The following is a 111,733-nucleotide window of genomic DNA, read 5'->3' on the forward strand; positions in this document are numbered from 1 at the left end:
GCCCGGTAACGGGTGTAGGTGACTGGTACTAATCGGCCGAGGACTTACCAACAAAGAAGCTACGCGTCCACTGTGCAGTATCTGAAACAACACACAGACACTGCAGCAGACACCAATGTTTGCGAGATCATCCCGTGTCGGGCTGGTTTCGCCGGCGGCGGGTGTCAGCGCTGCTGTGGATAGTTTCATAGAGTTACGGCGGCCATAGCGGCAGGGAAACGCCCGGTCCCATTCCGAACCCGGAAGCTAAGCCTGCCAGCGCCGATGGTACTGCACTCGACAGGGTGTGGGAGAGTAGGACACCGCCGGAACATCATTGCAGAAGACCCCCAACATTGTTGGGGGTCTTCTTGCGTTTACGGACAGTTGCGCGAAGGCGCTCATGCTACTGGTTCCATCCCGATCCGCTGCGGCGACGAATACTAGGCAACTGCTGCGGGTGTTCAGTCGATGGGACGGTTTGCGATGGCAATGGAACGATCAGACGTATTCAGTGGTTCAGTCCTCTTTGCCGTGGGACTACTCGGCGCATTAGCCGTCGGCTACGGCCTCGCTGAACTGCCCGCCTCCAATGCCAAGCCGGCGACGAGGACCTGCACGGCCGGCATGGGCAAGTTCACCATCAAGAAGGACAGCAGCGGGAACACGGTGGGAACCGGGTCCGGCGGGTTCGGCGACGACAACGAAAAGGGTTGTCCTGGCACGACCTATGGAGTTTCGGGAGTCATCGAACTGGCGTCCGCCGATGGCGCGTGTGAGTACACGGCACCGATCTTCGAGGGCCGGAAGAACGACGACGGCCAGATCGTGAAGTCGAAGGACAAGAGTTCCGGCACCGCCAAGTTGGTCGTGCAACTGAATGCGGCGTCCGGCACGGCGACCTCGGCCAGCGACAACGGCGAGATCTCGGTGAAGGCGAAGGTCAAGGTCCCGAAGATGTCGGAGTGCAAGCAGCTGCCGGCCGGGACATATACCGCGACCGACGTCACGTACACGGAGAAGTTCGACGACGGCGAGTGACCAGACGTCCGGCTGACTTGCTTCCGAGCGGAGGGGCGGGGCCATGGCCGAGGTAGGCGAGGACGCGTTGGCGCGATTGACGCTCATCATGGTCCGCCACCGTCGTCGCGTATTCGCCGGATGGTTGATCGCGATCGTCGTCGGCTTGATCGGGCTGCCACAGCTGCTCGGCTCGGTGGTATCGCCGTCGATCGAGGTCGAAGGCTCCGAATCGCAACGCGCGGGTGAACTACTCGGCGAGGCTCTGCCCTCGCTGGGCAAGGACACCATCATCGCGGTGTTCCACTCCGAGACGCGGCCGGCCATCGACCCGGTGTTCCGGGCGGGGCTCGCGGCCGGGATGGCCGCGTTGGGTGAACAAGACGGTGTCTCCGGAGTGGTGCCGCTGCCGTTGATCGGCGATCCCGCGCCGACACCGGTGCTGGCCGACACCTTCGATCCGCTGCGCCCGTTGTTCCATGACGACCACACCGCGTACCTGATGGTGGGGACCTCCGGCAGCGACCAAGAACGGCAGGACCGGGTTCCGGCGCACCAGGCTCTCGTAGAAAAGGTGGTCCGAGCAGAAACCGGCGATACCGTGCGGGCCTATCTGATCGGAGTATCGGCCTTCGGCCAATCGGTGCAAGCGGCCGAGATCGCTGACCTGCTGCGCATCGAACTGGTGGCGGTGCCGGTCGCCATCTTGGTGTTGCTGATCGGATTGCGGGCTCCCGTAGCCGCTTTGGTCCCCGCGGCGATCGCCGGCGCGGCAGTGGTGACCACCCTCGGCCTGTTCGTCTTGCTGGGCGGGGTGTTTCAAGTCGACGGCATGTTGCTGGTCGGAACCAACGCCGTAGGGCTGGGGGTCGGCATCGACTACGCGCTGTTCGTCACGAACCGCTACCGCGAGGAGTTGGCGCGCGGAGCCGATCAAATGCACGCCATCGGGACCGCGGCGGCCACGACCGGGCGAACGGTGCTGTACTCCGGCCTCATCCTGATTCTGGGGTGCACCAGCCTGTTCCTCGTGCGGTGGCCGGTATTCGCACAGGCCGCGGTCGGCATCATGGTGGTGACCGCCGTCGCGTTGGCCGCTTCGGTCTCGCTGCTGCCCGCACTGCTGATCGCACTGACCCGATGGCTGGAATGGCAGCCTCGCCGGCTGGCCGAACGAGCTCCATTCGCGGAAGCGGCGACGGCGGATCACGGGCGACTGGCCCGGTGGGCCGAGCACCTCATGCGGCACCCGTGGCCGTACGCGATAGCGGCCATCGGGGGACTGCTGCTGGCCGCGACACCCGCGCCCGACATGCACCTGGGGGTCAACCTGGAACACCGGGCGCTGGCCGGTACCCCGAGCTCGATCGGCCAGGAGATCGCCAACAGCGATGCGCCCGGATTGACGAGTTCGCTGCTGGTCGTGTTGCCGCGCCCGCGCGACACGGCCGAGCCGGACACCGGGCCGCTGCTGCGCGCGCTGCGCACGGATCCCGAGGTGGCGGGCGCGAGCCTGATCGACGACGGCGAAACAGTGACCGCGGTGATCGTCATACCGAGGCATCTGCCCGATTCGCCCGCGGTGACCCGGCTGGTGCAGCGGATCCGCACCGAGATCGTGCCCGCTGCCGCACCACCCGGATTTCCGGTGCTCGTAGGCGGTTCGAGCGCGCTGGTCGCCGATCTGCTCACCGAGACCTCACACAAGCTGTGGTGGGTGGTCGGCTGTGTGCTCGTGCTGATGTTCGCGATGCTGGTGGTCGTCCTGCGCAGTATCCTGTTGCCGCTGAAGGCGATTCTGCTGAGTCTGCTGGCGACCGGCGCATCGTTCGGCCTGACCGTGCTGTTCTTCCAGGGCGACGCCGGTGACGCGGTATCCGACCCGGCCGACCCCGGATTGCTCTGGCCGCAGGTGCCTTTGGTCGTTTTCGTGCTGCTGTTCGGCCTGTCCACCGACTATGAACTGTTCCTCGTCCGGCGAATCCAAGAGGAGTATCGAGCGACCGGGGACAACCGGGGTTCGGTCGCGCGCGGTGTGCAAAGTACCGCGCGACCCATCTCGCTTGCCGCGGCGATCCTTGCCGTCGCGTTCGGCAGCCTGCTGGTCTCAGACATCAACGGCCTGCGGGCATTCGGCTTCGCGATCGCCACCGCGTTGATCATCGATGCCACCGTGATCCGCTTGGTGCTGGTCCCCGCCTTGATGCAGATCATGGGGCGCTGGAACTGGTGGTTGCCCTCGATACCGCGACTGATCCGCCCCGTGGCCGACCCTGTTCCCGCTGTTCGAGTGCGGATCGAATGACTACGGCGTGATCGGCGTCAGAACAGGCGGAACTCGGTGCTCTCGGTGCCGCGCAGGGCGTCGTAATCGAGGACGAGGCAACGGATTCCGCGATCTTCGGCGAGGGTGCGGGCCTGCGGCTTGATCTGCTGGGCGGCGAAGACGCCGGCCACGGGGGCGAGCAGCGGGTCGCGGTTGAGCAGTTCGAGGTAGCGGGTGAGTTGTTCGACGCCGTCGATCTCGCCGCGGCGTTTGATCTCGACCGCGACGGTGCCGCCGTCGGCGTCGCGGCAGAGCAGATCCACCGGCCCGATGGCCGTCATGTATTCGCGGCGGATGAGGGTGTAGCCGGGGCCGAGGTTCGTCACGTGTTCGGCGAGCAGGACCTGAAGGTGGGCCTCCACACCGTCTTTCACCAGGCCGGGGTCGATGCCCAGCTCGTGCGAGGAGTCGTGCTCGATGTCCTCGATGGTGATGCGGAGTTCCTCGCCGGCCTTGTTGGTGACCACCCAGAGCGCCTTCGCGCCCTCGGGGATGTCGGCGGCGCCGCGCTCTTCCAGCCAGCACGGCGGGCTCATCCAGTTCAGCGGCTTGTACGAGCCGCCGTCGGAGTGCACGAGGACGGAGCCGTCCGCTTTCACCAAGAGCAAGCGGCGGGCCATCGCGAGATGGGCGGTGAGTCGCCCCACGTAGTCGACCTGACAGCGAGCAATCACTAGGCGCACCCAAGCACTGTAGGTGACCGGGTGCGGGAGCTTGTCGTCAGCCCAACAGGATTGCCGCGGCCAGGATCGCGCTGGTGGTGAGCAGGGCCTGCTCGACCCGGGTGAATCGGCGGGTGACCGGCGTCTTGGTCCGGATCATGCCGTAGCCGACGGCCGAGCCGATGCAGAAGGCCAGCAGGTGCCCGACGTTGGTGAAGCTCTGCCCGAGCAGCACGCCGCCGATCGCGGCGACGAACCACCCTGCGGCCCAGGCGATCCGCAGCCGGTTCGGCACGACGAAGACCAGGGCGCCGATCAAGGCCATCGAGCCGTAGCTGATGCCGACGTCCTCGCTCCAGCGCACACTCGCGGGCAGCCAGTCGAATTCGACGGCCACCCAGAGTCCGGCGGCCACGAGCAGCGTCGCGCCGATGTGGCCGGCCAGGAAGACGCGCACCATGTGCAGCGCGCCGAAGCGCAGCTCGGCCAGCCCGAGCAGGCAGGCGAGCAGCGGCATGATCAGCCAGGCGGTGCCGACGTCGCCGATGACCAGGGCGCTGGACAGCAGCGTGACCACGCGTCCCTGGAGCAGGTTGTGCAGATTGGTGCTGGCGTGCAGCACCACCTTCGACTGGGCGGAGTCGCTCAACGCGGAGAAGATCGACGTGACGATGACCAGCGCGGCCAGATAGCCGACGGTCGCGGGCACCCGCGGTCGCCACCAGCGAGGACCGACGACCGTTGTCCGGTCGTCCGTGATCGTGGCGACGGCCATGCGTACCTCCGTGTCTGTGCGGTATCTCTCCATGATCGAGTTCTCCGCTGCGCTCGATCAGGGTATTCCCGGTGAAAATGCTGCGAAACCGATCGCCGGTGCGCGCGAGAGCGGCATTCCGGCGGTGCCCCACTGTGCCACAGGATCCGGATCTCGGCAGGGCGAACCAGTTGACCAGGGCGTCTCCCGCCCGGTCGGCGCACCGGCCGGTCGGCGCACCGGCCGGTCGGCGCACCGGCCGGTCGGCGCACCGGCCGGTCGGCGCACCGGCCGGTCGGGGCCATCGCAGGCCGGGTAATAGTCTGGGAGCATGCCTCGTCGTAAACCGCGCGCAGACGGTCACACGGGCCGCTCGCGCACGGGCGGCGCGCCGCTCGGTGATGTCTTCGGCCGGACCGAGGCGGGGCCCGACGGTGACGAGACGTATGTCGTTCGCACCATCCCGGGGGCCCGTGCGGTGAAGACCTACCGCTGCCCGGGGTGCGACCACGAAATCGCCCTCGGGGTGGCGCACATCGTCGCCTGGGCCGCGGACGGCGGTGAGGACGATCGCAGGCACTGGCACCGCGGTTGCTGGAACGGTCGGCAGACCCGGGGGATCACTCGCCGCTGGTCATAGTGAGATGTCGCCGCCTCTGGGCCGGCGGATGCCATTGATCCTGAATGCCTTTGTCGTGCCGGGTCATTGCTCCTGTTCGCCCTGAATGTCCTTGTCGGCGAGGCGATTTCTCCGTTACGTGATGTTCGTGCCCCAATGTCCGGTTGGCGCAGCGGATTCCGGGTAAGCACCACCTGCCGGGCTCCGGGAATTAGGAAGGCCGCCCCGGTGTCGGGGCGGCCTTGGGGTTGAATTCGGTTGGGGTACTGCGCTAGTCGCCGCGTGGCCCGCCGATATTAGTTGCTGATGTCGGCGTTCTCGCGCTCCTCGTCGACGATGTCGTCTTCCTCGGAGGCGGACTCGGCGATGGCCTTACGGCTGGAGCCGGAGACCTGCTTGGTGTTGTTGCCGATCTTGCGCTGATCCGGAACACCGTCCAGCAGTTCGCTTTCCCGGTTGACCGCGGCGAGCATCGCCGGGACCGAGTCGAGCTGGCCGCGGATGCCGAGCAGCTGGGCGAGCACGCGTCCACGCAGCACGCGCATTTCCTCGGCCAGTTCCTTCGCGTGCGCGATCTTGCGCTCGGAGGTCTGGGTCGCGGAGGTGATGAGGCGGTTGGCCTCGTCGGTCGCGTCCTTGATCCGCTGTGCGGCCTCGGCGCGGCTGGTGGCCTCCAGCTCCTCCATGGCGCGGGTGAGCTTGGTGCGCCGCTCGGCCATGGTGACCTCGAAGTCCTGCTGGGTCGCCTTGCGCTTGGCATCGGCTTCCTTGCCCAGGCGGTCGGCCTCGGCCTGCGCGGCTTCGATGATCTTGGCGGACTCGGTGCGCGCGTTGGCCAGGGTCTGCTCGAACTCGATCTCGAGCGCCTCGCGCTTTTCCTTGGTTTCGGCCAGCAACGACTCGTACTTGCCACGCATCTCGGTGGCTTGCTGCTCCGCGATCGACACCATTTCCGCGGCCTCGGCCTGTGCCAGGGCACGGACCTCGGAGGCCTCGTCGGAGGCCAGCCGCAGCATGCGGGAGATGCGGTCGGACATGCCTTCCGCGGTGGTGGGCGGCACCGAGAGTCGGTCGACCTCCTTGCGGAGCTCGTCGATCTCGTCACGCGCATCCTCGAGCTGGCTCGCGAGGTTACGGGCTTGTGCCGCAGCAGCATCCCGGTCGGTAGCGGTGACCCTTAGTTCGGCGTCGAAGCGGTCGAAGTAGTTGCGTACCTCGTCTTGCGCATAACCCTTGCGCACAACGGTGAAGGGCAGTGCAACGAAGCGATTGCGATCGGACTCAGGTGACGACATGGCACACAAACTACAGCCTACAGAGACCTGATGGTGACTCGACCGCGAATGTGATTCCGAAGAGTTTTGCCCGCCCGATCTTGATACTAGTGCGTAACATTCGCGTTCGGCTCGACCAACTCGATCAGCACACCGCCAGCATCCTTGGGATGGATGAAATTGATGCGGGAATCCGCTGTTCCAGGCCTCGGCGCCTCGTACAGCAAACGCAAGCCCCGCGCGCGCAGGTGCGCGGAGACCGCATCGATGTCGGTGACGCGATAGGCCAGTTGCTGCAGGCCCGCCCCGTTACGGTCGATGAACTTGGCGATGGTCGACTCCGCGTTGAGCGGAGCCAGCAACTGCAGGGCAGTCCCGCGATCGGGGGCGCCGGGCAGCGACAGCATCGCCTCGTGCACGCCCTGGGCATCGTTGACCTCGCGATGGGTCTCGATCATGCCGAGATTCTCGGCATACCAGGCAACCGCGACATCCAGGTCGGGCACGGCGACACCGACGTGATCGACGGCGACGACGTAGTCCGCGGGGATGAAATCGGCCGAATCCATAACGTTGCTCACTACTCGAAGGTAGCCGTTACCTGCGTACCGGCAAGTTGGGCACAGCGGTTACCGTGGAGTACGGAATCCTGCGAAACAAGATAGCGAGGCTTGTCGTGACCACAACCGTGATCGTCTCCGGTGCACGTACCCCGGTCGGTCGGCTGCTCGGCGGCCTCAAGGACTTCAGCGGTTCCGATCTCGGCGGGTTCGCCATCAAGGCCGCGCTGGAAAAGGGCGGCGTCGCGCCCGAGCAGGTCGACTACGTGATCATGGGCCAGGTGCTCACCGCAGGCGCGGGCCAGATCCCGGCCAGGCAGGCGGCGGCCGCCGCGGGCATTCCGATGGACGTGCCCGCGCTGACGGTCAACAAGGTGTGTTTGTCCGGGATCAACGCGATCGCGTTGGCGGATCAGCTGATTCGGGCCGGCGAGTACGAGATCGTGGTGGCCGGCGGCCAGGAGTCGATGAGCCAGGCCCCGCATCTGCTGGAGAAGAGCCGCGAGGGGTTCAAGTACGGCGACGTCACGCTGCGCGACCACATGGCCTACGACGGCCTGCACGACATCTTCACCGACCAGCCGATGGGCGCGCTGACCGAACAGCGCAACGACACCGAGCCGGTCAGCCGCGAGGAGCAGGACGCGTTCGCCGCGGCCTCGCATCAGCGCGCGGCCGAGGCGTGGAAGAACGGCGTCTTCGACGACGAGGTGGTCCCGGTCTCGGTGCCGCAGCGCAAGGGTGACCCGCTGGTGGTCGCCGCCGACGAGGGCATCCGCGCGGACACCACCGCGGAGTCGCTGGCCAAGCTGCGTCCCGCGTTCCGCAAGGACGGCACCATCACCGCGGGCACCGCCTCGCAGATCTCCGACGGCGCGGCCGCGGTCGTGGTGATGAGCAAGGCCAAGGCCGAGGAGCTGGGCCTGAGCTGGATCGCCGAGATCGGCGCCGCGGGCGTGGTCGCCGGTCCGGACTCCACGTTGCAGGATCAGCCGGCCAACGCCATCGCGAAGGCCTGTGCGCGCGAAGGCATTTCGCCGGCCGACCTGGATCTGGTGGAGATCAACGAGGCGTTCGCCGCGGTCGGCGTCGCGTCCACCCGCAAGCTGGGCATCGATCCGGCGAAGGTGAACGTCAACGGCGGCGCGATCGCGATCGGGCACCCGCTTGGCATGTCCGGCGCGCGCATCCTGCTGCACCTGGTGCTGGAGCTGAAGCGGCGCGGCGGCGGCGTCGGCGCGGCCGCGCTGTGCGGCGGCGGCGGTCAGGGCGACGCGCTGATCGTGCGCGTGTAACCGAGTTTCTCGCCACAGCCCCCGCGGACACGGTGCGCGGGGGCTGTGCCGTATCCGGACGAAAGCCGCACTCCGGTCACGACTTTCGGTGTGCCGACGTCGAGCGAAGTGCCCTCGATGTGACTCGCCCCACTACGACACGTCGTAGTGCATCCGGCACAATGGTGCGCATGGGCAATGTCTTCGACCTGAGCAGCGTCGCGAAGCGGTTTCGATTCATCGCGGTGCTCGAGGCGATCTCCTGGGTTTTCCTGATCGTCGGCATGGTGTTCAAGCGCCTGCCCGAGCCGGTGCTGTGGCCGGTCAAGGTGTTCGGCATGACGCACGGCATCATCTTCGTGCTGTTCGTGATCGCGGCCATCATGGCCGCGCGTGAGCTGGGCTGGAACGCGCTGACCACGGTGCTCGCGTTGCTGTCCAGCCTCCCGCCGTTCTTCACCGTCGTGTTCGAGATCTGGGCGGTCCGTTCGGGCAAGCTCGGTGAGCTGAGCAACGCGGTTTCTGCCGACTCCGGAGCCCCGGCCGCCGCCACGTCGTGACAAACTGGAAACCGTGACTCGACCTGCCGCACGCCGCCCTTCGCCAGCCGCTGTCGCCGCCATGTCCGGGGCAGTTGATCTCTCCGGTCTGAAGCAACCGCCCGCCGGCGCACCCAGTGCGGCCGGGGGCGGCGACTACGCGGTGAACGAGGCGAACTTCGAGACCAAGGTGCTACGCCGCTCGGTGCAGGTGCCGGTGGTCGTCGCGCTGTACTCGCAGCGCAGCCCGGGCAGCGTCGAGCTGGTCCGGACGCTGGAGCGACTGGTCGGCGAGAGCGGCGGCGCCTGGGATCTGGCTACCGTCGAGGCCGAGGCGAACATGCGGATCGCGCAGGCGTTCGGCGTGCAGGGCATTCCGACCGTGATCGCGGTCGCCGGCGGGCAGCCGCTGGCCGACTTCCAGGGCGCGCAGCCCGAGGCGCAGGTCCGGCAGTGGTTGAGCGCGGTCCTCGATGCCGTGGCGGGCAAGCTGCCCGGCGGCGAGGAGGCCGAGGAAGCGCCGGAGGATCCGCGGTTCGTCGCCGCGGAGACCGCGCTCGAGCAGGGCGACATGGCCGGTGCCGAGGCCGCCTACGAGGCGATCATCGCCGCGGAGCCGGGCAACGAGGAGGCCAAGGGCGCGCTGCGTCAGCTGCGGTTCCTGGTTCGCGCGCAGGTGCTTCCGGCGTCGGCGATCGCGACCGCCGACGCCGACCTCGGCAATGTGGACGCCGCCTTGGACGCCGCCGACGTGGAGATGCTCAACCAGCAGCCGGACGCCGCGTTCGACCGGCTCATCGCCGTGGTCAAGCGTTCGGCGGGCGACGACCGCACCAAGGCCCGCACCCGGCTGCTCGAACTCTTCGAATTGTTCGACCAGGCCGAGCCGTTCGTGGTCGCCGCGCGGCGCAAGCTCGCTGCCGCGCTGTACTGACTCAGCTGTTCGGAGCCAACCAGACGGCGCTGTTCGGGGCCAACGCGATGGTGGCTGACGCGGGACGACCGTGCCAGCCCTCGTCGGTGGCCTCGACCGCGCCCAGGTTGCCGATGCCGGAGCCGCCGTATTCGGCGGCATCGGTGTTCAGGATCTCGGTCCACTGCCCGGCGAAGGGCAGGCCGACCCGGTACTCGCCGTGCACCGCGCCGGAGAAGTTGTAGACGCACGCGACCACGGATCCGTCCGAGCCGTAGCGCAGGAACGCCAGCACGTTGTTCGCCTGGTCGTTCGCCTCGATCCAGGAGTAGCCGCCCGGGGTGGTGTCCTGGCTCCAGAGCGCGGGGTGGGCGCGGTAGACCGCGTTGAGGTCGCGCACCGCGGTGGTGATCCCTTGGTGCAGTGGGTTGTCCAGCTCCGCCCAGTCCAGCCCGCGATCGTGGGACCACTCGCGGAACTGGCCGAAATCCTGGCCCATGAACAGCAACTGCTTGCCCGGATGACCCCACATGTAGGCCAGAAGTGCCCGCACCCCACCGGCTTTGGCGAAATCGTCGCCGGGCATCCTGGTCCAGAGCGTGCCCTTGCCGTGCACCACCTCGTCGTGGCTGATCGGCAGCACGAAGTTCTCGCTCCACGCGTACATGGCGGAGAAGGTGATCTCGTTGTGGTGCCAGGAGCGGTGGATCGGGTCGCGTTGCAGGAAGCCGAGGGTGTCGTGCATCCAGCCCATGTTCCATTTCATGGTGAAGCCGAGGCCGCCGACGTCGGTGCCGCGGGTGACGCCGGGCCAGCTGGTGGATTCCTCGGCGATGGTGACCACGCCGGGATGGTGGCGGTGCACGGTGTTGTTCAGGTCTTGCAGGAAGTCCACGGCCTCCAGGTTTTCCCGGCCGCCGTGCACGTTCGGCTCCCAACCCCCTTCGGGGCGTGAGTAATCCAGGTACAGCATGGAGGCGACCGCGTCGACGCGCAGGCCGTCGATGTGGAATTCCTCGATCCAGTAGCGCGCGTTGGCCACCAGGAAGTTGCGCACCTCGTGCCGGCCGAAGTCGAAAACGTAGGTGCCCCAGTCGAGTTGCTCGCCGCGGCGCGGGTCGGCGTGCTCGTAGAGCGGGGTGCCGTCGAAGCGGGCCAGCGCCCATTCGTCGCGCGGGAAGTGCGCGGGGACCCAGTCGAGCAGCACGCCGATGCCCGCCCTGTGCAGTCGATCGACGAAGGCCCGGAAGTCGTCCGGCGTGCCGAAGCGCGCGGTGGGGGCGTAGTACGAGGTGACCTGATAGCCCCAGGAACCGCCGAAGGGGTGCTCGGCGATGGGCAGCAGTTCGATGTGGGTGTAACCGGTGGCCTGCACGTAATCGACCAGCTGGTCGGCCAATTCGCGATAGCCGAGGCCGGGGCGCCAGGAACCGAGGTGCACCTCGTAGACGCTCATCGGCGCCTGGGTCGGGTCGGTGTTCGCCCGGGTGTCCAGCCAGGCTTGGTCGTCCCAGGTGTAATGGCTCTCGGTGACCACAGAGGCCGTGGCGGGTGGCAGTTCGGTCGCGAACGCCATCGGGTCGGCGTGGTCGATCGTGCGGCCGTCCGCGCCGTGCACGCGGAACTTGTACAGTGCGCCGGGGCCGACACCGGGGACGAAAACCTCCCAGACTCCGGAGGTTCCGAGCGCGCGCATGGGGGCGGTGCTGCCGCTCCATCCGTCGAAGTCGCCGATCACGGTGACGCCCCGCGCATTCGGCGCCCACACGGCGAACGAGGTGCCGTCGACGTCGCCGTCGAGGGTGGTGTAGCGCCGCGGGTGCGCGCCGAGCACGTCCCAGAGTCGTTCGTGGCGGCCCTCGCCGATCAGGTGCAGGTCCAGCTCGCCGACCGTCGGCAGGAAGCGGTAGCCGTCGGCGGAGAGAATGGTTTGGCCTCCTTGATAGGTGGTGATGATGCGGTAGTCCATGAGGTCGGGGTAGGGGACCACGCCCGCGAAGATGCCGTGCCCCAACGACTTCAGCGGATGGTCGGTACCGCCGACGCGGGCGTTGACCGATTCCGCGTGCGGGCGCAGCACGCTGATCTGCGTGCCGTCCGGATGCGGGTGCGCGCCGAGCACGGTGTGCGGGTCGCCGTGGGTGCCCGCGGCCAGCAGCATCAGATCGCGGCGTTTCACAGTGTGCTCCGATAGGCGAGTTCGGTGCGGGCCTGCTGCGCGACCGGGGGCAGGGTGAGGATGTGCGCGACCGAGACCGACGGGTCCAGGCGCACGTAATTCGTTTGGGCCCAGTGGTATTCCTCGCCGCTGACCTCGTCCAGCACCACCGGGTGGTCGTGCCATTCGCGGCCGATGGCGGGCAGGTCGAGCGAGACCATGCCCCATTCGGGGGCGAACGGATTCAGGTTCACCACCACCAGCACCGCGTCGCCGCTGATCGGATCGACCTTCGAGTAGGCGATCAGCGAGTCGTTGTCGACGTGGTGGAAGTGGATGCAGCGCAACTGTTGCAGAGCCGGGTGCGCGCGGCGGATCTCGTTGAGCCGAGTGATCCACGGCTCCAACGATTCTCCGCGGGCCAGCGCCTCGGCGAACGGGCGCGGGCGCAGCTCGTACTTCTCCGAGTCCAGGTATTCCTCGCTGCCCGGGCGCACCGCCTGATGCTCGAACAGCTCGAAGCCGGAGTACACGCCCCAGGTCGGCGCGAGGGTGGCGGCGAGCACCGCGCGGATGGCGAATATGCCGGGGCCGCCGTGTTGCAGGCTCTCGTGCAGGATGTCGGGCGTGTTGACGAACAGGTTGGGCCTGGCCTCGTCCGCCTTGGCCGCCAGTTCCTCGCCGAACTGGGTCAGCTCCCACTTCGCCACGCGCCAGGTGAAATACGTGTAGGACTGGCTGAAACCGCGCCGCGCCAGCCCGTAGAGCCGGGCCGGGCGGGTGAACGCCTCGGACAGGAACAGCACGTCCGGATCGGTGCGGCGGACCGTGGCGATCAGCCACTCCCAGAAGTCGGCGGGCTTGGTGTGCGGGTTGTCCACGCGGAAGATCTTGACGCCCAGCCCGATCCAATGCCGGACCACGCGCAGCACCTCCGCGTACAGGCCGTCCGGGTCGTTGTCGAAATTGACCGGGTAGATGTCCTGGTACTTCTTCGGCGGGTTCTCGGCGAAGGCGATGGTGCCGTCGGGCAGGGTGGTGAACCACTCCGGATGGGTGGCCACCCACGGGTGGTCGGGCGCGCACTGCAAGGCCAGGTCGAGGGCCACCTCGAGGCCGAGTTGCGCTGCGGTGTCGACGAATTCGGCGAAGTCGGCGGCGGTGCCGAGCAGCGGGTGCACGGCGTCGTGCCCGCCGTCCTTCGAGCCGATCGCCCACGGCGATCCGACGTCACCGGGCTCGGCGACCAGGGTGTTGTTGCGGCCCTTGCGATTCACCTCGCCGACCGGATGGATCGGCGGCAGGTAGACCACGTCGAAACCCATGCCGGCGATACGCGGCAATTCCTTGGCCGCGGTGGCGAAGGTGCCGTGGATCGGCTTGCCCGCCTTGTCCCGGCCGCCGGTGGAGCGCGGGAAGAATTCGTACCAGGAGCCGAACAGCGCGCGTTGCCGTTCCACCTGCACGGTGTGCTGCGGGCCGCGAGTCACCATGTCGCGCAACGGGGTCGCGCGCAAGATCTCGGCGATCTCCTCGGCGAAGGCCGGCGCCACCCGGGCGGGCAGCTGCTCGTCGCTGCGCAAGGCGGCGGCCGCCGCACGCAATCGTTCGAACTGTTTCTTCGGCACCGCCTGCGCGGCCCGGTCGAACAGGCGGGCGCCGAGCTCGAGGTCGTTGTCCAGGTCCGCGGCGTTCTGGCCGACCGCCAGCTTGGCCTCCACCGCCGAGCGCCAGGTCGCGATCGGATCGCTCCAGCCCTCGATGCGGTAGGTCCACGCGCCGGGCAGGTTCGGGGTGAAGGTGGCGTTGAACACGTCCGGCTCGAGATCGGGGGTCATCCGGATCCGGATCGGGCGCGCCGAGTTGGGCCCGCGCACGGTCAGCGTCGCCGCGACGGCGTCGTGCCCCTCCCGCCACACCACGGTGCGCACCGGGAAAACCTCCCCGACGACGGCCTTGGCGGGCCGACCGCCTGCGATGGACGGGGCAGTGTCATCGATTGCGATGCGGCCGGTCACGGGACCAACCTACCGGCAGCGGGGCGGATGCACGGGATCAGCGCGGGAACGACGGTCAGCGGGCGTCCACCGCGAGACCGAGGCCGAGCGCGACCAGGATCGCCCCGAGCGCACGCTCGATCCGCTGCCTGATGCCGGCCCGGCGCAGCCAGTCGCCCGCGCGATCGGCGGCCAGCACGATGCCCACGCACCATGCCGTGTCGACCACCAGCTGGATCAGCACCAGCGCGATCACGGTCGGCAGCACCGGTCCGCTGGACGGCAGGAACTGCGGCAGGATGGTCAATCCGAATACCGCGGCCTTCGGATTCGCGGCGATCGACACCAGCGAGGCGCGGAACGCCGCACCGGGCGTCCGGCCCGACGGCAGCATCTTCGTCATGGCGCCGCCGAACTCGTCGTCCTTGCGCGCGCCCCGCCACGCCTGCACGCCGAGCCAGATCAGCACCACCGCGCCGACGATGTGCATCGCGGTATTCAGGTATCGGTTGGCGACCAGCAGCACGGACAGCCCCGCGCCGCCGGCGATGTTCCAGCCGAGCACGCCGATCTCGTTCCCGGCGACCGCCGCCAGCCCCGCCGTGCGGCCGTCCCGCACCGAGCGCTGGAGGAACAGGGCGGTCGCTGGTCCGGGCAGCGCAGCGAGAATCAGCGAGGCCAGCAGGAATTGCGGAAGAACGGTGACCCAGTGCGGCATCCGTCGATGCTGACATTGCGGTTGACCGCCCCGCCAGTGGATTTCGGCGTGACCCCCGGCTATTCGACGGGTGTGCGGCAGGCCTCCAGTAAACGGCGCAGGGTTGTGGTGGTGTCGGCCAGCGCCTGCGGGTCGGTCGAGGTGGCCAGCCACAGCGCGGCCTCGTTCATCGCGCCGGACAGCAGATGGGTCAGTGGGGCGATCGGTTGATCGACGAGCACGCCCGCGTCGACCAGCGCGGTCAACGCCTCCTCGAGGTGCCGGGCCGACTCGGCCGCGTCCATCGCTCGCCATTCGTGCCAGCCGAGCACCGCGGGTCCGTCGATCAGCATGATCCGCTGAATCTCCGGATCCGTGCAGGTCACCAGGAACTCCTCGCACCCGGCGACCAGCTGGCCCCACCGATCGTCGACGGCCTCGGCGGCCGCGGCCACCCGCTCGCCGACCTCGGCCTGCACCTGCTCCAGCACCGCCGCGAACAGCTCCGTCTTGCTGTCGAAGTTGTGGTACAGCGCGCCCTTGGTCACCCCGGCCGCCGCGACGATCTCCGACAATCCCACGGCCCCATAGCCTTTCGCCGCGAACAGGCGCCGGCTCTCGCGCAGCAGGGCGTTGCGCGTTTCCTCCCGCTGCTGGCTGCGGAGCTTGCTCGGCATCGTCCACCTTTCCCGTTGACATACCGATGGTACGTGAACTACTTTAGCTCGCATACCATCGGTATGTGAAAGGTGAGAACATGGAACTGAGCAGCTTCTACCCCGTCATCGGCACCACCGCGATCGCCGAGTCGCGCGATTTCTACACCGAATGGCTCGGGTTCGAGATCACCTTCGAGGCGGACTGGTACGTCAGCCTGCGTCGTCGAGGCGAGGTCGGCTATGAACTCGCGCTGCTCGACTACACCCACCCGACCGTCCCCGAGGCGTACCGCAAGCCCGTCCAGGGACTGCTGCTGAACTTCGAGGTGGCCGACGTGGACGCCGAGTGGGAGCGGCTGGTCGTCCAGGGTGGATTGCGGGCCGAATTGGCGATTCGCACCGAAGATTTCGGCCAGCGGCATTTCATCCTCGCCGATCCGAGCGGGGTGCTGATCGACATGATCACCGAGGTTGCGCCGGTGGGTGAGTACGCCGAGCAGTTCAGCTCGGAGTACGTCGCGGCCGAGTTCGGTGGTGAGCAATGATCAGTGCTCGCCTCGAATACTTTTGCTGCCAATGTATTTGGGGGCACGGGCGGGGATAACGGGCCGCGCTCGCAGCCCGAAAACCTAGACATGAAGCTGAAAAGCAAGCAGGTTCAACGGTTCTCGGGTCGTTCCGTTGTCATCGCCGCTGTGACCGGTGCCGCGTTGGTCGGGCTCGCCGCCCCGTCCGTCGCCTCACCCACCGACCCGGTCGTCCATTTCAGCCCGACACTCACCCGCGCCATGCCGGGTGGCGGCGACTGCGCCGCGATCATCAACGCCGAGACCGTGCCCCAGCCGCAGGCAGGCACCTTCGGCGTCCGCCTGAAGATCACCCAGACCGGCGAGCGCTGCGGCGCCTACCGCGTCGCCGTGCGCTGGAAGAACCTCGACACCGGAATCGAAAACGGCCAGTCGCACCGCGTCACCGGAACCGTCATCGACGCAAAGGACAACATCATCACCGGCTTCGGCACCGCCCCAGGCGTCGGCCGAGTAGAAGCCCACATCGTCACCACCACCGAGGACCACCGAGACATGGAACACCTGTCAGGAGACGCAACCTTCACCCTCAGCTGAGGGGTGGCGTCGAGGGGAGTGGTTGGTAGCGGGCGGGCATCTGTCCGCCCGCTACCGCCGTCAACGCAAGGGGCACGCGGCGTAGGTACGGCGCAGTGCCAGGCAAGTTTATTCACACATATGGCAAGTATTCACATACATATCAAGTCGGGATTGCGTTGCGGATCAACTGATTCCGAGGTACTGACCTAACGTGTTCTCGAGTGCGGACAGGTCGGTCTGGTTGAGCATTTCTACGAACTTGCCCAGATAGTCCCGGTCGATGGTCCGGACCTGATCTACGAGCAATATTGTTTCCCGGCCGTCGATCTCGACCGCGGGCCGGTTGATCGCAGTCCCAGCGCTGGTCGATGTCGGCACGATCGTCACAACCGACAGCGGCGTATCGGTGGGGGAGACGATCAAACCCAACCGCCGACCGCGTTGTTCATGTCCGCGCTTGGCGTCGCCGAGATCGACACGGTGTACGGCTCCGCGGATCACCCTCACCATGCGTCGGGCTCCGCGTTGAGGTCTTCGTCCTTCAATGCGAGGGCATCGATATGGAATTGAGCCAGCCATTCCTCGCGATCCAGTAGCCGCAGGGCGCGGCGGATGACGTCAGTGGTGTTCTCGTCGTCATGGCGGGCGCGGTTGATGATGCGCTCATCGTCGGCCGTCGGGCGGAAGGTAATAGTCGCCATATTACAAGTGTACGACATTGGTAAGACAGGTGCTTGCTCTGTGATAGTCATGAGCTCCTACTCCTGATGCGGTTGGAATCGAACCCGGCACAGGTCCGGGTTCGCGATCGAACATTGAGTGGTTCGGCGCCGCCCTGCTTCTGGATGGAACTTTGTGCGTGCTGTGAGCCACACCGCTGGGGCGGCTGGAACCTGCGCCGTTCGGTAGGGTTCGCACGGTGAAGGCACTTCGTCGATTCACCGTCCGTGCCCATCTGCCTGAGCGGCTGGCCGCGCTCGGCGAGCTCGCTACGAATCTGCGCTGGTCGTGGCATCCGCCGACGCAGGATTTGTTCGCCGAGATGGATCCGCAGCGGTGGTTGGAGATGGGGCACGACCCGGTGCGGATGCTGGGGGAGGTGCCGGCCGCGCGGGTGGACGAGCTGGCGGCGGACCCGGAGTACGTGCGCCGGGTGGATGCCGCGGCGGCGGATCTGCGGGACTATCTGGCGGCGCCGAGCTGGTTCGAGCGGCGGGCCGGCGAGGAGGGAGTGCGCGGGATCGCGTACTTCTCCATGGAGTTCGGGGTCACCGAGGTGCTGCCGAACTATTCGGGCGGACTCGGGATCCTGGCCGGTGATCATCTGAAGGCGGCCTCGGATCTGGGCCTGCCGTTGATCGGCGTCGGATTGCTGTATCGCTCAGGCTATTTCCGGCAGACGCTGTCGGCGGACGGCTGGCAGACCGAGCATTACCCGGACCTGGATCCGCAGGGGCTGCCGCTGCGGCTGCTCACCTCGGACAACGGCGAATCGGACACGGCGCCGGTGCTGATCCATGTGGCGATGCCGGATCAGCGGGTGCTGCGCGCGCGGGTGTGGATCGCGCAGGTCGGCCGGGTGCCGCTGCTGCTGCTGGATTCCGATATCGCGGAGAACGATCCGGAGCTGCGCGCGGTCACCGACCGGCTCTACGGCGGCGATCAGGAGCACCGGATCCGTCAGGAGATCCTGGCCGGCATCGGCGGCGTGCGCGCGGTTCGCGCCTACACCAACGCAACCGGCCTGCCCGACCCTGACGTGTTCCACATGAACGAAGGCCACGCCGGATTCCTCGGCGTCGAGCGCATTCGTGAATTCGTCTCTACCGGACAAGATTTCGACACGGCACTGGCCGCGGTACGCGCGGGCACGGTGTTCACCACGCACACCCCGGTCCCCGCGGGCATCGACCGATTCCCGATGCCGATGGTCCGCCGCTACTTCGGCGGCGCGCACGGCGAATCCGAATCCGCCATGCTCCCCGGGCTTTCCGTGGACCGGATCGCCGCACTGGGCCGCGAGGCCGATCCGTCCGTCTTCAACATGGCGCACATGGGCCTGCGACTTGCCCAGCGCGCCAACGGCGTATCGAAACTGCACGGCGAGGTCAGCCGGGAAATGTTCGCCGCACTGTGGCCGGGCTTCGACGCGGCCGAGGTGCCGATCGGCTCGGTCACCAACGGTGTGCACGCCCCCACCTGGGCCGCCCGCGAGTGGTTCGACAAGGCGCGCAAGCACATCGGCGCCGACCTCGTCGAGGAGGCGCGCGGCTGGGAGCGGCTGCGCGACGTCGACCTCGGCGAACTGTGGTCGACCCGAAACGAGTTGCGCGGCATCCTGGTTGCCGAGGTGCGCCGCCGCGTGCGCGCGTCCTGGCTGGACCGCGGCGCCGCGGAAGCCGAATTGGGCTGGGTGGACAGCGTTTTCGACCCCGACGTGCTGACCGTCGGCTTCGCCCGCCGCGTCCCCACCTATAAGCGCCTCACCCTGATGCTGCGCGACCCGGAACGCCTGCGCGCCAGGCTCCTCGATCCCGACCGCCCGATGCAGCTGGTGGTCGCGGGCAAGAGCCACCCCGCCGACGACGGCGGCAAGGCGCTGATCCAGCAGGTCGTCCGCTTCGCCGACGACCCGGACGTGCGCCACCGCATCGTCTTCCTGCCCGACTACGACATGTCGATGGCCCGCTACCTGTACTGGGGCTGCGACGTCTGGCTCAATAACCCGCTGCGCCCGCTCGAGGCGTGCGGCACCTCCGGCATGAAGTCCGCGCTCAACGGCGGCCTCAACCTGTCCATCCGGGACGGCTGGTGGGACGAGATGTTCGACGGCGAGAACGGCTGGGCCATCCCCACCGCCGACGGCGTCCGGGACGAGCACCGCCGCGACGACCTCGAGGCCGCCGCCCTCTACGACCTGTTCGAACGCACCGTCGCGCCCCGCTTCTACGACCGCGACGCCGCCGGAATGCCGGTGCGCTGGGTCGAGATGGTCCGCCACACCCTGCAGACCCTCGGCCCGAAGGTGCTCGCCTCGCGCATGGTCCGCGACTACGCCGTCGAGTACTACGCGCCCGCCGCCGGCGCCTACCAGAAGGCGACCGCCGACGAGTTCGCCGTCGCCCGCAGCATCGCCGACTACCGCCGCCGCGTCGAATCGGCCTGGCCGTCGGTGAAGGTGATCCAGGTGGACAGCGCCGGCCTGCCGGACACGCCGATCATCGGCGCCAAGCTGTCGCTGACCGCGCGCATCGACCTCGGCGGGCTCCAGGTCTCCGACGTGGTCGTGCAGGCGGTGCTCGGCCGGGTGTCGACCGCCGACGACCTGTCCGACGTCACCACCGTCGCCATGACGCACACCGGATCCGATTCCGGCGTCGAGCTTTTCACCGTCGACACGCCGGTCCCGCTGTCCGGCGCGGTCGGCTACACCGTGCGGGTACTGCCGCACAACGAACTGCTCGCGGGCGACGCCGAACTCGGTCTGGTCGCCGCGCCGAGCGCGTGAACACCACCGATCCGGGCTGAGCGGAACGCGCCCCTTCCGTAGTCGGGTTCTCCGATTCAGTGAATCGTCGGCTAACGTGCCTGGGCACGCCCGTACCACTCCCCGACTGGAGACCGCCCATGTCCACCGCCGTACCGACCGAGCCCCGAGGTCGCGTCGACGCGTTCTTCGGCATCAGCGCGACTGGTTCGACCATGAAACGCGAGCTGATGGCGGGCACGGTCACGTTCCTGGCCATGTCCTACGTGCTCGCCGTGAACCCGTCCGTGCTCGGCGACGAGGGCGCGCTCGGCGCCAAGGGCATTCCGATGCAGGCGGTGTTCACCGCGACCGCCGTCGCCGCGGTGTTCGGCACGCTGGTCATGGGGCTGTGGGCGAAGTACCCGATCGCGCTCGCGCCCGGCATGGGGCTCAACGCGTTCTTCGCCTATTCGGTGGTGCTCGGCATGGGCATTCCGTGGCAAGTCGCGCTGTCCGGGACGTTGCTGTCCGGGATCATCTTCTTCCTGCTCGCGGTCACCAAGGTGCGTGAGCGGATTCTCAATGCCATTCCGATGCAGATGAAGCTGGCGGTGGGCGCGGGCATCGGGTTGTTCGTGGCGTTCCTCGGGTTGAAGAACGCGGGCATCGTGGTGAACAGCGACGCGACGCTGGTCACGCTGGGCGACTTCACCAAGGGCACCACCCTGCTCGCGCTGTTCGGGCTCGTGGTGACCGTGGTCTTCCTGGTCATCGGGTGGCACGGCGCGGTGCTGTACGGGATCGTGCTCACCGCCGCGGTCGGCATCGTCAGTGGGCTCGTCGATCTGCCGAACGGGGTTGTCGCGGCGCCGAAAGGGCTCGAGCATACGTTCGGGCAGGCGGTCATCCATCTGCCGGACGCGTTCACCGGGCAGATGGCCGTTGTCATTCTGACCATGCTGTTCGTCGACTTCTTCGACGCCTCCGGCACTTTGATCGGCGTCGCCAACCAGGCGGGTCTGCTCGACAAGGACGGCAAGCTGCCGCGGGCCGCGAGCGCGCTGGCCGCCGATTCCGTCGGCACTATGGCGGGTGCGGTCATCGGCACCTCGACCACCACCGCCTACGTCGAATCCACCGCGGGCGTGTCCGCTGGCGGGCGCACCGGGTTGACCGCCGTGACCACCGCGGGCTGGTTTCTGGTCGCCATGTTCTGTTATCCGATCTTCGCCGTCATCGCCGGTTCCGGGGAAGTGACCGCACCCGCGTTGATCGTGGTCGGCGTGTTGATGGCGCGGTCGCTCGGCGAGATCGACTGGAATCGGCTCGAGTATTCGATACCCGCGTTCATCACCATCGTGATGATGCCGCTGACCTACTCGATCGCGAACGGCCTGGCCATGGGCATGCTGTTCTACCCGATCGTGATGGTCGCCAAGGGACGGATCAAGGAAGTACACCCCGCGATGTGGGCGCTGTTGGTGATCTTCCTCGGATATTTCTTCTTCCTGGCGGAATGAACCCTGCGCCCAGGCGAAACGTAGATCAGAATAAAGACCGGCTCTTGGAAAGTTAGGGTGCCCTGTGCGAGAATCGGACCGCAGTCCGCTTCAGCGTCGAGGCCATTGACCAGCTGTTTGGAATCTGACTTGCAGGGACGAGGACCAGCATGACCACGAAATCTGTTCTGGAACGAGCCACCGCCAACACCGAACTCGACGGCGTCTCCGCCGACATCGGACTCCTGATCATCCGCGTCGTTTTCGGTGCATTACTGGCCGCGCATGGGGCACAGAAACTCTTCGGATGGTTCTGGGGCTACGGCTGGGACGCCACCACCGCCGGATTCGACGGCATGGGCTACAACCCAGGCAAATTCTTCGGCACCCTGGCCGGGCTGAGCGAAGTCGCCGGTGGCGTCCTTCTCGCGGTCGGCCTGCTCACGCCGCTCGCCGGCGCCATCGTGCTGGGCACCATGATCAATGCGATCAACGCCACGTGGGCCCCCGGGCTGTTCGGCAAAGAAGGCTGGGAAACCCCGCTGCTCTTCGCCGTCGTCGGCGCGGGTTTCGCCTTCACCGGTGCCGGACGATTTTCGCTCGACCACGGGCGGCCTTGGCAGCGACAAGGATTCGTGATCGGTGCGGCGGCCGTCGCGCTCGGCGTGGTCGCCGCGGTGATCACACTCATCTTCAAGTGGGTGCTCTGACCTACTGCTCGACCGCGGCGCGGTGACCCACCCGGGTCACCGCGCCGCGTCATGTCACAGTCGGGGAAGCTGCGTCGTCTTCTCGTTGTTGGGCGGAAGAGTTCAGGAACAAGGAGATGGTGATGGGGATCGAGATCAGTAATCCGGCGGGGCTGCACGATCCGACGGGGTTCGGGTACAGCCATGTGGCTCGGGTGAGTGGGGAGTTGGTGCTGATTGCGGGGCAGTACGACTCCGATGGGGAGGGGCATACGACGAGTACGGACTTTGCGGTTCAGGTTGATAACGCCTTTGCGAACCTCGGAATTGCTTTGCGCTCAGTGGGTTTGGACTTTGCGGATGTTGCGCAATTGCGTACGTTCATCGTCGATCACGACCTCGACAAACTTGCGGTGATCGGTAAGAAGATCGGGGAGATCTGGGGTGAGCGTCCGCCGGTGCAGACGCTGAATGGTGTTGCGGCGCTTGCGTTGCCGGGGATGTTGTTCGAAGTGGATGCGGTAGCGGTGCGCGGTTGATCCGGTCGGCCGCCGAGGTCCCGCGTGCGTGGTCGAGTCGGCGCGCGGGGCCGGGCGGCCGGATGCGTGGCCCATCGCCGCAGACGCACCACTTTTGACATCCGCACGCGTGTTTGCGCGGCGAGTCGGTGTGCGGGAAATCAGAACTGGTGCGGCTGTTGCCGCGCCGACCGGGCGCACGGCTTGGGGGCCGAGGGATAGCTGCCGAACGAGCGTGTTCGAGTTGCTCGCTGTTCGTCGGTACCCGGTCGCTTGTGGTCGGTAGGGGTCCGTATTCTCCGAACGATCGAGGTGGGCGCACCTGATTCTGCCGCCGGACTGGAACGATCCAGTTGGATTGCTCTAGTTTGGAGTGGAACCAGGGGGAGATCTTGTGCGTCTTATCCTGTGTCGGGGTGTCTGGGCCGAAGTCAGGAGAGATATGCGAACCGCCATTGTGTCGCCGAAGGTTGCCGTGCGGACGGTCCTGGCCGGGATGGCGGTGGTCGGGTTGGTCGCTGGGTGCTCGCCTACGAAGGACGGGAACCCGACGACGGCTGGGACACCAACCAACGACGGGAAGAATCTCTTCAACCCGTGCACAGAATTGCAAGATGAACCTCTGCGCGCCACACGTGTAGATCCGGCATCGAAATCGGTCGTCACTGACGCCCCAGCAGGTGGGGTGGTGGCGCGGATTTGCAAATGGACCTCAACAGAGGGCCCCTACTTTGTGACTGTCTCGTCGATGACATACACGCTGGACGACGTGCGTAAGAACCGCGAGGTAGTCGTTCTGGGGGATACACGAGTCGGTGCACGGTCTGGCCTGCTGTCCCGCACGAAGGACGACGAAGACAAGTTGGGGTGCTATGTCAGCCTTCCCGCAGCCCAGGGCATCGTTGAAGTAAGTGTCGGTTGGCGCTATAGCGAGCGGGCTTCGATGCCGGAGGCTCCCCCTTGCGGACTTGCAGTTCAGCACGCTACTGACCTTGAGCCATACCTGCCGAAATAGATGTGACATTCGGCCGAATGTTGTTGGACATCCACGGCCGTCGACGGTGGAGAGACTTGTTTCTGGTGAGGAGGGACGATGTCGGAGTCTGAGCAGAGCGCAAGTGCCCAGATGGAAGCGGCGGTAGCCCGATGGCAGGCATTGAAGAAGCAGGCCGAGGGAGGCGAGCTTCGTTTGGACACGCAAGTTGGGGCGGCTTTGGCCCAGCATGCCGAACAGATGCGGACCAAGCTCGACGCCATGATCGTCAGTGCCGACAACCTCAAGCGACTGAACGGTTTCGGAACGCTGACGTCAGCAGAGGACTTGCGAGTCAAGTTCGCTAGTAAGGCGAGCAGCGGCGACGATTCGGCGGTCAAGCGACTTAAACAGAGCGTTCAAGTCCTGACATTGATGAGCGAAACCTATAACCTCGCCATCGGCAAGCTCACCCAGTCCGACCAGGCCGCCGCCGACAAACTTGCTCAGCTGGACATGGGGGATTCGTGATGGGGTTGTCCATGGATGACTGGCTGGCGGCGATCGGCAACACCGTTGTGGGGGCCGGTACGGGAAGCGTGATCAGCTCGCGGAACGAGGCCGACAAGAACAAGCACGATGATCAGCGGCAGATCTCCGATGAAAAGACAAAGTGGGACGAGGACCGCGGGTACGTCAACAACGAATGGGCCGGTTTGCTGTCCGAGTATGGCAATGCCACGTTCGCGGGTAGGGCTATCACGGCACAGGACCCGTTCGAAACCATGTCTCACCAGGCAATATACGACGCGCTTCAAGGCGTGGATCCGAACGCGATCAACACCGCGGCCGATGGCTGGCGCAATCTGGCCAAGGACGGCCGAACCGCGGTCGATGAGTACTCCAAGGGTGTCGAGAGGTCTATAACCGAGCATTGGACTGGTAAGTCGGGTAGCGGTGCGATCGACGCCACCCGCGAGTTCGCCAAGACCTTTACGAAGCTCGCGGCCTCGTTCCAGATGGTCGGGCACGGGTTGGATCTGACGCAAGGCCACCTGGCTCAAGCCAAAGGCTCTGTGCCCAAGCCGGACAGCTACACCACCGGCGACAAGCTCATCGACATGCTGCCTGGCCAGAATGTCATCAAGGGGCCGACCTTTCGCGCCCAAGAAGCCGAAAGCAACGCGCGCTTCGCGATGACGGAGTACTACCGCCCCGGCGTCAACGAGGTCGACGGCATCACGCCGATCCTCCCCGAGCCGACCAGCACGGTCGACAAGAACAACCCGGGTGGCCCGAACAACAACCCGAATTCGAATCAGCCGGGGAGTCCGAACAGCAACAACCCCACCGGCTCGCCTGACCCGACGGACAAGAAGTCCACGGACGATCCGAAGAAGCAGGACAGCACGGTCGATCCGTCGACGCAGTCGGCGAGCACGGATCCGAGCGACACCACGGACAAGAAGGCGGCGAGCACGACGCCTGCCTCGACCACGCCGGCGAATACGCCGACCGACGATCCGACCAAGTCGAAGACACCCTCGACGCCGTCGACCCCGACGAACACCCCCACCACCACGTTCCCCGGCTCACCGTCACGCACCCCGGGCACCCCGAGTTCCACCACCCCGGCCCCGGGTAAGAGCATCCCCGGCAAGGCCGGAACCCCGGCGACCACGGCCGCGACAACGGCCGCCCGCGCCGCATCATCCGGCAAACCGGGCACGGCCGGCGCACCAGGCATGGGTGCGGGCGCAGGGCGCGGCAAGGGTGACGAGGACGGGGAGCACAAGACTCCGGACTACCTGATCTACGACCGTGGTTCGGAACTGCTGGGCACGCAGCCGCCCGCGCTCCCACCGGGCGGGGTCATCGGCGGATGAACGAATCCCGCTGGCGCCTGGACGGTTTGATGTTCGAGCTGGCGCTGGAGGCGCTCGGCCGGGACCGTCTGCCTTATCCGTTGCGCTACACGATCGAAGGCGTCGAAGCCTACGAGGATTATCAGCGGCTGCGCGCGAATGCGAAGCAGCAGCTAGCGGGTTTCGCGAGCCCGGATTTGTTCAATGCGCTGAATGTGTTGCTGGAACCGCAAGTTCGCGTCGAGGTGCACGGCTTCTTCGGCCGCGATTTCAATCAGGTGGTGCGCGTGCACGCGGGCATGACCGGACGCTCCGCGACGGTCGCCGTCCAATTGCCCGGCCCGACACAGGAATACGGGCGCGATATCCTGCTCACCCGCTGCCCGCCGCAGGCGTTGCCCGCGCAGATCGCCGCGCAGCTGCCGAATTGCGCGCCGGGTAAATACCCGGCGATCAGCGGCCGCCGCTCGGATCTGACCAGGGTCGAGTACGCCAAGCATCCGACGCGCCTCTCGCACACCGAGCAACTCAACCGCATCGTCCGCCGCCCGCGCTCCGGGCTGGGCGAGGTCGGCGTGTTCGCCGGCGGCGCGATCGACAGCAGGCCGACCACCGACGGCCGCGGCTTCCACTGGATGGACTACCTGCCCGCCGACGGCCGCTACCTGCTGCACAACCACGGCGACGACGAGTTCACCCTGGCACCCGGCCCGGTGGACGAGATCCAGCGGCAACTGCGCTCGCTCATCGAAACCACCTACCGCGCGGTGGCGCACAGCTGGTGATCAGGGACGTAACACCAGCACGGTATTCGCCCCGTGATGGAATTCGTAACTGATCTCTCGGAGGCCGGTGCGAATACCTTTGTCTTCCAATTCTTTTCGGAGATAAGCGACCAGGTCGTCCTGCGCATTTCCGAGGTGGTCGACCAACGGATAGGCACGGATCTCGCCCGCGCAGACGCGCGCCAGCTCCAATAGCGCGGCGAGGTGGAAGTCGGCGTCGAGCCGGTCGGCGTAGGTGAACAGCAGGTGGGAGCTGAGCGCCAGGTCGAAACTGTCGTCGGGGAAGGGGAGCGACGGCAGTTCGGCGGCGACATACCGTCCAGGATTGGCGGTGAGATCGTCGCCGAATCGGCGGGCCGCGGCATGGCGCATCTCGCGGTGCTGACGCGGGCCGCCGTACCAATCCCACCGGTATCTGTCCGAATGCGCGGTGGCCCAGTCGCTTCCGCGATCGGTCTCGGCGATCGCGAGTTTGCGCAGGTCATCGGGTGGGCGACGGTAAATCGGATCGGTGGCGGTGACGTGGGCGCCGAGTGCGCTCGCCTCGGCCGTGAAACTCGCTGCGCCGCCGGGGCAGTCGAGAATTCGGCCGTGCAGATCGGCGTCGGAGAGGGCGAATAGCGCGCGATACTCGGCCAATGATCTTGAGCTGACCAGGAATTCGCCTAGGACATCACTGTCGGAAGGGTGCTTCATCTGGAAACGGTCTCATGCGCGGACCGCGCGCGGAGGAATTTGTGGTGTCCCCGCGCCGCGTGCAGGGCTTGGCGCGGGGACCGCCGATACATTCGGTGTGGGAATTGGGGTTCACCGAAGTACCACCCTTAATTTACTTCTGTCCGGAAGCATATGCGCGCCAATGTGCGCTGTTTCACACCGCGTTTTCGGTGAGTCGTTTCAGTGCTTTCACGACAACCTCGGGGTTGGACGTCTCCCAGTACGGCGGCAGCGAGGCGCGCAGGTATCCGCCGTAGCGGGCGGTGGCCAGCCGGGAGTCGAGGATGGCGACCACGCCGCGGTCGTCCACGCTGCGCAGCAACCGGCCGGTGCCCTGGGCGAGCAGCAGCGCCGCGTGATTGGCCGCGATCGCCATGAACCCGTTGCCGCCGCGCGACTCGACCGCGCGCTGGCGCGCGGTGAGCAGCGGATCGTCGGGGCGGGGGAACGGAATCCGGTCCAGGATCACCAGACTCAGCGACGGGCCGGGCACGTCCACGCCCTGCCACAGCGACAGCGTGCCGAACAGCGAGGTCTCCGGATCGTCGGCGAACTTGCGGACCAGCGCGCCGGTCGAATCGTCGCCCTGGCACAGCACGGGCGTGTCCAGCCGTTCGCGCAACGCCTCGGTCGCCGCCTTGGCCGCGCGCATCGAGGAGAACAGCCCGAGCGTGCGCCCGCCGGCGGCCTTGATCAGCCGCTCGATCTCGTCCAGGTAGGCGGGGGCGAGGCCGTCGCGACCCGGCGCGGGCAGATGCTTGGCGACGTAGAGGATGCCGGACTTGGCGTGGTCGAACGGTGACCCGACGTCGAGCGAACTCCAGCGCACCTTGTCCGCGTCGCCGGGCGCCTCGGCGCCGTTGGCCATGCCGGGATCGACTTGGTTCGACGACTGCGCGGGCAGACCCCAGGTGATCGCGAGCCCGTCGAACGAGCCGCCGATTTGCAGCGTCGCCGAGGTGAGTACCACGGTCGCGGTGCCGAACAGCCTGCTGCGCAACAACCCACCGACCGACAGCGGCGCCATCCGCAACGACCGCCGGGCGACGCCGCGCATCTCCTCGGCGGACAACCAGATGACGTCGTGGCGTTTCGCCGGATCCGGCTCGTCGAACGCGGTGAGCGCGCGCACGGCACTGTCGTGGATCTCGTCGATCGCGGCCAAGGCCTGGGTGCGCGCGGCGGCGGTCTCGACGTCACCCTGCTGGGTGGTGCCGCCCTGCGGCGCGAGCGCGGTGCGGGCGTTCCAGGCGGCGTCGCGGACGAGGGCCAGCACCGGGGCGACACCGTCGGGCAGCCGCTCCCAGCGGGCGGCGGGCAGCTCCTCCAGGACGTCGTGCCACGCCTCGGCCGCGCCCTCGAGGCGGTCGACCTCCTTTTCGTCGATCAGCTTGGTGCAGCGGCGCGCGGCCGCGGTGATCGCGGACGAGGCCAGGTCGGCGGTGGCCACGCCGGTCACCCGGTCGACCAGTTCGTGCGCCTCGTCGATCACCACCACGTCGTGTTCGGGCAGCACCTGGATGCCGCTGATCGCGTCGATGGCCAGCAGCGCGTGGTTGGTCACCACCACGTCCGCCTGCGCGGATTCGGTCCGTGCCTTCTCGGCGAAGCAGTCCTGACCGAACGGGCAGCGCGACTTGCCGAGGCACTCGCGCGAGGACACGCTGACCTGTTTCCAGGCGCGGTCGGTGACGCCGGGCACGACCTCGTCCCGGTCGCCGGTCTCGGTGTCGGAGACCCACTCGTTGAGCCGCTGCACCTCGCGGCCGAGCCGGGAGATGGCGAACGCGTCGAACAGCTCGGCCTCCGGCTCCTCCGGAATCACGCTGTTGATCTTGTTCAGGCACAGGTAGTTGTTGCGCCCCTTGAGGATCGCGAACTTCGCCGCCCGCCCGAGCGGCTTGCTCAGCGCCTCGGACAGCCGCGGCAGATCCCGGTCGACCAGCTGACGTTGCAGCGCGATGGTCGCGGTCGACACCACCACGGTGCGCCCGGTCCGCACCGCGTGCCGCAGGCTGGGCACCAGGTAGGCCAGCGACTTGCCGGTGCCGGTGCCGGCCTGCACCGCTAGGTGCTCCTTGGTGTCGATCGCGTGGTCCACCGCAGTCGCCATGGTCACCTGCCCGACGCGCTCTTTCCCGCCGAGCGCCTGCACGGCAGTGGCCAAAAGTTCGGGGACGGCGGGGAGTTCGGGCACCCGAGCAGCCTACTGCCCGGGACCGACACCGATGGCGGGCGTTGCGCCGATCTGCCTACCTGGAAACGCTTCCTTCGAGGTCGACGCCCGCGGCGCGCATGCGGTCCAGCGCGGCGTCGGTGGTGTCGCCGCCGACCCCGGCGGTCAGGTCGAGCAGGACGCGGGTGTCGAAGCCCTCGATCCGGGCGTCCAGCGCGGTCGCGCGGACACAGTGGTCGGTGGCGATACCGACGACATCGACGGCCTCGATGCCATGGCCGCGCAGCCAGTCGGCGAGCGTGGTGCCGTCCTCGGCCGCGCCCTCGAAACCGGAGTAGGCGGCGGAATACGCGCCCTTGGAGAAGATTTCCTGCACCGGCGAGGTGTCCAGATTCGGATGGAATTCCGCACCCGGAGTGCCGACGCGGCAGTGCGGCGGCCATGAGTCGACGTAATCGGGCTGCGTGGAGAAGTGATCACCGGGATCGATGTGATAGTCGCGGGTCGCGACGATCGCGCCGTAGTCCGACGCCGCGATGTGCTCGCTGATCCGGGACGCGACCGCGGCGCCACCCGCGACGGCGAGCGACCCACCCTCGCAGAAATCGTTCTGCACGTCGACGACGATCAGGGCTCGGGTCATCATGACCTCCCGCGGTGTGAACTGACTACCCGTAGTGCATTGTGCCGCCCGGCCCGGGCGACGAAACAGGGGGCTTGCCGTAAAGCCTTGTCCGCCCTGTAAACATCGCAAACCCGCCCGCGGATTACTTGGTGCCCCTATTTTCCGGGCCAACACCTCGACTGACCGCACGGAGCATCCATGACACGCACCAGACTCTCGACCAGCGTCCTCATCTGCACCATCGCCTATCTCGCGACCACCGTCCTGCTCGGCAACCGCCCGGAAAGCGAAGCCGACTGGGTCCGCTTCGCCGTCAGCGGCGTGTTGTTCGCGATGTTGTTCGCGGCGGGCCTGCTGTTGCTGCTCCGGCTGGCCAGGCGCTGAGCGCTCAGCTCACGAATGTGGTGGGCACGGCGGGTTCGCCGGCGGACAGCTTCAACCCCTCCCACGGCAGGCTGATCAGCCCGCTCGCCACGTGGTCGCGGCTGTCCGAGAGCGTCGGCAGGTCGTCGACGAGCTTGCCGCCGCGCACCAGCGGAACCAGCAGCTCGCGTGCCTCGAACCCGTTCACCGCGGGTGCGGGCCCGGCCGCCTGGTAGACGATCTCCTCGACGATCGTGCCGGTCTGCCGGGACAACCGGATCGCCTTCTTCGTCCCGCCACGCGACTCCTTGTGGCTGCTGCGCTTGGCCACCGGCACGCCCTCGACCTCGACCAGTTTGTAGACCATGCCGGCGGTCGGCGCGCCCGATCCGGTCACCAGCGAGGTGCCGACGCCGTACACATCGACCGGCTCGGCCCGCAGCGCGGCGATGGCGTATTCGTCGAGATCCCCGGACACCACGATGCGCGTCTTGGTCGCGCCGAGCCCGTCCAGCTGATCCCGCACCTGCCTGGCCAGCACGCCCAGATCGCCGGAATCGATGCGCACCCCGCCGAGTTCCGGCCCGGCCACCTCGATCGCCGTGGCCACGCCGCGGGTGATGTCGTAGGTGTCCACCAGCAACGTGGTGCCGATGCCGAGCGCCGCGACCTGACTGCGGAACGCCGCCGCCTCGTGCTCCCCGTCGGAACCGCTGTGTTTACCCACCCCGTCGGCTTCGCCGACTGCCGACCCCGTATGCAACAGGGTGAACGCGTGCGCACTGGTACCCGCGCCCGGCACGCCGTAGCGACGCACCGCCTCCAGATTCGAGGTGGCGTCGAAGCCCGCCAGATAGGCGGCCCGCGAGCTGTCCGGCGCGGCCAATTCGTGGGTACGCCGCGACCCCATCTCGATCATCCGCCGACCGCCCGACGCGCTGACCATCCGCGCGGCGGCCGAGGCGATCGCACTGTCGTGATTGAGGATCGACAGCGCCAGCGTCTCCAGCACGACGCACTCGGCGAAGCTGCCGCGCACCGAAAGAATGGGGGAGCCGGGGAAATACAACTCGCCCTCGGCGTAGCCGTCGATGTCACCGGTGAACCGGTACTCGCGCAGCCAATCCACCGTCTGCGCGGGCAGAAAGTGTGCGATCACTTCCAGCTCCGCCTCGCCGAACTGGAACCGCTCCAGCGCGTCGAGCAGCCGCCCGGTGCCCGCGACCACGCCGTAGCGGCGTCCGTGCGGCAGGCGGCGGGCGAAGACCTCGAAGGTGCATCGGCGATGCGCGGATTCGTCGGCCAGCGCGGCGGCCAGCATGGTCAGTTCGTACTGGTCCGTCAGCAGTGCGGTGCTGGTGACGCCGTCGCGGATGTCCACGCTGCCAACTGTAGACAGGACGGTCGGGTTTCAGCTCGCGCAAGTCCGTGAATTTGTGCGACGGCATGATAGGCGGGTGCCCGGTCAGCGAGTCGGGAAATGCTCGAAACAGAGCTCAGTGGGGTGTTGCTCAATCGGAGTCGAGTCGTACCCTTGACGTCATGGCCTTGTGCAACACAGTCCGAGGTGGCGTCGTGGTGGACGCCGTGGACGCGACACTGTCAGCGGCACAGGCGACCCCCGAGGCGGTCGAATACACCGAGATCTTGGAGGCGGAAGATCGCCCGTGGGTCACTGTGGTCTGGGACGACCCGGTCAATCTCATGCACTACGTCGCATATATCTTCCAGAAGCTGTTCGGCTACAGCAAAGAGAAGGCGAACGAGCTGATGCTCTGCGTGCACAACGAGGGCAAAGCGGTGGTCTCGTCGGGTTCGCGGGACAAGATGGAACATGACGTCCAGCGGCTGCACGCCGCAGGACTCTGGGCGACCATGCAGCGGGACAACTGATCAGGACGACTACCCTGACGCCGTGCGGAAGTGGAGCAGGAAGAACTCGCTGAGCGGCCTCAAACTGCGATCCGAGATGGACGCACGTGAGGCCAACGTGCTGCGCTCGCTGGTCGGTGCGGTCTCCGGATTGCTCACCGAACGCGCCGAGGCGGCGCCCGAGGACGACCTGGCCGCGCTGACCGGGTTGCGCACCGGAAACACCCTCGCGCCCGACGATCCGCGACTGCGCCGGCTGCTGCCGGACTTCCATCGCAGCGAACCCGGTTCCCCCGACGCCGACCGCGCCGATCTCAACAGCGCGCTGCGCGGGCTGCACGAGCCGGAGATCATCGACGCCAAACTGGCCGCGGGCAGCGTCATCCTGGACACCGTGCCGACCTCCGGCGGCAAGATCGTGCTCACCCCCGAGCAGGCCGACGCCTGGCTGACCGCGCTCACCGACGTCCGGCTGGCCTTGGGCACCGTGCTCGGCATCGACGCGGACACCCCCGACCATCTCGGCCCGGACGACCCGCGGGCGCCGCACCTGGACGTCTACCACTGGCTCACCTGGATGCAGGACTCCCTCCTGCAAGCCCTCGCTCCCTGATCCCGCGAACCGGGGTAGAACAGAACCTGTATGCGGGCAGATCGAATCGCGCCGCGACCGAGAGGCAGGAGCAACTGTGCAAGTGCAAGCCGGGCAACGTAATTCGCTCACCGATGTATCCGGCCTGCTGGTCGGGCATCACACCGCGCTCGACCCGGACGCGACGCTCGGTTCCGGCGCGGCGACCGGAACCACGGTGATCTACGCGCCGGGCGGCGCGACCGCCGCGGTCGACGTGCGCGGCGGCGGCCCGGGCACCCGGGAAACCGACGTGCTCGACCTGGCCCGCACCATGCGCCGGGCCAACGCGATCGTGCTCACCGGCGGCAGCGCCTACGGTCTCGCGGCGGCCGACGGGGTGATGCGCTGGCTCGAGGAGCGCAGCGAGGGCATCCCGATGGACCCGACCGATCCGAGCCGGGTGGTGCCGATCGTGCCGGGCGCGGTGATCTACGACCTTCCATTGGGCGCGTGGGACATTCGGCCCACCGCCGAGTTCGGCTACCAGGCCGCGGCCGCCGCGTCGCTCGACTTCGAGCGCGGCGTGGTCGGCGGCGGCGTGGGCGCGCGCGCCGGTTCGATCAAGGGCGGCGTCGGCACCGCGAGCGTGGTGCTCGGCGACGGGCTCGCGGCCGGGGCCACGGTGTCCGCGCTGGTCGTGGCGAACGCGGCGGGCTCGGTCTTCGATCCGCGCACCGGGCTGCCCTGGGGCGTCGGCACCGATGGGCCGGAGCACTTCGGCTTGCGGCCGCCGACCGCCGAACAGCTGGCGCACGCGAACGCGCTGCCCGCGAAGAGCATGCGGCTCAACACGACCATCGGCGTGGTGGCCACGGACGCGCCGCTGGACCCGATCGGCTGTCAGCGGCTGGCCATGACCGCCCACGACGGACTCGCCCGCGCGATCCGCCCGGCGCACGGACCGTTCGACGGCGACGCGTTCTTCGCCCTCTCGACCGGCACCTGGCAGCCGCCGGCCGCGACGTTCGAGCTGCCGCCCGCGTTCCCGCCGGACATCCTGATGGTCGATCTGCTCGGCACCGCCGCGGCGCTCTGCGTGGAACGCGCGATCGTCGACGCGATCCTGTCCGCCGTGTCGGTCGGGGAAGTCCCTGCGTACAGCGCCCTATTTCCCGGTTAGCCGCGGAGAACACAGGACCAGCCGAAGCGCTCGGGGAATAGCCGAATATTCTGGCTCGTTGTCGACAGCGACAGGTCGGCACTGCGGAAAGGTTTGACTCGTGCTGGTGATCAGGGCCGACCTCGTGGAGGCGATGGTGGCGCACGCGCGTGCCGATCACCCCGACGAGGCGTGCGGCGTCATCGCCGGACCGGAGGATTCGGATCGGCCGGAGCGCTTCATCGCCATGGTCAACGCCGAGCGCTCGCCCACCTTCTACCGTTTCGATTCCGGGGAACAGCTCAAGGTTTGGCGCGCCATGGACGACGCGGACGAGACGCCGGTGGTGATCTACCACTCGCACACCGCCACCGAGGCGTACCCGAGTCGCACCGATGTGTCCTACGCGTCCGAGCCGTTCGCGCACTATGTGCTGATCTCCACCCGCGACCCCGAGCAGCACGAGCTGCGCAGCTACCGGATCGTCGACGGCGAGGTCACCGAGGAACCGGTGCAGATCGTCGACGCGTACGAAACCGCCTGAACCGATGCTTGTTCGTGAAACCGAGGAGTTCTCATGCCGGTAACCGTGTCCATCCCGACCATCATGCGTGGCCTCACCGGAGGGGAGAAGCGCGTGCAGGCGCAGGGCGCCACGCTCAGCGCGCTGATCACCGACCTCGACGCGAACCACCCCGGCCTGGCCGAGCGGCTGCTCAAGGACGGCAAGCTGAACCGCTATGTCAACATCTACGTCGATGACGAGGACGTGCGCTTCTCCGGCGGCCTCGAGGCCGAGGTGCCCGCCGACGCGAGCGTCACCATCCTGCCCGCCGTCGCCGGCGGCTGACCGACCCGTGGCGCGTTATGAATCGCTGATCGCGACCCTCGGCGACACCCCGCTGGTCGGCCTGCGCACCCTGTCCCCGCAGTGGGACGGGGAGAACCACGTGCGGCTGTGGGCCAAGCTGGAGGATCGCAACCCGACCGGTTCGATCAAGGACCGTCCGGCGCTGCGCATGATCGAACAGGCCGAGGCCGACGGTCTGCTCACCCTCGGCTGCACCATCCTGGAACCGACCAGCGGCAACACCGGCATCTCGCTGGCCATGGCCGCCAAGCTCAAGGGCTACCGGCTGGTCTGCGTGATGCCGGAGAACACCTCGGTGGAGCGGCGGCAGCTGCTCACCATGTTCGGCGCGCAGATCATCGATTCGCCGGCCGCCGGTGGGTCGAATCAGGCGGTGGCGCTGGCGAAGAAGATCGCCGAGGAGAACCCGGACTGGGTGATGCTGTACCAGTACGGCAATCCCGCGAATGCGCTGGCGCATTACGAGACCACCGGCCCGGAGATCCTGGCCGACCTGCCGGAGATCACGCATTTCGTCGCGGGCCTCGGCACCACCGGAACACTCATGGGCACCGGGCGTTTCCTGCGCGAGCAGGTGCCGAACATCGAGATCGTCGCGGCCGAACCGCGCTACGGCGAGCTGGTCTACGGCCTGCGCAATATCGATGAGGGCTTCATCCCCGAGTTGTACGACGAGTCGGTGCTGACCACCCGCTTCTCCGTCGGCCCGTTCGACGCGGTCAAGCGCACCCGCGAGCTGGTCTCCGAGGAGGGCATCTTCGCGGGCATCTCGACCGGCGCGATCCTGCACGCGGCGCTCGGCGTCGCCCGCAAGGTGGCCAAGGCGGGCAAGCGCGCCGACATCGCGTTCGTGGTTGCCGACGGCGGCTGGAAGTACCTGTCGACCGGTGCGTACGACGGAACCCTGGAAGAGGCCGAGGAACGGCTCGACGGGCAGCTCTGGGCATAGCGCTCGTCCTTGTCTACGCCGGTACCCTCGAAATAGCGGGATGACGGCTCGCACCTGAGTCGTCCGCCAGCTCGACGAGGAGGCTGCGATGACCGGCGGTTCGGGAATCGGTTCGTCATTCGACCCCGATCGGATCGCGGCGATCCGGGCCCGGTTGGGGAATCCGGGTGCGTCGGCGCCGCGGACCGCGGCGAATGCTCCGATGAAGTCGGACAATTTCGCCGTCGTCCGGCAATTGTGGTTGCGCGCGGGCGTGCTCATCGCGGGTTTCGTGGTGCTGCTCTATGGCATCGAAGGCGTCGACACCCTCGACGACAACCAACTCGACAATGCGGGCATCCACCCTCGATCCGCCGACGGACTCTGGGGCATCCTGTTCGCCCCGCTCCTGCATCACGGCTGGCCGCATCTGCTCGGCAACACCGTTCCGGTCCTGGTCCTCGGCTTTCTCGCGCTGCTCGCGGGCATCGGCCGCGGCCTGGCCGCCACCGCGATCATCTGGGTCGTGGCCGGCATCGGCACCTGGCTGACCGGCGGCTCCGGCAGCGTGCACCTCGGCGCATCGGTCCTGGTCTTCGGCTGGTTGACCTTCCTGATCTCGCGCGGCTGGTTCGCCCGCAACATCGGTCAGATCATCCTAGGACTCGTCGTATTGGCCGTTTACGGCTCTGTATTGTGGGGTGTATTACCCGGGCAAGCTGGAATCTCTTGGCAGGGCCATCTTTTCGGGGCGATGGGTGGACTGCTCGCGGGCTGGGTACTCTCTGGTGATGCACGCCGAAATCGTCGCGGGAATCAGGCTGGAATCATTGCGTCGCCACGGTGATTCTGCGGCTCGGAACGGAATGTGGGGGATCGGTTCTTGAGTGAGAATTCGTCGTGGCAGCATGGGGGAATGCGCCTCACCGTCCTCGGGTGCTCGGGCAGCGTGTCCGGCCCGGACTCCCCAGCGTCGGGCTATCTGCTGACCGGGCCGGATATGACGCCCGTGGTGATCGATTTCGGCCCCGGCGTGCTGGGCGCGTTGCAGCGCTACGCCGATCCCGGTGAGGTCGACATCTTCCTCACCCACCTGCACGCCGACCACTGCCTGGATCTGCCGGGCCTGCTGGTCTGGCGGCGCTATCACCCGACCCCGCCGGTCGGCCGGGCCATCGTGCGCGGTCCGTCGGACAGCGCGCTGCGCATCGGCAACGCCTCGGCCGAGGTCGGCGGCGAATGCGACGACTGGTCCGATGTGATCGATCACCGGCCGTGGACGGTCGGCGAGGAGATCGAATTCGGACCCGGGCACACCGTGTCCGCGCGCCGGATGTTCCACCCGCCGGAGTCCTACGGCCTGCGCATCGTCACGGCCGCCGGACGCACCTTCGTCTACACCGGCGACACCGCGATGTGCGACTCGGTCAACGAGCTCGCGCAGGGCGCCGACATCCTGATGGCCGAGGCGTCCTGGACCCACGATCCGGCGAATCGGCCGCCCGGCATTCATCTTTCGGGCACCGAGGCCGGCCAGATCGCGGCACGGGCGGGCGTGAAGGAGCTGCTGCTCACCCACATCCCGCCGTGGACCTCCCGCGAGGACGTCATCGCCGAGGCGAAGGCGCAGTTCTCCGGACCCGTGCACGCCGTCGCCCCGGGCGAGACCTTCGATCTCTGACCGGGTGCCCGGCTGACCTCGACTGCCATCCCCTAGGCTGTGGCGCGTGTCTAGACGAGCCGATGGCAGGGCGGACGACGAACTCCGCGAGGTAAAAATCACCCGTGGATTCACCACGCATCCAGCCGGTTCGGTGCTGGTCGAATTCGGTCAGACGCGGGTGATGTGCACCGCGAGCGTGACCGAGGGCGTGCCGCCGTGGCGACGCGACTCCGGACTCGGTTGGGTCACCGCCGAATACGCGATGCTGCCCGCGGCCACACACACCCGCAGCGGACGCGAGTCGGTGAAGGGCAAGGTCGGCGGCCGCACCCAGGAGATCAGCCGGCTGATCGGCCGCTCGCTGCGCGCCTGCATCGACCTGGCCGCCATCGGCGAGAACACCATCGCGATCGACTGCGACGTCTTGCAGGCCGACGGCGGCACCCGGACCGCCGCCATCACCGGCGCCTACGTCGCGCTGGTCGACGCGATCACCTACCTGGCCGCCAAGGGCGTGCTGGCCGACCCGCAGCCGATCTCCTGCGCGATCGCCGCGGTGAGCGTCGGCGTCGTCGACGGCCGAGTTCGCCTGGACCTGCCGTACGAAGAGGATTCGCGCGCCGAGGTCGACATGAACGTGGTCGCCACCGACACCGGCACCCTGGTCGAGATCCAGGGCACCGGCGAGGGCGCGACCTTCCCGCGCTCCACCCTGGACAAGATGCTCGACTCCGCGGTTCTCGGCTGCGAGCAGATCTTCGCCATCCAGAAAGAGGCGCTCGCGCTGCCCTATCCCGGCGTGCTGCCGGAGCCGTCCGAGTCGAAGAAGAAGTAGTCATGGCCCGTCGTGTGCTGGTGGCCAGCCGCAATGCCAAGAAGCTGAACGAACTGCGCCGCATCCTCGCCGACGCGGGCATCGCGGGGATCGAGATCGTCGGGCTGGACGACGTGCCCGCCTACGCCGAGGCGCCGGAGACCGGCGCGACGTTCGAGGAGAACGCGCTGGCCAAGGCCCGCGACGGCGCGGTCGCCACCGGATTGGCCTGTGTCGCAGACGATTCCGGCATCGAGGTGGACGCGCTCAACGGCATGCCCGGCGTGCTGTCGGCCCGCTGGTCGGGACGGCACGGCGACGACGCGGCGAACAACGCGCTGTTGCTGGCCCAGCTCGGCGACGTGCCGGACGACCGGCGCGGCGCGCGATTCGTCTCGACCTGCGCGCTGGTCGTGCCCGACGGCGCGGAAATCGTTGTGCGCGGCGAATGGCCGGGCGTAGTCGGCCGCAAACCCTTGGGCGACGGCGGTTTCGGCTACGACCCGCTGTTCATCCCCGAGGGCGGCGACACCTCCGCAGCTCAGCTGACCCCCGCCCAGAAGGACGCCGTCTCCCACCGCGGCCGCGCCCTCACCCAGCTGCTCCCCGCGCTCGCCGAGCTGGCCGAGAACTGAGCCGCACGCCTTCTGATTTCGAAGATGGTGCGGGGCTAGACCCCGAACTCCTGCTTGACCTGCTTGGCGTTCACGTGCTCGACGAAGAACGAGAGCAGCGGAACGGTGCCCGCGAGCAGCGTGCCGACGGTACGCAGCACCGGCCAGCGCACTTTTACCGCGAGATCGGCGGTGACCAGCAGGTAGACGAAGTACACCCACCCGTGCACGACCGCGATCCAGCCCGGCGTGTGCACGTCGAAGCCGTACTTGGCGATCATCTCGCCGGTGAGCAGCAGCAGCCACAGACCGGTGATCCAGGCCAGCGTGCGGTAGCGCAGCAGCGCCGACTTGATCTTGGCGGACTTCGCGCCACCGATCTGGGCCGGTGCCAGGGTGCTCTCGGTGGCCGGCGCCGCAGTGCTCTCGGTGGAATTCTCGCTGGCGGTCAACCGGCGCTCCTCTCGGTGTCGCGGGCCCGCAGGCCCGCCTCGCGGACCTGATCATCGACGTCTTGGGCGTGCAAAGCGGCCAGATATTTGTTGTATTCGGCGAGCACCGGATCCTCGTCGCGCACCGCCCTCGGCCGCTCCGGCAGCAGGCCGGCCGGGATCTCGCGCGGCGCAGCGGCTTTCGGCGCGGGCTTCGGCCGGTCGTCGGCGGGCTGCTCGCTCTCCTCGGCCTCGCGTTCCAGCCGGACGAACCGGAAGTAGGCGAACACCGCGAACGCCGCGAACAACGGCCATTGCAGCGCGTAGCCCAGATTCTGGCCGGTGCCGCTGGTCGACTCGAACCGCTCCCACTGCCACCAGGCCAAACCCAGGCAACCGAGCGCAGCGACGATCACCAGCACGATGAGGGCCGGGCGATTGTGTGCCGAGCGGCGGGGTGAAGCGGACACGGCTACTACGGTACCCGTCTACTACACGGTCCGTAGGAGCAGGTCGGCGGTCGGAAACCTGGCCGGGACGCGCAACGACCCGCCCGCGGTGCGCGGGCGGGTCGTCGGGCTCAGAACTTGTAGGTGATGCCGGTCAGCCGCTCGGATTCTTCCCAGAGCCGCTTCCACAGGTCCTTGTTCTTGGACAGCCGGCTCGACGGCGACGACTCGACCGGACCCTGGGTCTGGAAGAACCGGCGCGGACCCCAGTAGACCTCGGGATCGGCATCGGGCATGGTCGCGGCGAACAGCGACGAGTGCGCGGCCTTCTTCGGCGGGTGGCCGATGATGGCGACGAACGGCTTGATGATCCGGTCGATCGGGGTCTCGGTCCGGGCGAACAGATCGGTGGCCGAGACGCCGGGGTGCACCCCGTAAGACCGCTTGCTCGAACCGGATTCGGCCAGGCGGCGCTGCAATTCCCGCGCGAACATCAGGTTCGACAGCTTCGCCTGCGCGTAGGCGAGATTGCGCTGGTAGCGACGGTGCTCGTAGTTGAGATCGTCCACCCACAGCTTCGGGGTCTGCTTGTGCGCGATGCTGGCCAGCGTCACCACCCGGTCGCGGATGCGATCGAGCAGCAGGCCGGTGAGCGCGTAGTGGGCCAGGTGGTCGACGCCCCACTGGGTCTCGAAGCCGTCCTTGGTCCGGGAGAACGGGACGTTCATCAGGCCCGCGTTGTTGATCAGCACGTCGAACTCGGCCTGCTCGTCGGCGAACTTGCGCACCGAGGCCAGGTCGGACAGGTCCAGCTCGGCCACCCGGACGTCGCCGGTGATGCCGTCGGCGACCGCCTGGGCCTTGGCCGCGTTGCGGCAGGCCATGATGACGGTCGCGCCGTTGGCCGCGAGGACCTCGGTGGTCACGGCGCCCAACCCGCCGTTCGCGCCGGTGATCACGAAGGTGCGTCCGGTCTGATCCGGGATTTCAGAAGGTTTCCACGCCATGAATCAACCTTACTCTGGAGTAAGTTCCTGGGGAAGGGTTTCCCCGCGATCTGTCGACGAGTGTCTCAGACGGAGGTGATTACTGTCACTCGGTCGAGCGCACAGCCGGCAGAGATCACAGTCGTATGAGATAACAACAGCGCGCTCGGCGCACTGCCAGACGCTCGCCACGGATCACAGTCTGCCCACCCGGAATTCACTCAGCGTCCGCTGCCGATTGGTTGCTGGAACGCGGCGGCGAGCGTGGTGCCGACCGTCTCACCCCATACCTGCCAGGTCGCCGGGTCGAGCATCATCGAGCCGACATCGGTGGTCGTGACGCCGGGTGCCACCGGTTTGCCGGCGAACCGATCCCGCAACCACAGCAGCGCGCGCGGCGCGCCGATCGGGTCCAGGGTCAGATGCTCGCTGAAGTGATCGCGGACGTACTCGACCCGCGCGTTCGGATCCTGCGCGTAGTAGGTGACGAGGTCGTTGACCGGGCCGACCGGGATCAGCCAGTCCGGGTTCGCCTGGAACATGAACATCGGCATGTCCGGCACCGCCTTGCCCATCTTGGTCTTGTCCAGTACCGAGACCACCGTGGGATCGGTGAACGGATTCTTCGCCAACATGCCGATGTTGTCGGCGAACGGGAAGAAGATCGACTGGTAGCTCGCGCAGAGTTGTTCCTTCGCCGCCATCATCAGCTGCCCGAGGCCGTTCATGTTGGCGTCCAGGAAGTTTCGCAGCTCCGGGTATTCGCGGGAGACGCCGAGTGCGCCGGCGAAGATCAGTCCGGCGGAGAGATTGCCGTTGGCCATCTTCAGCGCGGCCGACAGATCGGCGGGGATGCCGCCCTCGGCGACGCCGACGACGTTGAGTTCCGGTGCGTAGCTCTGCTTCAGTTCCGCGGCATGACCGGTGGCGATCGCGCCGCCGGAATAACCCAGCATCCCGACCCGAGTGCCGGTGCCGGACAACTGCATCGGATCGAAGTGCTCCGCCGCGCGAATGCCGTCCAGGGTGATCCGCCCGGCCAGAGGTCCTGCGGCATAAGCGGAATCGGGGCCCTGATGATCGGGCACGACCACCGCCCAGCCCTGCGCCAGCGCCGCCTGCACCTCCAGGAACTGCGCGGCGACCAGGATCGAGCCGGTGAATGTCGCTGGGATGGAACCCATTTGGAGTTGATAGGACGGCATGCAGTAGTTGCCGGTGGAGTCCTCGGCGATCTGATAGGAGAACAGCGGTCGATCCGCGACGTACCCGCGCGGCTTCAGCACGGTCGCCACCGCGGCGATCGGCTCGCCGCGGGTGTTGGTCGAGCGGTAGGACAGCTGCCAGGAATCGACGTTGACCGGGATCAGCGACAGATTCGCCACGTTCACCTGCCGCGCCGCAATGAGCTGGCCCGGTTCGAGATTCGCGTAGGTCTCCGGCGCCGGACGATAGAACGCCGGGTCGAAGCCGGGCGGCATGGGCGGGATCGGGAACGGTAGCGCGGGCAGGACCGGGGGAGTGGCCGGCTCCGCGACGGCCGGGCCGGCGAGGGTGAACGGCAGCCCGATCGCGAGCGCGGCGAGGGCGACGAGCAGCTTCGATGCGTGCTTGTGCGGAGTAACCACAGATCAACCTCTTTGTTGCCCGGACGCACATGTGAGCCCGATTGGTTTCAGAATGCACCGAGTATGCAACGCCATGACGCGGATCACAAATACCTGTCGGTGCGACCTGGCCCGCAGCCTGGTCGCCGCACGTTCGCGTCCGACGTAAACGTGCCTGGTCACGACGGTTGCGGCAGCGACTCCGATACGGTGGACGGGTGACCATCGTTGGCAGGCAGTACGGCGGACGCGCCGTCACGGAACGCAAGGCCGAACGCCGCGAGCGGTTCCTCGACGCGGCGACCCGGATCTTCGCCGAACGTGGCTACGCGAACTGCTCGCTGGCCGACGTCTGCGCCGCCGCGTCGCTGTCCAAGCGGCAGTTCTACGAGGAGTTCCAGACCAGGGAAGACGTGCTGGTCGCCGCCTACGACCGGATCCAGGACGACGCGGCCGCCGTGCTGGTGACCGCGCTGACCGACCTCGACCCGCGCATCGACATGACCGCGGGCATGACCGCGATCGTCTCGGCCTACCTCGGCTCGATCGGCTCCGACCCGTACCGCGCGAAGGTCGCCTTCATCGAGGTGGTCGGCGTCAGCGATCGGATGGAACGGCACCGCCGCGAGCGACGGCACGCGTGGGCGCGGATGCTGGACACCATCCTGGTGCCCGCGGTGGCGCCCGGCGCTCGGATCCGCGGCGGAAGTGCCTGGGGCGCAAGCGCGCTCATCGGCGCGATCAACGGACTCGCGCACGAGTGGGTGCTGGCCGACCCGCGCCCCGCGGTCGGCGAGCTGGTGGAATTGCTGGTGCCGATCGCGCTGTCGCTGCTCGAAGTTCCGGATCAGCGCACCGCGTAGCCGTCCAGCGACGGCGCGAGCGCGTCGAACGCCGTCCCGATGTATTCGATGATGGCCGTGGCGATTTCGTCGTTCGACTGGCCGTCGAGCGTGCGCCGCATGGTCTCGTCGAACAGCACCCGGTGTACCCCGCCCAACTGGGCAGCTGCCACCCGCGGCGTGATATCCGTTGCGGCCGAGCCGGTTTCATCGGCCAACGCGTCGGCGAGGGCCTGCTCGCGCTCGTCGTGGAATTCACGCAACCGCGCGACCAGCGCGGGACTGTCGCTGATCAGCTTGGCGAACTCCGGCCCGGAGAACCCGACCACCGGATCCTGCTCGGCCGCCGCCGTCAGATAGGCCGCCCGCAGCGCCGCCAAGGCGGACTCGCCGGGCTCGCGCTCGCGGACGATTCGCGCGAGCTGATTCACGAACACGTCGTGCAGATCGAGCGCCAGGTCCTCCTTGCGGGGGAAGTAGTTGGTCACCGTCATCTTGGCGACCTCCGCGGCGGCCGCGACGTCGGCGATCGTCACCTTGTCGAAGCCGTGCTCGAGGAACAGCCTGGTCGCCTGATGGGAGATGTTCTCCCTGGTCTGTAGCTTCTTCCGGTCCCGAAGCCCGAGGGTCTCTGCGCTCATGCCACCACCATATCTGATACCGACCAAAATTTATGCTTGACATATTTTTATGTCTGTTCTAATTTTGTCCTCGTTACCGAGAACGAAGGAGCGTCACCGCGCATGAACTACGGACTTGTCGAAGCGACCCCGGCCCGCACCATCTCCACCACCGACCGAAAGGGACCAGCCACCATGGCCGACAAGACCACCGCACAGACCACCATCGACGCAGTCCTGCGCCGCTTCGCGCCGAGCGACGCCGCGTCCGAGCGAAAGAAGCAGCGCACCAACGGATTCCCGTCCGCCGCGCCCCGGCTCGACCGCAAGAGCGCGGGCCTGTCCCACAACCGGGCCGCGTTCCGTGCGGCTCCGCAGCGCCCGCTGCGCATCCCCGGCCGCGGCTGATCGTCGAGTGCTCAACCACCGGGCGTCGGCCACGTGCCGACGCCCGGTTCGCTCCCTTCGGAAGGGCTCACCCGTGACCCAGCGCTGCACCGCCCGCCTCACCCGCGTCTCCGGCACCGTCAGCGACGACCCGGTCCGCGACTACCTGCGGCTCATCGCCCGTACCCCGCTGCTGACCGCCGCCCAGGAGGTCGAGCTGGCCGAGCGCATCGAAGCGGGCGTCCTGGCCGCCGAGCTGATCGCCACCGCCGACCCGGCCGACCAGCGTGCGTTGCGTCGCCGAATCGCGGACGGTCAACGCGCCAAGGACCACATGATCGAGGCCAACCTGCGCCTCGTCGTCTCGATCGCCAAGCGCTACCCGACGCCCGCCGGCATCTCGCTGCTCGACCTCGTGCAGGAGGGCACCGTCGGCATGATGCGCGCGGTGGAGAAGTTCGATCACCACCGCGGCCTGAAGTTCTCCACCTACGCCACCTGGTGGATCAAGCAGGGCATCGGCCGCGCGCTGGCCGACCAGGGCCGCACCATCCGCATTCCGGTGCACGTCGTCGAGGTGCTGAACCGGGTGACCCGCACCCGCCGGGCGCTCACCCAGCAACTCGGCCGCGACGTCACCATCGCCGAGCTGGCCGCCGAACTCGACCTGACCCCGGACAAGGTGCGCGGGGTGCTGGACCATGCGCGCGAACCGATTTCGCTGCACACCCCGGTCGGCGCCGACGACACCGCCGAGTTCGGCGAACTCCTCGCCGCCACCGCGCCCGACCCGGCCGAGTCGGCCCTCGCGACGGCGACTCGGCTCCAGCTCACGAAGGTCCTCGCCGGGCTGACCGACCGCGAGGCCCGGGTGATCGCGCTGCGCTTCGGCCTGGACGGCGCCGACCCGAAGACGCTCGACGAGATCGGCAAGGCCTACGGCGTCTCCCGCGAACGCGCGCGTCAGATCGAGGCCAAGGGCATGGCCAAGCTACGTCAGCCGGGACGCGTGCGGATGCTCGAAGGTCTGCTCGGCTGAGCTTGCTGCCGTGTCGCTGGACGGACAGCCCGGCGAATCAAGACCATACTGTTTCAATGACCGGTGCAGTCGCTGTCGCCGAGAAAGCCCCCGAGCCGATGAGCCGGGCGAAGATCAACCTCGTGTTCGCCACCATTGTGCTGGGCATGCTGTTGGCGGCGCTCGATCAGACGATCGTGTCCACCGCGCTGCCGACGATCGTCGCCGATCTCGGCGAGGCCGGGCACATGGCCTGGGTGGTCACCGCGTATCTGCTCGCCGAGGCGGTGGCGACCGCGCTGGCCGGCAAGCTCGGCGACCTGTTCGGCCGCAAGCTGATCTTCCAGCTCAGCGCGTTGATCTTCATCATCGGCTCGATGATCGCCGGCCTGGCCAACGGGATGACGCTGCTGATCATCGCCCGCGGCATCCAGGGTTTCGGCGGCGGCGGGCTGATGGTCACCGCGATGGCGCTCATCGCCGACACCATCCCGCTGCGCCAGCGCGGTAAATACCAGGGCGCGCTCGGCGCGGTCTTCGGCGTCACCACGGTGATCGGGCCGACGCTCGGCGGCCTGTTCACCGACCACGCGAGCTGGCGCTGGTGCTTCTACGTCAACGTGCCGATCGCGATCATCATGATCGTCATGTCGGCCCGCACCATTCCGCGGGTGCGCGCGGCGATCAAGCCGATCATCGACTACGCCGGCATCGGCCTGGTCGCCGTCGCGGTGTCCACGCTCATCCTCGGGTTGGAGTGGGGCGGGCAGGAATACGCGTGGGGCTCGTCGATGATCCTCGGACTGTTCACCGCCTCGGTGCTGCTGTTCGCGGCCTTCGTGGTGGTCGAGCTGCGGGCCGAGGAACCCATGCTGCCGATGGGGTTGTTCCGCAGCAGAGTGTTCACCGTCTGCTCGATCCTCAGCTTCATCTGCGGCTTCGCCATGCTCGGATCGATCACCTACCTGCCCGCGTATCTGCAATACGTGGACGGGGTTTCGGCGACCATGTCCGGCGTGCGCTCGCTGCCGCTGGTGGCCGGGCTGCTGGTCACCTCGATCCTGTCCGGCCAGGTGGTCGGCAAGACCGGCCACTACCGGTACTTCCCGATCGTCGGCACGCTGGTGATGGCGCTCGGGCTGTACTTGATGTCGACCATGGGCCGCGACACCGGCTTCTGGGAAGAATCGCTGTACATGCTGATCCTCGGCCTGGGCATCGGCCTGACCATGCAGGTGCTCACCATCGTCGTGCAGAACACCGTGCCGTACGCGCAACTCGGCACCGCGACCTCCGGCGTCACCTTCTTCCGTACCCTCGGAAGTACCTTCGGCACCGCGATTTTCGGCACGCTGTACAGCAACCAGATCGGCCCGAACCTGCGCGAGGCGCTGGTCGAAGCGAAGGTGGTGCCGCCCGAGGTCGCGGCGAACCCGCAAGCGCTGCAACAGGTTCCGGAGGACGTGGCGGCCCCCATCATCGATGCCTACGCCAACACCATCGATCACGTCTTCGTCTGGGTGGTCCCGGTCGCGCTGGTCGGATTCGTGGTCGCCTGGTTCCTCAAAGAGGTCCCACTGCGCGACAGCGCGCGAACGAGCGCGGGCGATGTGGGCGAAGGCTTTTCGGTGCCGGACTCCGCGGACCGGGTGGTGCAGCTCGAACGCGCCATCGCCGGTTCGCTGCGCAAGGAACATGCCGAGGGGCCGATCGGCCCGCGCATCCTCGCGGACGCCGGCAGCACCTTGAGCCGCGGCGAAGCCTGGGCGCTCGGCCAGGTCTACCTGCGCGACCGTGTCCAAGGCGGCGCCACGCTCGACTCCGTCGCCCGGGCGCACAAGCTCCCCGACGACGTGCTCGCGCCCATCTATCGCCGGGTCGCGGACAAGGGCTACCTGGTCGACGACGGCCATGAGCTGCGCCTGACCGACCAGGGCCAGGCCGAGCTGGACCGGGTCAAGGCCGCGTGGCGGCGCTGGCTCGACCGCAGGCTCGACGACTGGAACAACGACGACCCCGCCGACCGTGCCCTGTTCGACCAGGCCCTGGACAACCTCGCCGCCAAGCTGCTCGAGCAAGAGGCCGGCGAGCACGAACCCGCCCACACCTGATTCCGCCCACCCCCATGCCGCGATACATCCTTGCGTCACAAATACTCGTGCACGTATATTCGTAGACGAGTAAGGAGGTGTGATGGCCACGAAGCGCAAGGTGAACAACCTGCTCGCGCTGGCGGTGCTCTCGGTAATGATCGACCGGCCCAAGCACCGCTACGAGATCGCGCAGACGCTGCGTGACCGCGGCAAAGACCAGGACATGACGATCAAGTGGGGCTCGCTCTACACCGTCGTGCAGAACCTGGAGAAGGTCGGTTACCTGGAGATCATCGGCAGCGAGCGCGACGGCGCGCGGCCGGAACGGGTGATCTACCAGCTCACCGACGCCGGGCGCACCGAACTCGTCGACTGGACCAGGGAATTGGTCGCCGTGCCGGAGCCGGAACAACACCGCTTCGTCGCCGGCCTGTCCATCCTCGCGGTGCTGCCTCCCGACGAGGTCATCGAACTGCTCGGCAAGCGCATCGACGCGCTGGGGCACACCATCGACGGTGTGCGCGCCGAACTCGACAACCTCGCGGCCATGAAGCTGCCGCGGCTGTTCATCATCGAATCCGAATACGGGCTCGCGATGCTGGAAGCCGAAGCGGCTTGGGCGCGTTCACTCCGCGACGAGCTGGTCGACGGCACGTTCCCCGAGGTGGATTGGTGGCGGCAGGTACACGCCGACAACATCCCGCCCGCGGAAATGATCGCGGCCGTGGAAGGGAGGATGGCCCAACCGGAATCGTCCTGACCGCTGGACCGGGCTCGGCGGGGTGCGGCAACACCGCCGCCGAGCCCGATTGAACAGTCTCGAACCGCGCCCGCATGCGCGCACCCGGCTACAAGGCTGGCAACCACAGGATAACTGGGTGCGTGGTGCACGGGTCGGTTCGGGGATTCGAAAACACCCGCACCACCCAATCCTGGAGACACCCATGTCACAAGTAAGAACCGCACTGGTCATCGGCGGCGGCATCGCCGGACCGGTCGCCGCCACCGCGCTGCTGAAGGCGGGCATCGACGCCCGCGTCTACGAGGCCTACCCCGGCTCGTCGTACAACATCGGCAGCGGGCTCGCGCTCGCCCCGAACGGCCTTGCCGCCCTGGACATCATCGGCGCGGGCGACGCGGTCCGCGACATCGCGCTGCCCATCTCCAAGATGGGTCTCTCGATCGGCGGCAAGGACCTGTTCATGCGCGGGCTGCCCGGCCTGCCGCCGCTGCAACTGGTCGATCGCGGCGAGCTGCACCAGACCCTGCACGATCACGCGGTCGCCGCCGGCGTGCCGTTCGAATACAACAAGCGCCTGGTCGACGTGGTCGAGTCGGACTCGGGCATCACCGCCCGGTTCACCGACGGCAGCACCGCCACCGCCGACGTGCTGATCGGCGCGGACGGCATCCGGTCCACGGTGCGCGGGCTGATCGACCCGGACGCGCCCGGCCCGGAGTACCTCGGCATGCTCGGCTTCGGCGCGCTCATCGACTACGACGGCCCCGTCGAGCCGGAATCCATGACCTTCGCGTTCGGCAAGAAGGCCTATTACCTGTTCGGCTCGACCGGCGAGGGGCAGGTGATGTGGGGCGCGAACCTGCCGCACAAGGAGTACCTGTCGCTCAACGACGCCCGGGCGATCCCGAAGGCGCACTGGCTCGGCATCCTGCGCGAGACCTACGCCGACGACACGCCCGGCGGTGAATTCGCTCGGCGCACCACCGAGGAACAGCTGGAAGTGTCCGGGGCACTGCACATCATGCCGTCGGTGCCGCATTGGTTCCGTGGCCGGATGGCCCTGATCGGAGACGCGGTGCACGCGCCATCCAACAGCTCCGGACAGGGTGCCTCGCTGGCCATCGAGAGCGCCGTTCAGGTGGCCCGCTGCCTGCGCGATCTGCCGACGCCGGAGGCTGCCTTCGCCACCTATGAGCAGCTGCGCAGGCCCAGGGTGGAGGCCGTCGCGGCGCGCGCCGCGAAGACCAACCACAGCAAGACCCTCGGGCCGGTCGGACGCAAGCTGATGCAGCTGATGGCGCCGCTGTTCGTCAAGCTGATGGACCCGGAGAAGAGCATGGGTCCCGAGCAGCGCTACCGGATCGACTGGGACGCGCCGGCGCAGAAAGAACTCGCGGTAGCCGCCTGATTCGCTCGAACCGCGCGGGCTGATGGTCCGTACCCTTTGGAGAACATCGATCCGAAAGGACTCCGGGGGCACATGCAACCAGACCATCAGCCCGCACTGCACCTGACCGGCCTGTGTAAACGCTTCGGCGGACCATGGGTCGTCGACAACGTGAGCCTGGCGGTACCGCCGGGCTCCTTCTTCGGCCTGGTCGGCCCGAACGGGGCGGGCAAGACGACCACCCTGTCGATGGCCTGTGGGCTGCTACGCCCGGACGGCGGCCGCGCCGAGATCTTCGGCGCCGACGTGTGGGCCGATCCGATCCGGGCGAAGACCCTGGTCGGCGTGCTGCCGGACGGCCTGGCCCTGCCCGAACGGCTCACCGGCCGCGAATTGCTCACCTACACCGGACTTTTGCGCGGCATGCCGGAGCCCACCGTCGCCGAGCGCGCCGACGAACTGCTCGGCGTCTTCGAATTGACCGGCGCGGAAAAGACTTTGGTGGTCGACTACTCCGCGGGCATGCGCAAGAAGATCGGTCTGGCGACCGCGCTGCTGCACGCGCCGAAACTGCTGGTGCTCGACGAGCCGTTCGAGGCGGTGGATCCGGTGTCCGGCAGCACGATTCGGGTCATCCTGCAACGCTTCGTCGCGGCCGGCGGCTCGGTGGTGCTGTCCAGTCATGTAATGGCGCTGGTGGAGAGCATGTGCGACCGGGTCGCGGTGATCACCGCAGGCCGGGTGGTCGCGGCGGGCACCGTGGCCGAGGTGCGCGGCGACACCACGCTGGAGGAGGCGTTCGTCCGGCTGGTCGGCGGCCGCGTCGGCGGAGAGGACGGGTTGTCGTGGCTGGCATCCTGATCCGGATGCGGCTGCTGCTCACCCGGCGCGCGCTGAGCAACGGCTGGCAGGGCTTCAGCTTCGTGCTGGGGGTACTTTTCGGCGCCGTCTTCGCGATCATCACCGCGGCCCTGATCGGGTTCGCCGTGCGCGATGGCGACGTCGCGAACGGGATCACCATCGCCGCAACGATTTTCGGGATCTGGACGCTTGGCTGGCTGTGCGGCCCGGTGCTGATCGGCAGCAGCGACGAGACCATCCAGCCGGAGCATCTGCGGCTGCTGCCGATCAGCAGCAGGCAGCTGGCCGGCGGGTTGCTCGCCGCGGCGTTCGCCGGGCCCGCGCCGGTGATCAACCTGATCGCGTTCGGCGGCTTGATCATTCTCGCGGCCCAATTGAGTTGGGCGGCAGCGCTGGTCGCGGTGGTCGGGATCGTCTTGCAGCTGGTGTTCGTGGTGCTGCTGTCCCGGGTGGTGCTGGCCTGGGTCGGGGCCGCCATGCGGTCGCGCCGCGGCCGGGACATCGGCGTGCTGCTGGCCGGGCTGCTCGGCGTCGCCTACTACCCGATGAGCTGGCTCTTTTCGCACATCAGCGCGCTGCGCGACCTCCCGCCCTGGGCGTCCGCGACGGTGCGCTGGATTCCGCCCGGCTGGGCGCCGGTCGCGGTAGAAGGTGCGGCACAAGGCAATTGGCTGCTCGCCCTGCTGCCGCTGGCCGGTTTGGCCGTGGTCTCGCTCGGCCTGTGGCAGGCCTGGGCGGTGCTGCTGGCCCGGCGGCTGGCCGCGCCGATGAACTCCGTGACCGGCAGCACCGGCGGCGGGCTGCTCGGCCGGGTGCGCCAGCGCGGACCGGTCGGCGCCGTGCTGATCAAGGAACTGCGCACCTGGTCGCGGGACAGTCGCCGCCGGGCCGCGCTGCTGCCGGTGCTGGTGGTCGGCATCCTGATGCCGGTGTTCCCCGCCTTCCAGGGCGGCGGCACCGGCGGCGTGCCGTTCGCCGGGGTCACCTCGGTCTCGTTCGCCGCGCTCGCCGGGGCCAACCTGTACGGCTACGACGGCACCGCCGTGTGGCAGGCCCTGGTCACCCCGGGCGCGATCCGCGCGGACGTGCGCGGCCGCCTGCTGGCGTTGCTGATCGTGCTCGGGCTGCCCACGTTGCTGCTCGCGCTGATCCTGCCGGGTGCGTTCGGTCACGGGGACCTGTATCCCTGGGTGCTCGCGCTGTACGCCGCCGCGCTCGGGGTCGGCGTCGGTGCGGCCGTGATCATCTCCGCGCTCGCGCCGTATCCGATTCCGCAGCGCACCGGGAATCCGTTCTCCGGTTCGGGCAACCCCGGCTGCGCCAAGGTGCTGCTCCAATTCACCGTGCTCTTCGGTCAGCTGTTCGCCGTGCTCCCGGTGCTGGCCGTCCTGCTGATCGGCCACTTCACCGAGCTGAAAGCGATCGAGTGGCTCGCGGTCCCGGTCGGCATCGGCACCGGCATCGCGGCGCTGCTGATCGCCGCCCGCATCGCCGAAAAGCGCCTGACCACCCACGGCCCCGAACTCCTCGACGCGGTCCGCCCCCGCTGACCGGCAGCCGCACCACTTCTGATTTCCCGCACCGAAATTCGCATGCGATTCCAGGTGCGGGAAATCAGAAGTGGTGCGTGTGGGCGGCTGACGCATCGGTGGGGCGATAGACTGGCCAGGTGAGCGATCGGGATTCTGATGGCAGTCTGGATCTGAATCAGTTGCGCACTTTTCTGGCCGTGCATCGGGCGGGGTCGATCACCGGCGGTGCGCGGCTGGTCGGGTTGTCGCAGCCGACGGTGACCGCGCAGTTGCAGGCGTTGGAGAAGCGGCTCGGGCAGCGGTTGTTCGAGCGGCTGCCGCGCGGGGTGGCGCCGACCGCGGCCGCCGCCGAGCTGGCCGCGCGGATCGCCGAACCGCTGGACGCGTTGAGTGCCGTTGCGGGGCGGTCGATTACGGACGAGGACGAACCGCAGCCGCCGGTCCGGCTGGCCGGGCCCGCGGAACTGCTTGCGGTACAGGCGCTTCCGGCGCTCGCGCCGTTGATCGTGCACGGCGTCCGGCTGACCGTGAGTTCCGGGCTCTCGGAGGATCTGCTGACCGGACTGCGGGCGGGGCACTATGACCTGGTGGTGTCGACCGTGCGGCCGCGAGGACGGACGGTGATCGCCGAGGCGTTGTCGGACGAGGAATTCGTGTTGGTCGCCGCGCCCGCGGTGGCCGGCCGGATCGATACCGCACGGCTGCGCACCGAAGGCCCGGGCGCGCTGGCCACACTGCCGCTCGTCAGCTATGCGCCCGACCTGCCGATCCTGCGCCGGTACTGGCGGCACGTGTTCGGGATCCGACTGACCGGTGAGGCCGCCGTCATCGTCGCGGACCTGCGGGCGGTCACCGGCGCGGTCGTGGCCGGTGCGGGCATCAGCGTCTTGCCACGCTATCTCTGTGCAACACAACTGGATTCAGGCGCGTTGGTCACCCTCCTCGACCCACCGGACCCACCGATCAACACCGGCTTCCTCGTCCGCCGCGCCGGCACCGACACCCGCCCCCACGTCGACCTGGTCCACGCCCGCCTGCGCACCGCCGCGCGAACCTGGTAGCCGCACACCCCCTGATTTCCCGCACACGTAATCGCATGCGAATCGGTATGCGGGAAATCAGGAGGTGTGCGTCGGATGCCTAGGCGGAACCTTGGTCGGCCGCGCGCTTGCGCAGGATCTCCGCGGTTTGCGCGTCGGCGGGCAGGAACGCCTCCAGATGTAGTTCGGCCAGGGTGATGTCGGTGGCCGTGGCGAACGAGGTCAAGGTGGTGATCAGTCGCAGCTCCCCGTCGTCGCTGCGCAGCCGCAATGGCACCGCGAACCCGAGATGATCGGGGCCCGGTTCCGCCTGCGGGAGATAGCCTTCCAGCTCGGTGATCAACTCGGCGAGCGCCGGATCGGGGCTGCGCGACATGCGCCCGCGCAGGGCCTCGGTCACGTGCTTGCCCCACTCGGGCAGGTTGACCACCCGGCGCGCCAGCCCATCCGGATGCAGCGCAAGGCGCAACACATTGATCGGCGACGTCAGCAGCTCGGGCGCGGCCCCCTCGGTCAGCACCGTGAACGCCGCGTTGGCGGCGAGCAGCACACCGCGCGGCTTCACCACGATCGCCGGATAGGGCAGGTGGCCGTCGAGAATCGTCGTCAATGCCTCCCGCACCGGGCCCAATTCCGGTGCATCCATATCGGATTCGGGAAATGCGGGCGCATACCCGGCGGACAGCAGCAGATCGTTGCGCTCCCGCAGCGACAGATCCAGCGACTCCGCCAGCCGCACCACCATGGTGCGCCCCGGCCGCGACCGCCCCTGCTCCAGGAAACTCAGATGCCGCTGCGTGGTGTCCGCCCGGATGGCCAGATCCAGCTGACTGACCCGACGCAGGGTCCGCCAGTGCTTGAGCTCACGGGCGAACCCCGGTGCCGCTATCGCCGTTGTCATGTTCACATTCTTATCTGACCTGCACCGGGGCGCGATTCCGTGCAGGGTATGAGCAAGCAGGTGGGGCGCGGTTCGGCTATTCCCTGGCGGGAATCGCGCGGAATCGTCGGGCTCGCAAAACTCTGGGTCATGAGCAAGCAACTGAACGACAACGAGCTGACTCGCTTCGCCGAGCAGTACGCGGCGCAGTGGAACGAGTCCGACCCGGCCGCGCGCAGCAAGGCGATCCGCGAGCTGTGGGCGCCGACCGGTGCGCAGACGCTGGTCGATCCCCCGGTGGAGATGCGCGAAGCGGCGGAGCAACTGCAGTTCCCGATGCCGCCGCTGGAAGTCCGCGGCCATGATGCGTTGGACCGCAGGGTGACTCGGGCCTACGAGATGTTCATCGAGTCGGGCGAATACGAGTTCGCGGTCGAGGACGCGGCAATCCGGTTGCCCGCCGGGCTGATCGGCGTGAGCTGGACGATGGTGGCCAAGGCCGACGGCACGGTGGCCGGCGGCGGCTTCGAGGTCATCGGCCTCGACGACGAGGGCCGAATCCTGTCCGATCACCAGTACATCGCGGGTGTCCGATGAACGGCGTTGCCTACCACCTGGATCCGCTGCGCGGCCTCGACGGCCTGAGCGTCGCGGCGCAAGAAATTCCCCGGCCCGGTCCGGATCAGGTGGTGATCCAGGTGCTCGCGGCCTCGATCAATCGCCGCGACCTGATGCTGATGGACGGCGTCTACCCGCTGCCCGCGACACCGGGAATCATCCCGCTCTCCGATGGCGTCGGTGAGGTAATCGCGGTCGGCGAGAACGTGACCCGGGCCGCGCTGGGCGACCGGATCACCGCCAGCTACTTCGTGCGATGGATCGACGGCCCACAGCGGCCGGCCATGGCGGCCGAGCAGTACGGCGCCAACTTCGACGGCATGCTCGCCACTTACGCGGTGGTCGAACAGGATTCGGTGGTGCACGTGCCCGCACACCTGACCGACGCGGAGGCGGCGACGCTGACCTGCGCGGGAGTCGTTGCGTGGGCGGCACTCACGAAGCCGGTGCCGGTCGCGCCCGGCGAGACGGTGCTGACCGTGGGCAGCGGAGCGGTCGCGCTGTTCGCCGTGCAGCACGCGAAAATGCTGGGCGCGCGGGTCTTTTCCATCACCTCCAGCCCGGGCAAGGCCGACGGGCTGCGCAAGCTCGGGGCGGACGAGGTGATCGTCTCGACCGAGACGCCGGACTGGGATCGGGCGGTGCAGGACCTGACCGGCGGCCTCGGCGTCGAGCACGTGGTCGACGCCGTCGGCCTGCCGACCTTGTCGAAATCCGTTCGCTCCGGCGGATACAACACGCAGATCACCATGATCGGCGCGGCGCGGACGCCGGTGCCGGAGTCGGTCGCCGACGTGTTCGGCACGCAGTACGTGGCGATCCGCCGGATCGCCGTCGGCAGCCGCACCGACTTCGAGGCGATGAACCGGACGATCACCGAACACCGGATGCGTCCGCTCATCGATCGCGTGTTCCCGCTCGACCAGGCGGTGCAGGCCTACCGCTACTTCCGCGACGACAACCCGTTCGGCAAAGTCGTCGTGACCATGCCCTGACTCAGGGGCAGGTGGTGAGTTCCCGTGTCATGGCGTCCTTCTCAGCCTGGGTCACCCAGAGCTGGTAGGCCGCTTTGACCTGGATCTGCCTGGTCAGGTAGGCGCACCAGTAGCCCTTGCTCGGCGGCAGCCAGGTGGCGGCGTCGGAGTCGCTCTTGGACTGGTTGGTCGGACCGTCGACGGCTTGCAGGTTCAGCGGATCGTTGGCCAGGTCCTGGCGCCGCTCGGCGGAAAGCTGTTGCGCGCCTTTCTGCCAGGCGTCCGACAGCGGGATGATGTGGTCGATCTGCACATCGTCGGAGGTCTTCGGGCCGCGGACGAACTTGATCGTCTTGCCGGTGTACGGATCGTTGAGCGTGCCGGTGGCGACGACGCAGCGGCTGTTGTCCTTGAACGTGACCTCGGTCAGGTCGCGTTGCAGGATGTCGTTGCGGGTGTCGCACTTGTTGTGGCCACCGGGGACGGACACGTCATCGGTCCAGGCGGTGCCGAATTGCTCACGGGTGTAACCGGTTTTGGCCGCGCGCCCGGCCACCCGGATCGTGTCGAGCAGGGCCAGCGCGTCGTGGCTGGGCAGGCTGGCCGGCGCATTGGTGCAGACCTGCGCGGTGCCGCAGCCCGCGTTCGCTTTCGGCGATTCGACTCGGTTCACGTAGTAGTAGGACACTCCGATGAATGTCGCGATGGCCAGCCCTATCAGAGCGAGCCGCTGAACTGTGAACTTCATCGAGCTTCCTAACGCCAACCACCCTGAACTATAACGGGCGCCAACGTATCCGGAGGTCGAGGTCGCGGAAGTGATTGTGGGGTATGACGTTCCGCACAGCCAAGGGGGCTTGATATGAAACCACCCTCGAGTCGCCGTGCCGGCGCCGACTCGAGGGTGGCTGATCACGAGGGAGATCGTCCGTCGCGCGGTGGTGCGGCTGGTTGTCCAGTCCGTTACCGCACACGCCGACATCGCAGGGCCGATGAGGGAGGACCCGAGATGTCGAGCCGCGCCGGGCGTACTCGCTCGTGATGACTAGGGGCAGATCGGGATTCGATCGGCGCCGGCTGAGAGTGCTACCCGCGACTGGGAATTCGCCTCTCGCTCCTGCACCGCTTCGCTCCGTCCCGAATCTTGCTCGTTGCTACGTATTGAGACAGTAGATAACCGGGTTCGATCTTGGCAAGTCGATATGCCTGATTCGGGAGTATTCTCAGGTTCATTTCAGGCTGGTAGTTATATCTACTGGATACCTACGGATATGCCGGTCAGTTGCGGGATTTGTGCAGTGCGCGCGGGGGCGGTCGATGCGGTGACGAGGGTCACTTTCCCGGGCGGTCACAGGGCGGTGGGATCCCGTGTCCAAACCGAGTGAAGGCAAGCAAGCCGGACCCCGGAAGGATAGATCATGGCAACCGTCGACGTCCTCGACTCATTCATCTACTACCGCGATGCGGGCACCGGTTCGGTGCCGGTGGTGTTCCTGCACGGCAATCCCACCTCCTCGCACCTGTGGCGCAACGTGATTCCGCACGTCACCGGCCAAACCCGGGCGCTGGCACCCGATCTCATCGGCATGGGCGAGTCCGGGAAGCCGGACAGTGGCTACCGGCTCGTCGATCACGCCCGCTACCTCGACGCCTGGTTCGACGCGCTGGAACTGGACCAGGTGGTCATCGTCGGCCACGACTGGGGCGGCGCGCTCGGCCTGGACTGGGCTGCCCGCCATCCGGGCCGGGTGCGCGGGATCGCGCTGATCGAGACCTTCCTGCGGCCGATGCGCTGGGCTGAACTGCCACCGCTGGGCGCGGAGCTGTTCCGCAAGTTCCGCAGCGCGGAGGGCGAGCGAATGGTGTTGGAAGAGAATATGTTCATCGAGTTCAACCTGCCGCGGGGCGTGGTGAACCTGTCGCCCGCGGATCACGACGTGTACCGCGCGCCCTATCCGACGCCGGAGTCGCGCAAGCCGATGCTGGTGTGGCCGCGCGAGTTCCCGCTCGACGGCGAGCCCGCCGACGTGGTCGCGATCGTGGACAACTACGGGCAGTGGGCGGCGCGGTCGCCGGAGGTCCCGAAGCTGGTGATGGGCCTGGAGAACGGGGTCGGGCTCGGTTCGCCGGAGGTGATCGATTGGGCCGCAGAGACTTTTGCGAGCGTGGAGATCGCGTCGATCGGTCCGGCCGGGCATCACGTGCCCGAGGATCGGCCGGACGAGATCGGTGCGGCGGTGGCCGATTGGGTGCGCCGGCATGCGCTGGCGGCGGCGGCGGCCGCGATCTCCTGAGGGTCGGTTACCGGGACCGGGGTTACTCCGGTCCCGCGGCCGGCGCGACGAAGGCGGCGAACCCGTCCAGCAAACGGTGCAGGCCGAACTCGAAGAGCTTGTCGATGTCGAACTGGAAGTCGTTGCGCTCGTTCAGGCTTGCCAGGGTGGGATAGCGGCCGCTGGCCAGGAACTGCTCGTACTCCGGTTCGAGCATGTCCCACGGTTCGACCGGTGTGCCCGCCCGCCGGATGCCGGCTTCCAGCTCGAGGTTCACCGCGATCCCGCGCACGTAGCTGTACAGCGAGACATGCGCATACATCATGGCGTCCGGATCGAGGCCGAGTTCGTCGAACGCGTGCACGGCCCATTCGGTGTGCGCCAGCAACTTCGGCGCCGGTTCCGGCTGGTTCACCCAGATCGCCGCGACCACCCACGGATGCCGGTGATACATCGCCCATTGCGCGCGGGCCAGCACCTCCAGGCGTTCCCGCCAGCCGACGGGCGGCGGGTCGGGGAGTTCGGCCTCGCCGAAGGCCTCGTCCGCCATCAGCAGCACCAGCCGATCCTTGCTGCCCACATGGCGATACAGCGACATGGTCGGCACGCCGAGATCGGCGGCGACGCGACGCATCGACAGCGCGGGCAGTCCTTCCGCGTCGGCGATCGCCATGCCCGCCCGCACGATCGACGTGGCGGTCAGCGGGGTGTCGCGGCCGGGCTCGCGCGGGGGAGCTGCCTGCGGGGTGTCCACCACGGTGCCGACGCCCGGCACCGCCCGCACCACGCCCGCTTGGCGCAGCACGGCCAGCACCTTCGTCGCGGTGGCGATCGCGACGCCCCACTCCTTGGTGATCTGCCGGGCGGAGGGCACTCGATCGCCGGACCGCAGTTCGCCGGAGCTGATCCGTTCCTGGATCTCGGTGGCGATGCGCAGGTAGGGCGGAGTGTGGTCCGGCGGACCGGCTGTACTAGTACGCATGCGATTGATATTAGCCACTTAACGGGATCTATCTGCACTAGTACGCATTGTACAACGTACGCACTCTCATGTACGTTGTATCCCAACAGCTCGAATGTGCAGAGATGGTGGGAACGAAATGACGAACACGAACATCCTGATTTCCGGCGCCGGAGTCGCCGGCCCGGCGTTGGCGTACTGGCTGCGCAGGCACGGCTGCACGCCGACGGTCGTCGAGCGGGCGGCACAACCGCGCCCCGGCGGCTACGCGGTCGACTTCCGCGGCGCGGCCATGACGGTGCTCGACCGCATGGGCATCCTCGACGAGATGCGCAAGTACAGCACCACGATTCGCGACAGCGAGGTGGTCGACCCCGACGGCAGGCACGTCGTGACCATGCCGGCGGCGATCTTCGCCGGTGAGCTGGAGGTGCTCAAGAGCGACCTCACCGACGTCCTCTACGCGTTGACGAAGGACGAGACCGAGTACCTCTTCGACAACTCGATCACCGCCATCGACGAGCAGGCGGACGGCGTTCTGGTGAGCTTCGAACGCGGCGAACCGCGCCGCTTCGACCTGGTGGTCGGAGCCGACGGGCTGTATTCGAAGGTGCGCTCCCTGGCCTTCGGCGACCACGCGAAGTACATCCGCCACCTCGGCGTATACAACGCGATCTTCTCCACCGACAACTTCCTCGACCTCGACTACGAGGGCCGGGGCTGCCAGCTGGCCGGCGGCCGCACCGCGAATGTGTTCAGCACCAGGGACAACGCCGAGGCCCGCGCGTCGCTGTACTTCGGCTCGGACCCGCTCGACTACGACCGCGGTGACATCGAGGAGCAGAAACGGATCATCGCGGAACACTTCGCCGGGGACGGCTGGGTGATCCCGCGCCTGCTGAACGACCTGGCGGCATCGTCGGACCTGTACTTCACCCCGATCAGCCAGGTCGAGATGGACACCTGGTCGACCGGCCGGGTGGTGCTGCTCGGCGACGCGTGCGCGTGCGCCTCCCCGCTGTCCGGCCGCGGCACCTCGCAAGCGCTGATCGGCGCGTATCTCCTGGCGGGCGAATTGGCTACCGCCGCAGGCGATTACGAGGCCGCTTTCGCCGGCTACGAAAGCCAGCTGCGCGAATACGTGAAAACCAATCAGGAAGGTGCGGTCGAGGTAGTCGGCATGCTGTTCGCCGAGCCGCCCCCGCAGGAGGTCTTCGATGCCATGGCGGCCAACCCGCCGGAGGCCGACCCGGAGTACCTCACCCTGAAGGACTACTGACAATTCCGCTTGCGCCGAACCGCTCACCAGCCGAAAGTTGGCTGGATGAGCGCGCAGGCACAAACGGGTGAGCAGATCAGGGCCGAGGAGCGGGAACTGGTCGGGCGCGCCGTCGCCGGGGAGCGCGACGCGATCACCGATGTGGTGCGCCTGCTACAAGACCCGCTGTATCGGCTGGCATTGCGCATGGTGTGGCGCCCCGCCGAGGCCGAGGACGCGACCCAGGAGATCCTGCTCCGCGTCCTCGGCAACCTCGCCACCTGGCGGGCCGAGGCGAAGCTGCTGACCTGGGCCTACCGCATCGGCGTCAACTATCTGCTGAACCTGAAACGCCGGACCCCGCAGGAAGCGGCCGAGCTGAGCCTGGACGCCTACCGCGACGGCTTGGCCGACGGGCTCGCGGAAGACGACTACCGCGGCCCGGAGGCGACCTTGCTCACCGCGGAGGTCCGGCTCAACTGCTCGCAGGCCATGCTGCAATGCCTGGCCCGCGACGAGCGAGTCGCCTTCGTCCTCGGCGACGTCTTCGAACTCAACTCCACCGACGCCGCCTGGATTCTCGACATCCCCCCCGCCGCCTACCGAAAGCGCCTGGAGCGGGCCAAGAAACGCCTCGGCAACTTCCTCACCGCTACCTGCGGCCTGGCCAACCCCGACGCCTTCTGCCGCTGCTCCCGCCGGGTGGAGAAGGCCGTCGCCCTGGGCCGCGTCGACGTCCGCACACCCCACTTCGCCCGCCACCCCATCACCCCCGGCGGCCGCACCGCCGCCCAGGCCGAACAGCAGATGACCCGGCTGCACGACGCGGCCGCCGTCCTGCGCGCCCACCCGGATTACGCTGCGCCGCAAGCGAAGATGGACGCCATCGCGGGGCTGCTGCATTCCGGTCGCTTCCCGCTCCTGGATTAACGTGTTGCGGGACGGAGCAAGTCGCCGCTGAGCACGCCGCGCGCGGTGCGGATCGCCACGGCCGACCAGGCGGCGACCAGCAGTACGTACAGGGCGATCGCGGTGGCGGCGAACAGGTTTGCCCCGGTATGGGTGTAGAGCACGGTGCTGCCGGTGACGCAGGTGCCGAGCGGGAAGGTGAAGCCCCACCAGGTCAGGTTGAAGGTCAATTCGCCTGCCCGGTAGGTCTTTACGGTGATGGCCAGCGCCAGGGCCAGCCACAGCATGGCGAAGCCCCAGGCGGCGATGCCGTAGATGACCGAGAAGACCAGGAAGCCCTTGGCGTACAGGTCGGGCAGGGCGAACGGGGCGGCGTTGGCGAGCAGGCCTGCGGCGGTGATCGATTGGCCGAGCGGGCCGAGCACGATCCACAGCGTCGGCACCATGCCCGCGTGCGGGGTGCCGTGATGCACCAGGCGCGACCAGATCATGGTGATGGTGACCAGCGCGGCGAGCAAACTGAGGCCGAACATGGCCACGCAGAGCAGGATCATGGTCAGGCGCAACTGGCCCGCGGGAGTATGCGGGACGAGCAGCGCGCCCATCGCGGCCGAAACCATCGGCGGCACAACGGGCATCAGCCAGCCACCGAAGGCCGCGTCCGCCTCGACCCGATGCCTGGTGAACATCCGGTAGGGGATGGCGCATGCGGTCAGCAGGCCGAGCAGGGTGCCTGCGGTCCACAGCACCCAGTCGATCGCCACGGCGGCCGGCAGGCCGATCACGTCGGAGCCGAGCATCAGGGTTCCGCCGCCGACGGTCAGCAAGGCCATCGGGGGAGCCCCGAAGAACTGCGACATCACCGGGTGGTTGCGATGGTCACGGGCGGTCTCGGGAAACCGCACCCGGTGCGCGACCCACGCGACGCTCAGGGCCACCAGCAACCCGGCGGCCAGCGCCCACACGCCGGTCGCCGCGCTGCGCAGCCCGGGGAACTGCATCGGCAGGGTGGCCGCCGCGGTCGCGACGATGCCGGTGCCCATCACCGCGGCGAACCAGTTCGGGCCGAGTTGGCGCAGGGAGCCGGGGCGGCGGTCGGCGCGCTGGTCGAGCTCGCCGACCACGCGCCGCGGCGAGGCGGGGCGGAAGGTCACGGTGGCGGTCATGTCTTCAGCGTCGTCGCAGGCCACGGTGTCGGGTAGCGGGCATGTTCCTATGCATGCATAGACTCGTTCTATGCCCCTGTCGCCCCGTGTCCCCGACCTGGCCGCGCTGGACCTGCTGCTTTCGGTGATCGAACTGGGCAGCCTCGGTCGCGCGGCGGCCGCGCACGGCATCAGCCAGCCGTCCGCGTCGTCGCGGATCAGCTATCTGGAGAAGCTGGTCGGCATGCCGGTGCTGGAGCGCACCACCCTCGGCTCCCGGCCGACCCGCGCCGGCTCGCTGATCGCGGAGTGGGCCCGCGGCGTGGTCCGCGCGGCCGAGCAACTCGACGCGGGCATCGACACGTTGCGCGCCGAGCGCGACTCGCACCTGCGCGTCGCGGCGAGCCAGACGATCGCGGAATATCTCTTCCCGGCCTGGCTGATGAAACTGCGGGCCACCGCGCCGGGCACGGCCATCGCGCTGGAATCCGGCAACTCCGTCGAGGTGGCCAAGGAGGTGCTCGACAACAAGGCGGCGATCGGCTTCATCGAAGGACCGCAGAACTTCCGCGGCCTCCAATCTCACGTCGTCGCACACGATCACCTGATCGTCGTCGTCGCCCCGGCGCACCGCTGGGCCCGTCGCGGCTCGGTCACGCTCACCGAACTTGCCGAAACCCCGTTGATCCAAAGGGAAACCGGCTCGGGCACCCGAAACTGGTTCGAGCACGCGGTCTCGCGCAAGATCCCCGGCTGGCGACCCGAGGTCGCCCTGGAGCTGTCCTCCACCACCGCGATCAAGACCGCCGCGGCATCCGACGTCGGCCCGGCGGTGCTCAGCTCACTGGCGGTGGCCGCCGAAATCGCCGCCGGCACATTGGTTTCCCCGAAGATCACCGACCTCGACCTGGAACGTACGCTGCGCGCCGTGTGGCCGACCGGGCAACGACTGACCGGCCCCGCCCGCGAGCTGTACTCGATCGCCCGGGCCGGCTAGCCCTCACGCACTGTCGGCGGGCTGCGCGGTCGGGGGAACGCCGGTGTCCAGGAAGCGAATCAACCGATCGATGCGCGACGTGTGGTCGACGCAGCGTTCCAGGTGATGGGCCAGCAACGCGACATTGATGGCGGCGGTGGTCGGCTGGGCCGACGCGGACGCGGCGAGCGCCGAATGCAGTTGCTTGTGCAGCAGTTCCATCGCGTGCAAGCCGGGATCGTGTTCACCGGGCGGTTCCTGATGACCCGTGGCGACAGCCTCGCCGCTGAGCGCGGTGCGGGTCGCGGCCAGTCGGCCCATCTCCGCGAGAATCTCCAGAATCGATTGCGGCGCAACGTGTCCCGGATGACTCTGATAGACCTGATCGGCAACCTGGCTGAACAGCGCGCCGACTCGGGACAACTCCGTCGCGATCTGGATGGCGGTGACCACGTGCCGTAGATCCCGGGCGACCGGTGCCTGCAACGCGAGCAGCACCACCGTCCGCGCCTCGCACGCGCCGTACATCTTCTGTAGTTGCTCGTCCAAGGCGAACACCTCATAGGTGGCGGTGAGATCGGCGCCGACGAGTGCGTCGGTCACCCGCTCGGCCGCGTCATGGGTGAGCCGGCACATCAACGTCAAATCATTGGTCAACGCGACGAGCTCGCGAGTGAACTGGGTGCGCACGCGCAAATTCTCGCCCATATCCGCGCGGCCGGGCACACTAATCCCCTCCTGGACATGAATTGACGGTGCAGATGATGCCAACTCGGTGCGGTCTGGCCGAAAATAGGAAGGGCACTTGACCGCGACTGACAGGATTGTGGTGTGAAGCGCGATGTCTCAGCTCAGCTCGAGGTGGCGATCACCGCGCCGACCACGCTCGAATTCCAGATCGCCGTCGCCAGACAGCCGAATCTGGACCTGAACGAGTCGCTGGTGTTCGAGCTCGACGGCTGGGCGATCACGCCGTGGGAGATCCTCGGCCCGCACGGCACCCGGATTCACAAATTCTCGGTCGGCCCAGGCACTTTGCGCGCGCACTATCGCGCGACCGTGCTGGGCGCCGCGAGCCCGGATTCCGGTTCCGACTACGACCGCGCGCTGTATCTGCGCCCCAGCCGGTTCGCCGAGTCGGACAAGCTGCTCGGCTTCGCCGCCACCGAATTCCCTTCCGGCACACCGGATGCGCAGCTCGCGGTGCAGGTCGCGCAGTGGGTCGGCCGGCGGATCCGGTACGTGGCAGGCAGCAGCGACCCCATCGACGGTGCGGTGGAGACGCTGCTGTCCGGCGCCGGTGTGTGCCGCGACTTCGCGCATCTGGTCGTGGCCCTGTTGCGCGCGGTGAAGGTGCCCGCGCGGGTGGTGTCGGTGTACGCGCCGGGCTGTTCACCGATGGATTTCCACGCGGTCGCCGAGGCCTACGTCGACGGCGCCTGGCGGGCGCTCGACGCCACCGGGCTCGCGCCGCGCTCGACGCTGGTCCGGATCGCTACCGGCCGGGACGCCTCCGACGTCGCCTTCCTGGACAACCACGGCGGCGAGATCATCGTGCACAGCTTGCAGGTCACCGCCCTGGTCGACGGCTTCCTGCCGTTCGACGACAACGTCACCCTGACCTCGGTCTGCTGACCGCGCTCAGGAAATGTTCTTCAGGAAAGACACCGCGTTCGCGCTGCCCGCCACCACGACATCGAGCTTGCCGTCACCGTCGTAGTCGGCGATGGCCGGCGTCTGCGGCTGCGAGGTGACGCCGAAATCGCCGGTCTTGCTGATGGTTCCGCCGTTGCCGGTGAAGATCACGATCTTGGAGTTCAGCACCGCCGACATCGCCGCGTCCAGCTTGCCGTCCTTGTTGAAGTCGGCGGCGGCGATGCTGGTCGGGCCGAGGCCGGAGACGGCAATCCGGTCGGTCTTCTTGAATCCGCCGTTCCCGTCGGACAGCAGCAGCGTGGTGCTGAAGGAGAACGAGTCGGCGGTGATCACGTCGTCGATGCCGTCGCCGTCGAAGTCGCCCGCGCGCACGTCCTCGGTGATCAGGCCGGACGTGCTCGCCCCGCGCCGGGTGAAGCTGCCGTCGCCGTTGCCGGTGAAGACGTGCACCTGTTGCAGCACGTCGTTGTTCACCGCGATATCGATCTTGTTGTCCGAGTTGAACTTTCCGACGGTGAACGCGGCGGCGACCCCGGGGATCAGGCTGGTCGGCCCGGCGTCCAGGGTGCCGTCGCCCTGGCCGAGCCAGGTCTGCACGCCCGCCGGGGCCAAGCTGAGCACGTCGGCCTTGCCGTCGCCGTTGGCGTCGGCGACGATCACTTCCTGTTGTGCGCCTTCGAGAGTCGTGTACTTCTTCGCCGCGCGGAAAGTGCCGTCGCCGTTGTTGACGAACGTCGCGATCGTCGTCCACGCCTGCGCGACCACATCCGGCTTGCCGTCGCCGTTCAGGTCGCCGACGCCGACCGCGCCGAAACCGATCCCGACGTCGCCCACCCTGACGCCGGTGTTGAACCGGCCGTCCCCCTTGCCGGTCATCAGAATCGGCCCCGCCCCTTGGAAATCGGCCGCGACGACATCGGGCTTGCCGTCGCCGTTGAAGTCGGCGGTGACGGTGCCGATCGGGGACGGGCCGGGCCCCCAGGACGGGAATTGGCCGCCGGACGGTGAATCCACCTTCGGCGCGAAATTGATCGCCCCCGCGGCGTGCGCGGGGGCGGCGGCGATCAGGCCGGAGCCGATCAGGGACAGTGCCGCGGCGGTCGCGGCGAGAACTAGGCCGCGCGAATGCAGGGATGAATCATGCATGAGTGGTCCTGGTGTGTTCAGAGTTATTGCAGGGCACGGACTTTATGACGTGCATCACACTGAAACACGGCTATTCACGGCAATTCGTCGGATTGCCCACCGCCGCGGCAATTCGCTGTTGCACTGTGCCAAAAGCGCTTTCGGCATTGTGTCGTTAATTCACGCACGTCGTGCGGCACAGTGCCCAAGCCGGTGCTACCGTCGCCGCATGCCGAGCAAGCGCGATATTCAGCACCGACTGGTGACCACATTGCAGCGCCGGATCGTCAATCCGTTGCAGCGCAAGGTGCCCGCCCAGCAGTTGCTGGAAACCGTCGGCCGGGTGAGCGGACAGCCGCGCATCACCCCGATCGGCGGCCGCAAGCTCGACCACGAATTCTGGCTGGTCTCCGAGTTCGGCGACCGCTCGCAGTACATCCGGAACATCAAGGCGAACAACCGGGTTCGGCTGCGCCTGCACGGCCGCTGGTACACCGGCACCGCGCACCTGCTGCCCGAGGACGACGCCCGCGCCCGGCTGCGCGAACTCCCGCGCGGCAACAGTGCCGTGGTGCAACTGGTCGGCACCGACCTGCTCACCGTCCGCATCGACCTGGACAGTTAGCCGCGGGTTACTCCGTCGCGCACTTCGACCAGAATTCGAAGGGGCCCTGGACGTTCCAGTCGTTCTGCGCCCTGGCCTGCGCCTTGTTCTGCGCGTCGGGGATGGTGAGACCCCAGGCGGAGGCCCAGCCGTTGTTGCGGCCGAAGGCGAACGCGACGCAGGCGTCCTTCGACCAGATGGGTTCCTGACAGGAGAAGCCGCACGCGACCTGGGCCTGGCCGACGGCGGCATCCTGGCCGAGCGAGCTTCTGGCCCAGTGCACTTCGTTGCTGGCCTCGTTGTAGGCCGCCGCGATCCACACGGTCGCGGGCTTGGGCGGGGTCGTCGGCGCCGTGGTGATCGGCGGGACCTTGGCGCTGGGCCGGGGCGTGGTCGGTGCGCCGGCCGCGCTGGTGGCGACGACGAAGCTGGTCGTGGTGGTCGCGCCCGCGTCGTCGCGGTGGTGCTTGGCGTTGTTCTTCCACACCTTCAGCCCGATGATCCCGGCGATCACCAGCACGGTGAGCAGGATGGAACCGATTGCGGCGAGCACCTTTCCGCCACCCCCACCGCCGCCGGACCCGGATGGGCCGGGCCCGTACTGCGGTGGAAATCCCGGCGGGGGCGGACCCGGTGGAAAGCCGCCCTGCTGCGGCGGATACTGCTGCGGCGGTTGCTGATACATCGGTTGCTGCTGATACTGCGGCACCGACGGGTACTGCGAAACCTGCTGCTGCGCGTACGGATCGTAGGGCTGTCCCTGCTGATACGCCGGATCCGGCTGACTCAGCGGATTGAACACGGTCGGGTCCGACGGCGGCACCGGTTGGTGAGCCGGATCCGGCTGACTGAGCGGGTTCAGCTGAGTCGGGTCCGGGGGCGGTGAGTAGCCCTGCTGGGCCATCGGGTTGAGCATGGTCGGATCCGGCGGCGGTGGGTAGCCCTGCTGGCCCATCGGGTTGAGCATCGTCGGATCTGAACGCTGATGGTCGGGCGCCTGCTGCTCGCCCGCGCGCGCGTCGTGCGCGTTCGGGTCGTAAGGCTGCCCGGGATATTGGCCGGGTGGGTATGACATGCGCCCCCGCTGTTGTTCGTCTCGATCAAGGCCGACCCAGGGTATCGGCTCGGTAGCCAGTTATCTGCCCCTGTCGGTAGGGGCGTTAACGCTCGACCGGGTTACCGCATCGGAAAGCGCCGGGCGGCGCGTAGTTTCGTTCGTGCGGACAGCACACATCGACTGGAGGGTGTATGACGATCGAGATTCCCGAGAAGGCCAGGGACCTGCTGGAGCGGCCCACCTATGCGAACCTCGGGACGACACGGCCGGACGGGGCGCCGCAGGTGAACCCCATGTGGTTCGTGTGGGACGGGGAGTTCATCTGGTTCACCCACACCAACTACCGGCAGAAGTTCAAAAATCTCGCGCACGAGCCGCGGGTATCGATCTCGATCTCGGACCCGGACAACCCGTACCGGTACATCGAGGTTCGTGGTGTGCTCGACCACATCGACGACGACCCCGAGGGCGCGCTCTACTCCCGCCTGTCCGAGCGCTACGGCAACGGCCCGGTGGTGCCACCGGACGCGAAGGACCGGGTGGCGATCGCGATCCGCCCCACCGGCGTCACCGGGTACGCCCTGCGCGACTGATTCGATGGTCCCGGCCGCGGAGCGCGCTCTCGGCCGGGACCGGCGAAGCTGGGTTTGCGGGCCGATAGAAACGGGCAAATCGCCCTGCGGCACCGCTCTGACCAGGATGCGGAGGGTTAGCTGCAACGATGGAACACATGATCCGTGTGTTGACCGACCGCTGGACCGTGTTCATTCCTATCCTTGCCGCCCTCGCGCTGGCGGCCACCTGGGGCCGAAGTCTGTCCGGGGTGGCCGTCGTCGCGGTGGCCGCGGCCCTGATCGGTGCGGTGCTCGCGGCGGTCTATCACGCGGAGGTGGTCGCGCACCGGGTCGGCGAACCGTTCGGGTCGCTGGTGCTCGCGGTCGCGGTGACCATCATCGAGGTGGCGCTGATCGTCACGCTGATGATCTCCGGCGGGGACAAGGCCGCGTCGTTGGCCCGGGACACCGTCTTCGCCGCCGTGATGATCACCTGCAACGGCATCTTCGGCCTGTCCCTGCTGGTCGGCGCGCTGCGCCGGCGGGTGGCGGTGTTCAACGCCGAGGGCACCGGCGCGGCGCTGGCCACGGTCGCGACGCTGGCCACGCTCAGCCTGGTGCTGCCGACCTTCACCACCAGCCAGTCCGGGCCGGAGTTCTCCGCCGGGCAGCTGGCCTTCGCCGCGGTCGCCTCGCTGGCGCTGTACGGGCTGTTCGTGATGGTCCAGACGGTGCGGCATCCGGACGACTTCCTGCCGGTCGAGGGCAACGGCGTGGTCACCGACGACGACGAGCACAGCGAATCGCCGACCAGCAAGGCCGCGCTGCTCAGCCTCGCGATGCTGTTCGTCGCGCTGGTCTGCGTGGTCGGCCTGGCGAAGGTGGTCTCGCCGTCGATCGAGTCGGCCGTCGCCGACGCCGGGCTGCCGCCGTCCGCGGTCGGCGTGGTGATCGCGTTGCTCGTGCTGCTGCCCGAGACGCTCGCCGCGGTGCGGGCCGCGCGGCGCGATCAGGTGCAGATCAGCCTCAATCTCGCGCTCGGCTCGGCCATGGCCAGCATCGGCCTGACCATTCCGGCGATCGCGGTGGCGACCATTTGGCTGGACGGTCCGCTGGAACTCGGGCTCGGCGCCACGCAAATGGTGTTGCTCGCGCTCACCATCGTGGTCGGCGTGCTGACGGTTGTTCCCGGTCGGGCGACGCTTTTGCAGGGCGGGGTGCATTTGGCGCTGTTCTCCGCATTCGTGTTCCTCGCGGCCAGTCCGTAGCGGAAGCGTGATTCAGCTCACGGATAAGAATCCGAATTGCCGATCGAGTGATCGCGGTCACTCCCATTCGGTGTGCTGACTGTTGTCCCAGCGTGCACGGGTTTGTCGCGCTACCGCGTCTACCTTGTCTTTTTCGCTGATTTGGTCCGCATCGCAAGGACACCGCGATCTTGCTCGGAGTTAACCGAGTTACGTGATGCGCATCATATTGATTAGCAAAATGCGCTGATAACTTGTTGCAGAACGCCGAACTACTTCCATCCGGACGTTTTGACCAGCGCTTTCGGCTAGTCACCGGCAATCGAATAGGAGGCGATGATCACACCGTGATCAGCTTTACTGTTACCGATTGTCACCGATAGCTTCTTGGTGGCAGTGACGCCCATCATGGAGAGAGCGATTGTGAAACCTGAGACACACCGGCCTGGCCGGGGCCACGCGTGGCGCCTGTGACCCGGGCTCGCTCGAGCGCTACTGCCGTTCGTATCGTCCGCAAGAACTTCTCCGACACGGTCGTCTCGTCGTTGCGGACGTTCGGTCGTGCCGTGGACATCGCGCGCGAATCGGTGACCGGCACGGTCACCGGGATCGCCCGCGGGCAGTTCCAGTGGCGCGAGGCGACCACGCAGGCTTGGCGTCTGGTGACCGTCACGGCGATACCCGCGATCTTGATCGCGATCCCCTTCGGCGTCATCGTCTCCATTCAGGTCGGCAATCTCATCCACACCCTCGGCGCGGACTCGCTGCTCGGCGCGACCGGCGGCCTCGGCGTGATCAAACAGGGCGCACCGCTGGCCACCGGATTCCTGCTCGGCGGCGCGGGCGCCGCGGCCATCGCCGCGGATCTCGGCGCACGCACCATCCGGGAAGAGATCGACGCGCTCAACACCATGGGCATCAGTCCGATTCCGCGCCTGGTGATTCCGCGGCTGGTCGCGATGATCCTGGTCGCGCCGCTGCTGAACATCCTCATCATCTTCGTCGGCATCGTCGCGGGTTACGCGGTCGCCGTCGGCGGCCAGAACGTCACCCCCGGCAGCTACTGGGCCACCTTCGGTTCCTTCACCACCGTCGCCGACGTGTGGGTCTCGCTGCTCAAGGCCGCCCTGTTCGGTTTCCTCGTGGTGGTCATCGCCTGCCAGCGCGGGCTCGAGGCCAAGGGCGGACCGCGCGGCGTCGCCGACGCGGTGAACGCGGCCGTGGTGCTGTCGGTCGTGTCCATCGCCATCGTCAACCTGGGCGTCACCCAGGTGGTCGAGATGTTCCTGCCGACCAGGCTGGTCTGACGTGGCTGCCTCCAGTTACGCGCCCAGGGGACTGGGCTGGATCGCCCGCTTCTACCACCGGCGCGGCCTGCTCCTCGCGCGCTTCGAATCGCTCGGCTTCGTGCTGGCCTTCGTCTGGCAGGTGCTGTCCTCGATCCCGTCGACGCTCAAGCACTACCGCGACGAGACGTTGCGCATCATCTCCGACATGACTTGGGGCCGCGGCTCGGTCATCGTCGGCGGCGGCACCGTGCCGATGATGATCGTGCTCGGCCTGGTCATGGGCGCCTCGGTGGCCGTCGAATCGTTCACCATGCTGAACATGCTCGGCATGGGCCCGGTCACCGGCATCGTCTCCGCCTACGCGACCACCCGTGAGCTCGCGCCCATCGCCGCGGCCATCGGCTTCGCCGCGCAGGCCGGCTGCCGAATCACCGCCGAGATCGGCTCCATGCGCATCTCCGAGGAGATCGACGCGCTCGAGGCCATGGGCCTGCGCTCGGTGCCGTTCGTGGTGACCACCCGGGTGATCGCCGGCGCGATCTCGATCGTGCCGACCTTCCTGATCGGGCTGATCCTGGCCTACCTGTCCTGCCGCGGGCTGATCACGCTGGTGCACGGGCAATCCGCGGGCGTCTACGACCACTACTTCTTCCAGTTCGTGTCCGGGTTCGACGTGGTCGCCGCGGTGATCAAGGTGGCCATCTTCGCCACCGTGGTGATCCTCATCCACAGCTACTACGGCTTCTTCGCCACCGGCGGACCCGAGGGCGTCGGCATTGCCTCCGGCCGCGCGGTGCGCGCCTCGTCGGTGGCGATCGTGGCCATCGACATGGTCCTCACCATCGTGCTGTGGGGCTTCAACGCGACGATCAGCTTTACGGGGTAATGGCGATGCCGAAGTACGGAATGCCCGGAGTGGCCATCGACAAGCGGCAGACCCGGCTGGTCGGGGTGGTCGCGGTCGGCGTGATCGTCGCCGTCCTGGCGGCCAGCTTGATCTATCGGGAGTTCCGCTCCGACAACGGATTACAGATCACCCTGCACACCGAGCAGATCGGTGACGGCGTGCTGGAGGGCACCCCGGTGCGGGTCGACGGCGTCCAGGTGGGCACGGTCGCGGCGATCGCCCCCGACGAACGCGGCACGCAGCGAATCACCTTGCGGCTCAACCCGGCTCAACTGCACGGCCTGGACGACAGCATGAAGGTCGACTACGCCCCCGCGAACCTGTTCGGCATCAGCGAGATCGGCCTGCGCCGCGGTTCCGGCGGATCGGCGCTGCGCGACGACAGCGTGATCGACCTGACCGGCAGCCACACCGACGCGGTGTTCGACGCCACCATGGGCAGCATGCTGCGCAGCCTGTCGCAGACCGGCGACTCGGTGCTCACCCCGCAGATGGCCACGGTGATCAGCCAGGTCTCGCACGACATGAAGGCGTTCACGCCGCTGGCGCAGTCGATCATCCAGGTCGCCCAGATCGTCACCGACAACCAGCGGATGCCGCCCTCGGAGCTGGCCGGCCGGCTCGGTCCCGCGTTCTACGGCGCGGGTGATTTCGCCGGCGCGAACGAGCTGATGGTCTACATCCTGCGGAATATCCCACGGCTGCAAAGCAATCGGGACGCCTACGACGCGGGCGTGCGGATGCACACCGAACGGCTGCTGCCCGGCATCGCGAATCTCGGCGGTGCGCTCGGCGGCGACCTCTCCGGCCTCACCGACCAGCTCGGCCCGGTGCTGGCGCTGCTCGCGCAGATGGTGCCGCAACCGCGCCAGTCCGGCGCCGACCTGACCGAACTGCTGCGCCGCCTGCGCGCGGCCATGCCGGATACCCCGGACGGCCCGGTGCTGAACGCCGAGGTCGACGTGAGCGGGATGCCGGTGCTCGCGCCGCTGCTGGGTGGTGTCCGATGAAAGTACGTTCCGCCGCATGGCGGCTCGCGTTGTTCGCCGCCGTGATGATCGGCGTGCTGTTCATCGTCTGCACCGCGATCAAGCGGCCGGTGTCCGGCCCGACCGAACAGCACGCCGCGCTGTTCACCGACGCCAACGGCCTCAAGGTCGGCGACGACGTGCGCATGTACGGCGTGCAGGTGGGCAAGGTCGACGGCGTCGCGCTCGACGGCACCCAGGCCCGAGTCCGGTTGTCGCTCAAGACCGATGCGCCGATCTACGACAACTCGAAGCTGGCCATCCGCTACCAGAACCTCACCGGACAGCGCTACATCGATCTGCAACAGCAGCCCCAGCCCGGCAAGCGCATCCCGGCCGGCGCGACCGTCGGCACCGATCACACGGTGCCTTCGTTCGACGTGACCAGCATGTTCAACGGCCTGAAGCCGGTGCTGGCCACCATCTCCCCGGAGGAGATCAACCAGTTCAGCGCCAGCATGGTCGCGCTGATCGAGGGCGACGGCAACGGCATCGGGCCCGCGCTGGAGGCGATCGACAAGCTCGCGGCGCACGTCAAGGACCGGCAGACGGTGATCGACGCGGTGCTGCAGAACCTGTCCGACCTGCACGACACGGCCAGCGGCAAGATCCACTACATGGTGCCGATCCTGGCCCGGCTGGCCGACGTCATCTCCGGCCTGCAATCCAACATGACCGGCCTGGCGCAGTTCGCCGCGGCCGCGCCGTCGGTGCTCGGGCCGCTGGACAACCTGTTCAACGCGCTCGGCCTGCAAAGCCCCGACGACGTGAACGCGTTGATCCAGAAGATCTTCCCCGATCCCCAGCAGGCCCTGGAGGTGTTCGACAAGCTGCCCGGGCTGCTGGCCGGCTTCGACGCCGCCATCCCCAAATCCGCGGTGGCGGGCTGGAAGCCGCAGTGCTCCAAGGGCCAGGCCGACGTGCCGCAGGTATTCGGCGTACTGATCGCAGGACAGCAGGTGGCGGTATGCGCTGGTTGAGCAGGATGTTCCCCGATCGCCGGGTGATCGGCGAGCCGGAGCGCAAGCGGCGCGAGATCCGGCTCGGCATCGTCGGCGTGGTGCTGGTGGCGATCCTGGCGATCGCGGCCGGGGTGCTCTATGTCGTCCCGTTCGGCAAGAAGACCTATACGGCCGAACTGTCGGAGGCCCAGTCGGTGCAGTCCGGCGACGACATCCGGGTCGCAGGCGTCAGCGTCGGCACGGTGAAATCACTGGAGCTGAAACCGGATCGGGTGATCATGCGGTTCACCGTCGACTCCTCGGTGTTCGTCGGTGACCAGTCCACGCTGGACGTGCGCATGCTCACCATCGTCGGCGGTAACTACGTCGCGCTGTTCCCCTCGGGCGCTAAACCGCTGGGGGACAAGCACATTCCGACCGACCGGGTGCGGCTGCCGTACAGCCTGGTGCAGACCTTCCAGGACGCGGCCGAGCCGCTGCGCAAGATCGACGGAGATACCTTGCGGCGCAACCTCGCCGCGCTCGGCACCTCGGTCGCGCAGGCCCCCGACACCCTGCGCACCACGCTCGACAGCCTCAACAGCTTCGTCGACGACCTCAACCGCCAGCACGTGATGATCTCCAAGGCGATCGCCAACGCCGACGAGTACGTCACCATGTACGACGGCGCCAAGGGCTCGCTCGGCCGGCTGGTGGCCGCCACCAACCTCCTGGAGGACCTGGTGCTGGACAAGCGCGCCGAGCTGGCCGAGGGCATCCGGCTGCTGAACGCGGTGATCAGCAAGGCCGCGGCCATCGCGCCCACCTACGCCGAGATCAAGCCGAAGTTGCAACCGCTCTTCGACGCGGTGCCGCGAATGGAGGAGCTGCTCGGCCGGCTCGATCCGGTCGTCGGTTCCGTGCAGGACATCCAGCAGAAGCTGTCGGCGCTGGCCATCCCGGACGACGGCGTGACCATCGATCAGTCCGGCCAGACCATTACCGCGCCCCCGAACGCGCTTGCGCGCGTGTGTGTCCCGGTGCCGGGGAGGGATTGCTGATGCTGCACAAGGTCCTCGGTTCCCGGGCGTTCATGTCGGTCTCGGGTGCGGTCGTCGCCATCGCGCTGGTGGTCGTCGGCTACTTCATCGTCTTCGATCCGCTGAAGAAGACCGAGAGTTATTGCGCGATCATGCCGGACACAGTCGGGCTCTACGTCGGCAATCAGGTGACCATGCGCGGCATTCCGGTGGGCACCGTGACTTCCATTGCCCCGCAGGGGAAAGCGGTGAAGGTGGAGTTCGCCGTCGAGGCGGACAAGCCGGTCTACGCCGACGCGGGCGCGACCACGCTGGCCAACAGCATCGTCGCGGCGCGTGAGCTGGCGGTGGTGTCGACCGGCAAGAACACCGCGCGCTGGAACTCCGCGCAGTGCATCACCAAGACGATGACGCCGAAGAGCGTCACCGAGACGCTGAACGCCGTCGCCCAGCTGTCCGCGGAGATCTCCGGCCCGGACTCCAAGACGCCCGACGCGCTGGCCAACGGGTTGTCCCAGTTGAACGCGGCCACCGCGGGTACAGGGCCGCAGATCAACGAGATCATCAAGCAGCTCAGCGGCGCGATGGCCTCCCCGGACGCGGACATCGGCCACCTGGTCGGCGTCTTCGACGCGTTCTCCTCGGTCGGCAAGAAGGTCGAAGAGCATTGGGGCGACATCGAATCCATGTTCACCCGGTTGGCCCCGGTGCTCGTCACGGCTCGGGCGGACCTGCTGGTGCCGGGCGCGGACGTGATCGACGGTCTCGCCCAACTGCTTCCGGTGCTGAACGACCTGACCACCGCGTTCGGTGATCCGATCATGCAGACCCTCGATTTCACCGTGCCGCTGGTGAAGTTCCTGCGCGCCCGGGTCGGCTCGCTGGCCCAGGTCGTCTCGATGATGCCGGTGCTGACCGACGCCTTCCGCTCGGTGGGCAAGGGGATCGCCTACGCCCCACCGAAGGTCGCGATCCCGCAGGAGGCCTGCGCGGCGGTGAACGTGGTGACGCCGGGGCGCTGCACCGCGGACGGCGGCGTGGCGAAGATCGACATGGCGGACCTGGTGTTCGGAATGGCAGGTGCGCGATGAAGATTCAGCGAGACGACGCGGGTCAGTGGACCGTTTCCTTCCAGCGTCGCGAAAGTAGTAGGCGTGCTGCGCGTTTCACCGCGGGCGCCGCGGCGGTCATGGTAGCCGTGCTGCCCGCCGCCGGTTGCGCCTTCGACCCGTCGTCGGTGCCGGTGCCCGGCGCCGAGGTCTCCGGCGCCACCTACACCATCAAGATCCAGTTCCAGAACGTGCTGAACCTGCCCGCGCGGGCCAAGATCATGGCCAATGGCGCGCAGGTCGGCACGGTTTCGGATGTGACGGTGGTGGATTCGGCCAAGGCGGGCGGTCGCGGCGGCTACGTCGTGGTCGAGGCCCGCATCTCGAAATCGGTGCAGCTGCCCGCGGCCACCCGTGCCGAACTGCGGCAGAACACCGTGCTCGGCGACATCCACCTCGCGCTGCTCACCCCGACCAACGGCTTCGACAAGCTGCTGCCCGCGGACGGCACCATTCCGCTGTCGCAGACGAAACCCCCGGTGCAGCTGGAAGATACGATGTCCGCGCTGGCCACCTTCACCCAGGGCGGCGCGATCCAGCAGGTGCAGGACACCATCGAACAGCTCAACGACGTGCTGCCCAAGGATGCCGGCCGGACCGCGCAGATCGGCAAGACCATGGCCGACGATGCGGTCGATCTGGGCAACCACCTGGACAAGCTGGATTCGCTGCTCGACGGCATCGACCGCAACTCCAATGTGCTGCACGAGATCCGGCCGGAACTCGCGCAGCTGCTCACCCAGGAGTCGGTCGATCAGATGAACGGCATCGCGCCGTCCATCATCGGCGTGACCAAGATCTTCGACGCGCTCGGCCCGATCGGCACCTCGCTCACCTGGCTCGGCCCGCTGCTGACCAGCGCCGACGGCACCGTGCAGGCGTTCCTGCCGCTGCTCGCCTCGGCCCGGCCGCTGGATCTGAGCCAGCCGTCGAACCTGCAGACCCTGGTCTCGCTGATCCGCGACAAGATCATTCCGTTCGCCGAGCGCGGCCCCAAGGTGAACATCGTCGGGGCGCGGACCGACGGCGCCGCGGTGCCGGTTCAGGATCAGACCGACCGGATCATCCAGACGCTACGCATGATCGGAGTCGTCCGATGAAGCTCGGTTCGCTCGCCTCGCTCGGCGGCATCGCCGCCATCATCGTGCTCGGCGCGGGGTATCTGACCTTCGGCGTGGTGCGGGTCGATCCGCTGCGCGACTACACCCACGCCACTATGGTGCTGGCCAATTCCGGTGGGCTGGCGGTCGGTTCGCCGGTGCTGCTCACCGGCATCGAGGTCGGCCGGGTCAACTCGGTGACCAACAGCATCGCCGGCGTCGAGGTCGGCCTGAAGCTGGTCGCCGACCGGCAGGTGCCCACCGACAGCATGGTCACCATCGAGCACCTGTCCGCGCTGGGTGAGCCTTACGTCGAGTTCCGGCCGAATTCCGAAGGCGGACCGTACATTCGGGACGGCCAGCAGCTCAAGACCGCGAATGTGCGGACGCCGCTGTCGATTCCGGAGGTCGCCCGGCTGGCCACCGCGACGCTGAACCAGCTCGACCCGAACATCGTCGGCTCGCTGGTGAGTACGGCGGAGCAGTCCCTGGTCGGCACCGACGGCGCGATCCCCAACCTGGCGCGCTCCGGCGACCTGCTCGCCGCGGCCATCATGAGCCGCAACCCGCAGATCGTCTCGCTGCTCAACAGCTTGCAGAACACGGCGACCAATATGGACTGGGTCGGCCCGTCGTTCAGCGCCGCCGCACCCGAGTGGACCAAGTTCGCCGAGGCGGTGAGTAACCTGGTCACGCACGTGGGCAGCATGGTCGACAGCGAGCCGATCGACCAGTACACCACCGGCAACGGCATCGCTCCGTTCACCGACAAGACCGTTGCCGCGTTGCGCGAGTTGCAGCCGGAGCTGAGTTCGCTCGCGCCGATCCTGCGTCCGCTGCTCGACGCGATCGTCTCGGCCGCGCCGCGGATCGATATCTCCGCCCTGATCTCCCAGGCCCTCGCCGACGTCGACGCCGGCGGCGCCGTCAAGGTGCGGGTCGCCGTCAAGTAGGAAAGGAGGCCGCGATGTCGAACGACGTTGTGACCGAACCGAAGTCGAACACCGACGAAGAACCCACCGCGGCCGCGCCTGCGCCCGCGGCGGACCAGGGCGGGCGGACCGTATCGATCCGCCTGTCGACCGTCGCGTTCGGCGCCGCGCTGGTGGCGCTGGCCGCCGCCACCGCCGTGTTCGCCACGCTGTGGACCTCGGCGCGCGGCGAGGTCAGCGACCGCGACGCCGCGGCCGCCGCCGACCGGCACGCCGAGCAGGTCGCCACCGACTACGCGGTCGGCGCGTCCAACATCAACTTCCAGGACGTCAACGGCTGGGTGGCCAAGCTCAAGGCCAACACCACCCCGCAGCTGGCCGGCAAGTTCGACGCCACCGCGTCGAAGTTGCAGGACATCCTGGTCCCGCTGAAGTGGACCTCGACCTCCACCCCGATCACCGCCAAGGTGATGAACACCGACAACGGGGTCTACAAGGTGAACGTCTTCCTCAACGTCACCTCGACCAGCGCCCAGACGCCCGAGGGCGCGCAGACCACGGTCACCTACACGGTGAACGTGGATCCGAACAATGGCTGGAAGGTCGCCGACGTCGGCGGGGTCGCGGGCGCGCTGCCCAAGCAGTGACCTGCCCCAGCAAACGAGTTTACCGGTAGCTATTTCTCGTAAATGGCTTCTACCTGCATAAATAAAAACTACATAAAGTGAGCATCGACTCAGCAACCTTCGGGTAGCGTGCCGTGAAGATCAACTTTCGTACCGGTATTTCCTGTCCATACAGTGAAGGCGGTTTCGATGGTGGCACCCGGCGGCAGTCACGAACCCGAAGGGGGCGGCGGCGCCGACAACCGTGGCCTGGTCATTGCCGCGGTGGTGGCCGCGGCGCTGGTGCTGGTGGTCGCGGTCGGGCTGCTGCTCGGGTCGGGCGGGGACTCGAAGGACGAGAAGACGGCCTCGACCACGGTCACCGCGAGCCCGTCGTCCAGCGGCAACGCGACCGCCAAGCCCACCCAGGTGAGCCCGGGTCCCGCGACGCCGGTCGCGCCGGTGCCGCAGCCCGCCCGCAAGCTCGGCGACGACTGCTCGGCGGGCGGCATTCTCGCCCGCTGGGATCTGCGCGCGGGGCAGTGGGCCTGTGTCCCGGCCGGGCAGGACGTGCACCGCATCGGCGACGACTGCTCGCACGACGGGATCGTCGCCCGGTGGGGGCGGGGGCACGACGGGCGCTCGGTCTGCCTGCCGCAGGGGCAGGGGCCGGACATCCACGCGGTCGGTGACGATTGCTCGCACGACGGGATCGCCGCGCAGTGGGGTTTGCCGCCGGACGGTCGCTGGGTCTGCGTTCCGCTGCCGCCGGGGGCACCCGTGCCGGCGCCGCCCAATCCGGGCCCGCCGCCCGCCGATCCCGGACCGCCGCCGATGGACCCCGGCCCGCCGCCGGTGAATCCGGGCCCGCCGCCGGCAGACCCGGGCCCGCCGCCTGCCGATCCCGGCCCGCCGCCCGCGCCGGCCCCGCCGCCGGCTCCCGCCCCGCCGCCATTGATTCCCGGGCTGCCGCCGTTCATTCAGGTGCCGCCGCCTCCGCCGCCCGCCCCCTGATCGGGTCCGTCGAAAATCGATCGACACGGCTGAGATGCTCGATGGCGTGACCGTCGTGCCCGAATTCTTCGCCACCCGACTCGCCGGCCAGGAGGGCGCACCGGCCCGCGCCTGGCTCGGCCGCCTGCCCGACCTCGCCGCGCACTACGCCGACCGCTGGCGCCTCACCTTCGACGGACCGTCCATGCACGGCTACGGCGCGCTGGTGCTGCCCGTCCGGCGCGCGGATGGCAGTCCGGCCGTGCTCAAGCTGGCCTACCTGACCCCCGAGACCAAGGACGAGCCGGTCGCGCTGGCCGCGTGGCAGGGTGACGGCGCGGTGCTGCTCTACGAGAGTGATGCCGAGAACGGAGCCATGCTGCTGGAGCGCCTGGATGCCGGGCGCTCGCTGCACACCGAACCGATCGACGACGCGGTGCGGATCACCTGCGAACTGCTGCGCAGGCTGGCAATCCCGGTGCCGCAGGGCATTTCCCGGAACCTGCGCACCGAATCCGCGGGCTGGGCCGAGGAATTGCCGCGGGAGTGGGCCCGCCTCGGCGAACCGTACCCGCGCAAGCTGCTGGATGCGGCCGTCGAGGTGTGCACCCAGCTCGGACCCGTCGCCGACCAGCTGCTGGTGAACGAGGACCTGCACTTCGAGAATGTGCTTGCCGCACAACGCGAGCCGTGGCTGGTCATCGATCCGCAGCCGCTGGCGGGCGATCCGGAATTCGCCACCCTGTCGCTGTTGTGGAGTCGCCGCACCGAATCCGCGCTCGACGACCGCTTCGCCGCCGTGGTCGACCTCGCCGGACTGGACGCCGAGCTGGCCCGCGCCTGGACCCTCGTGCAGTGCGCCCGGAACTGGTTGTGGTTCGCCGAGGAGCCGGACTGCGACGACCCCGGCTACCCGTCCGTCCAGGAGATCGGGCCGTGGGCGCTGCGCTGAACCCTCAGGCGTGCGCGGTCTTTCCGCCGTCGATGACCAGCTGGGCGCCGGTGAGGTAGGGATGGTCGGAGGAGGCGAGGGTGAGCGCGAACGCGGCGATCTCGGCCGCCGTCGCCAGCCGGCCGAGCCCCGGAACATTGCTGCTCGCCCACTGTTTCATCATCACCTGGTACACGTCGTCGGGGATGTTCTCGAATCCGCCTGCCCGGCGCACCAATTCGGTGTCGGTGGTCCCGGGGATCAGCGCGTTGACCCGGATGCCGTTCGCCGCGTAGTCCAGCGCCGCGGCCTGCACCAGGCCGACCAGGCCGCGCTTGCTCGCGGTGTACGCGCCTCTGCCCGCGTCCGTCGTGAGTGCGTTGCTGGACGAGGTGACCACGATGGTGCCGCCGTGGCGGAGCATGTGCGGCACTTCGTATTTCATCGCGAGGAAGGTGCCGCGCAGGTTGGTGTTCAGCACCCGATCGAAGTCCGCCGTGCTGTACTCGTGCAGCTTCTTCTGCACGGTGATGCCGGCGTTGTTGAACGCGACATCCAGTCCGCCATAGGTTTTCACGGTCGCGTCGACGAAATTGCGGATGTCCTCCTCGACCAGGACGTCCGCGCGAATGTAGGTCGCCTCGCCGCCCGCCGCGCGGATCTCGCGCTCCACCGCACGGCCGCGGTCTTCCCGTCGCCCGCAGAACGCGACCCGCCCGCCTTCGGCCGCGAACAACCGCGCCGCCGCCGCGCCGATGCCCGAGGTCGCCCCGGTGATCAACACGGTCTTGCCCTCGAATCGCCGCAACGCGGTCGGGGTGAACTTCGGCGGGTTGGAATCCGTGCCCAGCGCAACACCGGCGAGACCCGCGGCCGCGCCGACCGCGAGACCGGACGCGGCCATCGTGCCGAGCAGGCGCCTGCGGCTCGGCTGTGGCTTGCCGGTTCTCGCAGCGGGGTGGGTCGAGTCGTGCGCTTCGCCGTTGTCGGCCACGTGCACCGAGTCGTTGTCGTTCGTCATGCCCTCACCTTCCCGGCAACCGCGGCCCGGCGACTCCGCCTGCGGGCCCGAATCCCGGCCGCGCGGAGGAGGCCGCTCCTCCGGAGGGAGGAGCCGGGCGGTAGCGGCGCGCGGCATGATGAGGACGTGGTGCGATCGGCGGGAATGACACGTGGCGTGGAATCGTGGCTCGACGCGCGGTTCCTGCCGGTGCGGATGCTGGTGCTCGCGGTCGCGGCGGCGGGGTACCTGGTGTTCCTCGCCGATCGGCCGAGCCTGCTGGACTGGGCGATCGGGGCGCTTGCCGTGCTGGCGACCGCGGGCGGGGTGCGCTGGCCGTTCGGCACGTCGATCCTGGTGAGCGCGCTCTTGCTGCTCGGTTTCGAGATCGGCGATACCGGTCCGGTGGTGGCCAAGGTGGCCGCCGCGATCGCGCTGATCGAGTTGTCCGCGCGCCGATCCGGCTGGCAACCGTGGCTGGCTGCCTGCGCGCTGGCCGCCGCCTACCTCCTGCATCCCAGCGGTGATCTGGCCGCGAACGGTTATCGCGCAGTCGTCATGGCGGGCGCACCGGTATTGATCGGCATCCTGCTGCGCACCGCGCGTGCGGGCGCCGACCACGCGCGCCGGGAAGCGCACGAGATCGCCCAGCGCCGCGACGCCGAGGTCGCCGCGGCCCGCGCCGTCGAACGGACCGCCATCGCCAGGGAATTGCACGACCTGATCGCCCACCACGTGTCCTCCACCGTGCTGCGCGTCGGCGTGGCCAGGCACGCCATGCCCGACGCGCCACCCGGCGCACTCGAGGTCCTCGACGACATCCACGCCAGCGGCAAGGAAACCCTCGCCGATCTGCGCAGACTGGTTGCCATCCTGCGAGATCCGGCGATGACCGGCGACTCCTTCCTCGCCCCCGCCGACCTGCCCGCCGCACTCACCGCCGTGCTGGACCGCGCGCGCCAGTCGGGGATCAGTGTCGACGCCGAGGTGACCGACGACATCATCGAAGTCGATGCGGTACTTGCCCTTACGCTGCTGCGCCTGACCCAGGAGGGCATCTCGAACATCGCGAAACACGCCGGGGCCGGAGCGCACGCGCGGCTGACCATCGCCATGCCGGCCGGCGAGATCCGTTTCACCCTGCGCGACAACGGAATTCCATCGAAATCCGGCAATGGTTCCGCCGTGAACCGATCCAGCGGCCACGGGCTCGGCCTGATCGGCTTGCACGAGCGCGTCGAACTGCTCGGCGGCGAATGCGCCGCCGCCCGGGTCGGCGCGGAATGGCAACTCGCGGCCCGTCTTCCGCTCGGAAAGCCGGTGCTGCCATGACGATTCGCGTGCTCATCGTCGACGACCAGCACCTGGTCCGCGCGGGCCTGCGCATGCTCTGCCAGACCGACGACGGCCTGGCGGTGGTGGGCGAGGCCGCCACCGGCACCGACGCCGTCCGCCTCACCGAACAGTTGACGCCCGACGTGATCCTGATGGATCTGCGCATGCCCGGCATGGACGGAATCCGCGCCACCGCGGCGATTCTCGCCAACCGGCCCAGCGCCCGCGTGCTCGCCCTCACCACCTTCGACGACGACGATCACCTCTACCCGGCCCTCGCCGCGGGCGCCTGCGGGTTCCTGGTCAAGGACGCCTCACCCACCGACCTCCTGCACGGCATCCACCGCGCCGCCGCCGGCGATCATCCCTTCTCGCCCGACATCCTGCGCCGCGTCGTCGACTCCGCCCTGGCCGCCCGCACCGTCGCACCGCCGCGCGCACCCGTCGCGCCCGAAGGCCTGACCACCCGCGAATCCGAGGTCCTCGCCTTGGTCGCCGAGGGCCTCGCCAACGCCGACATCGCCGACCGCCTGCACCTCGGCATCACCACGGTCAAAACCCACATCACCAACCTGATGGCCAAAACCGGCAGCACCAATCGCGTTCAACTGGCCGTCCTCGGCGTCCGCGGCCGCTGAAATTGGCTGGACACGGCTGAGAGGCTCGATAGGTGAGCATTGTTCCCGAGTTCTTCACCGAGCACATTGCCCGGACCGCGGGGGAGGAGGCACGTGCCTGGCTGGCCGGCCTGCCCGCGCTCGCCGAGGAATACCGGCAACGCTGGCAGCTGACCTTCGACGGCCCGGCGATGCACGGTTACGTCGGCTTGGTGCTGCCCGCCACCAGAGCCGACGGCACCCCGGTCGTGCTGAAACTCAGCATGGTGATGCCGGAGACCCGCGACGAACCGCTCGCGCTCGCCACCTGGGCCGGCGTGGGTGCGGTGCGATTGCTCGACAGCGATCCCGAGCGCGGCGTGCTGCTGCTGGAACGCCTCGATTCGACCAGGTCGCTGGAGACCGAGCCGATCGATGATGCCGTGCGGATCGCCGCCGACCTGCTGCGCCGACTGGCGATCCCGGCCCCGCCGGGTCTCGGCCGCGACCTGCGGACCGAGGCCGAACGCCACGCGATCGAACTGCCGCGGGACTGGCAGCGCCTCGGCCGGCCGTTCCCGCGCAAGCTGCTGGACGCGGCCGTAGATGTGTGTAATCAGTTGGGCCCCAGCGCCGCCCGGCTACTGGCGAACGAGGACCTGCACTACGAGAACGTGCTGGCCGGCACCCGCGAACCCTGGCTGGTGATCGATCCGAAACCACTCGTCGGCGATCCCGAATTCACCACCCTGTCGCTGATCTGGAACCGCCGCTCGGAGTCCGCGCTGGCGGACCGTTTCGCCGCGATCGTCGACGGCGCGGGCTTCGACGCAGACCGGGCCAGAGCGTGGACTCTCGTTCGCGCCGTGCGGAATTGGCTGGATTTCCTGGACGACGACGACCTCGACGACGACGGCTACCTCGCGGTGCAGGACATCGCGCCGTGGGCGTTGCGCTGAGTGTGGTTGCTATGCGGCGAAATTGGGTACGACGAACCGTTCGACCAGCGCCCGCTCCGTGGCGGGATCGGTTGCGGGCCAAAACAACAGTGACAGCACCACCCGGACGATCCACTGCCCAGCGGCGGGGTCGGCGGTGGCGATTCCGGTGAGTTCGACGGCGGCGTCGGCGAGGCGGGGATTGCCCGCGAGGAACCCGTCGATTTCCTGAGGGGTGCTGGCGTTCAGGAAGGCGACCGCCACCGGGTCGGCGCGGACGGCGGTCAACGCCCCGAGGATTGCCTGCGTCACGCGTTCAGCGCCGTCGAGCGGCGCCACCGAGCGCTGAATGGTCTGGGCTATTCGCGCCGTGGCCCCGGTCAGGACCGCCTCGCGTAAGGCGGATTTCCCGCCGACATAGCGGTAGACCGTCGCGCGTGCGCAGCCCGCCTGCGCGGCGACTTGGTCGATGTTCAGCCCGCCCATCCCGCCGCGGGCGATCAGCTCGGCGGCGGCCGCGTGGATGCGCTCGACGGCGAGCTGGTGGCGGTCGCCGCCGACCAGCCAATCCGGTTGCCGGGTCATCAGGAACCCCGATTCGGGCGAGATACGGTCGAACTATTTTGTCTCATAGTGAGACGGATTCGCCCAGTCTGCCACAGGAATCCGCAGGTGTCCTCGGTACCGGAGACATCCGCGGATAGGGGCGATGACCAGCGAATTCTCACTTTTCCTAAACGGTTGACGCGGCCGGGAAACCTGCGAAATCTGTTGTAGATGACCAATGCGCTGGACGCGATCGACCTGTTCGAGCCGAGCCTGCTCGACGACCCGTACCCGCTCTATGCCCGGCTGCGGACCGGCTCACCGGTGCATCGGGTGGCGGACACCGGCTTCTTCCTGGTCAGCCGATGGGATCTGGTGGTCGAGGCGACCGGCCGGACCGCGGACTTCTCCTCGAACCTGACCGGCGCGCTGATTCGTCGGCCGGACGGGTCCTCGGCGGTGTTCGGCCTGGACGACCGGCGCGACGCCGTGCACGTGCTCGCCACCGGTGACGACCCCGCGCACCTGCGGCACCGGAAGCTGGTGCTGCCTGCCTTGGTCGCGAAACGTATTCGGGCACTGGAGCCGACGATCGCCGCGACGGTGGATCGGTTGTGGGAGAAGGGATTCGACGGCGAACGCATCGAGTGGATGGCGGCGATGGGCGATCGGTTGCCGATGACCGTGGTCGCCGGGCTGATCGGCCTGCCCGGCGGTGACGTTGCGCAGCTGATGAATTGGGGATACACCAGCACCGAACTGCTCGCCGGTGTGGTCACCACCGAGCGGCTCGGCGCGGTCGTGACGGCGTCGGTCGAGTTGGCGGGCTACTTGTACGAGAAGTTCGCGATCGCCTGCGCCGCACCGCAGGACGATCTGCTCGGCGACCTCGCCCGGGCTTGCGGCGCAGGCGATCTCAGCCGCGAGGTCGCCGTCCTGATCCTGGTCCAATTGGTCGGCGCGGGCGGTGAATCCACCGCGGGTCTGCTCGGCAACGCCGCTCGGCTGCTCGCCACGGATCAGCCCATGCAGCGCCGGGTCCGCGCGGAACCGCACCTGCTCGAACCCTTTCTGGAGGAGACCCTGCGGCTGGAATCGCCCTTCCGCGCCCATCATCGCCATGTCGTCGGTGACACCGAGCTGGGCGGTGTCGAGCTGCCCGCGGGCAGTCACCTGCTGCTGTTGTGGGGTGCCGCGAATCGCGACCCTGCGGTCTTCGCCGAGCCGGACGAGATCCGGCTGAATCGTCGCGTCCCACGCGGACATCTGGCCTTCGGCAAGGGCATCCACTTCTGCGTCGGTGCCGCGTTGGCGCGATTGGAAGTCCGGATCGCTATTGCCGCGCTACTCGAGCGCACCGCTGAGTTCCACCTGGTTCCTGATGCGGCCCACTGGGTTCCGAGCATCTTCGTCCGTCGCCATCAGCGTCTCACCTTGGCTGTTGCCTGATCAATGTGGGTGCTGGGCAGCGTATCTCGCGCGTTCGAGGGCGCGACGGCGAGCGCGGTCCGGATTCTCCAGGTCGGCGGGCAGGCCGTGCTTGGCGAGGCGGTGCGCGCGGTTCATCGGCATGAAGGCGGCGGTATAGAACAGTGCGAGGAGCACGGCGAGCAGCACCATCGAACCGCGTAACCACAGCTCGCCGGGGAAGAGCAGGAAGATGACGAACGGCGGGGTGAACGGGATCATCCCGCGCACGATGTGCCGGGTGGTCGCATGTTTGCCGGCCAGGTCGTTACGCACCCAGTCCAGCATCGAGTCGGGCAGGCGGCGGCCGAAGGCGTAGCCGATCCACTGGATAGGGTTGGGCCGCCGCGAGTTTCGGGACATGTGCGAACTCCTCATGGTGTTGCCGGGCTAGACGGTCAGCGATCGACGCGCGGCCTGGTTGACGCGAGTCAGCACCTCGCGCAGTTCCTCGAGATCGGCGAGGGTGACGCCGAGCCGCTCGACCACGGCCGGCGGGATCTTCTCGGCCTGCTTGCGCATCGCGACACCGGCCTCGGTCAAGTTGACGACCAGGTTCCGTTCGTCCCGGCTGTCCCGTTCGCGCGTGATCAGCCCGGCGCTCTCCAGCCGTTTGAGCAGCGGCGACAGGGTCGGCGAGTCCAGCTGGATGGCCTCGGCGATCGCCTTCACCGACATCGGTGCCTCGCCCCACAGCGCGAGCATCACCAGATACTGCGGGTGGGTGAGCCCGAGCGGTTCCAGCAGCGGCCGATACACGCCGAGCACCGCGCGATTGGCTACGGCCAGCGCGAAGCACACCTGCCGGTCGAGCTGCAACGGATCGTCCATCTGTCCTCCTGTCGAACTGCCATTAAGATTAACGCACAAACAGTTAGTGCATGAAGTGTATGGGCGACATCACGTCGGAGAAGCGTGGTTCCGGCGCGGGAAATCGTTAGTTTGAGACACATGCACAACGACACAGGCCGCATCCACGAGCTCGACGCCGTGCGCGGATTCGCCCTGTGCGGGATCCTCGTGGTCAATATCTGGCAGCTCACCGACCTGGCCGTGGTTAGAGCGCCCGGCGAGATGATCCCGCTGCGGCACCTGCTCTCGGTGCTGTTCGAGGGCCGCTTCTTCCCGATCTTCTCGTTCCTGTTCGGCCTGAGCTTCGCCCTGTTCCTGGACAGCGCGGCCCAGCGCACCGACCGTCCCCGGCTGGTCCTGATCCGTCGCCTCGTCGCGCTCGGCCTGCTCGGACTCGTGCACCACCAGTTCCAGCCCGGCGAAGCGCTGCTGCCGTACGCGCTCGTCGGCTTGGTCATCCTGCTGCCCGCCGCCGGCCTGCCCCGCCTGGCGATACTGGTCGCCGGCCTCGCCGCGACCATCGGGGTCGCGGTCACCCTCGGCGGCGGCTTCGGCCTCGTCCCCGGACTCTTCCTGCTCGGCCTGGCCACCGCCCGCTACGGCATCGCCGACACCCTCGACGAACGCGGCTGGCAGATCGCCGCCGCCTTCGCGCTGGCCCTTCCCGCCGCGGTCCTGACCGCACTGTGGGAATACCGCGTCCCCTACCTCGACCTACTGATCAGCAACGCCCCGCCGATCGCCGGCCTCCTCGGCGCGCTCGCCTACCTGACCGGCCTCTTGTTGCTCCTGCGCACCGAAACCGGCAGCGTCCTGTCCGAGGTGCTGGCGCCGATGGGCCGAATGGCCTTGACCAACTACCTCGGCGCCACCGCGCTGATCCTGCTCGCCGAACCCCACCTCGGCCTGGCCGGCACCGATAAATACGGCCTCCTCCTGGCCTTGGCCGCCGCGATCATCGTCATCCAAGCCGTCGCCAGCTGGGCCTGGCTCCAGCTGTTCCGCTACGGCCCGCTCGAATGGCTCTGGCGTTGCGTGACCTGGTGGGAGTTGGTCCCCGCGAGGCGCGTACCGGAGCCGACTCGGTATCGGTGAGTGGGCGGATCAGCCGAGCTTCACCGGGAGGGTGAACGGTCCGCGATGCCGAAAACCCGAGCGCCATGCGATATCTCGCTCATCTACCGTCAATGCGGTACCCGGCCAGCGGGTGAAGATGTGGTCGAGGGCCGTCGCGGTCAGCGTGCGCACCAGGGCGTTACCCAGGCAGGCGTGCAGGCCGTAGCCCAGGCCGAGCTGGGCATGGGGTGCCCGGGCAAGGTCCAATTCGTCTGGGCGGTCGAAGATTTGGGGGTCGCGATTCGCTGCGGCGAGACACAGCAGGACGGTCTGTCCGGCGCGGATGGTCTGCCCGCCGATGGTCAGGTCGGTGGTCGCGAAGCGTGGACCGGCCAGGACCTGGGGCGACAGGTAGCGCAGCAATTCGTCTACCGCCGAATGCTTTTCCGCCGTGCTGTGCAGGATCCGCAGCTGATCCGGGCGGCCGAGCAGCGTCAGCACCGAGCCGGCGATCAGGTCGACGAGCACCTCGTACCAGACGAACAGGAGATAGAACAGCAGCCCGGCGAGTTCGTCCGTGGACGGCGAGCCGGCGTCGTCGTGGGCGGCGACCAGTCGGCCGAGCAGGGTGTCGGCGCGGGTGGCCCGGGCCTGTTCCGTTGTCGCGGTGATGATCGCGAGCATCGTGGTCAGCGTGTCGCGGGCGCGTGGGGGATCGGCGGAGGGGAGCAGCGTCGAATTCGCCCAGCCGAGCAGGCTTTCGCGTTCGGCTGCCTTGAGCCCGAGCAGTTCGCCGAGCACGGCGGCGGGCAGCGGGACGGCGAGTCGTTCGACGAGATCGACCTCGGTACCCGAATCCAGTTCTTGCAGAAAGGAATCGATCAGCATCGGGGCACGGTGCGACCATCCGGACAGTCGTCGCGGTGACAGTTCGCTGGTCACGAAATGGCGCAGGCGCGCGTGTTCGGCAGGGTCGGTGACCTGGAAGGCGGCCACCGACGGCGGGACCGCGAAACCCCGATAGTCCTCGGTGCCCGCCCGGTGCACATTCGTCGACAGCCGATCGTCCAACAGTCCCGCGCGCACGTCGCGATACGTCGTCACCAACCACGCGGGCGGACCATCCGGCGTCCGCACCCGATGCACCCCACCCTCGGCGCGCAACCTGGCCAGCGTCGGCCACGGATCTGCCGCGAACCCGGCACCGAATGCGTCCGTCACCGGTTCATCATCTCCCATTGCGCACCAAGCCTTCTCGAAGGCCCGAGGCCGGCCGCCGCCTGGTCAGCAGGCTATCGCCCGGCAAATCTCACACCCGCGAATCGGCGCGGCGGCCGAGGAACGTCGCCCGTGCGTCGCAGACTGGTCGGTCATGGACCAGTTGGTGCTGATGTTCGTGATTCTGTTCGCCGCGATCTTCGCCGAGCCGTTGGGCAAGCGGCTCGGGGTGGCGTCGGCGGTGTTGATGACGGTGTTCGGGTGTGCGGTGGCGCTGGTTCCGTTCGCTCCGCGGATCGATATTCCGCCGGATCTGATCCTGCCGTTGGTGTTGCCGCCGCTGTTGTACGCGGCGTCGCGCCGGACATCGTGGCGGCAATTCGCAGAGAGCTGGGGCTTGATCGCGCTACGGGCGTTCGGGCTGGTGATCGCCACCGCCGCGGCGGTGGCCGCGGTGTTCCATGCCTGGTATCCGGCGTTGCCGATCGCCGCCGCGGTCGCGTTGGGCGCGGTGGTCGCGCCGCCGGATCCGGTGGCGGCCACCGCGTTGGCGGGCAGTCTCGGGTTGCCGCGCCGGTTGGTGGTGGTGCTGGGCGGCGAGGGGTTGTTCAACGATGTCACCGCGATCGTCATCTACGGCGTCGCGGTGCAAGCCGTGGTCACCGGAAAGTTCTCCGCGCCCCGTGCCGCAGCGGAATTCGTGATCTCGGCGGTGGTCGCGATCGCGGTCGGGTTGGTGCTCGGCTGGGCGGGGAGCCGGCTGACCAACTATCTCGCGGAGGCGACGTGGCAGGTGGCGCTGAGCCTGCTGCTGCCGTTCGCCGCGTACGGGCTCGCCGAGGCGTGGCATGGGTCGGGCGTGCTCGCGGTGCTGGTCTGCGCGCTGTATCTGACCGACGCGGTCACCGAGTTCGGCGATTCGGACTACCGGCTGGTCGGCGCCTCGTTCTGGGACATCATCGAAATGCTGTTGAGCGGCTTCGCTTTCGGCCTGATCGGCCTGGAGCTGGGCGCGGTGCTCGACGCGACCGGTCACGACTGGCCGAAGCTGCTCGGCGGGGCCTGCGCGGTGGTCGCCGTCGTGGTCGGACTGCGCCTGGTCTGGCTGTTGACGACGTGGGCGATCGGCCGCGCCTGGTGGCCCAACGCGGACGAGCCCTACACCTGGCGGGAGACGGTCGTCACCTGGTGGGCCGGGATGCGCGGCGTCGCGACGGTCGCACTGGCACTGGCCATTCCGTTCGTGACCGACGACGGGACCGACTTTCCCGGGCGCACCGAAATCCTGTTCACGGCGTTCGTCGTCGTCCTGTTCACGCTGCTGCTGCAAGGACCGACGCTGCCGTTCGTCGTCCGTCTCACCGGTGTGCACGCGGACACCCAGAAGGAACGCGAACTCGAACGCCAGCTGTGGGACCGCGTCATCAAGGCCGAGCTGACGCGGCTGAAAGAGGTTGCCGCCGAACAAGATCTACCCGACGACGTCTACGAACGCCTCCGCGACGGCTTCCGGCAGCGAATGGCGCGCGCCGACCCGCAGGCGGCCGACGCGGATGCCAAAGCCGAGGCCGAGCGGAACGTGAAGCTGGCCAAGCGGTTACGCGTCATCCGCGACGAGGTGGTCGAAGCGGGTCGCCGCGAAGCGCTCAATGCCCGGCGTGAACCGGGCATGCCGCCGGACCTCGTGGATCGAGTGACCCGGCGGCTCGATCTCGGCAGGCGCTGAACCGGCCGAAGATCGAATCGTCCAGGCGGGCAGCAAGATCAGCTGGCGGCCACGCCGGTGTTGCGGATCGCCTCGAGCACCTCGTTGTAGGTGAGGTCGGAGTTGACCGTGGCGGACTCGGACGGCACGTCGATGTCGACGTAGTCGACGCCGTTGACGCTGCGTAGGGAGGATTCGATGGCGGAGGCGGACTCGTGGGTGACGTTGTGCAAGGTGATGGTGTACGAACTCATGCTCTTCGGATAGACCGATTCCGGGCGGGTAAACGCCGACGAGCAGTCGAGTTCGATTCCCTACGTTTGGTCGTCGAGTCCCCGGGAATAGCCGGGGTGTCATACAACTCGACACAACAGGATTGTCATGATCATCATCATCGGGCTCGTCGTCTTGATCGCAGCTGTGATCGTCGGAGTCGCCGGCGTGGTGGCGAACAACGGCGAAGCCCACTTCCTATCAAGTGATTTCGCCGTCTTCGACTACCACTTCCACGGCTCCAGCGGTTTGCTGTTCGGCTACGGCATCGTCCTCGGCGCCATCGGCGCCGTCGGCCTTTCCTTACTGCTGACCGGTGTCTGGCGTGTATCCCGCCGAAACATGGTGGCACGTCGTGAGCTCAGGCAATCCCGCCGCGAAATGGCGGCGGTCCGGCGCGATCTAGCGGACGGCAGCACACCGCCGGCTCGCCAGGAGCCCGTACCGCAGCCGCACCGCGAGCCCGTCTGGAGTCGATTCGTGCGCCGTCCGGCCACGACTCCAGCCGGTGGCACCCCGCGCGCCGAAAGCACGACCCGCGTGCAGGCGCCGGCGTCGAAATAATCATCGAGAAAAGGAAATACGACCATGATTATTCTCGGACTTGTCCTCCTCATCGCGGGGTGGCTGCTCGGAATCGGATTGCTCACCACCGCAGGCATCATCATCCTCGTCGTCGGCCTCGTGCTCATGATCGCCGGATCGGTCGGCCGCCCGGTCGGTGGTCGGCGCTGGTATTACTAGGGACCGACCATGAGTAAGTTCGAAGATCGGATTGCGCACCAGGTGCAAGCCGCCAGGGGCAATGCGAAGAAATACCTCGGACGGGCGGTGGGCAACCGCCGCCTGGAATCCGAGGGACGTCGAGAACAGGCTCGCGGCAACGTGAAACGCGCCGCGGACAAATTGCGGGACGCGTTCAAACGCTGACCGGATGGCCGGTTGTTCAGCCGAGGGGCAGACCAAGCCCCTCGGCTAACACCGGCCATGACGCTTTCAACGCGTCCTGCCAGTACCCCCACGAGTGCGTCCCGGTCGGCTGGAAATCATAGGTCGCCGGAATGCCCAAGGCGTCCAGCCGATCTCGCATGTTCCGCGTGCACCAGTCGGCCACCGCCTCGATCACGCTGCCTCCGGCGACCTGATCGACGAAGCCGTTCGGGCCCTGCTGCACATACTTGCCGCCGGGCACGTCGTACATCCCGGGCACCCCGGTTCCGCTGGACAGGAACAACTTCAGCCCGCGCAACTGGTCCGCGTGCACGTACGGATCGTTCGCCGCCCACATCGGATCATTCGGCGGCCCATACATATTCACCGTATTGCCGCCGCCCCACATCTGCACCGCCAGGTTAACGAAGCTCTGCCCGACCGGATCGCTGATCTGCGCGCACCCGCTGTACGCGGCGACCGCCCGATACAGGCCGGGTTTCGCGATCGGCAGCTGCAACGCCGAGGTCCCCGACATCGACAGCCCCGCAATGGCATTGACGCCATTGGTGCCGAACTTGGCGTCGATCAGCGGCGGCAACTCCTCGGTGAGGAACGTCTGCCATTTGTACAGCCCGAGTTTCGGGTCGGGTGCCCGCCAATCGGTGTAGTAGCTCCACTGTCCGCCGACCGGCTGCACCACATTGACGTCCTTGGTGCCGAGGAAGCTCAGCGCGTCGGTGTTGAGCTGCCAGGTTGCCTGGTCCTCGCCGCCACCGCCGCCGTTCAGCAGGTACAGCGTCGGCCGCGGCGCCGAATCGTCCGCCGGCCGTTGCACATCGACGGTGATGTCCTGTTGCATCGCCGCCGAATAGACCTGGAGCCGCACGGTCCGGTCAGTCACCGCCTGTGCTTCGGTGATCGCGGAAGCCTGCGCCGCCGCGATGTTCGCCGCATACGCCGGCGCCCCCGTCCCGACCATCAGCGCGACCGCGAGCAGCAGGCTCGCCGCGTAGGTTCTTCGGCGACATGGCACCCAACCCAGGGTAGCGGCGAATTCGCTAGGTGGTTCGAATCCTCAGGAGAGCCTCAGCCGCGAAATGCCGCGATCAGCGTGCTCGTCAGGTTGTCCAGGTAATCGGAGCTGGTCGGCTCCCCGCCCAGCAGCCGCCGCCAGAACAGCGGGGCGATGCACAGATCGAGGGCGAGCGCGAGATCGAGGCCGGCCGGGAGTTCGCCCCGATCGATCCCGCGCCGCAGTATTTGCCCGACTTTTTCGCGGCGGCCGTGCCCGACGGCCTGCAACGCGTCGGCGACCGCGGGTGAGCGGACGCCCTCGGCGAGCAGGTCGGGGATGATCCGCGAGGCGAGCGGATGGCTGAAACCAGCGGCGGTGACCTCGAGGAAGGCCCGCAGATCGCCGCGCAGCGACCCGGTGTCCGGCACCTCCGCGGCGGCCACCGCGACCTGTTCGACGAGCGCGAGCACCAGTTGCTCCTTGGTCGCCCACCGCCGGTACAGCGTCGGCTTGCTGACGCCCGCGCGTCGCGCCACCCCCTCCATCGTCAGCTTGCCGTAGCCGACCTCGGCCAGCTCGGCGAAGGCCGCCCGGGTGATCGCGGAGGTGACCTGCGGCTGCATCACCGCGGCTCCGGCGGGGACGCGGGGGGAGTCTGTCATGCGCTCATCCTAACCACGTCGACACGGTTGCGTTTCGTCGTGAGTCGTCGTACCGTCTGTGTAGCACGACGAAACGCAACCGTATCGACGTATAGATCGAGGTAGAGCGATGAAATTCCAGTTCGACGACGAGTCCTTCGACTTCGAGGCGCTACGCGCGGCCGGCTTCGCGAGCTACGGCGGGGCCGATCTGGGCGAGGTGCTGGCCACCGCGAGCCGGATCACCGACGGCGACGAGGCGGCCTGGCAGCGCGAGTGGCAGGCCACCGCCGAGCGGGTGCACGCGATCGGCACCGACGCACTGGCGAAGGGCCACCCGGTCAGCGCCCGCGAGGCCCTGCTGCGCGCCTCGAACTACTACCGCACCGCCGAGTTCTACCTCCGCGACAACCCCGCCGAGGACCCGGTCGCCCGCGAGCTGTCCCGCCGCGCGCGCGAAACCTTCGCGCAGGCAGCGGAATTGCTCGATACCCCGGTACGAGAGGTGGCAATTCCCTTCCAGGACACCACTCTTCCCGGCTATCTGTTCCTGGCCGACGATTCCGGCGCACCGCGACCGACGGTGATCTTCACCAGCGGTTTCGACTCCACCCTGGAGGAAGCGTGGTTCGCCCTGGCCGCCGCCGCGGTCGAGCGCGGCTACCACGTGCTCGCCTACGACGGACCCGGTCAAGGCGCGGTGATTCGTGAGCAGGGCCTGCCGTTCCGGCACGACTGGGAGGCGGTCATCACCCCGGTCCTCGACTTCGCGCTGAACCTACCGGAGGTGGACCCGGAACGGATCGCGGTGTACGGCTACAGCCTCGGCGGCTACCTGGTCGCCCGCGCGGCCGCCTTCGAGCACCGGATCGCCGCGCTCGTGCTCAACGACGGTCTCTTCGACTACCACGACTCCAACACCAGGCTGATGCCCGAATTCCTCACCGAGTGGGTCGAATCCGGCCGCGATGCCGAGGCGCTGCCGGTCGCCGGACTGCTCATGGCCTACAACACCACCGTCCGGTGGGCGTTGCGCAACGGCGCCTGGACCTTCGGCGCGACCTCGCCGGCCGACTACATCCGCAAGACCAAGCCGTACACCCTGGACGGCATCGTGCACCAGATCGACTGCCCGACACTCGTTTTCGACGCCGAGAACGACCTGTTCTTCAAGGGCGAGGCGCAGCGCGTCTACGCGGCCCTCACCTGCCCGAAGGAACTGATCGTCGGCACCACCGCCGAGGGCGCGGGCGCGCACTGCCACATGGGCGCGATGCTGCTGACCCACCAGCGCGTATTTGATTGGCTGGACGGCATTTTCGAAGCGCTCCCGGTCGAGTGATCGCGGTCGCCTGCTGGGTGGTCGTCGCGTCGCCGGGCTCAGATCCCGGCGACGCCCGCGAGCTGGCCGATGCCGTAGGTGACCGCCATGGCCAGCGCACCGCCGATCACCACCCGCAGCACCGCGCGGCCGCGCTCGCTGCCGCCGAGGCGGGCGCTGACCGACCCGGTGACGGCCAGCGCCACCAGCACGGCGGCGAAGGTGATCGGAATCCGCAGCGGGACCGGCGGCAGCAGAATGGCCAGCAACGGCAGTAGGGCGCCGAAGGTGAACGAGACCGCCGAGGAGAACGCGGCCTGCCACGGGTTGGTCAGATCCTTCGGGTTGAGTCCCAGCTCGGCCTCGGCGTGCGCGGTGAACGCGTCGTGCGCGGTGAGCTCCTCGGCGACCTTGCGGGCGGTGTCGGCGGACAGGCCCTTGGCCTCGTAGATGCCGGCCAGTTCGGCCAGCTCAAATTCCGGTTCCTCGCGCAGCTCGCGCTGTTCCTTCGCCAGCAGGGCTCGCTCGGAATCGCGCTGGGTGCTCACCGAGACGTACTCGCCGACCGCCATCGAGATCGCACCCGCCGACAGCCCCGCGATGCCCGCGGTGAAAATCGCGCCCGTGCTGGTCGTCGCGGCGGCGACGCCGACCACCAGGCCGGCCGTGGACACGATGCCGTCGTTCGCGCCGAGCACTCCGGCGCGCAACCAGTTCAGCTTGGACGCCAACCCCTCGGCGTGCGGTTCGTGCGGGTGCGCGCCGGCGGGCGCACTGGTCGTCTCGTCCATGATTCGAAGACTAAGCGAAGTTCGGCCTGCGGTCCGGTAGCCGCTCAGCAGCCCAGCGACAGGAACGCCCGTAGATATCCGGCCGACTGCCGGATATACATCCACGCCCAGAACCGCGGCCCCGACGCGCTCGGGCTGGCCACCATGGTCAGCTCGCCGTCGAAGCATTTCGACACGATGTAGCGCGCCCGCGACACGTGCGGGGTGTAGGTCACCACGATGATGTGCCGCCAGCCGAATTGCTCTGCCCGCCGCCGGATTTCCTGCGCCTCGCCCTCGGTGGTCCACGGATCCGGGACGAAACAGCTGACGGTGAAGGCGAAATGGCCCGCGCAGTACCTGTCCATCTCGTGGTCGTCGAGCCCGGTCGAACGCGAAATCAACAGCGTCGGAGCGTATCCCTGCTCGGCCAGCTCGAGCCCGACATCGAACCGCTCGTAGGCGGTACCGCCCAGCACCACGATGGCGTCGGCCTTGCGCAACGGATCGGTCTGCGGATAGACGTACACCGGCAGACCCGCGAGCCCGATCAGCAGGACCAGGGCGAGCAGGGCTCCGAAGAAGATTCCAGCTCGTCGCAGGCCGGTCACCCGCCCGACGATACCGAAATCCGCGCGGCGGCCGGTTTCCCGCAGGCGGGAAGGTGTATGGCGGCCCCTGGGTGTCGTCGAGCTCAGCGGCACAGCTGGTCGAGATACTGCCTCAGTAACTCCCGAACCCGTTCCGGCGGAACTTTTTCCGGGCGGATCAGCGACTGCACGGTGAGGCCGTCGACGAAGATATACAGCCGATCGGTCTCCGACTCGAGATCGATGCCGTCGCGTAGGCGACCGCTCGCGGCCAGTTCCTGCATCACCCAGGTGACGAGTTCCGCGGTGGAGTCATAGAGTTCGTCGCTGCTCTTGCGCAGCGCCGGTTCGGTGAGCACGCGGCCGAGGAACGCGAGCCACACCTTGGTCACCGCGCGTTGCCGGGGACCGGTCGGCAATAACCCGGTGAGCAGGATCTGCGCGGCGCGGTCGACCGGATCGTCGGCCAGGTCCAGTTGCCGGATCCGGTCCATCATTCCCTCGCCGACCATGCCGAGCGAGAAGGCGAGCAGTTCGGACTGGGTGGAGAAGTAGTGCCGCAGGCTGCCCATCGAGACGCCGGCCTCGGTCGCCACCTTGCGCACCGACGCGTTCTCCAGCCCGTCGCGCTGGATAACCCGCCAGACGGCCTCGGCGATCTCCTGCCGCCGCTGCTGGTGCGCCTGTTGGTCGACGGTTCTTGCCACCTCGTATTTGTAGCACGACTGTGTTAGCTTTCGATAAGTAACACAGTCGTGCTGGGAAAGGTGGGGACAGGGATGCGGTGGTTCGGCGTAGCACTCGGGGTCGTGGCGTTGCTGGCGACCGCCTGCGGGGGAGGCCCGGCGCAGCGGGATGAGCCGGCGTGGTCGCCGTGTCAGGGCATCGCGGGCGACGGGCGGGTGTGGGAATGCGCGACGATCACCGCGCCCCGTGACTACCGCGCACCCGAGGCGGGCACGATCGACCTGGCGCTGATCCGGACTCGCAGCGCGGATCCGGCGCGGCGGCTCGGCTCGCTCGTCTACAACCCGGGCGGTCCCGGCGGCTCCGGCCTGGAAACCGTGGTGGGCGTGGCTTCTCGGTTCTCGGCCTTGCTCGATCGGTATGACCTGGTGTCCTGGGATCCGCGCGGCGTCGGGCGCAGTACCGCGGTCAATTGCTCGGATGGTGCACTGCCGGAACGGGTTCCGCGTACCGACGCCGAATGGTCGGCGATCGATGCGAGCAGTAGGCAGTTCGCCGACTCGTGTGTGGCGGCGTCCGGACCGCTGCTTCCGCATATCGGCCTGTTCGATTCCGCGCGCGACATCGACCTCGTGCGTGCTGCGGTGGGCGACGAGAAGCTGAACTACCTCGGCGTTTCCTACGGTGGTCAATTGGGTGCGGCCTACGCCACGCTCTTCCCGCAGCGGGTCGGCCGCATGCTCCTGGACGCGCCGGGCACGCCGTTGCGCACGTTCCGGCAAAGTCTGCTCGATCAGTCCGCGGGTAGTGAGGCGGCATTGCGGCAGTTCCTGAGTTTTTGTGTGGCCCAGGGGGATTGCCCGCTCGGCGGCACGGAGCAAGCAGCCGCAGACGGGATCGACGCGTTCCTGGCCCGCGTCGAAGTGTCGCCGCCGATGACCGATCGTGGCGCTCCGCTCACCAGGCCGGTCGCCACGGCGGCGCTCGGCCTAGGGGTAGCCGCACCGGAAGTCTGGCCACACCTGACCACCGCACTCGCCCAGGCCTTCTCGGGCAACGGCAACGAACTCATCGGTTACGCGGACCTATTCGCGGGCCGCCGCCCGGACGGGTCGCGCTCCAACTTCGCGTCGATCAACACGGCCGCGAACTGTGCGGACTATCCGGACTTCTACAGCACCGAGCAGATTCGCGGGTTCCTGCCCGAGTTCGCCAAGGTCTCACCGCGTTTCGGCGAGCTGACCGGGCTCCGGCTGGCCGAGTGCGCGCACTGGCCGGTGCACGGTGTCGGCCGGGCTCCGCTGAGTGGTGCGGGTGCGGCGCCGATCGTGTTGATCGGCAATACGGGTGATCCGGAGGCGCCGATCGAGTGGGTGTCCGAGCTGGCGCAGGCGTTGGGGTCGGGTGTTCTGGTGACCTATCACGGAGTCGGGCACGGTGCGTATGGCGGCGTGAACGACTGCGTCGATCGCGTGGTGAACGCCTACCTGCGCGAGGGTGCGGTGCCCGAGCGGGGGACAGTCTGTCGGTAGTCCGCTCGACCTACAGGAATATTGGAAGCCATTCTGGCTGTTCCATTCCATGGAATGAAGTTGTTCGGCTCTGACGGACGATAATTCCACTAAGTAGTGCTCATAGACCAACCCCGTTGGTCCATGAGTATGACAAGGAATGGAGTATCTCGTGGCGGAAGCGCGCCTGGCTGAACTGTTCGACCAGTTGGTGCGGGTGGAAATCCTGCTGTGGAACGCCGTCGAGCGCCGACTGCGCGACGACCACGCGATGCCGCTGCCCTGGTTCGAGATGATGCGCGTCACCGACCGCCTCGGTGGCGCGCGGGTACGGGATATCGCCGAGGCGATGACCATTACCGAGGGCGGCGCCAGCAAGGTCGTCGATCGAGTGCAGGCCGCGGGTTACGCGGAACGGCGGCGCGATCCCGCCGACGGTCGTTCGCATCGAATCACGTTGACGCGCAGCGGCACCCGCCTGCTGCACGCCGCGACGGCGACGGTCGAGGCCGAACTCGCCGATCGGATCGGCGCGGTACTCGGTCCCGATTCCGTGGACCGCCTCGACGCGACATTGCGTCTGCTCCGTTCCGCCAACCTGTCCGCCGCGCCCACGGCGGAGCTAGCGAAGGAGTAGTCGAATGCCCCCGATTCCCACCACCATGCGGGCCGTCGTGCTGGACGGCCCAGGTCCCTTGGACGCCTTGCGGATACGACACATACCCGTCCCGACCCCGCAACCTGGTGAGGTGCTCATCCAGGTAAAGGCGTTCGGCCTCAACAGGTCCGAACTACATACCCGCCTCGGACTGGCCGAAGGCGTCACCTTTCCGCGCGTGCCGGGCATCGAGGCGACCGGCATCGTCGCGTCCAGTCCCGGCGGTGAATTCGCGGCCGGCCAACAGGTCGTCGCGATGATGGGCGGCATGGGCCGCACCTTCGACGGCGGCTACGCCGAGTACACCTGTGTCCCTGTGGCCCAGGTGATTCCGTTCACCAGCGCCCTGGACTGGCCCACCCTCGGCGCGGTACCGGAAATGCTGCAAACCGCCTACGGTTCGCTGACCATCGGACTCGACGGCCAACCGGGCCAATCGATCCTGATCCGCGGCGGCACCTCCTCGGTCGGCGCGGCCACCGCGATCCTCGCCAAGCAGCGCGACATGATCGTCTTCGCGACCACGCGCAACCCGGCCAAGGCCGACGCACTGAAACACCTCGGTGTCGATCACGTGCTGATCGACAACGGTGAGGTTGCCGACCAGGTCCGCCGCATCGCCCCCGACGGCGTCGACACCGCCCTGGAACTCGTCGGCACCCCAACCTTGCCGGACACCCTGCGCGCCACCAGAATCCACGGCGTCGTCTGCTTCACCGGCATGCTGTCCAACGAATGGCTCGTCGAAAACTTCTACCCCATCGGCTATCTCCCGCAGGGCGTCCGCCTCACCGCCTACGGCGGCGACGCGAGCGACCTCCCCGCCGAGGTCCTCCAAGACTTCCTCGACGCGGCCGCCGCCGAGCGGATCACCATCCCCATCGACCGCACCTTCACCCTCGACCAGATCCAAGAAGCCCACGGCTACATGGAATCCGGCGCCGCCACCGGCAAACTGGTCGTCGCGCTCTGAGCCTCGGCGAGCCCGCCGCCCTCGATCAACTCGGCGGGCTCTTCGATCTGACCTTCGAGCCTTGGCAGCGCGGGTCCGCGCAACGCCTCGCGCACCCCGCGAGCGCGAGTCGGCGCGGACCCGAGTGACCGCTCGGTCCCAGTTCCGGGCGGTCGCGAGTCCGCACGACCCCTCTCCTGCGCACCATTGGCGATGGTGTGGTCGCATCGACTCAGCAGGATGCCAGCCGCGGTTCAGCGACCGATAAATACCGAATAAACGTTCGTTATTCGGCGCGGCAAGCGGTCAGTCCGCGCCGGTGCCGAACAACCGGTCGATGCTCGGCGGCGAAAGCCCCGCGCGGGTGAAGATCTCGGCCGCCTCGCGGAACTCCTGCTCGGCCCGCACCGGCCGACCCCGCGCCGCCAGCGCGGCGGCATGCAAGGCCATCGCCCGCGCCCGATCGATCGGATCGGCGGCCTTGGTCAGCAGTTGCAGCGCGCCGGCCGCGTGCGTCTCCGCCTCGGCCACATTGCCTGCTTGCAGATGGATCTGCGCCAGCCGGGTGCGCGCCCAGCCTTCCCACAGCCGTACGCCGTTGTGTTGCGCCGCGCGCACCGCTTCGCCGCCGAGTTCGATCGCGCGCTGATGCTGGCCGAGCATCGACAGGGTGGCAGCCAGTTCGTGCGTGGCCCAGCCGAGCGCGACCGGGTTGGACGATTCGCGCGCGAGCGCGATGGCCCGCTCCGCCATCTGCACCGCCTCGTCGTATTGTCCTGCCTCGCAGTAGGTTCGGGTAACCAGCGCGAGGCACCAGGCCTCCATCGATCGATCGCCGAGGGTGCGGGTGAGTTCCGTGGCGTGCTCGAAATGCCGATGCGAGGCATAGGCGTCGCCCATCCGCCGGGCCGCGACACCCAACAACACCGACGCGAGCACCGAGAGCCTGCGGTCGACATCGTTGGTCGGCGGACCGGAGACCGCGCGCAGATGCGGCAGGCTCGCCTCGACCTCGCCGAGCCCGACCTGGAGCAGCGCGCCGAGGGCAGTCCGGATCCGGCGCTCGGCGGCCAGGTTGTCCTCGGCGATCGCGGTGTCCAGCAACGACTCCAGCGCACGGGACAGCTCCCGCGCACCGGTGCCCGCGTCCATCAACTCGGCCATCACCCAGGCCAGATCCGCCGCCACGTCGAGCGCCCGGCCGCCGACTCGCGCCGCCTGTTGATGCAGCGCGATGACCACCGGACGCTCGATATCGTTCCACGCCTGCCCATCCGAGCCGCTGTCGAACGCGCGGCCGGGGACATCGGTCGCGACCAGCAGCCGGGTGGTGTTGCTGTAGTCGATCGCGCTGAGCAGGTTCTTCGCGCTGGCCAGGTGATAGTCGAGAACCCGGACCAGCACGGCGGATTCGTCCTCGTCGGCCACTGCGCGCGCGAAAAGCCGCAGCAGATCGTGGAATCGGTAGCGGCCGGGCGCGGTGGTCTCCAACAGGCTGAGATCGACCAGGGATTCGCACACCTCCTCCGCGTCGTGCGCGGCGATGCCGAGAATCGCCGCGATCGCGTCGATGGACAGATCGGGCACCTCGGCCAGCGCCAGCGTGCGAAACGCCTTGGCTTGCGCGGGAACCAGCTGCCCGTAGCCGAGCCGGAACACCGCCTCGACCGCGAGATCGCCGGTCTTCAAGACGTTCAGCCTGCTCTTCTCGTCGGCCAACCGCTCGGCGAACGACGCGATCGTCCACTGCGGCCGGACCGCGAGCCGCGCACCGACGATCCGCACCGCCAGCGGCAGCAGGCCGCAATGCGCGACCACCTCCCGCGCCGACCCCACCTCGGCGCCAACGCGTTCCGCGCCCAGAATGCGGACCAGCAACGCCATCGCCTCGGCCGTTTCGAGCACGTCGAGCCGGGTGCGGGTCACCGCGGGCAGCTCGGTCAGCGCGGACCGGCTGGTGATCAGCACCGCCGACCCGGCGAGCAGCGGGGCCACCTGCGCGTAGTCCCGTGCGTTGTCCAGCACCATGAGAATTCGCCTGCCGGACAATCGAGTTCGCAGTTCGGCGGCTCGCTCGTCGACGCCGGACGGGATATCTCCTTCGGCGACACCGAGTGCGCGCAGGAAACCGCCGAGCGCGGCGCCAGGGGGAGTGGGCACCGGGTCGACGCCGTGCAGGTTCGCGTATAACTGCCCGTCCGGGAACCGATCTCGCACCCGGTGCGCGACGTGCAGGGCGAGGGTCGTCTTGCCGACCCCGCCCATGCCGCCGACCGCGGAGATCGCCACCGCGCTGCCCGCGCCGGTCAGCTGCGCCGCCAATTCGTCGACCAGTCGCTCCCTGCCGGTGAAATCGGCGATGTCGGGCGGCAATTGGGCGGGCGCCTGCTCGAGGACGAGCTCCGCGCGGGACTCGGTGATCGCGGGCATCGCGCCGCGCAGGATCCGGTCGTGCACCACGGTCAGTTCCGGACCCGGCTCGACGCCGACGCCGTCCACCAGCGCGCGCCGGGCCTGCGCGTAGGCGTCGAGCGCGTCGGACTGGCGGCCGCAGTGGTACAGCGCGGTCATCAGCAGGGCCCGGAACCGTTCGCGCAGTGGATGTTCCTCGATCAACGAGGTGAGCTCGGCGACCGCGTCGGAGCTGCGGCCGGTCTCGATGTCCAGGGCGAGCCGGTCCTCCAGGATGGCCAGCCGCCACTGTTCCAGCCGCGAGCGCTGCCGCTCGGCGAACGGGCCGGGCAGCCCGCTCAGCGCCGTGCCCTGCCACTTGCCCAGCGCGGCAACCAGATTCGCCCGCGCCGCGGCGGGTCTGCTGTCGCGGACCTGTCCGGCCGCCGCGACGAGCCGTTCCACCTCCGCCACATCGGTCGACCCCGGCGGTATCCGCAGCGCGTAGCCGTCCCCGATGGACACCAGCACCGTCGACGGACCACGCGCCAGCCGATCGGGTTCCAACGTGCGGCGCAACTGCGCGACGTGGGTGCGCAGCGCGGCGATCGCGCGCGGCACCGGCCGCTGACCCCAGATGCCCTCGACCAGCTCGGCCGCGGTGACCGCGCTGCCGGCACGCAAAAGCAGGGCCGCGAGCACGGCCCGACGCTGTGGCGGTCCGAGCTGTAGCGCTTCCTCCCCGCGCCACGCCCTGACCTCGCCCAAGACCACGAACTGCACCAACCGACCTCCCGAACGCTGGGAGTTTATCGCGGTGCCGGGTCCCGACCGAGGAGTGGATATCGGCCAGGCCGGATACGCCGGAAAGCCGGCGGCCCCGCGCCGCGGGTGGGCGCTGGACCTCCGGCTTCCTGCGTCGACGCGATCAGGTGGTCGTGCGGGTGCTGCGGAAGGTGAGCGCGACGAGGAAGGTCAGCACCGCGATGCCGACCGCCACGGCGAACGCCGTCGTGGTGCCGCTGACCAGCACCTGCTGGGGCGATCCGGTCGCGCCCCGCGCCGCCGTGCCGAACACCGTGACCAGAATGGCCAAGCCGAGCGCGGAGCCGGTCTGCTGCAACGTCTGCAACGCACCGCCCGCCGCCCCGGCGTCACTCGGCGGCACGCTCGACATGATGATCACGTTCAACGGCGAGAACGCCAGTCCGATACCGAAGCCCATCAGCACCATGGCCACGAACAGCAGCGGGAAATATCCACTGTCGGTGCGCAACTGCGTCAGCAGAGCCAGTCCGGATCCCATCAATGCCGTGCCGACCAGGGTGACCGGCTTCGGCCCGAACCGCGGCAGCAGCCGGGGGATCAGCCGGATCATCGTGAACATCAGCACCGCGGTCGGCAGGAACGCGAAACCCGTTGCCAGCGCGCTCAATCCGCGCACCTCCTGGAGATACTGGGTCAGGAAGAAGAACATCGACATGCCCGCCATCGGCCCGAGGAACATGTTGGCGTAGGCGGCGGCGCGATTGCGATCGGTGAACAGGCGCAACGGCAGCAAGGGCTGTGCCGTCCGCAGTTCGATCGCGATGAATGCCACGAGCAGGAGCACGCCTGCGGCCAGCGAGATGTCGGTGGTCTCGTTGCGCCAGCCGTTCGCCGCGGCGCTGATGAAGCCGTAGACCAGTGCGGCAACGCCGCCGGTCGCGGTCACCGCGCCGGGCAGATCGAGCCGGGCGGGCCGGCGCACCGCGTCGGGCAGGTACCGCAGCGCGAGCAGCACGACGACCAGGCCGAAGGGCACGTTGATGAACAGCACCGAGCGCCAGCTCAGCCATTCGGTCAGCAGCCCGCCGAGGATGAGGCCGATGGCGAAGCCCGCGCTGGACATGCCGGAGAACAGCGCGAGCACCCGCATCCGGGCCTTCGGTTCGCTGAAGGTCGTGGTCAGCAGGGCGAGCGTGCTCGGGCCTGCCATGGCCGCGCCGATGCCCTGCACGACGCGCGCGACGAGCAGCCAGGTCGCCGACGGCGCCAGGCCGCCGGCCAGCGAGGCCAGGGTGAACAGGGTGGTGCCCGCGATGAACAGGTTGCGCCGGCCGAACAGGTCGCCGGCCCGGCCGCCGAGCAGCAGCAGGCCGCCGAAGACCAGGGTGTAGGCGTTCATCACCCAGGACAGGCCGGTGGCGCTGAATTCCAGGTCGGTGCGGATGCGCGGCAGCGCCACATTCATCACGGTGATGTCGAGGATGATCATCAATTGGCAGGTCAACAGGGTGACCAGCACGAGGCCGGAACGGAACGGCCGGGTGCTGGCGGCGGACGTGGTTGTGCCCGCGGAGATGGTGTTCGTGGACAAGAAGCGCTCCATCGATTCGTGAGCTAAACGGAGAGAGTCTCCGCTTCCGATAGAGCTATCATATGGAGAGATTCTCCGTTTACGCAAGACTAACCGGAGACTTCATCCGTTTCCACTGGAGGGATCGTGGCCGAACCGTCGACCGCGCGGCCGATGCGGGCCGACGCGCGGCGCAACTATGAGCGGATCGTCGAGTGCGCGCGCGAGGCCTTCGCCGAGGACGGACCCGAGGTGCCCCTGGACGACATCGCGCGCCGCGCCGCGGTCGGCCCCGGCACGCTGTACCGGCATTTCCCGAATCGGGAGGCGCTGATCGAGGCGGTGTACCGGGCCAGCATCGAACGGCTGAGTCAGCGCGCCTACGAATTACTCGAAACAGACTCTCCCGCGGACGCATTCGAGAAGTGGATGCGCGAGCAGGTGGAGTTCGTGATGGACAAGCGCAGTCTCACCACCACGTTGAAGGCGCTGATCGATCACGACTCCGAGACCTTCGCCCTGTGCCGGGGCCTGATCAACGGCGCGGCCGCCGCGCTGTTGAAATCCGCGCAGGACGCGGGTGTGATCCGCACCGATATCGAGCCGCGCGACATGCTGCGATTGGGCCACGGCATCGGCATTGCCTGCGAGAAGACGCCAGAGGCCGCGGAACGGCTGATCGGCGTCACGCTCGACGGGTTGCGCGTGGCCAAGTAGCCGGCCTCACGCCCGGTTGCGCCGAATCGCGGTCGGCGTTGTGCCCCACCATCTTCGGCAGCAACGGGTGAACGTCGACTGCTCCGAGAGGCCGATGACCGAGGCGACCTGGCTCATCGGCATGTCGGTGGTGGTGAGGTAGCGGCGGGCTTCGTCGCGGCGGACGTCGTCCAGGATGGTGGCGAACGAGGTGCCTTCCGCGGCCAGACGGCGTTGTAGCGTGCGTGGGTGCACGGTCAACAACTTTGCGACGGAACCGATTTCGGGTGCGATGGTGCCGAGCAACTGCTGCACGGTGGCCCGGACCTTGGGCACCACCGAACCGTCGATGCCGCCCGCCTGCCCGGCCAGGAAGGCCATCGCCAACCGGTGCAGGTTCTCGTCGCCGCCGCTCAGCGGCAGCGCAGGCAGGTTCCGCGGCACTCGCAGCGCCGCGTACGGCCGGTTGGTCCGCACCGGCGCGCCGAAGAATTCCGCGTAGCGGGCGATCGGTGCGGGCGGCCGGTACGGCAGCTCGACCGAGAGGAGCCGGTAGCGGTCGCCGGCCAGCCGTTCGATGGTGTGATGCACGAAGGCGAGTCCGAGATCGGTTGCCTGGATGGGCGACAGCATGCCGGGCTGGACGCCGTAGTGCAGCGCGATCACGCCGCGATCGCCGTACGGGTCGGGTTCCGGGGTCAGCGTGAGCGCGCGGGCATGCAGGAACAGGTAGCGCGCCGAGCATTCCAGGACGTGGGTCAGCGACGGCGAGTTCCGGATGGCCAGGGCGAGCGGGCCGAGCATGTCGAGGTCCTGGCGCAGCGAGATGCGCAGGCCGAGGTCGTCGCAGTCCAGGCGCTGCGCGGCCAGTTCGAGCACCGCGGCCAGCGCTTGATCGGGGACCAGGAGGTCGTCGGTGTCGAGCGCGGCGACCGGCAGACCGCAGGCGAGGGCGTACTCCTCGGCATCGCCGCCGAGTTCGGCCACCGTCGCGCGGAAGCCGCGCAGCCCGGCGGATCGGATCACGCTCATGTCGCCCAGAGTTAAATAGTTGTCGCGCAAAGTCAAGAATGCGGGTCGATTCGGTTCCAGACTGGGACCATGAGCGAGACCGTAGCTACCGAACACCTCGATGTCGTGATCGTCGGCGCCGGTCTGTCCGGCATCGGCGCCGCCTACCGGTTGCAGACCGAGTGCCGCGGCAAGACCTACGCCGTGCTCGAGGCGCGCGCCGCGATGGGCGGCACCTGGGATCTGTTCCGCTATCCCGGCATCCGCTCGGACTCGGACATGTTCACCCTCGGCTACCCGTTCAAGCCGTGGCGCGAGGCCAAGTCGATCGCGGACGGGCCGTCGATTCGCCGGTATATCAACGAGACCGCCGAAGAGTTCGGCATCGACCGGCACATCCGTTACCAGACCAAGGTGGTCGCCGCCGACTGGTCGAGCGAAACCGCCCGCTGGACACTGACTCTCGAAGAGCGCGACGCGGCGGGCGCCGCGACGCGGCGCGAGCTGACCTGTGGCTTCCTGTACGCGTGCGCGGGCTACTACAACTACGACCGCGGCTATACGCCCGAATTCCCCGGTCTCGCTTCGTTTTCCGGGCAGGTGGTGCATCCGCAGTTCTGGCCCGAGGACCTCGACTACGCCGGTAAGCGGGTCGTGGTGATCGGCAGCGGCGCCACCGCGGTCACCCTGGTGCCGTCGATGGCCGGCGAAGCCGAGCTGGTGACCATGTTGCAGCGCACCCCGACCTGGATCAGCGCGGTCCCCGGCCGGGACAAGTACGCCGACCGGATCCGCGAGCTGCTGCCGCCGAAACTGGCGCACCGGGTGATCCGCACCAAGAACATCCTGTTCTCCATCGGCTTCTATCAGTACTGCCGTCGTCGTCCGGCCGCCGCGCGCAAGCTGCTCACCGCGCTCACCACGCGAATCCTCAAGGACGAGAAGGCCGTAGCCGAACACTTCACGCCCACCTACAACCCGTGGGACCAGCGCTTGTGCGCGGTCCCCGACGCCGACTTCTTCCGGGCGATCAAGAAGGGCAAGGCCGAGGTGGTCACCGACCACATCGATAGCTTTGTGCCGGAAGGCATTCGGCTGAAGTCCGGCCGAATCCTGCCTGCGGACATCGTGGTCACCGCCACCGGCCTGCAAATGCTGCCGTTCGGCGGCATCACCCCGCGCGTCGACGGCGCACCGGTCACCCTGTCCGATCAGTTCATCTGGCAGGGCGCGATGCTCACCGGCCTGCCCAACTTCGCCGTCTGCGTCGGCTACACCAACGCCTCCTGGACCCTGCGCGCCGACCTCAGCTCCCGCCTGGTCTGCAAGATCATCAACCACATGGACCGCCGCGGTTACGCCGCCGTGGTGCCCAAGCCCGACGGCGAACTCAACCAGCAACCGCTGCTCGACCTCGCCGCCGGCTACATCCAGCGCTCGATCGCCGACTTCCCGCACCAGGGCGATCGCCACCCCTGGAAGGTCCGGCAGAACTACCTGCTCGACTCCGCCACCACCCTGCGCACCGACCTGAACAAAACCCTCGCCGCCACCCCGAAGTCGGCCGTCCGCGAACCGGTCCTGGCGCTGCGCTGATCATCGAACGGGACAGCACCGCGGCCGCACCCGCGTGTCGCCACGGTGCTGTCCCGTTCGCCGGGGTGATCTTCTGGATAGGGTCGGTGGACGGTGTTATTTCCGACTCTAGGAGCCCGAATGTCTGACTGGAACGCGAAGATCATCGAAGAATTCCACGCCAACGCGGGCAAGGTGGGCGGTCCCTTCGAAGGCCACGACCTGCTCCTGCTCACCACCACCGGCGCCAAATCCGGCCTCCCGCGAACCAGCCCGGTCGCCTTCGTTCGCGACCAGGACCGCGTCGTCATCATCGCCTCCAAGGGTGGCGCGCCCACCAGCCCCGACTGGTACCACAACCTGCGCGCCAACCCCGAAGTCTCCGTCGAAATCGGCACCGAAACCCACAAGGCCACCGCCACCCCGATCACCGAAGGTCCAGAACGCGACCGCCTCTACGCCGCCATGGTCGAGGTCATGCCCGGCTTCGCCGAATACGAACAGAAGACCGACCGAGTAATCCCCGTAGTCGCCCTCACCCTCGAGAACTGACGAAACCGGGGCTCGCCGGACCCCGGCACCGCCGCTGACCTCGGGTGACGGGCGTCGTTGGCTTGTCGCGTTAGGGTCGGGGGCATGCGATACGCGATCTCGATTCCGCAGCATGCCGCCGATGGGGCCTTTCAGCCGAGGGATCTGCGGGAGTATTTGGATCGGGCCGAGGAGCTCGGGTTCGAGAGTGCGTGGATGACCGAGCAGGTGCTGGGGGCCTCGCCTAGTTCGAGTCCGCTGGAGACGTTGGCGTTCGCGGCGGCCTGCAATGAGCGGATGCGGCTGGGGTGTGCGGTGTTCGTGACGCCGCTGCACAATCCGGTGCATCTGGCGAAGCGGATCGCGACGGTGGATCAGTTGAGTAGGGGCCGGCTCGAGGTCGGTGTCGGGATCGGCGGGCGGCACCGGATGTTCTCGGCGTTCGGTGTCGATCCCGAAGACAACCTGGTGCGGCGCTTCAACGAGGGCTTGCAGGTGATGAAGGCGCTGTGGACCGAGCCGTCGGTCGATCTCGACGGTGAGTTCTGGCAACTGGCCGCCGCCGCGATGGAGCCCAAGCCGTTCCAGAAGCCGTACCCGCCCTTGTGGTTCGGCGGCAGCAAGCCCGCGGCGCTGCGCCGGGCGGTGCGGCACGGGGACGGGTTCTTCGGCGCCGGGTCCTCGACCACGGCGCAGTTCGCCGATCAGGTCCCGATCGTCCGCGCGGCGCTCGCCGAAACCGGCAGGGACGCCACGGATTTCCGCATCGCCAAACGCGTCTACATCGCGGTGGACGACGATGCCGATCGTGCCCGGCAACGGATGACCGACGCCCTGATCGCCCAATACGGCGACTTCGGCAAGCGCCTGCTGCCGGTCGCCGTCTGCGGATCGCCGGACACCTGCGTCGCCGGACTGCGCGCGGTCGCCGCGGCCGGCGCCGAAATGATCCTGATCAACCCACTTTTCGACGCGTCGGCGCAGATGGAACGAATCACCGCCGAGGTGTTGCCGCACGTCGGCTGATCTCGGTCTAGGCCGAGGCAAGCCAAACCCGCAGCGGGCCAACCGGTTTGCCGCCGTGGTGGATTGCCGCAGCCAGGTCTTCGTCCTGCTCGTAGCCGACGACGCTTCGGCCAGGCCACAATTGGTGAACGGCGCTCAAGCAGTCGGCCCAGGCATCGGTTGCCTCTAGGCCGGAATAGAACAGATTGGTTATGCCCACCACGTTCCCGCTTCGGTGGGCGACCGCACCGGCGGTGAACCGGTCGCCGTCCCCGCGGCCGAGCACCGCCACCGAATCGTCGGCCAGCAGCTCCGGTCGAAATATCTTGCGGAGCACCGGATCCTGACTCCAGGAGCTCGCCCACTCGGCCAGCGCGCCGGGCGCATCGATCAAGGTCCAAGGGCGTGACGAGGCGGGCGGCGGAAGCTCGGCCGGTCGATAGATCCACTGCGCCTCGAACAGGATGTGGAAGCCCGCCGCACTGAGGTCCAGACAAGCAAAGCTGTCCTTGATCGATGCTCCGGGCGCAATGCGGTCGATTCGGCTGAGCAACTGATCGGAGGCCGTGTGCGGGCCGAGGGTCACCGCGTCCGGATACAGCGGTGGGGTCCGCTGGGCACTCGCCCACGCGGTGGCATCGAATGCACTGGTCAACCCATGCGACCGGCACATCGCGGCGCACCATTCGGCGTTGTCGAGTGCGGCCGCGCGCACCCACTCGTTCGTCTCGGTCCGCGCGGTCACGGCATACATCGTGACAGATTACGCAATCGTGATGCATCCCGGCGATTTGCCCTTTCCGTGTGGGCGAACATCGGGCAGTATCCGATTGGTACCGAAAATCGGCCTGGGGCAGTGGCCGGTGACCTCTGGCGGGGGGATCTTCCATGGATTGGGTAAAGCTGTTTTTCGAGACCGCGCCGATGTGGTGGGGTCCGCAGACGGTGCGCGAGTCGGACCGGCAGCGCGCGGCGTCCATCGCGCGGCTGGCGGGCGACGGGATCGAACGAGTCCTCGAATTGGGCGCGGGCAGCGGGACGACCGCGGTGGTGATGGCCGATCTCGGCTACTCGGTGACCGCGGTGGAACTCAGTTCGGTGCGCGCGCAGCAGGCGCGGGAGCGCGCCGCCGAGGTCGACGGGCGGGACCTGCGGATCATCGAAGGCGACTTCTACCAGGTCGAACTCGGTGCGCAGTTCGACTGCGTGGTCTATTGGAACGGCTTCGGCGTCGGCAGCGACGCCGACCAGCGCACGCTGCTGCGCCGGGTCAGCGGTGAATGGTTGCGCCCCGGCGGCGCGATGATCCTCGACGTGTTCAGCCCGTGGAAGTGGGCCCGCGCCGCCGGCGAGATCGACCACGAGCAGTACCTCGTCGACCTCGCCAACCTGAATGACTACGACCCGCTGACCAGCCATTTCAGCGACCGCTGGTGGCCGGTCGACAAGGAAGCCGAAGCCCTCGACCAGTTCGGGCGCTGCTACGCGCCCGCCGACCTGCTGCTGCTGGCCGAGGGCACCGGCCTGGTCGTCGAGCGGATGGAACTCGACGGCGCGGAACTCCGGACGGATCAGCGCAATTCGACGACGCACCCGCTCTGGGACGCCTGGGAATACCAGGCGGTGCTGCGCCGGGAAACGAACTGACCGCTGCCCGGCGGATCAGGCGCCGATCGAGCCGAGCAGCATGGGCAGGGCGTTCTGCATCTGCACCTTCCAGGCGTCCCAGTTGTGGCCTTGCGCAGGCACATAGCGCTCGTCGACCGTCGCGCCCAGATCTTGCAGGTGGTCGACGAAGCGGAAGTTCTGTTCGTAGGCAAGCGATTCCACGCCATCGCCGTTGCCATAGGAGACGAACAGTGGGATGCCGGTCAGCTTGTCGGCCTGGCTGTAGGGGTTGTTGGCGACCCAGATCTCGCGATGATCCCGGTAGTCGCCCCAGACCCGTTTCCAGTCGGCGGCGCAACCCTGACCCGGCTTGTCGGGTTCGCCGGGCGCGCCCGACTCGTGCAACGGGTCCACGTTCCCGCTGAACGAGGCGGCGGAATTGAACCAACCCTGGTGGGCGGCAGCGAACTTCATCGCGCCGAGGCCACCCATCGAGTTGCCCGCGATCGCCCGGGTGGTGTTGGCGTGGTAGGTGGATTCGAGGATGGTGCGGACGTCGTCGAGCAGGTACTTCTCCCAGGCCGGCGGGCCGTCGTGATTGTCGTTGTACCAGTCGGAATAGGCACTGCACCAGCTGGTTTCGGGCAGCACGAAGATGGCGTTCTTGCCCGCGGTGAGCGCCTCGAGATTGCCCTT

At 68.0% G+C, this 111,733-nt stretch carries 117 protein-coding genes and 1 rRNA gene (1 of these 118 cut by a window edge); 76 read left to right on the top strand and 42 right to left on the bottom strand.

Annotation, left to right across the window (positions count from 1 at the left end):
* The first annotated feature begins 194 nt into the window (after positions 1-194).
* The 3 genes from rrf (at position 195) to AB0M22_RS36400 (ending at position 3,304) form a co-directional block, all read left to right on the top strand.
* Positions 195-311, top strand: a 5S ribosomal RNA gene (rrf, locus tag AB0M22_RS36390).
* Positions 312-471: 160 nt separating this feature from the next.
* Positions 472-1,020 (top strand): hypothetical protein, encoded by a 549-nt coding sequence (locus AB0M22_RS36395; RefSeq protein ID WP_364736655.1) that lies wholly within the window; start codon positions 472-474, stop codon positions 1,018-1,020.
* Between the two features lie 43 nt (positions 1,021-1,063).
* Positions 1,064-3,304, top strand: a complete 2,241-nt coding sequence (locus AB0M22_RS36400) for an MMPL family transporter (protein ID WP_364736657.1) — start codon at positions 1,064-1,066, stop codon at positions 3,302-3,304.
* 17 nt (positions 3,305-3,321) lie between these two features.
* On the opposite strand, the gene nucS is transcribed toward AB0M22_RS36400, so the two are convergent.
* Together nucS and AB0M22_RS36410 are read right to left on the bottom strand one after the other, a co-directional pair.
* Positions 3,322-4,008, bottom strand: coding sequence for an endonuclease NucS (gene nucS / locus AB0M22_RS36405; protein WP_364736659.1), 687 nt, complete (start codon positions 4,006-4,008; stop codon positions 3,322-3,324).
* 37 nt (positions 4,009-4,045) lie between these two features.
* A complete protein-coding gene (locus AB0M22_RS36410; RefSeq protein WP_364736661.1) occupies positions 4,046-4,762 on the bottom strand; it encodes a rhomboid-like protein in 717 nt (238 codons plus the stop codon).
* Positions 4,763-5,072: 310 nt separating this feature from the next.
* On the opposite strand from AB0M22_RS36410, the gene AB0M22_RS36415 reads away from it, so the two are divergent.
* Positions 5,073-5,381: an ATP/GTP-binding protein gene (locus AB0M22_RS36415; RefSeq protein WP_364736663.1), complete on the top strand. Its 309-nt coding sequence runs from the start codon at positions 5,073-5,075 to the stop codon at positions 5,379-5,381.
* 275 nt (positions 5,382-5,656) lie between these two features.
* Here AB0M22_RS36415 and AB0M22_RS36420 read toward each other — a convergent pair whose 3' ends face one another.
* Positions 5,657-6,655, bottom strand: a complete 999-nt coding sequence (locus AB0M22_RS36420) for a hypothetical protein (RefSeq protein ID WP_364736665.1) — start codon at positions 6,653-6,655, stop codon at positions 5,657-5,659.
* Between the two features lie 86 nt (positions 6,656-6,741).
* A complete protein-coding gene (gene mce / locus AB0M22_RS36425) occupies positions 6,742-7,203 on the bottom strand; it encodes a methylmalonyl-CoA epimerase (RefSeq protein WP_364736667.1) in 462 nt (153 codons plus the stop codon).
* A gap of 107 nt (positions 7,204-7,310) precedes the next feature.
* Here mce and AB0M22_RS36430 point away from each other — a divergent pair, with 107 nt between their 5' ends.
* From AB0M22_RS36430 to AB0M22_RS36440, 3 genes are all read left to right on the top strand, one after another.
* On the top strand, positions 7,311-8,489 hold the full coding sequence (locus AB0M22_RS36430) for an acetyl-CoA C-acetyltransferase (RefSeq protein ID WP_364736668.1): 1,179 nt from the start codon (positions 7,311-7,313) through the stop codon (positions 8,487-8,489).
* A gap of 161 nt (positions 8,490-8,650) precedes the next feature.
* Positions 8,651-9,028 carry a DUF3817 domain-containing protein gene (locus tag AB0M22_RS36435; protein ID WP_364736670.1) on the top strand — a complete coding sequence of 126 codons (378 nt, stop codon included), beginning with the start codon at positions 8,651-8,653 and terminating at the stop codon, positions 9,026-9,028.
* 61 nt (positions 9,029-9,089) lie between these two features.
* Positions 9,090-9,941: a tetratricopeptide repeat protein gene (locus AB0M22_RS36440; RefSeq protein ID WP_364736672.1), complete on the top strand. Its 852-nt coding sequence runs from the start codon at positions 9,090-9,092 to the stop codon at positions 9,939-9,941.
* Position 9,942: 1 nt separating this feature from the next.
* On the opposite strand, the gene glgB is transcribed toward AB0M22_RS36440, so the two are convergent.
* The 4 genes from glgB to AB0M22_RS36460 are packed head-to-tail and all read right to left on the bottom strand — an operon-like array spanning position 9,943 to position 15,449.
* Positions 9,943-12,081, bottom strand: coding sequence for a 1,4-alpha-glucan branching protein GlgB (gene glgB, locus AB0M22_RS36445; RefSeq protein ID WP_364737120.1), 2,139 nt, complete (start codon positions 12,079-12,081; stop codon positions 9,943-9,945).
* A gap of 14 nt (positions 12,082-12,095) precedes the next feature.
* A complete protein-coding gene (locus tag AB0M22_RS36450) occupies positions 12,096-14,096 on the bottom strand; it encodes an alpha-1,4-glucan--maltose-1-phosphate maltosyltransferase (protein WP_364736673.1) in 2,001 nt (666 codons plus the stop codon).
* 55 nt (positions 14,097-14,151) lie between these two features.
* Complete coding sequence (locus tag AB0M22_RS36455) at positions 14,152-14,793, bottom strand: LysE family translocator (protein WP_364736675.1); 642 nt, start codon at positions 14,791-14,793, stop codon at positions 14,152-14,154.
* 59 nt (positions 14,794-14,852) lie between these two features.
* A complete protein-coding gene (locus AB0M22_RS36460) occupies positions 14,853-15,449 on the bottom strand; it encodes a TetR/AcrR family transcriptional regulator (RefSeq protein WP_364736677.1) in 597 nt (198 codons plus the stop codon).
* A gap of 65 nt (positions 15,450-15,514) precedes the next feature.
* On the opposite strand from AB0M22_RS36460, the gene AB0M22_RS36465 reads away from it, so the two are divergent.
* On the top strand, positions 15,515-15,976 hold the full coding sequence (locus AB0M22_RS36465) for a VOC family protein (RefSeq protein WP_364736679.1): 462 nt from the start codon (positions 15,515-15,517) through the stop codon (positions 15,974-15,976).
* A gap of 3 nt (positions 15,977-15,979) precedes the next feature.
* Positions 15,980-16,555, top strand: a complete 576-nt coding sequence (locus AB0M22_RS36470) for a hypothetical protein (protein WP_364736681.1) — start codon at positions 15,980-15,982, stop codon at positions 16,553-16,555.
* Positions 16,556-16,720: 165 nt separating this feature from the next.
* Here AB0M22_RS36470 and AB0M22_RS36475 read toward each other — a convergent pair whose 3' ends face one another.
* Both AB0M22_RS36475 and AB0M22_RS36480 read right to left on the bottom strand, forming a co-directional pair.
* Positions 16,721-17,047 (bottom strand): type II toxin-antitoxin system PemK/MazF family toxin, encoded by a 327-nt coding sequence (locus tag AB0M22_RS36475; RefSeq protein ID WP_364736683.1) that lies wholly within the window; start codon positions 17,045-17,047, stop codon positions 16,721-16,723.
* Positions 17,041-17,238, bottom strand: coding sequence for a hypothetical protein (locus AB0M22_RS36480; protein ID WP_364736685.1), 198 nt, complete (start codon positions 17,236-17,238; stop codon positions 17,041-17,043). Before AB0M22_RS36480 ends, AB0M22_RS36475 begins: the two co-directional genes overlap by 7 nt.
* A 218-nt stretch (positions 17,239-17,456) precedes the next feature.
* On the opposite strand from AB0M22_RS36480, the gene glgP reads away from it, so the two are divergent.
* The 8 genes from glgP (at position 17,457) to AB0M22_RS36520 (ending at position 26,335) form a co-directional block, all read left to right on the top strand.
* Positions 17,457-20,045, top strand: a complete 2,589-nt coding sequence (gene glgP / locus AB0M22_RS36485; RefSeq protein WP_364736687.1) for an alpha-glucan family phosphorylase — start codon at positions 17,457-17,459, stop codon at positions 20,043-20,045.
* A 119-nt stretch (positions 20,046-20,164) separates the two neighbouring features.
* A complete protein-coding gene (locus AB0M22_RS36490; protein WP_364736689.1) occupies positions 20,165-21,526 on the top strand; it encodes an NCS2 family permease in 1,362 nt (453 codons plus the stop codon).
* Between the two features lie 149 nt (positions 21,527-21,675).
* Positions 21,676-22,215 (top strand): DoxX family protein, encoded by a 540-nt coding sequence (locus AB0M22_RS36495; protein WP_364736691.1) that lies wholly within the window; start codon positions 21,676-21,678, stop codon positions 22,213-22,215.
* Between the two features lie 122 nt (positions 22,216-22,337).
* Positions 22,338-22,733, top strand: a complete 396-nt coding sequence (locus AB0M22_RS36500) for a Rid family hydrolase (RefSeq protein ID WP_364736693.1) — start codon at positions 22,338-22,340, stop codon at positions 22,731-22,733.
* Between the two features lie 475 nt (positions 22,734-23,208).
* Positions 23,209-23,727, top strand: coding sequence for a DUF3558 domain-containing protein (locus tag AB0M22_RS36505; RefSeq protein ID WP_364737122.1), 519 nt, complete (start codon positions 23,209-23,211; stop codon positions 23,725-23,727).
* A gap of 78 nt (positions 23,728-23,805) precedes the next feature.
* Complete coding sequence (locus tag AB0M22_RS36510) at positions 23,806-24,216, top strand: hypothetical protein (RefSeq protein WP_364736694.1); 411 nt, start codon at positions 23,806-23,808, stop codon at positions 24,214-24,216.
* 11 nt (positions 24,217-24,227) lie between these two features.
* Positions 24,228-25,571 carry a hypothetical protein gene (locus AB0M22_RS36515; RefSeq protein ID WP_364736696.1) on the top strand — a complete coding sequence of 448 codons (1,344 nt, stop codon included), beginning with the start codon at positions 24,228-24,230 and terminating at the stop codon, positions 25,569-25,571.
* Positions 25,568-26,335: an ESX secretion-associated protein EspG gene (locus AB0M22_RS36520; RefSeq protein WP_364736698.1), complete on the top strand. Its 768-nt coding sequence runs from the start codon at positions 25,568-25,570 to the stop codon at positions 26,333-26,335. Before AB0M22_RS36515 ends, AB0M22_RS36520 begins: the two co-directional genes overlap by 4 nt.
* Here AB0M22_RS36520 and AB0M22_RS36525 read toward each other — a convergent pair whose 3' ends face one another.
* From AB0M22_RS36525 to AB0M22_RS36535, 3 genes are all read right to left on the bottom strand, one after another.
* The gene (locus AB0M22_RS36525; protein WP_364736700.1) at positions 26,336-27,031 is read right to left on the bottom strand and encodes a methyltransferase domain-containing protein; all 696 of its coding nucleotides are present in this window, start codon (positions 27,029-27,031) and stop codon (positions 26,336-26,338) included.
* A gap of 175 nt (positions 27,032-27,206) precedes the next feature.
* A complete protein-coding gene (locus tag AB0M22_RS36530) occupies positions 27,207-29,249 on the bottom strand; it encodes an ATP-dependent DNA helicase (protein WP_364736702.1) in 2,043 nt (680 codons plus the stop codon).
* Between the two features lie 55 nt (positions 29,250-29,304).
* Entirely contained in the window at positions 29,305-29,871 is a 567-nt protein-coding gene (locus AB0M22_RS36535) for an isochorismatase family protein (RefSeq protein ID WP_364736704.1), read from the bottom strand.
* A 180-nt stretch (positions 29,872-30,051) separates the two neighbouring features.
* On the opposite strand from AB0M22_RS36535, the gene AB0M22_RS36540 reads away from it, so the two are divergent.
* Positions 30,052-30,237, top strand: a complete 186-nt coding sequence (locus tag AB0M22_RS36540) for a hypothetical protein (protein WP_364736706.1) — start codon at positions 30,052-30,054, stop codon at positions 30,235-30,237.
* 4 nt (positions 30,238-30,241) lie between these two features.
* Here AB0M22_RS36540 and AB0M22_RS36545 read toward each other — a convergent pair whose 3' ends face one another.
* Entirely contained in the window at positions 30,242-31,597 is a 1,356-nt protein-coding gene (locus tag AB0M22_RS36545; protein WP_364736708.1) for a nicotinate phosphoribosyltransferase, read from the bottom strand.
* Between the two features lie 161 nt (positions 31,598-31,758).
* Between AB0M22_RS36545 and clpS the strand changes: the two genes are divergently transcribed.
* The 10 genes from clpS (at position 31,759) to rdgB (ending at position 38,732) form a co-directional block, all read left to right on the top strand.
* Positions 31,759-32,109 (top strand): ATP-dependent Clp protease adapter ClpS, encoded by a 351-nt coding sequence (clpS, locus tag AB0M22_RS36550; protein ID WP_364736710.1) that lies wholly within the window; start codon positions 31,759-31,761, stop codon positions 32,107-32,109.
* A gap of 22 nt (positions 32,110-32,131) precedes the next feature.
* Entirely contained in the window at positions 32,132-32,701 is a 570-nt protein-coding gene (locus AB0M22_RS36555) for a DUF2017 domain-containing protein (RefSeq protein ID WP_364736712.1), read from the top strand.
* Between the two features lie 76 nt (positions 32,702-32,777).
* On the top strand, positions 32,778-33,842 hold the full coding sequence (locus AB0M22_RS36560; protein WP_364736714.1) for a P1 family peptidase: 1,065 nt from the start codon (positions 32,778-32,780) through the stop codon (positions 33,840-33,842).
* A gap of 100 nt (positions 33,843-33,942) precedes the next feature.
* Complete coding sequence (locus AB0M22_RS36565; protein WP_150403637.1) at positions 33,943-34,365, top strand: M67 family metallopeptidase; 423 nt, start codon at positions 33,943-33,945, stop codon at positions 34,363-34,365.
* 33 nt (positions 34,366-34,398) lie between these two features.
* Positions 34,399-34,671, top strand: a complete 273-nt coding sequence (locus AB0M22_RS36570) for a MoaD/ThiS family protein (protein ID WP_150403636.1) — start codon at positions 34,399-34,401, stop codon at positions 34,669-34,671.
* A gap of 7 nt (positions 34,672-34,678) precedes the next feature.
* A complete protein-coding gene (locus AB0M22_RS36575; protein ID WP_364736716.1) occupies positions 34,679-35,641 on the top strand; it encodes a cysteine synthase in 963 nt (320 codons plus the stop codon).
* A gap of 202 nt (positions 35,642-35,843) precedes the next feature.
* Entirely contained in the window at positions 35,844-36,467 is a 624-nt protein-coding gene (locus AB0M22_RS36580) for a rhomboid family intramembrane serine protease (RefSeq protein ID WP_364737123.1), read from the top strand.
* Positions 36,468-36,536: 69 nt separating this feature from the next.
* A complete protein-coding gene (locus tag AB0M22_RS36585; protein ID WP_364736718.1) occupies positions 36,537-37,301 on the top strand; it encodes a cyclic nucleotide-degrading phosphodiesterase in 765 nt (254 codons plus the stop codon).
* A gap of 46 nt (positions 37,302-37,347) precedes the next feature.
* Positions 37,348-38,118 carry a ribonuclease PH gene (rph, locus tag AB0M22_RS36590; RefSeq protein ID WP_364736720.1) on the top strand — a complete coding sequence of 257 codons (771 nt, stop codon included), beginning with the start codon at positions 37,348-37,350 and terminating at the stop codon, positions 38,116-38,118.
* A gap of 2 nt (positions 38,119-38,120) precedes the next feature.
* Positions 38,121-38,732: an RdgB/HAM1 family non-canonical purine NTP pyrophosphatase gene (gene rdgB, locus AB0M22_RS36595; protein WP_364736722.1), complete on the top strand. Its 612-nt coding sequence runs from the start codon at positions 38,121-38,123 to the stop codon at positions 38,730-38,732.
* A gap of 35 nt (positions 38,733-38,767) precedes the next feature.
* Here the strand turns inward: rdgB and AB0M22_RS36600 are convergent, their stop codons facing one another.
* The 4 genes from AB0M22_RS36600 to AB0M22_RS36615 all read right to left on the bottom strand — a co-directional run bounded on the left by AB0M22_RS36600 (position 38,768) and on the right by AB0M22_RS36615 (position 42,205).
* Positions 38,768-39,106: a DUF3817 domain-containing protein gene (locus AB0M22_RS36600; RefSeq protein WP_364737125.1), complete on the bottom strand. Its 339-nt coding sequence runs from the start codon at positions 39,104-39,106 to the stop codon at positions 38,768-38,770.
* 53 nt (positions 39,107-39,159) lie between these two features.
* Positions 39,160-39,612, bottom strand: coding sequence for a transcriptional regulator (locus tag AB0M22_RS36605; RefSeq protein ID WP_364736724.1), 453 nt, complete (start codon positions 39,610-39,612; stop codon positions 39,160-39,162).
* A 110-nt stretch (positions 39,613-39,722) separates the two neighbouring features.
* Positions 39,723-40,598 carry an oxidoreductase gene (locus tag AB0M22_RS36610; RefSeq protein ID WP_364736726.1) on the bottom strand — a complete coding sequence of 292 codons (876 nt, stop codon included), beginning with the start codon at positions 40,596-40,598 and terminating at the stop codon, positions 39,723-39,725.
* A gap of 200 nt (positions 40,599-40,798) precedes the next feature.
* The gene (locus AB0M22_RS36615; protein ID WP_364736728.1) at positions 40,799-42,205 is read right to left on the bottom strand and encodes a lipase family protein; all 1,407 of its coding nucleotides are present in this window, start codon (positions 42,203-42,205) and stop codon (positions 40,799-40,801) included.
* Positions 42,206-42,402: 197 nt separating this feature from the next.
* Here AB0M22_RS36615 and AB0M22_RS36620 point away from each other — a divergent pair, with 197 nt between their 5' ends.
* Complete coding sequence (locus tag AB0M22_RS36620) at positions 42,403-43,047, top strand: TetR/AcrR family transcriptional regulator (protein ID WP_364736730.1); 645 nt, start codon at positions 42,403-42,405, stop codon at positions 43,045-43,047.
* On the opposite strand, the gene AB0M22_RS36625 is transcribed toward AB0M22_RS36620, so the two are convergent.
* Positions 43,032-43,667 carry a TetR/AcrR family transcriptional regulator gene (locus AB0M22_RS36625; RefSeq protein WP_364736732.1) on the bottom strand — a complete coding sequence of 212 codons (636 nt, stop codon included), beginning with the start codon at positions 43,665-43,667 and terminating at the stop codon, positions 43,032-43,034. The genes AB0M22_RS36620 and AB0M22_RS36625 overlap by 16 nt on opposite strands.
* Positions 43,668-43,769: 102 nt before the next feature.
* On the opposite strand from AB0M22_RS36625, the gene AB0M22_RS36630 reads away from it, so the two are divergent.
* The 8 genes from AB0M22_RS36630 (at position 43,770) to AB0M22_RS36665 (ending at position 52,727) form a co-directional block, all read left to right on the top strand.
* Positions 43,770-44,054, top strand: a complete 285-nt coding sequence (locus tag AB0M22_RS36630) for a hypothetical protein (RefSeq protein ID WP_364736734.1) — start codon at positions 43,770-43,772, stop codon at positions 44,052-44,054.
* A gap of 73 nt (positions 44,055-44,127) precedes the next feature.
* On the top strand, positions 44,128-45,072 hold the full coding sequence (locus tag AB0M22_RS36635) for a sigma-70 family RNA polymerase sigma factor (RefSeq protein WP_364736736.1): 945 nt from the start codon (positions 44,128-44,130) through the stop codon (positions 45,070-45,072).
* A gap of 56 nt (positions 45,073-45,128) precedes the next feature.
* On the top strand, positions 45,129-47,162 hold the full coding sequence (locus AB0M22_RS36640) for an MDR family MFS transporter (RefSeq protein WP_364736737.1): 2,034 nt from the start codon (positions 45,129-45,131) through the stop codon (positions 47,160-47,162).
* Positions 47,163-47,244: 82 nt separating this feature from the next.
* Entirely contained in the window at positions 47,245-47,904 is a 660-nt protein-coding gene (locus AB0M22_RS36645; RefSeq protein ID WP_364736739.1) for a PadR family transcriptional regulator, read from the top strand.
* Between the two features lie 184 nt (positions 47,905-48,088).
* The gene (locus AB0M22_RS36650) at positions 48,089-49,294 is read left to right on the top strand and encodes an FAD-dependent monooxygenase (protein ID WP_364736741.1); all 1,206 of its coding nucleotides are present in this window, start codon (positions 48,089-48,091) and stop codon (positions 49,292-49,294) included.
* A gap of 72 nt (positions 49,295-49,366) precedes the next feature.
* Positions 49,367-50,134, top strand: coding sequence for an ABC transporter ATP-binding protein (locus AB0M22_RS36655; protein WP_364736743.1), 768 nt, complete (start codon positions 49,367-49,369; stop codon positions 50,132-50,134).
* Positions 50,119-51,684 carry a hypothetical protein gene (locus AB0M22_RS36660; protein ID WP_364736745.1) on the top strand — a complete coding sequence of 522 codons (1,566 nt, stop codon included), beginning with the start codon at positions 50,119-50,121 and terminating at the stop codon, positions 51,682-51,684. Before AB0M22_RS36655 ends, AB0M22_RS36660 begins: the two co-directional genes overlap by 16 nt.
* 119 nt (positions 51,685-51,803) lie before the next feature.
* On the top strand, positions 51,804-52,727 hold the full coding sequence (locus tag AB0M22_RS36665; protein WP_364736747.1) for a LysR family transcriptional regulator: 924 nt from the start codon (positions 51,804-51,806) through the stop codon (positions 52,725-52,727).
* Positions 52,728-52,806: 79 nt separating this feature from the next.
* Here the strand turns inward: AB0M22_RS36665 and AB0M22_RS36670 are convergent, their stop codons facing one another.
* Positions 52,807-53,607 (bottom strand): helix-turn-helix transcriptional regulator, encoded by an 801-nt coding sequence (locus AB0M22_RS36670; RefSeq protein ID WP_364736749.1) that lies wholly within the window; start codon positions 53,605-53,607, stop codon positions 52,807-52,809.
* A 129-nt stretch (positions 53,608-53,736) separates the two neighbouring features.
* Here AB0M22_RS36670 and AB0M22_RS36675 point away from each other — a divergent pair, with 129 nt between their 5' ends.
* Positions 53,737-54,183: a hypothetical protein gene (locus tag AB0M22_RS36675; protein ID WP_364736751.1), complete on the top strand. Its 447-nt coding sequence runs from the start codon at positions 53,737-53,739 to the stop codon at positions 54,181-54,183.
* The gene (locus AB0M22_RS36680) at positions 54,180-55,199 is read left to right on the top strand and encodes an NAD(P)-dependent alcohol dehydrogenase (RefSeq protein WP_364736753.1); all 1,020 of its coding nucleotides are present in this window, start codon (positions 54,180-54,182) and stop codon (positions 55,197-55,199) included. The genes AB0M22_RS36675 and AB0M22_RS36680 overlap by 4 nt, the downstream gene beginning before the upstream one ends.
* Before the next feature lies 1 nt (position 55,200).
* Here the strand turns inward: AB0M22_RS36680 and AB0M22_RS36685 are convergent, their stop codons facing one another.
* Positions 55,201-55,926 (bottom strand): HNH endonuclease family protein, encoded by a 726-nt coding sequence (locus AB0M22_RS36685; protein WP_364736755.1) that lies wholly within the window; start codon positions 55,924-55,926, stop codon positions 55,201-55,203.
* 670 nt (positions 55,927-56,596) lie between these two features.
* Here AB0M22_RS36685 and AB0M22_RS36690 point away from each other — a divergent pair.
* Entirely contained in the window at positions 56,597-57,472 is an 876-nt protein-coding gene (locus AB0M22_RS36690; protein ID WP_364736756.1) for a haloalkane dehalogenase, read from the top strand.
* A 22-nt stretch (positions 57,473-57,494) separates the two neighbouring features.
* Here AB0M22_RS36690 and AB0M22_RS36695 read toward each other — a convergent pair whose 3' ends face one another.
* Positions 57,495-58,433 carry a TetR/AcrR family transcriptional regulator C-terminal domain-containing protein gene (locus AB0M22_RS36695; RefSeq protein WP_364736758.1) on the bottom strand — a complete coding sequence of 313 codons (939 nt, stop codon included), beginning with the start codon at positions 58,431-58,433 and terminating at the stop codon, positions 57,495-57,497.
* Between the two features lie 118 nt (positions 58,434-58,551).
* Between AB0M22_RS36695 and AB0M22_RS36700 the strand changes: the two genes are divergently transcribed.
* Both AB0M22_RS36700 and AB0M22_RS36705 read left to right on the top strand, forming a co-directional pair.
* Positions 58,552-59,691, top strand: a complete 1,140-nt coding sequence (locus tag AB0M22_RS36700; protein WP_364736760.1) for an FAD-dependent monooxygenase — start codon at positions 58,552-58,554, stop codon at positions 59,689-59,691.
* Between the two features lie 45 nt (positions 59,692-59,736).
* A complete protein-coding gene (locus AB0M22_RS36705; protein ID WP_364736762.1) occupies positions 59,737-60,600 on the top strand; it encodes a sigma-70 family RNA polymerase sigma factor in 864 nt (287 codons plus the stop codon).
* On the opposite strand, the gene AB0M22_RS36710 is transcribed toward AB0M22_RS36705, so the two are convergent.
* On the bottom strand, positions 60,597-61,745 hold the full coding sequence (locus tag AB0M22_RS36710; RefSeq protein ID WP_364736764.1) for a TDT family transporter: 1,149 nt from the start codon (positions 61,743-61,745) through the stop codon (positions 60,597-60,599). The genes AB0M22_RS36705 and AB0M22_RS36710 overlap by 4 nt on opposite strands.
* Before the next feature lie 70 nt (positions 61,746-61,815).
* Between AB0M22_RS36710 and AB0M22_RS36715 the strand changes: the two genes are divergently transcribed.
* On the top strand, positions 61,816-62,721 hold the full coding sequence (locus tag AB0M22_RS36715) for a LysR family transcriptional regulator (RefSeq protein ID WP_364736766.1): 906 nt from the start codon (positions 61,816-61,818) through the stop codon (positions 62,719-62,721).
* Positions 62,722-62,724: 3 nt separating this feature from the next.
* Here AB0M22_RS36715 and AB0M22_RS36720 read toward each other — a convergent pair whose 3' ends face one another.
* Positions 62,725-63,390 carry a PhoU domain-containing protein gene (locus AB0M22_RS36720; protein WP_364736768.1) on the bottom strand — a complete coding sequence of 222 codons (666 nt, stop codon included), beginning with the start codon at positions 63,388-63,390 and terminating at the stop codon, positions 62,725-62,727.
* 141 nt (positions 63,391-63,531) lie between these two features.
* Between AB0M22_RS36720 and AB0M22_RS36725 the strand changes: the two genes are divergently transcribed.
* Positions 63,532-64,335: a transglutaminase family protein gene (locus AB0M22_RS36725; protein ID WP_364736770.1), complete on the top strand. Its 804-nt coding sequence runs from the start codon at positions 63,532-63,534 to the stop codon at positions 64,333-64,335.
* A 6-nt stretch (positions 64,336-64,341) separates the two neighbouring features.
* On the opposite strand, the gene AB0M22_RS36730 is transcribed toward AB0M22_RS36725, so the two are convergent.
* A complete protein-coding gene (locus tag AB0M22_RS36730; protein ID WP_364736772.1) occupies positions 64,342-65,502 on the bottom strand; it encodes a VCBS repeat-containing protein in 1,161 nt (386 codons plus the stop codon).
* 208 nt (positions 65,503-65,710) lie between these two features.
* Here AB0M22_RS36730 and AB0M22_RS36735 point away from each other — a divergent pair, with 208 nt between their 5' ends.
* The gene (locus AB0M22_RS36735; RefSeq protein ID WP_364736774.1) at positions 65,711-66,106 is read left to right on the top strand and encodes a nitroreductase/quinone reductase family protein; all 396 of its coding nucleotides are present in this window, start codon (positions 65,711-65,713) and stop codon (positions 66,104-66,106) included.
* A 7-nt stretch (positions 66,107-66,113) separates the two neighbouring features.
* Here the strand turns inward: AB0M22_RS36735 and AB0M22_RS36740 are convergent, their stop codons facing one another.
* Positions 66,114-67,160 (bottom strand): DUF4189 domain-containing protein, encoded by a 1,047-nt coding sequence (locus tag AB0M22_RS36740; RefSeq protein WP_364736777.1) that lies wholly within the window; start codon positions 67,158-67,160, stop codon positions 66,114-66,116.
* 173 nt (positions 67,161-67,333) lie between these two features.
* Here AB0M22_RS36740 and AB0M22_RS36745 point away from each other — a divergent pair, with 173 nt between their 5' ends.
* The 13 genes from AB0M22_RS36745 (at position 67,334) to AB0M22_RS36805 (ending at position 79,839) form a co-directional block, all read left to right on the top strand.
* On the top strand, positions 67,334-67,735 hold the full coding sequence (locus tag AB0M22_RS36745) for a PPOX class F420-dependent oxidoreductase (RefSeq protein ID WP_364736778.1): 402 nt from the start codon (positions 67,334-67,336) through the stop codon (positions 67,733-67,735).
* Positions 67,736-67,872: 137 nt separating this feature from the next.
* Positions 67,873-68,964 carry an ionic transporter y4hA gene (locus AB0M22_RS36750; protein WP_364736780.1) on the top strand — a complete coding sequence of 364 codons (1,092 nt, stop codon included), beginning with the start codon at positions 67,873-67,875 and terminating at the stop codon, positions 68,962-68,964.
* 440 nt (positions 68,965-69,404) lie between these two features.
* Positions 69,405-70,250: an ABC transporter permease gene (locus AB0M22_RS36755; protein WP_364736781.1), complete on the top strand. Its 846-nt coding sequence runs from the start codon at positions 69,405-69,407 to the stop codon at positions 70,248-70,250.
* A gap of 1 nt (position 70,251) precedes the next feature.
* Positions 70,252-71,118 (top strand): ABC transporter permease, encoded by an 867-nt coding sequence (locus AB0M22_RS36760; protein ID WP_150403602.1) that lies wholly within the window; start codon positions 70,252-70,254, stop codon positions 71,116-71,118.
* Positions 71,082-72,149, top strand: a complete 1,068-nt coding sequence (locus AB0M22_RS36765; RefSeq protein WP_364736782.1) for an MlaD family protein — start codon at positions 71,082-71,084, stop codon at positions 72,147-72,149. The genes AB0M22_RS36760 and AB0M22_RS36765 overlap by 37 nt, the downstream gene beginning before the upstream one ends.
* Positions 72,146-73,147: an MlaD family protein gene (locus AB0M22_RS36770; protein WP_364736784.1), complete on the top strand. Its 1,002-nt coding sequence runs from the start codon at positions 72,146-72,148 to the stop codon at positions 73,145-73,147. The genes AB0M22_RS36765 and AB0M22_RS36770 overlap by 4 nt, the downstream gene beginning before the upstream one ends.
* Positions 73,135-74,169: an MlaD family protein gene (locus AB0M22_RS36775; RefSeq protein ID WP_364736785.1), complete on the top strand. Its 1,035-nt coding sequence runs from the start codon at positions 73,135-73,137 to the stop codon at positions 74,167-74,169. Before AB0M22_RS36770 ends, AB0M22_RS36775 begins: the two co-directional genes overlap by 13 nt.
* On the top strand, positions 74,169-75,239 hold the full coding sequence (locus tag AB0M22_RS36780) for an MlaD family protein (RefSeq protein ID WP_364736787.1): 1,071 nt from the start codon (positions 74,169-74,171) through the stop codon (positions 75,237-75,239). The genes AB0M22_RS36775 and AB0M22_RS36780 overlap by 1 nt, the downstream gene beginning before the upstream one ends.
* Positions 75,236-76,357 (top strand): MlaD family protein, encoded by a 1,122-nt coding sequence (locus tag AB0M22_RS36785; protein ID WP_364736789.1) that lies wholly within the window; start codon positions 75,236-75,238, stop codon positions 76,355-76,357. Before AB0M22_RS36780 ends, AB0M22_RS36785 begins: the two co-directional genes overlap by 4 nt.
* On the top strand, positions 76,354-77,310 hold the full coding sequence (locus AB0M22_RS36790; protein ID WP_364736791.1) for an MlaD family protein: 957 nt from the start codon (positions 76,354-76,356) through the stop codon (positions 77,308-77,310). Before AB0M22_RS36785 ends, AB0M22_RS36790 begins: the two co-directional genes overlap by 4 nt.
* 14 nt (positions 77,311-77,324) lie before the next feature.
* A complete protein-coding gene (locus tag AB0M22_RS36795; protein WP_364736793.1) occupies positions 77,325-77,936 on the top strand; it encodes a hypothetical protein in 612 nt (203 codons plus the stop codon).
* Between the two features lie 168 nt (positions 77,937-78,104).
* Positions 78,105-78,908, top strand: a complete 804-nt coding sequence (locus AB0M22_RS36800; protein WP_364736794.1) for a hypothetical protein — start codon at positions 78,105-78,107, stop codon at positions 78,906-78,908.
* A 46-nt stretch (positions 78,909-78,954) separates the two neighbouring features.
* Complete coding sequence (locus tag AB0M22_RS36805) at positions 78,955-79,839, top strand: aminoglycoside phosphotransferase family protein (RefSeq protein WP_364736796.1); 885 nt, start codon at positions 78,955-78,957, stop codon at positions 79,837-79,839.
* Positions 79,840-79,843: 4 nt separating this feature from the next.
* Here the strand turns inward: AB0M22_RS36805 and AB0M22_RS36810 are convergent, their stop codons facing one another.
* Positions 79,844-80,839, bottom strand: a complete 996-nt coding sequence (locus tag AB0M22_RS36810; RefSeq protein ID WP_364736797.1) for an SDR family NAD(P)-dependent oxidoreductase — start codon at positions 80,837-80,839, stop codon at positions 79,844-79,846.
* A gap of 144 nt (positions 80,840-80,983) precedes the next feature.
* Here AB0M22_RS36810 and AB0M22_RS36815 point away from each other — a divergent pair, with 144 nt between their 5' ends.
* The 3 genes from AB0M22_RS36815 to AB0M22_RS36825 are packed head-to-tail and all read left to right on the top strand — an operon-like array spanning position 80,984 to position 83,708.
* Entirely contained in the window at positions 80,984-82,150 is a 1,167-nt protein-coding gene (locus AB0M22_RS36815; RefSeq protein ID WP_364736799.1) for a histidine kinase, read from the top strand.
* Positions 82,147-82,791 (top strand): response regulator transcription factor, encoded by a 645-nt coding sequence (locus AB0M22_RS36820; protein WP_364736801.1) that lies wholly within the window; start codon positions 82,147-82,149, stop codon positions 82,789-82,791. The genes AB0M22_RS36815 and AB0M22_RS36820 overlap by 4 nt, the downstream gene beginning before the upstream one ends.
* Before the next feature lie 32 nt (positions 82,792-82,823).
* Positions 82,824-83,708 (top strand): aminoglycoside phosphotransferase family protein, encoded by an 885-nt coding sequence (locus AB0M22_RS36825; protein ID WP_364736803.1) that lies wholly within the window; start codon positions 82,824-82,826, stop codon positions 83,706-83,708.
* A gap of 9 nt (positions 83,709-83,717) precedes the next feature.
* On the opposite strand, the gene AB0M22_RS36830 is transcribed toward AB0M22_RS36825, so the two are convergent.
* Entirely contained in the window at positions 83,718-84,272 is a 555-nt protein-coding gene (locus tag AB0M22_RS36830; RefSeq protein ID WP_364736805.1) for a helix-turn-helix domain-containing protein, read from the bottom strand.
* A 192-nt stretch (positions 84,273-84,464) separates the two neighbouring features.
* On the opposite strand from AB0M22_RS36830, the gene AB0M22_RS36835 reads away from it, so the two are divergent.
* The gene (locus tag AB0M22_RS36835; RefSeq protein ID WP_364736807.1) at positions 84,465-85,682 is read left to right on the top strand and encodes a cytochrome P450; all 1,218 of its coding nucleotides are present in this window, start codon (positions 84,465-84,467) and stop codon (positions 85,680-85,682) included.
* On the opposite strand, the gene AB0M22_RS36840 is transcribed toward AB0M22_RS36835, so the two are convergent.
* Both AB0M22_RS36840 and AB0M22_RS36845 read right to left on the bottom strand, forming a co-directional pair.
* Positions 85,683-86,063, bottom strand: a complete 381-nt coding sequence (locus AB0M22_RS36840; protein ID WP_364736809.1) for a DUF5313 family protein — start codon at positions 86,061-86,063, stop codon at positions 85,683-85,685.
* A 27-nt stretch (positions 86,064-86,090) separates the two neighbouring features.
* Positions 86,091-86,531: a MarR family transcriptional regulator gene (locus AB0M22_RS36845; protein ID WP_364736811.1), complete on the bottom strand. Its 441-nt coding sequence runs from the start codon at positions 86,529-86,531 to the stop codon at positions 86,091-86,093.
* A gap of 120 nt (positions 86,532-86,651) precedes the next feature.
* Between AB0M22_RS36845 and AB0M22_RS36850 the strand changes: the two genes are divergently transcribed.
* On the top strand, positions 86,652-87,647 hold the full coding sequence (locus AB0M22_RS36850; protein WP_364736813.1) for a DUF418 domain-containing protein: 996 nt from the start codon (positions 86,652-86,654) through the stop codon (positions 87,645-87,647).
* Between the two features lie 9 nt (positions 87,648-87,656).
* On the opposite strand, the gene AB0M22_RS36855 is transcribed toward AB0M22_RS36850, so the two are convergent.
* Positions 87,657-88,829, bottom strand: coding sequence for a cytochrome P450 (locus AB0M22_RS36855; RefSeq protein ID WP_364736815.1), 1,173 nt, complete (start codon positions 88,827-88,829; stop codon positions 87,657-87,659).
* A gap of 151 nt (positions 88,830-88,980) precedes the next feature.
* On the opposite strand from AB0M22_RS36855, the gene AB0M22_RS36860 reads away from it, so the two are divergent.
* On the top strand, positions 88,981-90,552 hold the full coding sequence (locus AB0M22_RS36860) for a Na+/H+ antiporter (RefSeq protein WP_364736816.1): 1,572 nt from the start codon (positions 88,981-88,983) through the stop codon (positions 90,550-90,552).
* 38 nt (positions 90,553-90,590) lie between these two features.
* On the opposite strand, the gene AB0M22_RS36865 is transcribed toward AB0M22_RS36860, so the two are convergent.
* Positions 90,591-90,785, bottom strand: coding sequence for a heavy metal-associated domain-containing protein (locus tag AB0M22_RS36865; protein WP_364736818.1), 195 nt, complete (start codon positions 90,783-90,785; stop codon positions 90,591-90,593).
* Positions 90,786-90,912: 127 nt separating this feature from the next.
* On the opposite strand from AB0M22_RS36865, the gene AB0M22_RS36870 reads away from it, so the two are divergent.
* From AB0M22_RS36870 to AB0M22_RS36880, 3 genes are read left to right on the top strand one after another with little or no spacing between them, the layout of a single operon-like run.
* Positions 90,913-91,368: a hypothetical protein gene (locus AB0M22_RS36870; protein ID WP_364736820.1), complete on the top strand. Its 456-nt coding sequence runs from the start codon at positions 90,913-90,915 to the stop codon at positions 91,366-91,368.
* Between the two features lie 24 nt (positions 91,369-91,392).
* Positions 91,393-91,548 carry a DUF6131 family protein gene (locus AB0M22_RS36875; RefSeq protein WP_191094067.1) on the top strand — a complete coding sequence of 52 codons (156 nt, stop codon included), beginning with the start codon at positions 91,393-91,395 and terminating at the stop codon, positions 91,546-91,548.
* A 9-nt stretch (positions 91,549-91,557) separates the two neighbouring features.
* A complete protein-coding gene (locus AB0M22_RS36880) occupies positions 91,558-91,734 on the top strand; it encodes a CsbD family protein (RefSeq protein ID WP_150403582.1) in 177 nt (58 codons plus the stop codon).
* Between the two features lie 16 nt (positions 91,735-91,750).
* Here AB0M22_RS36880 and AB0M22_RS36885 read toward each other — a convergent pair whose 3' ends face one another.
* Positions 91,751-92,716, bottom strand: a complete 966-nt coding sequence (locus tag AB0M22_RS36885) for an alpha/beta hydrolase family protein (protein ID WP_364737127.1) — start codon at positions 92,714-92,716, stop codon at positions 91,751-91,753.
* A gap of 107 nt (positions 92,717-92,823) precedes the next feature.
* Positions 92,824-93,414 (bottom strand): TetR/AcrR family transcriptional regulator, encoded by a 591-nt coding sequence (locus AB0M22_RS36890; RefSeq protein ID WP_364736823.1) that lies wholly within the window; start codon positions 93,412-93,414, stop codon positions 92,824-92,826.
* Between the two features lie 109 nt (positions 93,415-93,523).
* Between AB0M22_RS36890 and AB0M22_RS36895 the strand changes: the two genes are divergently transcribed.
* The gene (locus tag AB0M22_RS36895) at positions 93,524-94,735 is read left to right on the top strand and encodes an alpha/beta fold hydrolase (protein ID WP_364736825.1); all 1,212 of its coding nucleotides are present in this window, start codon (positions 93,524-93,526) and stop codon (positions 94,733-94,735) included.
* Between the two features lie 38 nt (positions 94,736-94,773).
* On the opposite strand, the gene AB0M22_RS36900 is transcribed toward AB0M22_RS36895, so the two are convergent.
* From AB0M22_RS36900 to AB0M22_RS36910, 3 genes are all read right to left on the bottom strand, one after another.
* Positions 94,774-95,505, bottom strand: a complete 732-nt coding sequence (locus AB0M22_RS36900) for a VIT family protein (RefSeq protein WP_364736827.1) — start codon at positions 95,503-95,505, stop codon at positions 94,774-94,776.
* A gap of 44 nt (positions 95,506-95,549) precedes the next feature.
* A complete protein-coding gene (locus tag AB0M22_RS36905) occupies positions 95,550-96,086 on the bottom strand; it encodes a YdcF family protein (protein ID WP_364737129.1) in 537 nt (178 codons plus the stop codon).
* A gap of 92 nt (positions 96,087-96,178) precedes the next feature.
* The gene (locus AB0M22_RS36910; protein ID WP_364736829.1) at positions 96,179-96,781 is read right to left on the bottom strand and encodes a TetR family transcriptional regulator C-terminal domain-containing protein; all 603 of its coding nucleotides are present in this window, start codon (positions 96,779-96,781) and stop codon (positions 96,179-96,181) included.
* 72 nt (positions 96,782-96,853) lie between these two features.
* On the opposite strand from AB0M22_RS36910, the gene AB0M22_RS36915 reads away from it, so the two are divergent.
* The 3 genes from AB0M22_RS36915 to AB0M22_RS36925 all read left to right on the top strand — a co-directional run bounded on the left by AB0M22_RS36915 (position 96,854) and on the right by AB0M22_RS36925 (position 99,903).
* Positions 96,854-98,293 carry an alpha/beta hydrolase gene (locus AB0M22_RS36915; RefSeq protein ID WP_364736831.1) on the top strand — a complete coding sequence of 480 codons (1,440 nt, stop codon included), beginning with the start codon at positions 96,854-96,856 and terminating at the stop codon, positions 98,291-98,293.
* Between the two features lie 151 nt (positions 98,294-98,444).
* Positions 98,445-98,909, top strand: coding sequence for a MarR family transcriptional regulator (locus AB0M22_RS36920; protein ID WP_364736833.1), 465 nt, complete (start codon positions 98,445-98,447; stop codon positions 98,907-98,909).
* A 4-nt stretch (positions 98,910-98,913) separates the two neighbouring features.
* On the top strand, positions 98,914-99,903 hold the full coding sequence (locus AB0M22_RS36925; RefSeq protein WP_364736835.1) for a zinc-binding alcohol dehydrogenase family protein: 990 nt from the start codon (positions 98,914-98,916) through the stop codon (positions 99,901-99,903).
* A 285-nt stretch (positions 99,904-100,188) separates the two neighbouring features.
* On the opposite strand, the gene AB0M22_RS36930 is transcribed toward AB0M22_RS36925, so the two are convergent.
* The gene (locus AB0M22_RS36930) at positions 100,189-103,056 is read right to left on the bottom strand and encodes a BTAD domain-containing putative transcriptional regulator (RefSeq protein ID WP_364736837.1); all 2,868 of its coding nucleotides are present in this window, start codon (positions 103,054-103,056) and stop codon (positions 100,189-100,191) included.
* Positions 103,057-103,201: 145 nt separating this feature from the next.
* A complete protein-coding gene (locus AB0M22_RS36935; RefSeq protein ID WP_364736839.1) occupies positions 103,202-104,632 on the bottom strand; it encodes an MFS transporter in 1,431 nt (476 codons plus the stop codon).
* 126 nt (positions 104,633-104,758) lie between these two features.
* On the opposite strand from AB0M22_RS36935, the gene AB0M22_RS36940 reads away from it, so the two are divergent.
* Positions 104,759-105,328, top strand: coding sequence for a helix-turn-helix domain-containing protein (locus tag AB0M22_RS36940; protein WP_364736841.1), 570 nt, complete (start codon positions 104,759-104,761; stop codon positions 105,326-105,328).
* A 6-nt stretch (positions 105,329-105,334) separates the two neighbouring features.
* Here the strand turns inward: AB0M22_RS36940 and AB0M22_RS36945 are convergent, their stop codons facing one another.
* Positions 105,335-106,339: an AraC family transcriptional regulator gene (locus tag AB0M22_RS36945; protein WP_364736843.1), complete on the bottom strand. Its 1,005-nt coding sequence runs from the start codon at positions 106,337-106,339 to the stop codon at positions 105,335-105,337.
* A 69-nt stretch (positions 106,340-106,408) separates the two neighbouring features.
* Between AB0M22_RS36945 and AB0M22_RS36950 the strand changes: the two genes are divergently transcribed.
* The 3 genes from AB0M22_RS36950 to AB0M22_RS36960 all read left to right on the top strand — a co-directional run bounded on the left by AB0M22_RS36950 (position 106,409) and on the right by AB0M22_RS36960 (position 109,450).
* Positions 106,409-107,914 (top strand): NAD(P)/FAD-dependent oxidoreductase, encoded by a 1,506-nt coding sequence (locus tag AB0M22_RS36950; RefSeq protein ID WP_364736845.1) that lies wholly within the window; start codon positions 106,409-106,411, stop codon positions 107,912-107,914.
* Positions 107,915-108,034: 120 nt separating this feature from the next.
* Positions 108,035-108,445 carry a nitroreductase family deazaflavin-dependent oxidoreductase gene (locus tag AB0M22_RS36955; RefSeq protein WP_364736847.1) on the top strand — a complete coding sequence of 137 codons (411 nt, stop codon included), beginning with the start codon at positions 108,035-108,037 and terminating at the stop codon, positions 108,443-108,445.
* Positions 108,446-108,529: 84 nt separating this feature from the next.
* Positions 108,530-109,450: an LLM class flavin-dependent oxidoreductase gene (locus tag AB0M22_RS36960; RefSeq protein ID WP_364736849.1), complete on the top strand. Its 921-nt coding sequence runs from the start codon at positions 108,530-108,532 to the stop codon at positions 109,448-109,450.
* 7 nt (positions 109,451-109,457) lie between these two features.
* Here AB0M22_RS36960 and AB0M22_RS36965 read toward each other — a convergent pair whose 3' ends face one another.
* The gene (locus AB0M22_RS36965; protein ID WP_364736851.1) at positions 109,458-110,174 is read right to left on the bottom strand and encodes a hypothetical protein; all 717 of its coding nucleotides are present in this window, start codon (positions 110,172-110,174) and stop codon (positions 109,458-109,460) included.
* Between the two features lie 143 nt (positions 110,175-110,317).
* On the opposite strand from AB0M22_RS36965, the gene AB0M22_RS36970 reads away from it, so the two are divergent.
* Positions 110,318-111,076, top strand: a complete 759-nt coding sequence (locus AB0M22_RS36970; RefSeq protein WP_364736853.1) for a class I SAM-dependent methyltransferase — start codon at positions 110,318-110,320, stop codon at positions 111,074-111,076.
* A gap of 15 nt (positions 111,077-111,091) precedes the next feature.
* On the opposite strand, the gene AB0M22_RS36975 is transcribed toward AB0M22_RS36970, so the two are convergent.
* Positions 111,092-111,733: the 3' portion of an alpha/beta hydrolase family protein gene (locus tag AB0M22_RS36975; RefSeq protein ID WP_364736855.1), read on the bottom strand. Its footprint extends 297 nt past the window's final position; only the last 642 of its 939 coding nucleotides appear in the window; the start codon falls outside the window, past its right edge — the gene reads right to left on this strand; the stop codon is at positions 111,092-111,094.

Source organism: Nocardia sp. NPDC051756, assembly GCF_040681495.1.
In the GTDB taxonomy this organism is placed as follows: domain Bacteria; phylum Actinomycetota; class Actinomycetes; order Mycobacteriales; family Mycobacteriaceae; genus Nocardia.

Coding starts and splice junctions, on each gene's coding strand:
- AB0M22_RS36395 (WP_364736655.1), top strand. CDS start 472: ATGGAACGATCAGACGTATTCAGTGGTTCAGTCCTCTTTGCCGTGGGA.
- AB0M22_RS36400 (WP_364736657.1), top strand. CDS start 1,064: ATGGCCGAGGTAGGCGAGGACGCGTTGGCGCGATTGACGCTCATCATG.
- AB0M22_RS36410 (WP_364736661.1), bottom strand. CDS start 4,762: ATGGCCGTCGCCACGATCACGGACGACCGGACAACGGTCGTCGGTCCT.
- AB0M22_RS36415 (WP_364736663.1), top strand. CDS start 5,073: ATGCCTCGTCGTAAACCGCGCGCAGACGGTCACACGGGCCGCTCGCGC.
- AB0M22_RS36420 (WP_364736665.1), bottom strand. CDS start 6,655: ATGTCGTCACCTGAGTCCGATCGCAATCGCTTCGTTGCACTGCCCTTC.
- mce (WP_364736667.1), bottom strand. CDS start 7,203: ATGGATTCGGCCGATTTCATCCCCGCGGACTACGTCGTCGCCGTCGAT.
- AB0M22_RS36435 (WP_364736670.1), top strand. CDS start 8,651: ATGGTGCGCATGGGCAATGTCTTCGACCTGAGCAGCGTCGCGAAGCGG.
- AB0M22_RS36440 (WP_364736672.1), top strand. CDS start 9,090: ATGTCCGGGGCAGTTGATCTCTCCGGTCTGAAGCAACCGCCCGCCGGC.
- glgB (WP_364737120.1), bottom strand. CDS start 12,081: ATGCTGCTGGCCGCGGGCACCCACGGCGACCCGCACACCGTGCTCGGC.
- AB0M22_RS36455 (WP_364736675.1), bottom strand. CDS start 14,793: ATGCCGCACTGGGTCACCGTTCTTCCGCAATTCCTGCTGGCCTCGCTG.
- AB0M22_RS36460 (WP_364736677.1), bottom strand. CDS start 15,449: ATGCCGAGCAAGCTCCGCAGCCAGCAGCGGGAGGAAACGCGCAACGCC.
- AB0M22_RS36475 (WP_364736683.1), bottom strand. CDS start 17,047: ATGGTGAGGGTGATCCGCGGAGCCGTACACCGTGTCGATCTCGGCGAC.
- AB0M22_RS36480 (WP_364736685.1), bottom strand. CDS start 17,238: ATGGCGACTATTACCTTCCGCCCGACGGCCGACGATGAGCGCATCATC.
- AB0M22_RS36490 (WP_364736689.1), top strand. CDS start 20,165: ATGTCCACCGCCGTACCGACCGAGCCCCGAGGTCGCGTCGACGCGTTC.
- AB0M22_RS36495 (WP_364736691.1), top strand. CDS start 21,676: ATGACCACGAAATCTGTTCTGGAACGAGCCACCGCCAACACCGAACTC.
- AB0M22_RS36500 (WP_364736693.1), top strand. CDS start 22,338: ATGGGGATCGAGATCAGTAATCCGGCGGGGCTGCACGATCCGACGGGG.
- AB0M22_RS36505 (WP_364737122.1), top strand. CDS start 23,209: ATGGCGGTGGTCGGGTTGGTCGCTGGGTGCTCGCCTACGAAGGACGGG.
- AB0M22_RS36510 (WP_364736694.1), top strand. CDS start 23,806: ATGTCGGAGTCTGAGCAGAGCGCAAGTGCCCAGATGGAAGCGGCGGTA.
- AB0M22_RS36515 (WP_364736696.1), top strand. CDS start 24,228: ATGGATGACTGGCTGGCGGCGATCGGCAACACCGTTGTGGGGGCCGGT.
- AB0M22_RS36520 (WP_364736698.1), top strand. CDS start 25,568: ATGAACGAATCCCGCTGGCGCCTGGACGGTTTGATGTTCGAGCTGGCG.
- AB0M22_RS36525 (WP_364736700.1), bottom strand. CDS start 27,031: ATGAAGCACCCTTCCGACAGTGATGTCCTAGGCGAATTCCTGGTCAGC.
- AB0M22_RS36535 (WP_364736704.1), bottom strand. CDS start 29,871: ATGACCCGAGCCCTGATCGTCGTCGACGTGCAGAACGATTTCTGCGAG.
- AB0M22_RS36540 (WP_364736706.1), top strand. CDS start 30,052: ATGACACGCACCAGACTCTCGACCAGCGTCCTCATCTGCACCATCGCC.
- clpS (WP_364736710.1), top strand. CDS start 31,759: ATGGCCTTGTGCAACACAGTCCGAGGTGGCGTCGTGGTGGACGCCGTG.
- AB0M22_RS36570 (WP_150403636.1), top strand. CDS start 34,399: ATGCCGGTAACCGTGTCCATCCCGACCATCATGCGTGGCCTCACCGGA.
- AB0M22_RS36580 (WP_364737123.1), top strand. CDS start 35,844: ATGAAGTCGGACAATTTCGCCGTCGTCCGGCAATTGTGGTTGCGCGCG.
- AB0M22_RS36585 (WP_364736718.1), top strand. CDS start 36,537: ATGCGCCTCACCGTCCTCGGGTGCTCGGGCAGCGTGTCCGGCCCGGAC.
- rdgB (WP_364736722.1), top strand. CDS start 38,121: ATGGCCCGTCGTGTGCTGGTGGCCAGCCGCAATGCCAAGAAGCTGAAC.
- AB0M22_RS36610 (WP_364736726.1), bottom strand. CDS start 40,598: ATGGCGTGGAAACCTTCTGAAATCCCGGATCAGACCGGACGCACCTTC.
- AB0M22_RS36625 (WP_364736732.1), bottom strand. CDS start 43,667: ATGAGCGCAGAGACCCTCGGGCTTCGGGACCGGAAGAAGCTACAGACC.
- AB0M22_RS36630 (WP_364736734.1), top strand. CDS start 43,770: ATGAACTACGGACTTGTCGAAGCGACCCCGGCCCGCACCATCTCCACC.
- AB0M22_RS36640 (WP_364736737.1), top strand. CDS start 45,129: ATGACCGGTGCAGTCGCTGTCGCCGAGAAAGCCCCCGAGCCGATGAGC.
- AB0M22_RS36645 (WP_364736739.1), top strand. CDS start 47,245: ATGGCCACGAAGCGCAAGGTGAACAACCTGCTCGCGCTGGCGGTGCTC.
- AB0M22_RS36650 (WP_364736741.1), top strand. CDS start 48,089: ATGTCACAAGTAAGAACCGCACTGGTCATCGGCGGCGGCATCGCCGGA.
- AB0M22_RS36655 (WP_364736743.1), top strand. CDS start 49,367: ATGCAACCAGACCATCAGCCCGCACTGCACCTGACCGGCCTGTGTAAA.
- AB0M22_RS36670 (WP_364736749.1), bottom strand. CDS start 53,607: ATGACAACGGCGATAGCGGCACCGGGGTTCGCCCGTGAGCTCAAGCAC.
- AB0M22_RS36675 (WP_364736751.1), top strand. CDS start 53,737: ATGAGCAAGCAACTGAACGACAACGAGCTGACTCGCTTCGCCGAGCAG.
- AB0M22_RS36680 (WP_364736753.1), top strand. CDS start 54,180: ATGAACGGCGTTGCCTACCACCTGGATCCGCTGCGCGGCCTCGACGGC.
- AB0M22_RS36685 (WP_364736755.1), bottom strand. CDS start 55,926: ATGAAGTTCACAGTTCAGCGGCTCGCTCTGATAGGGCTGGCCATCGCG.
- AB0M22_RS36690 (WP_364736756.1), top strand. CDS start 56,597: ATGGCAACCGTCGACGTCCTCGACTCATTCATCTACTACCGCGATGCG.
- AB0M22_RS36695 (WP_364736758.1), bottom strand. CDS start 58,433: ATGCGTACTAGTACAGCCGGTCCGCCGGACCACACTCCGCCCTACCTG.
- AB0M22_RS36700 (WP_364736760.1), top strand. CDS start 58,552: ATGACGAACACGAACATCCTGATTTCCGGCGCCGGAGTCGCCGGCCCG.
- AB0M22_RS36705 (WP_364736762.1), top strand. CDS start 59,737: ATGAGCGCGCAGGCACAAACGGGTGAGCAGATCAGGGCCGAGGAGCGG.
- AB0M22_RS36710 (WP_364736764.1), bottom strand. CDS start 61,745: ATGACCGCCACCGTGACCTTCCGCCCCGCCTCGCCGCGGCGCGTGGTC.
- AB0M22_RS36715 (WP_364736766.1), top strand. CDS start 61,816: ATGCCCCTGTCGCCCCGTGTCCCCGACCTGGCCGCGCTGGACCTGCTG.
- AB0M22_RS36730 (WP_364736772.1), bottom strand. CDS start 65,502: ATGCATGATTCATCCCTGCATTCGCGCGGCCTAGTTCTCGCCGCGACC.
- AB0M22_RS36735 (WP_364736774.1), top strand. CDS start 65,711: ATGCCGAGCAAGCGCGATATTCAGCACCGACTGGTGACCACATTGCAG.
- AB0M22_RS36740 (WP_364736777.1), bottom strand. CDS start 67,160: ATGTCATACCCACCCGGCCAATATCCCGGGCAGCCTTACGACCCGAAC.
- AB0M22_RS36745 (WP_364736778.1), top strand. CDS start 67,334: ATGACGATCGAGATTCCCGAGAAGGCCAGGGACCTGCTGGAGCGGCCC.
- AB0M22_RS36750 (WP_364736780.1), top strand. CDS start 67,873: ATGATCCGTGTGTTGACCGACCGCTGGACCGTGTTCATTCCTATCCTT.
- AB0M22_RS36770 (WP_364736784.1), top strand. CDS start 72,146: ATGAAAGTACGTTCCGCCGCATGGCGGCTCGCGTTGTTCGCCGCCGTG.
- AB0M22_RS36775 (WP_364736785.1), top strand. CDS start 73,135: ATGCGCTGGTTGAGCAGGATGTTCCCCGATCGCCGGGTGATCGGCGAG.
- AB0M22_RS36780 (WP_364736787.1), top strand. CDS start 74,169: ATGCTGCACAAGGTCCTCGGTTCCCGGGCGTTCATGTCGGTCTCGGGT.
- AB0M22_RS36785 (WP_364736789.1), top strand. CDS start 75,236: ATGAAGATTCAGCGAGACGACGCGGGTCAGTGGACCGTTTCCTTCCAG.
- AB0M22_RS36790 (WP_364736791.1), top strand. CDS start 76,354: ATGAAGCTCGGTTCGCTCGCCTCGCTCGGCGGCATCGCCGCCATCATC.
- AB0M22_RS36795 (WP_364736793.1), top strand. CDS start 77,325: ATGTCGAACGACGTTGTGACCGAACCGAAGTCGAACACCGACGAAGAA.
- AB0M22_RS36800 (WP_364736794.1), top strand. CDS start 78,105: ATGGTGGCACCCGGCGGCAGTCACGAACCCGAAGGGGGCGGCGGCGCC.
- AB0M22_RS36810 (WP_364736797.1), bottom strand. CDS start 80,839: ATGACGAACGACAACGACTCGGTGCACGTGGCCGACAACGGCGAAGCG.
- AB0M22_RS36815 (WP_364736799.1), top strand. CDS start 80,984: ATGACACGTGGCGTGGAATCGTGGCTCGACGCGCGGTTCCTGCCGGTG.
- AB0M22_RS36820 (WP_364736801.1), top strand. CDS start 82,147: ATGACGATTCGCGTGCTCATCGTCGACGACCAGCACCTGGTCCGCGCG.
- AB0M22_RS36830 (WP_364736805.1), bottom strand. CDS start 84,272: ATGACCCGGCAACCGGATTGGCTGGTCGGCGGCGACCGCCACCAGCTC.
- AB0M22_RS36835 (WP_364736807.1), top strand. CDS start 84,465: ATGACCAATGCGCTGGACGCGATCGACCTGTTCGAGCCGAGCCTGCTC.
- AB0M22_RS36840 (WP_364736809.1), bottom strand. CDS start 86,063: ATGTCCCGAAACTCGCGGCGGCCCAACCCTATCCAGTGGATCGGCTAC.
- AB0M22_RS36845 (WP_364736811.1), bottom strand. CDS start 86,531: ATGGACGATCCGTTGCAGCTCGACCGGCAGGTGTGCTTCGCGCTGGCC.
- AB0M22_RS36850 (WP_364736813.1), top strand. CDS start 86,652: ATGCACAACGACACAGGCCGCATCCACGAGCTCGACGCCGTGCGCGGA.
- AB0M22_RS36860 (WP_364736816.1), top strand. CDS start 88,981: ATGGACCAGTTGGTGCTGATGTTCGTGATTCTGTTCGCCGCGATCTTC.
- AB0M22_RS36865 (WP_364736818.1), bottom strand. CDS start 90,785: ATGAGTTCGTACACCATCACCTTGCACAACGTCACCCACGAGTCCGCC.
- AB0M22_RS36870 (WP_364736820.1), top strand. CDS start 90,913: ATGATCATCATCATCGGGCTCGTCGTCTTGATCGCAGCTGTGATCGTC.
- AB0M22_RS36875 (WP_191094067.1), top strand. CDS start 91,393: ATGATTATTCTCGGACTTGTCCTCCTCATCGCGGGGTGGCTGCTCGGA.
- AB0M22_RS36880 (WP_150403582.1), top strand. CDS start 91,558: ATGAGTAAGTTCGAAGATCGGATTGCGCACCAGGTGCAAGCCGCCAGG.
- AB0M22_RS36885 (WP_364737127.1), bottom strand. CDS start 92,716: ATGGTCGGGACGGGGGCGCCGGCGTATGCGGCGAACATCGCGGCGGCG.
- AB0M22_RS36890 (WP_364736823.1), bottom strand. CDS start 93,414: ATGACAGACTCCCCCCGCGTCCCCGCCGGAGCCGCGGTGATGCAGCCG.
- AB0M22_RS36895 (WP_364736825.1), top strand. CDS start 93,524: ATGAAATTCCAGTTCGACGACGAGTCCTTCGACTTCGAGGCGCTACGC.
- AB0M22_RS36900 (WP_364736827.1), bottom strand. CDS start 95,505: ATGGACGAGACGACCAGTGCGCCCGCCGGCGCGCACCCGCACGAACCG.
- AB0M22_RS36915 (WP_364736831.1), top strand. CDS start 96,854: ATGCGGTGGTTCGGCGTAGCACTCGGGGTCGTGGCGTTGCTGGCGACC.
- AB0M22_RS36925 (WP_364736835.1), top strand. CDS start 98,914: ATGCCCCCGATTCCCACCACCATGCGGGCCGTCGTGCTGGACGGCCCA.
- AB0M22_RS36945 (WP_364736843.1), bottom strand. CDS start 106,339: ATGAGCGTGATCCGATCCGCCGGGCTGCGCGGCTTCCGCGCGACGGTG.
- AB0M22_RS36950 (WP_364736845.1), top strand. CDS start 106,409: ATGAGCGAGACCGTAGCTACCGAACACCTCGATGTCGTGATCGTCGGC.
- AB0M22_RS36955 (WP_364736847.1), top strand. CDS start 108,035: ATGTCTGACTGGAACGCGAAGATCATCGAAGAATTCCACGCCAACGCG.
- AB0M22_RS36960 (WP_364736849.1), top strand. CDS start 108,530: ATGCGATACGCGATCTCGATTCCGCAGCATGCCGCCGATGGGGCCTTT.
- AB0M22_RS36970 (WP_364736853.1), top strand. CDS start 110,318: ATGGATTGGGTAAAGCTGTTTTTCGAGACCGCGCCGATGTGGTGGGGT.